Source organism: Streptomyces sp. SudanB5_2050 (genome assembly GCF_964272335.1).
GTDB lineage: Bacteria > Actinomycetota > Actinomycetes > Streptomycetales > Streptomycetaceae > Streptomyces > Streptomyces rochei.
Genome location: NZ_OZ186760.1, coordinates 3406983 through 3519020, shown reverse-complemented (window position 1 = coordinate 3519020; position 112038 = coordinate 3406983). Strand labels below are relative to the sequence as shown.

Below are 112038 nucleotides of genomic sequence, written 5' to 3'. Positions count from 1 at the left end.
AGACCCCCATCGGTGCCCACCAGGCCATCGCCCACCCCCTCGCCCAGGCCCACATCGACCTCGAACTGGCCCGCCTGATGATGCAGAAGGCGGCTCACCTCTACGACGCCGGTGACGACATGGGCGCCGGCGAGGCCGCCAACATGGCCAAGTACGCCGCCGGGGAAGCCTGTGTGAGGGCCGTCGACCAGGCCGTGCACACCCTCGGCGGCAACGGCCTCACCCGCGAGTTCGGGCTCGCCCAGCTGATCACGGCCTCGCGGGTGGCCCGCATCGCCCCCGTGAGCAGGGAGATGATCCTCAACTACGTCTCCCACCAGACCCTGGGCCTGCCCAAGTCGTACTAGACCGCGTCCTGGACCTGTTGGAGGAACCGTGTTCCGCAGCGCGTACGCAGACGTCCCGCCCGTCGACCTACCCATCCACGAGGCCGTGCTCGGCCGGGCCGCCCGGTACGGCGACACCCCGGCGCTGATCGACGGCACCGACGGCACCACCCTCACCTACGAGCAGGTGGACCGGTTCCACCGGCGGGTCGCCGCCGCCCTCGCCGAGGCCGGCGTGCGCAAGGGCGACGTACTGGCCCTGCACAGCCCCAACACGGTCGCCTTCCCGCTCGCCTTCTACGCCGCCACCCGCGCGGGCGCCTCGGTCACCACCGTGCACCCGCTCGCCACGGCGGAGGAGTTCGCCAAGCAGCTGAAGGACTGCGCGGCCCGCTGGATCGTCACCGTCTCACCGCTGCTGGACACCGCCCGCCGGGCCGCGGAACTCGCGGGCGGCGTCCGGGAGATCCTGGTGTGCGACAGCGCGCCCGGCCACCGCTCGCTCGTCGACATGCTGGCCTCCACCGCACCCGAACCGTCCGTCGGCATCGATCCCGCCGAGGACGTCGCCGTACTGCCGTACTCCTCCGGCACCACCGGCACCCCCAAGGGCGTGATGCTCACCCACCGGCAGATCGCCACCAACCTCGCCCAGCTCGAACCGGCGGTCCCGGCCGCCCCGGGCGAACGCGTCCTCGCCGTACTGCCGTTCTTCCACATCTACGGGCTGACGGCCCTCGTCAACGCCCCGCTGCGGCTCGGCGCGACCGTCGTCGTCCTGCCCCGCTTCGACTTGGAGCAGTTCCTCGCGGCCATCCAGAACCACCGCATCACCGGCCTGTACGTCGCCCCGCCGATCGTCCTCGCGCTCGCCAAGCACCCTTTGGTCGCCGACTACGACCTCTCCTCGCTGAAGTACGTCATCAGCGCCGCCGCCCCCCTGGACGCGAACCTCGCCGCCGCCTGTTCCCGGCGGCTCGGCCTGCCGCCCGTCGGCCAGGCGTACGGCATGACCGAACTGTCCCCGGGCACCCACGTCGTCCCCCTCGACGCCATGCGCGACGCCCCGCCCGGGACCGTCGGCAAGCTCATCGCCGGCACGCAGATGCGCATCGTCTCCCTCGACGACCCCGGCAAGGACCTCCCGGCCGGCGAGTCCGGCGAGATCCTCATCCGGGGACCCCAGGTCATGAAGGGCTATCTGGGCCGGCCCGACGCCACCGCCGCCATGATCGACGAGGAGGGGTGGCTGCACACCGGGGACGTGGGGCACGTGGACGGCGACGGCTGGCTCTTCGTCGTCGACCGCGTCAAGGAACTGATCAAGTACAAGGGCTTCCAGGTCGCCCCCGCCGAACTCGAGGCCCTCCTGCTCACCCACCCCGGCATCGCCGACGCCGCCGTCATCGGTTCCCGCGACGACGAGGGCAACGAGATCCCCCACGCATACGTCGTGCGCCGTCCCACCGCACCCGGCCTCTCCGCGAACGAGATCATGATGTACGTCGCCGAACGCGTCGCCCCCTACAAACGCGTCCGCGAGGTCACCTTCATCGACGGCGTGCCCCGGGCGGCCAGCGGCAAGATCCTCCGCCGGGAACTGCGGGGGCGCGCATGAGCCTGGTCGCCCGCAGCCGGGACCGGGGCGTCGAGACCCTCGCCCTCGACTCCCCGCACAACCGCAACGCCCTGTCCGCCGCCCTGGTCACCGAGCTGGCCGCCGCCCTCACCGACGCCGGGGACGACGCCGGCGTCCGCGCCGTCCTGCTCACCCACACCGGCACCGCCTTCAGCGCCGGCGCCGACCTGCGCGACCCGCCCGACCCGGACGCCCTGGTCGCCCTGCTGAAGCAGATCGTCGACCTGCCCAAGCCCGTCGTCGCCCGCGTCGCCGGGCACGTCCGCGCGGGTGGCCTCGGCCTGCTCGGCGCCTGCGACATCGCGGCCGCCTCCACCGCGTCGACCTTCGCCTTCACCGAGGTCCGCATCGGCGTCGCCCCCGCCGTCATCTCGCTGACGCTGCTGCCCCGCTCCGACCCCCGCGCCCTGGCCCGCCACTACCTCACCGGCGAGCGTTTCGACGCCGCCGAGGCCGTCCGGACCGGCCTGGTCACGGCGGCGGGCGACGACGTGGACGCCGTACTCGCACCCGTCCTCGACGGTGTGCGCCGTGCCTCACCTCAGGCGCTGGCCGAGACGAAACGGCTGCTCACGGCTAGGGTGCTGGAGAACTTCGACCGGGACGCGGCCCGCCTGACCGCGCTCTCGGCCCGGCTGTTCGCCTCTCCGCAGGCCCGCGAGGGGATGACGGCCTTCCTCGAACGACGGGATCCTCCATGGGTGGTGTGAGCGGCGCGGTGCACGCGGCCGACCGCGCGGAACGCGTTCCCAAGCAGGACCGCAGCCGGGCCACCCGGCAGCGGCTCCTGGAAGCCGCCGTGGCCTGCCTCGCCGAACACGGCTGGGCCGGCTCCACGGTCTCCGTCGTCGCCGAACGCGCCGGCGTCTCCCGGGGCGCCGCCCAGCACCACTTCCCCACCCGCGAGGACCTCTTCACGGCCGCCGTCGAGTACGTCGCGGAGGAGCGCTCCGGCGCGCTGCGCGCCCTCTTCCCCGAGGGCGCCGGCCCCGGCGACCGGCAGGCGGTGGTCGCCGCGCTCGTCGACCTCTACACCGGCCCGCTCTTCCGCGCCGCCCTCCACCTGTGGGTGGCCGCCTCCAACGAGGAGCAGCTGCGCGACCGGGTGACCGAACTGGAGGCCCGCGTCGGCCGCGAGACCCACCGCATCGCCGTCGACCTCCTCGGCGCCGACGAGTCCCGCCCCGGCGCCCGCGAGACCGTCCAGGGCCTCCTCGACATGGCGCGCGGCCTGGGCCTCGCCAACCTCCTCACCGACGACACGGCCCGCCGGGAACGGGTCGTGGAGCAGTGGGCGCGGCTGCTGGACGGGGCACTGGACGGGCCGCCGGACCGACACCGGGGGTGACCGGTCCAGGCGATCGATGCGTACCGGGACCCGTGGGTCCACCGGTCGTGCGGGGTGTCAGGGAGCGATGTCAGGGGGCGAGGTCAGGGAGCGAGCCGTTCCACCCGCCAGCCCCCGTCCGCCCGCGCCACGTACCGCAGCCGGTCGTGCAGCCGGTTCTCCCGCCCCTGCCAGAACTCCACCGCCTCCGGCACCACCCGGAAGCCGCCCCAGTGCGGCGGCACCGGCACCTGCTCGCCCTCCGGGTACCGCGCCGCCAGCTCGGTGTACGCGGCGTCCAGGGCGTCCCGGTCGGCGACCACCGACGACTGGGCGCTGGCCCAGGCACCCAGCTGGGAGCCGTGCGGGCGGGTCCGGAAGTACCCGGCGGTCTCGTCCCGCCCGGTCCGCCGCGCCGTCCCCGTCACGATCACCTGCCGGGCCATCGGATGCCACGGGAACAGCAGCGACACGTACGGGTTCGCGTCCAGCTCACGGCCCTTGCGCGAGCCGTAGTTGGTGTAGAAGACGAAGCCGCGCTCGTCGAAGTGCTTCAGCAGCACCGTGCGGGAACTGGGCCGGCCCTCGGCGTCCGCGGTGGAGACGACCATGGCGTTCGGCTCGAACAGCCCGCCGTCCGTCGCGGCCTGCTTGAACCAGCGCGCGAACTGCTCCACGGGCGTCGCGGCCAGCTCGGACTCGGAAAGCCCCTCGGCCCGGTACTGCTTGCGCATCGAGGCGAGAGCGAAGGGGACGGCATCGCGGTCGGTCACACCGGCCATCCTGCCGTATCCACCGGGCGCGGCACCGCGTTCCCCGTCACTACGTGGCACTCAGTGCCGCCACCCCTCCCCAAAGGTGGCACTCGGGGATATGGTGCTGGTCCCGTCCCGGTTGGATGACCCCCGGCGGAACGGGGCATCACAGGGGTGACCGCAGACCAGGGACCGCGAGTCGGCACACGACCGTGGATCCCGGACCCGGTGATCCAGGGGCCGGTCGCCACACATCACGATCACGAGGAGCCGCCTGATGTCCGACTTCGTACCCGGGCTCGAGGGAGTCGTCGCGTTCGAGACGGAGATCGCCGAACCCGACAAGGAAGGCGGCGCGCTGCGCTACCGCGGCGTCGACATCGAGGACCTCGTCGGGCACGTCTCCTTCGGCAACGTGTGGGGCCTGCTCGTCGACGGCGCCTTCAACCCCGGCCTGCCCCCGGCCGAGCCCTTCCCGATCCCCGTCCACTCCGGCGACATCCGCGTCGACGTGCAGTCCGCGCTCGCCATGCTCGCCCCCGTCTGGGGCCTCAAACCCCTCCTGGACATCGACGCCGAGCAGGCCCGCGCCGACCTCGCCCGCGCCGCCGTCATGGCCCTGTCCTACGTCGCCCAGTCCGCCCGCGGCCAGGGCCTGCCGATGGTCCCGCAGCGCGAGATCGACAAGGCCCAGTCCGTCGTCGAACGGTTCATGATCCGCTGGCGCGGCGAGCCCGACCCCAAGCACGTCGCCGCCGTCGACGCCTACTGGACCTCCGCCGCCGAGCACGGCATGAACGCCTCGACCTTCACCGCCCGCGTCATCGCCTCCACCGGCGCCGACGTGGCCGCCGCCCTCTCCGGGGCCGTCGGGGCCATGTCCGGCCCGCTGCACGGCGGCGCCCCCTCCCGCGTCCTGCACATGATCGAGGAGATCGAGCGCACCGGGGACGCCGAGGCGTACGTCAAGAAGACCCTCGACGCCGGCGAGCGCCTCATGGGCTTCGGCCACCGCGTCTACCGCGCCGAGGACCCCCGCGCCCGCGTCCTGCGCCGCACCGCCCGCGAACTGGGCGCCCCGCGCTACGAGGTCGCCGAGGCCCTGGAGAAGGCCGCCCTGGCCGAACTCCACGCCCGCCGCCCCGACCGCGTCCTGGCGACCAACGTCGAGTTCTGGGCGGCCATCATGCTGGACTTCGCCGAGGTCCCGGCGCACATGTTCACCTCGATGTTCACCTGCGCCCGCACGGCTGGCTGGTCCGCCCACATCCTGGAGCAGAAGCGCACCGGCCGCCTGGTCCGCCCCTCGGCCCGCTACGTCGGCCCGGGCCCCCGCGACCCGCGCACCGTCGAGGGCTACGACACCATCGCGGGCTGACGCCGCCCCGTACACGCAGACGACCCGCGAGTCTGGTTCCTCCGGAGAGGAGCCGGCCGGACGTACCGGCGACTCGCGGGTCGGGTGACTGCTCGGGATTGGGCCGGCTGCACGCGTCTTTCGCGCGCTGGTCCGGCACCGCACTGAGTGGGTGACGGGCCGCTAGCCCGCAGTCACCTCACGCGTCCGGTTGTCATACATCTGCCGAACCACCTCCCTTCTCGTGTACCGCCCACCTTAGGAACCGGCCGGCCCTCGATCAACGGGTTTTTTCCCGCCCGATGCGGAGCACGCCCGGCGTCCGCTCCTCGCCGATCACCGGTGGACGCGTCCGCGCAGGTCACCTACCGTTCCGCCCATGACGAAGCAGCAGGGGGGCCCGCCCGTCAGGCGGGCGGTGGTCAGCGGGTCGACGTTCGAGGAGCGGATCGGGTACGCCCGGGCCGTCGTCGACGGGGACCGGGTGCACGTGTCGGGGACGACCGGCTTCGACTACGCGTCGATGACCATCTCCGAGGACGTGGTGGAGCAGGCCCGGCAGTGCCTGCGCAACATCGGGGCGGCGCTGGCCGAGGCGGGGTGCGCCTTCGCGGACGTGGTGCGGGTGCGGTACCTGCTGCCCGCCCGGGAGGACTTCGAGCCCTGCTGGCCGGTGCTGCGGCGGGCGTTCGGCGAGGTGCGGCCGGCCGCGACCATGATGGTGTGCGGGCTCGCGGACGAGCGGATGCGGATCGAGATCGAGGTGGACGCGCGGCGCGGCCCGGTCGGTCCGGGCGCCGGGCTGCGCGTGGAGCCCGTGGCCGGGGACGCCATGGTGGAGGAGTGGCGGCACGTCCACAACGCGGTGGTGCCGCCCGCCGCGATGAGCTGGGACCAAGCACGGGAGCGGGCCGAGCGGTACCGGCTGGCCAACGCCTATCTCGGGGACGTGCTCGTCGGGTGCTCCACGGTGCGGCCGCCCGAGGGGGAGGAGCGGGTGGCGACCGTGATCGCCCGGGTGCTGCCGGCGTTCCGGGGCCGGGGGATCGGTGCCGCCCTGTACGAGGCGGGCATGGCCGAGGCGGAGGCGCTCGGGGCCGGGGCCGTGGAGACCGTGGTGCTCGCCGCCAACGGTGACGGGCTGCGGTTCGCCGGGGCGCGCGGGTTCGTGGAAAGGGACCGGTACGTGTTGGATGGTGAGAGCGACGAGTGGGTCGACCTGAGGCTCGCCGCGCGCCCGTCATGACGGGGGCGTATGCCGAGTTTCCGCAGTACAACGATTCCTGCAATCTTGTGGGAACTCGGTGTGTGCTGCATCACGTTCGAGTTGAATGAAGGCCAGTGACGCAGCCTGCAGGGGGTCCAGGTGAGTGCTTCCCGGCGTAGTGGGACCACCGACGAGCTGGGGCCGGACGAGCCGGAACAGCCCGAGCGGGACGGCGCGGACCTGTTGGCCGCGCTGCTCGACGGCATGGACGCGGCCCTGTGCGCCTTCGACGCCGACGGGGTGGTCACCCACTGGAACCGCGAGGCGGAGCGCATCCTGGGCTGGAGCGCGGCCGAGGCCGTGGGCCGGCAGGGTTTCGCCGGCTGGGCCGTGCGCCGGGCGGACGCCGGGGAGGTCGAGGAGCGGCTGCTGTCCGCGATGCGCGCCCCGGGGCGGCAGGTGCACGAGTTCGCGCTGCTGACCAAGGACGGCGGGCGGGTGCTGGTGCGTACCCAGTCCGCGGCGGTGCGCGGCCCCGACGGGCGGCCCGCGGGGGTGTACTGCGCCTTCAGCGAGGTGCACGCGCAGATCGACCTGGAGCGCTCCATCGCGCTGAGCGAGGCCCTGCTGGAGGACGCGAGCTGGGGCGTGGTGCTGGTGGACGTGGATCTGCGGCCGGCCGTCGTCAACGCCCACGCGGCCAGGGCCCTGGGCGCCGGACGCACGTCCGTGCTGGGCCGGCCGCTCGGCGAGCTGCTGGCGCAGGGCGTGGAGGAGCTGGAGGGCGCGCTGACCCACGTCCTCGCGGAGGGCGCCCCGCCGGGACCCACCGAGGTGTGGGTGAGCGTGCGCACGCCGGAGGGCGAGCGGCGCCGGTGCTGGCGCAGCGGCTTCGTGCGGCTGGCGTCGCCGCTGGCGGAGGAGCCGGTGCCGCTGGGTGTCGGCTGGCTGTTCCAGGACGTCACGGAGGGCAAGCAGGCCGAGCAGGAGGCGGCGCTGCTGCGCTTCCGCTCCAACCAGCTCCACCGGGCGGCGCGGGCGGCGGCCGAGTGCGAGGACCCCGCGGAGGCGGCCGTCGTCCACCTGGACTTCGCGCTGGCCGGGTTCGCCGACCACGCCCTGATCGACCGGGTGGCGGGCGGCGCGGGCCCCGGACCGGCGGACGCGGACGGGACGGGGCCGGACGAGTCGGGGCCGGTGCGGCTGGTGCGGGTCGCGGCGACACCGTCCGGCGCGCCGGGGCCCAGCGTGCCGGCCGGGACCTCCGGGATGCCGGTGCGCTACGGCGAGGGGCACCCGGCGCTGCAGTGCGTGGAGCGGGCCGGCTCGGTGCGGGCCAGCGCGGGGGTGCGCCCGGTGCCCGCGGAGCGGGTGCGGGAGTGGGCCACGGCCCGGCAGTGGCCGGCGGACACGGTGCACGGACTGTGCGCGGTGCTGCGCAGCAGGGGGCGGACGCTGGGCGTCGTGACCTTCCTGCGCGGCGCCGGACGGAGCGCGTTCGAGCGCTCGGACGCGGTCTACGCGGAGGACGTGGCGGTGCGCATCGCGGCGGCACTCGACCTGGGCGGAGCGCTGGGGGAGCGGTAGCGGCCGCCCGGAGCGGCGGCCCGCCGGTCCGGCCCGTCGGCCCCGGTCCGGACCCGTCGGCTCCGAGTCGGTTCGCCGGTCCGGAGTCCGGTCAGTGCCGGTAGAAGATCCGGTCGCCGTACCGGTCCAGCACCCGCCCGTTCCAGTCGTGCCCCCCGTCGACGTTGCCGGAGCGCAGCAGGGGCGGTTCGATGCCGCGGTCGGCGAGGGCGGTGGCCGCGGTGGCCGTCATGGCCTGCATCAGGGCGCTGGTGACGACCGTGGAGGCGGGCGCGAAGGGCGCGGGGACGGTGTCGAGGGTGAGTTCCGCGTCGCCGACCGCGATCTTGGAGTCGAGCACGATGTCGCAGTGGTCCTTCAGGAAGGTGCCGGAGGAGTGCCGGCTCCTGGTCTCGGCGGCGTACGCCACCGAGGTCACGCCGATGACCCGGACGCCGAGGGCACGGGCGTTCACGGCCATCTCCACCGGCAGGGCGTTGCGCCCGGACAGGGAGATGATCACCAGGGCGTCGCCCGCGCGGAGCGGCGAGGAGTCCAGCACCGCGCTCGCGAGGCCGTCGACGCGTTCCAGGGCGGAGCCGAGGGTCGCCGGCATCACGTCGACGCCGACCACGCCGGGTACCGCCAGCAGGTTCATCAGGGCCAGCCCGCCGGCGCGGTAGACGACGTCCTGGGCGGCGAGCGAGGAGTGGCCCGCACCGAAGGCGAAGAGCCGGCCGCCGTTCTCCACGGTGTCGGCGAGCAGCGTGCCGGCCGCCTCGATGGCGTCGGCCTCCTCGTCGCGGACCCGCCGCAGAAGATCGATCGCGGCGTCGATGAACTGGCCGGCCGGCGTGCGGTCGCTCATGCGGGACCCCTTCGGTGTGGCTGCGTCGCGGATCACCGTGCGGTCTGGACCAGTGCGGTGTCAATACGGCGGGGCGGGCCGCGCCGGTCCTCCCGGAAGCCCGTGCGGGCACGGCTTTCCCCGGCGAGGCACGGTTGTCGGTGGTATGCGTCAGAATTGGACGCAGGGCCAGCGCACGCGCCGGTGGGCCGCAGCCTCCGGCAATCTCATCGAGGGGCACGTATGTCCGGACTGATCGACACCACAGAGATGTACCTCCGCACCATTCTGGAGCTGGAGGAGGAAGGTGTGATCCCGATGCGCGCCCGGATCGCCGAGCGGCTCGACCAGAGCGGCCCGACGGTCAGCCAGACGGTGGCGCGGATGGAGCGCGACGGCCTGGTGTCCGTCGCGGCCGACCGGCACCTGGAGCTGACCGACGAGGGCCGTCGGCTGGCCACGCGGGTGATGCGCAAGCACCGGCTCGCGGAGTGCCTGCTCGTCGACGTGATCGGCCTGGAGTGGGAGCAGGTGCACGCCGAGGCATGCCGCTGGGAGCACGTGATGAGCGAGGCGGTCGAGCGCAGGGTGCTGGAGCTGCTGCGCCACCCGACGGAGTCGCCGTACGGCAACCCGATCCCGGGCCTGGAGGAGCTGGGCGAGACGGACAGCGCCGACCCGTTCCTGGACGAGGGCATGGTGTCCCTCGCCGACCTGGACCCGGGCACGGAGGGCAAGACGGTCGTCGTGCGCCGCATCGGCGAGCCGATCCAGACGGACGCGCAGCTGATGTACACGCTGCGCCGGGCGGGCGTGCAGCCCGGCTCGGTGGTGAGCGTGACGGAGTCGGCCGGCGGCGTGCTGGTGGGCAGTGGCGGCGAGGCGGCGGAGCTGGAGTCGGAGACCGCCTCGCACGTGTTCGTCGCCAAGCGCTGAGCGGTCCTCGGCCCGTCGGCTTCCCCCGCGGCGCGGGCGTGTTTCGCGCCATGGAGCCGATCTCGCCGATTCCTGGATCCGGTGCGCCGAATCGCAGCGTCCGGACGCCGCGCGTGCAAGGCTGGGGCGCGAGGCATATGACGTGAGGGCTCTTGGCCGCGCGGTGACAGCGATGTCGCCCGGGTCGGAGAGGGGGCGGGACATGCTGCTGCGGACGTGGAGAGGGCCCCGGCGCCGTGCGGCGCCGGGGCCTGTCCTCCCCTGTGCTGACCCGGAGCCCCGAGCTCTCAGGGTCAATCCCCTCGGACCGTTTTCCCCGAGCGGTCCGCCTCCCGCTGAAGATCTCCCCCCGGCGGCGGCGATCAATCCCTGAGGGGGGTCACTCGAACGAGGGGTGTTGCCCGCCGGATCGGCATTTTCGAATAAGCATTCGATACTCTGCGGGCGTCGGGCGGTCTCCGGTACGACGGTGGCCCGCCCCGGCGGGCACGGTGGCACGGCAGGCACGGCAGGCAGGACACGGTTCACAGGACCGCCCGGCCCCGCGGGGCGGACGGTCCGAGCGGAGCTTGGGGGTGCCAGGACCTATGGCGCGGCGCATCGACGTGACCGGCGCGGGCGGCGTACGCCTCGCGGCCTGGGAGTTCGGCGACCCACCCAAGACGGACCGGCCCGACCGGCCCGGTGCGGCCGGTGAGCTGCCGGGCGTGCTGTTACTGCACGGCCTGATGGGCCGCGCCTCCCACTGGGCCCCCACGGCCCGCTGGCTCGCCGCCCGCCATCGGGCCGTCGCCCTCGACCAGCGCGGCCACGGCCGCAGCGAGAAGCCGCCGGGGGGCGCCTACACCCGGGAGGCGTACGTGGACGACGCCGAGGCCGCCCTGGAGCAGCTCGGACTCGGCCCGGCCGTCCTGATCGGCCACGCCATGGGAGCGCTGACCGCCTGGCAGCTCGCCGCCAAGCGCCCCGACCTGGTCCGCGGACTGATCATCTGCGACATGCGGGCCTCCGCCCTCGGCGCCGCCTCGCAGCACACCTGGACCGAGTGGTTCCGCGCCTGGCCGGTCCCCTTCGCCACCCTCGCCGACGTACGCAAGTGGTTCGGCGAGGACGACCCGTGGGTGGAGCGCCCCAATCCGGCCCGCGGCGAGTTCTACGCCGAGGTGATGGCCGAGTCCCCGGACGGCTGGCGGCCGGTCTTCGAGCCGGAGCAGATGCTGCGCTCCCGCGAGACCTGGGTCTACGACGCCCACTGGGAGGAGCTGGCCCAGGTCCGCTGCCCCACCCTGGTCGTCCGCGGCCTCGACGGCGAGCTGGGCCGGGCGGAGGCGCAGGAGATGGTCCGCGTGCTGCCGCGCGGCCAGTACGCGGAGGTCGCCGACGCGGGCCACCTCGTCCACTACGACCAGCCGGAGGCGTGGCGGGCGGCCATCGAGCCGTTCCTGGACGGTCTGCGGGACGCCTGACCGGCGGCCGGCCACCACGCCGGGAGCGGAGCCCTACCGATCCCGCCCGCACGCGTAAGCCAGCGGCGAGATCAGCTCCTCCACGTCGGGCAGCCACCGGTTGGCGGGCGTCGGCCGGCAGGCCCACTGCACGGCCCCCCGCGTCCCGTACCGGGTGGGCGGCGCCGCCACGTACGCGCCCTCCCCGAGCGCGGTGAGGTCGAGCAGCCGGGGCGACCAGCCCAGCTTCCGCACCAGTTCCGGCACCTTGGCGGCGGCCCCGGGAAGCACGAAGAACCGCATCCTCCGGTCCGGCGCCAGCGTCACCGGGCCGAGGGTCAGCTCCATCCGCTCCATCCGGGCCAGCGCCAGGAACCCCGCGCTCTCCGGGACGTCGATCGCGTCGAAGGTCCGCCCCGTGGGCAGCAGGATCGACGCCGTCGGCTGCTTCTGCCACATCCGGCGGGCGACGGTCGCGCTGCCCGTCGCCTGGGTCGCCCAGTCCTCGCGCGCCGGGTGCGCGCCCGGGGCGGCGCACGCCGGGTCCTCGCAGGAGCAGCGCTGCACCCCGTCGGTCGCCTCCAGCCAGGTGCCGGGGAACACGTCCCAGTGGCGCTCCTCGGCGTAGCGTACGGCGGTCTCCAGCAGCGACATGCCGCGCTGCTGCGGGATCTGGGTGGCTTCGGTGCCGGGGATGGTCTCTGTCACGTGGAACTCAACTCCCGTGCTCACCGGGGGTTACGGCGGTCGCGCGCGCGGGGGAGGAGCATCGGTTCCGCATCCGGGGCGCATGGATGCATGTGCGGGGGCGCGCGGGAGGTTTCGCCGCCCGAGCTGGGTAGCCACGTCTGGGGCCGACACCGGCCGGCGTCGGCCGTCACCCCGGCAATCCTCGCAAGCAACGCAAGTACTGCAAGCTTCGCAAGTCTCGCATTGTCGGCACATCGACTGGGCATTGATCTTCCCGGCCGGATCTTTTCGTCCGCCGGGACAGCATCGAGACCGCAAGAGACCGCATGGGGGTTACGCCATGGCCGCAAGGCCTCTCGTCGCGCGGCAGCCGAACGAACGACTGCAGGCGCTCATTCAGGAAGCGGGCTGCTCCAACGCGGGCCTCGCCCGCCGGGTCAACGTCTGCGGGGTGGAGCACGGACTCGACCTGCGCTACGACAAGACCTCGGTGGCCCGCTGGCTGCGCGGGCAGCAACCGCGCGGCCGGGCACCGGCGATCATCGCCGAGGCGCTGGGACGCAAGCTCGGCCGCACGGTCACGATCGACGAGATCGGCATGGCCAACGGCAAGAACCTCGCCTCCGGCGTCGGCCTCCAGTTCTCGCCGACGGTACTGGGAGCCATCGAGCAGGTCTGCGAGTTGTGGCGCAGCGACGTCGGGCGGCGGGACTTCCTGTCCGGGTCGTCCGTCGCCGCCTCCGCGCTCGTCGAGCCCAGCCGCGACTGGCTGATTTCCGCCCCCGACGCGCAGGTGTCCCGCTCGGCCGGGCCCCGGGTGGGGCAGTCCGACGTGGCCGCGGTGCGGGCGATGACGCAGGCGCTGGTGGACCTCGACCACCAGTACGGCAGCGGACATGTGCGCCCCGTGGTCGTGCACTACCTGAACAGCGTGGTCTCGGGGCTGCTGGCGGGCTCCTACCGGGAGGCAGTGGGACGGGAGTTGTTCGCCACGGTCGCCCGACTGACCGAGCTGGCCGGTTACATGGCCGTCGACACCGGCCAACCCGGCCTGGCCCAGCGGTACTACATCCAGTCGCTGCGACTCGCGCAGGCGGCCGGCGACCGCGGCTACGGCGGGTACGTGCTCGCCGCCTCCATGAGCCACCTGGCCGCGCAGCTCGGAAACCCGCGGGAGATCGCCCAGTTGGCGCGTGCCGCCCAGGAGGGCGCGCGGGGGCGGGTGACGCCGCGCGCGGAGGCGATGTTCCACGCCGCCGAGGCCCGCGGGCACGCGCTGCTCGGTGATGTGCGGGCGGCCCACGCGGCGGCCGGGCGGGCGGTCACCGCGATGGAGGCCGCCGATCCGGCGGCCGGGGACGACCCGGTGTGGATCGCGCACTTCGACGAGGCGTATCTCGCCGACGAGTTGGCGCACTGCCACCGGGACCTCGGGGAGGCGGACGCGGCGGCGCGGTGCGCCCGGCAGTCGCTGGACGGGCACCCCGAGTCGCGGGCGCGCAGGCGGGCCATCGGCCATGTGCTGCTCGCCACGGCCCAGGTGCAGCAGCGGGAGATCGAACAGGCCTGCACGACGGCGACGAAGGCGGTGGAGCTCCTGGAGACCTTGCGGTCCAACCGGGGCGCCGAGTACCTGGACGACTTCCAGGCGCGGCTGGAACCGTACCGGGAGGAGGCGGTGGTAAGGGAGTTCGGGGCGCGGCTGGATCTGCAGACCGCCGCGTGAACACCGGGCCCGCGGGCGTCCGAACGCGCGGGAAACTCCGGTGCGGTGGGAGCGAAGTGCCATGAACAGCGTGGAGCGGGCCGGTTTTGTTACCGCAGTCACAGGGAAGGAGTTCACGCCCTGGGCGGCGTGGCAGTGGGCTCCGGGGACCCGGTAGCGTGAGCCGACGATTCCGAAGGTCCCCCATTCACAGGAGTCCCGGTGACGCAGAGTGGACAGGGCGAGGAGCCCTCGCCGCGGCAAGCGCGCGAAGGCATCGTGCTGCCCTCGGACGGTGGCGAGCCGCTGGTACCGGGCCTGACCGGCGCGGGCGCGCCGGCCGGCCCCGCCCCGGCGCCCGCCTCGGCGCCGCCCGGCGGCCAGGCGTGGGACCGGCCGTGGGGGCCCGGACAGCAGCAGAGCCCGGCCCCCGGACAGGGCTGGTCCGACCCGTCCGCCGCCCAGCCGCCCGCCGCGCAGGGCTGGCCCGCGCAGGGCGGTGCGGCCCAGCCCCCCGGCGCCCTGCCGCCGCAGGCGGGCCCGGGCCCGCTGCCCCCGGAGGGCGCCCCGGCCACCGAGTACGGCGCCCCGTCCGACGGCCGCCGGACGTACGGCGGGCAGGCGTACGGTCCGTCGTCCGACGCCCAGTCCTACGCCGGACCGGCCGGGAACCAGACGTACGGCGCACAGCCGGCCTACGGCCAGCCCGGCCAGCCGGGCCGGCACGGCCCGCAGGGTTCGTACGGGTATCCGGGACCGCAGGGACAGCCCGAACCGCAGGGCCAGCCGGGCCAGCAGGGTGCGTACGGGTATCCCGGACCCCAGGGCCTGCCGGGTCAGCAGGGTGCGTACGGGTATCCGGGACCGCAGGGGCAGCCGGGTGTCCCCGGGGCCTACGGTCAGGCGGGGGCTCACGGGCAGCCGGGGGCGCAGGGCCGGTCCGGAGCGGACGGTCAGTTCGGGCAGACCGGGGCGCAGCACCACGGGCAGGCGCCCGGGACGCCGCCGTCCGCGCCGCTGCCCTCCGCCGACGACGGCGCCACGCAGTACCTGCCGCCGGTCGCGGCCCCGGCCGACGAGGGCGCGACGCAGTACATACCGCCGGTGCCGTCGGGCGGGAACCCCGCCGACGACGGCGCCACCCAGTACATACCCCCCGTCTCCCCGGGCGCCCTGCCCCCGGAGAGACCCGCCGAGTCGCACGCCGAGTCGACGCAGTTCCTCGGCACGGCGGGACCGCGCCGGCCCGCGCCGCCCGCCCCCGACCCGGACGCCGAGGCCACGCAGTACATCGCGCCGGTGCCCGGCGGCCCCGGCGCCCCGGCCCCGTACGGTGCCGCGCCCGGCGGTGACCAGGGCCGGCAGCCGCCCGCCGAGTTCGACAGCCTCTTCCGCAGCGCCCCGGGCGCCGACGGCCCCGCCTCGTCCACCCAGCAGATGCCCCGCTTCGACGAGCCGCAGGCCGCCCGCCCCGGCGGCCCCGCCGCCTACGCCCCGCAGGGACCCGGCGGCAGGCGACGCGGCGACGACGGTGGCGGCCGGGGCGGGCGCACCGGCTCCCGCGTGCCGCTGCTCGCGGCCGTCGGCGTCGGCATCGCCGTCGTCGGCATCGGCGCCGGCGCGATGATGGCGGGCGGGGGCGGCAAGGAGGAGGACCAGGGCGGCAACCAGCCCGTCTCCGCCACCGCCCCGGTCTCCGAGTCCGCGACGGCCTCCCCCTCACCGACGGTCGACCCGGCCCGGCAGCAGGCCGTCGAGCTGGACAAGCTCCTCGCCCACAGCGGCAACAGCCGGACCACCGTGATCAACGCCGTGGCCGACGTGCGGACCTGCGACAACCTCCCCCAGGCCGCCAAGGACCTGCGCGAGGCCGCCAAGCAGCGCACCGGCCTGGTGACCAGCCTCTCCCAGCTGTCCGTCGACAAGCTGCCGCGGCACACCGAGCTGACCACCGCCCTCACCAAGGCGTGGCAGGCGTCCGCGTCGGCCGACAACCACTACGCGGCCTGGGCCGACCGGACCGCCGGGAAGAAGGGCTGCAAGAAGGGCAAGGCCGCCACGCAGCCCAGCGAGGCCAACCGGGCGAGCGGCACGGCGAGCAAGGAGAAGGCCAAGGCGGCCAAGCTCTGGAACGCCATCGCCAAGGAGTACGGCCTGACGGAGCGCCAGCCGACCCAGCTCTGACCGGGCGCTCGCACCCGGCCCGGTCCGCTCCGGGCCGGGCCCGCTCAGGCCACGTCGGCGTTCTGCAGGGTGCGGGTGGTGTCCGTGGTGCCCTGCCGGGCCGACACCAGCCGGCCCTCCCGCACCACCTGGAGCGTGACGTCGGCGTTGACCAGGCGGGGGAAGCCGACCGAGGCCAGCTTGTCGGCGAAGGTCCACCTCAGGGTCGGGGTGAGCCCGCCGGTCCCGACCTCCAGACCGCCGTCGAGCGCCTGCCGGACGGTACCGGCGCTCACCTCGCCGTCGCCGAGCGACTCCACGACCTTCCTCAGGACGGTGTACGCGATCCAGGTCGTCTGCACCCCGGCGTCCGCCGCGTCGATGTCGTTGTCGCCGAACGCCTCCTCGCTGATCACCTTCTTCATCGTGTTCCAGGCCGGGTCGTCCACCTCCGGGTACCAGCTGGTGACGTACGCCCCCTCGTAGGGGCCGGACGCCCCGCCGCTCGCGTTGACCGTGGTCTGGTCGACGCTGCCGAGCACGGTCGCGGTCCGTACGTCGGGATGGTCCTCGCGGGCCCGTCGGAAGGAGTCCATGAAGGTGCCGGTGCGGTCGCCGAGGACGGGGACCACGCACCCGGGGTCGCCCGTGCCGTCGGCGGCGCGCTCCAGGGCACGCTCGGCCTGGCCGCCGTACTCGGTGGCGTCCTCCGCCGCCCGCTGGTCCAGGGCCGGCTCGTGCCCGCCCGAGGTGAGCCCCGAGTCGAGCAGCACGGGCAGCTGGTCGCCCGCGATGGTGTCGGGCCGGACCAGGGCGACGGGGCCGCAGGAGTCGGCGAGGGCGCTGCCGAGACCGGCCAGCAGCGCGGGCTGGCCTCCGTTGACCGGGTAGGACAGGGGGCTGGTGAACTCCGTGTTGGTGATGCCGTAGCCGCCGATGTACGGGATGCCGGCGCCCTCCAGCACGGGCAGGAAGGAGTCGGCGTGCTGGCTGTAGGAGCCGACGACCGCGACCGCCTTCTCGTTGACGGCGCGCCGGGCGCACTTGGCCGCGCCCACCCGGTCGTTGTGGTCGTTGCAGGTCAGCACGTTGAGCTTGCGGCCGCCGAGGCCGCCGTTCCCGTTGACCCAGCGGGCGTAGGCCTGCGCGAAGGCGGGCATGCCCGGCTTGTTGGTCGCGCCGGTGTCCTGCGGCGCCCAGGTCATGACGGTGATCGAGTCGTCCCCGGAACCCCCCGTGGTACCGGGGACGACCCCGCAGCCGGCGGCGAGCGACACGCAGGCCACCAGCGCCCCCGCGGACAGTGCGCCGGTGCGGGTGGCCCGGGAGCGGCCGTTCGGGCGGCGGAGGAAGCTGCTGCGGATGGGGCGCCTGCCGGTCATGTGCCCGCACGATTCCGTCACACGGCCAACCCGGGAGTGATCTGCGGTCAACGGACGGTGACGCCGAGGTGAATTGCGGGGGCCGATGGGGTGGGCCGAGAGGGGAACGTACGATCGATGACCGTGCAAGGTTCGGAGAACTCTTCCCGTCGCGGCCGTCGCTCCTCCACCATGGGCGGCATGCCCCTCAACGACATGCCGTGGTGGCGCTGGCGCACCCATGTGCGCTCCGCGCTGCACATGCTCTCCGCCCCCGCCTTCCAGCGGGACGTCTGGCTGGCCGGCGTCGACGGCTACGGCGACGTCACCGACGCGGTGTACCGGCTGGTGGAGGACACCTGGCTGGACCACTGGTCGGCCGAGAAGTACGTGGGCACGGTCTTCCGGGACTCGCAGGAGGCGGCACTCGTCGACACGGCCGTGCTGCGCGTCCTGCGCATCATGCACCAGGTCGGGCCGGACGCGCCGGTGCACGCGTACCTCGACCACCCGGACTGGCCGGAGGCGGTGCGGGCGGCGCGCGACGCGCACGTGCGGCTGGCCACCAGTGACGGCGAGGACCCCGACGCGCCGCCGCGCACGCTCGAGGTGCTGCGCATCCTCACCCGGTCCGCCTGACGGGACGGCGCTCGGGAGGCGGGCGCGGATATGGGACCCTGTCCTGCATGAACGAGCAGTCCTCCGCCGCCGTCCCGCAGGCCGCCGTCCCGGCCGACCAGTACGTCCTCACCCTGTCGTGCCCGGACAAGCAGGGCATCGTGCACGCCGTGTCCAGCTACCTGTTCATGACCGGTTGCAACATCGAGGACAGCCAGCAGTTCGGCGACCACGACACGGGACTGTTCTTCATGCGGGTCCACTTCTCGGCCGACGAGCCGGTGACGGTGGACAAGCTGCGCGCCAGTTTCACCGCGATCGGCGACGCGTTCCAGATGGACTGGCAGATCAACCGGGCCGACCAGAAGATGCGCATCGTGCTCATGGTCAGCAAGTTCGGGCACTGCCTGAACGACCTGCTCTTCCGGGCCCGGATCGGCGCCCTGCCCGTGGAGATCGCGGCCGTGGTGTCCAACCACACGGACTTCGCCGAGCTGGTGGCGTCGTACGACATTCCCTTCCACCACATCCCGGTGACGAAGGACACGAAGGCGGAGGCCGAGGCGCGGCTGCTGGAGCTGGTGCGCGAGCAGCGCGTCGAACTCGTCGTGCTCGCCCGCTACATGCAGGTCCTCTCGGACGACCTGTGCAAGCAGCTCAGCGGCCGGATCATCAACATCCACCACTCCTTCCTGCCGAGCTTCAAGGGCGCCAAGCCCTACCACCAGGCGCACGCCCGGGGTGTGAAGCTGATCGGCGCGACCGCCCACTATGTGACGGCCGACCTCGACGAGGGCCCGATCATCGAGCAGGAGGTCGAGCGGGTCGGCCACGACGTCACGCCGGACCAGCTGGTGGCCGTCGGGCGTGACGTGGAGTGCCAGGCGCTGGCGCGGGCGGTCAAGTGGCACGCGGAGCACCGCATCCTGCTCAACGGCCGGCGGACCGTCGTCTTCGCCTAGGGCCTCGTCGGACGGGCCCCGGGCGAGGACGACGGCCCGCGCCGTCACCTCGTTCACTTGGGGTCGTTGGTTCACTTCGGGTCGTTGTTGAACTTCGCGGTCGCCCAGAGGTAGCCGAGGGCGGTGAGGGCGAGGCTCCAGACGACGGCGAGCCATCCGTTGTGGCCGATGCCGGTGCCCAGGAGCAGTCCGCGCAGGGTCTCGATGGCGGGCGTGAACGGCTGGTACTCGGCCACGGGCTGGAACCATCCGGGCATGGAGTCGACCGGGACGAAGGCGCTGGAGATCAGCGGCAGGAAGATCAGCGGCATCGCGTTGTTGCTGGCGGCCTCCGCGTTCGGGCTGACCAGGCCCATGCCCACGGCGATCCAGGTCAGCGCGAGGGTGAACAGGACGAGGAGCCCGAAGGCGGCCAGCCATTCCAGGGCGGTGGCGTCGGCGGAGCGGAAGCCGATCGCCACGCCGACCGCGCCGACCAGGACCACGCTCAGGATCGACTGGACCACGCTGCCGACGACATGTCCGACGAGCACCGCGCCCCGGTGGATGGCCATGGTGCGGAAGCGGGCGATGATGCCCTCGGTCATGTCGTTGGCGACGGAGACCGCCGTGCCGATGGTGGTGGACCCGATGGTCATCAGGAGCAGCCCGGGCACGATGTAGGCGATGTAGTCGGAGCGGTCCCCGCCGCCGATGCCGGCGCTCATCGCGTCGCCGAAGACGTACACGAAGAGCAGCAGCAGCATGACCGGCGTCAGCAGCAGGTTCAGGGTGAGCGACGGGTAGCGCCGGGCGTGCAGGAGGTTGCGGCGCAGCATCGTGGACGAGTCGCGCAGGGCGAGGGCGAGATTGCTCATCGGACGGTCGTCTCCTCGGTCTGGTCGGCCTGGTCGGTCCGGTCGGTCTGGGCGGGAACGGCGGCGGAGCCGGTGAGGGCGAAGAAGACGTCGTCGAGGTCGGGGGTGTGCACGGTCAGTTCGTCGGCCTCGATGCCGGCCGCGTCCAGCCGGTCGAGCACGGAGCGCAGGTCGCGCTGGCTGCCGTCGCTCGGGATCTGGACGGCCAGCGTCTCGTCGTCGTACGCGGCCTCGCGCAGTGCCGAGACCGCGGTCCGGTAGACGGCGGGGTCGGTGAAGCGGAGCCGGACGTGTCCGCCGGGGATCATCCGCTTCAGCTCCTCCGCGGTCCCCTCGGCGGCGATCCGGCCGCCGTGGAGCACCGCGATCCGGTCGGCGAGTTCGTCGGCCTCCTCCAGGTACTGGGTGGTGAGGAAGACGGTGACGCCGCCGGCCACGAGTTCGCGGATGATCTGCCACATGTTGTGGCGGGAGCGCGGGTCGAGTCCGGTGGTGGGCTCGTCGAGGAAGATGATGCGGGGGTCGCCGACCAGGGTCATGGCGATGTCCAGGCGCCGCTTCATGCCGCCGGAGTAGGTGGAGGCGGGCTTGCGGGCTGCGTCGGTGAGGTCGAAGCGCTCCAGGAGTTCGGTGGCGACCCGGCGCCCCTCACGGCGGGAGAGGTGGTGCAGGTCCGCCATGAGGAGCATGTTCTCCTCGCCGGTGATCAGTCCGTCGACGGCGGAGAACTGGCCGGTGACGCCGATCGCGGCGCGCACGGCCTGGGGGTCGGTGGCGAGGTCGTGCCCGCCGACGCGGATGTCTCCGGCGTCGGCGGTCACGAGCGTGGAGAGGATCTTGACGGCGGTGGTCTTGCCGGCGCCGTTCGGCCCGAGCAGGGAGAAGATCGTTCCCTCGGGGACGGTCAGGTCGACACCGTCGAGGACGGTCTTGTCGCCGTAGGACTTGCGCAGTCCGTACGCCGCGATGGCCGGGTGCGTCATGGCTGCTGCTCCTCAGAGGCTGCGGGCGGTGATGTCGCCGTGGGCGGTGGTGGCGTGGATGGTCAGGGCGGGGGCGCCGTCGGGGTTCCTCAGCGCGTTGTGGACGCGGCCGTAGGCGGTGCCGGCGTCCAGGGAGGCGGAGACTCCGGCGGCGGCGCCGACCGACACGTCCCCGGACTGGGTGCGCAGGGTGAGGGCGCCGCGCACGGCCTCGGCGATCCTGATGTCGCCCTTGGCGGTGCTGATCTCGGCGGGACCGGCGAGCCGGCCGACCGACACGTCGCCGGCGGCGGTGGTGAGGCGGAGGCTCGCCGCCTCGTCGACCTTGACGGGGCCGTGCGCGCCCTGGATCTCGACGTCGCCGAGCCGGCCCACGCCCCGGAACTCGCCGGCCGCCGCCCTGGCCTCGACGCGGGAGCCGGCGGGCAGCCGGACCGTCACCTCGACGGCCCCGGAGGCGCCCAGCATCTGGTTCTTCACCGGGGTCTCGATCCGCAGGACGCCGTCGTCGAACTCGACCCGGGTCTGCTCGGCCGCCTTGACGTCGCGCCCCTTGGCGGCGTTCGCGGGAAGGACCTCGACCGTGGTGTCGGCCCGGTCGGCGGCGATGAAGCGGACGCGGCCCGCCGGGACGTCGAGGACGGTGGAGATCGGGGCCGGGGTACCGAAGGTCTGCATGGTGTGCTCCTGTGCTCGTCGTCGTTTCTGACATTGGAAACGCTACGTTGCATTCACGGAGTCATCAATAAGGTTGTTGCGCACTAATCAAGTAAATGCAGGTCACAGGATAGATTTCGTTGCAACGGTACAAGAAGGAACGCAACATCAGCTGACGTTGCGTTGCAATGGATTGGGAATGAACGCTATAGTGGCGGCATCCGAGGAGCGCGAAGGAGATCACGATGCCGGGAGGCAGGCTCACCCAGCAGGAACGTCAGCAGATCGCGCTGGGTCTGGCCGACGGCCTCGCCTACGCGGAGATCGCCAGGCGCCTCGACCGGCCCACCTCGACGATCACGCGCGAGGTGATGCGCAACGGCGGCCCCACCGCGTACCGGGCCGACCTCGCCCACCGGGCCACCGAGCGCCGCGCCCACCGGCGCAGGCAGAGCGCCCCCCGGGGACCTCAGGCGCTTCCGCAGGCCCACGGGCGCGACGCCGAGGCCGTGCGCGAGTACGAGGAGACGCTGACCACGGTCTTCATGCAGACGGGCACGCCGAAGATGATGGCCCGGGTGATGGCCTGCCTCTGCGTCAGCGACACGGGCAGTCTCACCGCGTCCGAGCTGGTCCGGCGCCTCCAGGTCAGCCCGGCGTCCATCTCCAAGGCGGTCGCGTTCCTCGACGAGCAGGGACTCGTGCGCCGTGAACGCGACGAGTCGCGCCGCGAGCGCTACGTCATCGACGACGACGTCTGGTACCAGTCCATGATCGCCAGCGCCCGGGGGACGCTGCAGGTGGCCGAGACCGCACGCCAGGGCGTCGGCGTCCTCGGCGCCGGCACCCCGGCCGCGGAGCGGCTGGAGAGCATCGCCCGCTTCCTCGACTTCATCTCCGAGAGCATCGTCCGCGCCGCGGACCAGGCCCGTGAGGTCCTCCACACGGCGCCCGCCGCGCCCCGCGACGACGCCGGGTGAGCGGCCCCTACATCCGGCTCAGGCCGGCCGCCGCGAACAGGACGTCCCTGATCGCCTCGCGGTCGCCCACCTGACCGGCGGCGGCCTCCGCCGGAGGCACGTGGCCCGCGGCCAGCCGGCAGAACTCCACGCCGTCCAGCGCCACATGGGCCACCTCGTGGTCGGCGGAGCCCAGCGCGCCCGGCGAGTCGAGCGGGATCAGCCACTCACCGCCGCCCGAGCCCTCGATCTCCAGCCGCAGGCTGCGTCCCGGCTCACCCGCGGCGACCAGATGCGGGCGGGCGCCCGGAGCGGCCAGTCCGGCCCGGCGGCGCTCGGCCAGGGCGCCCGGCAGCATCCGGGCCGCGAGGTCGATCATGCGGTTCAGATGACGCGCGGAGGGCGGCTCGTACGGGTAGTCCACCGCCTCCGCGATGTCCTCCGCGTGCACCCAGCACTCGAACGCCCGGTCCAGCATCGCGTCGTGCAGGGGCAGCTCGAAATCGCCGTACGACACGGGCATGCCGCCCGAGTCCCCGGTGAACGACACGGTCCGGACGATGCTGTGGCTCTGCTCGCGCCAGGGCGCCCGCACCGCACGGGTGGGCGGGAAGTGCGAGGCGCGCCAGTACGCCTCGGTGCGGCCGGCCGGCGCGGAGGTGGGCGCGGCGATGTCGCCCAGCGGGTCCGCGAGACCCAGGGCGACCGCGACCAGACCGTCGACCGTCAGCAGGTGCGCGATGACCCCGGCGACGGTGGTGCGGCGGCTGGCGGCACCGTCGGCCTCGAACCAGCGCAGCCGGACCGGGGCGTGCCACTCGGCGTCCCCGATGTCCTGCAGCAGCGCGTCCAGGCGGGCGGTCTCGGCGTCGTACGGCGTGGCCCACTCGGGCACCGGGATGCGCGGCGGGCGCCGCTCCAGGCAGCCCTCCAGGACGCGGGTGCGCAGGGCGGGGTCCAGGTCCAGGCTCTCCGGCCGCTGCAACAGGGCGACGGCGTCCCGCAGCCGCAGCGCCTCGTCGGCGCAGGGCTCGCACTCGCCGATGTGCGCCTCGACCGCCGCCGCCTCCTCCGCCGAGCAGGCGGCCAGCGCCCACGCCCCGAGCAGCGAGGTCAGCACGTGGTGCTCCAGGGTGAGGGGGCCACCGGGCACCGCGTCGGGCAGGGCCCGTCCGGTGTCCTCGACGGAGGCGCGGGGAAGCGGTATCCGCGGCGCGCCGGGCTCCCCGCCGGCGCCGCCCCCGGCACCGGCGACCGTGCCCCGAGCGCCCGCGTCACCCGCACCGCCCGCACCGCCCGCACCGCTCGCATCACCCGCGTCACTCGCGCCGCCCGGCGCGCCCGGCCGGTCCGTGCGGTCGTCCCGGTCCGGCTCGTCGTTCCGCTCCGGCTCGTTCTCGTGCTCGTGCGCCCCCCTCACGCCGCACCCCCGTACCCCGGCGGTGTCCCGGGCGCGCCCGGGGACGCGGCCTCGCGGGCGGTGGACAGGAGCTGGAGGCCCAGCCGCAGGCGGCGGCGGGCCTCGTCCTCGGTGACCCCGAGGTCGGCCGCGGTCTGGCGGTAGTCGCGCCGCTGGAAGTAGGCCAGCTCCAGGGCGGCGCGCAACGGGGCCGGCATGGACTGGACGATGTAGTCGGCGCGCGCGGCGACCGAGGCGTGCCGCACCTTGGTCTCCAGCTCCTCGACGCTCCCGGAGCCGCCGCGCGCGAGGGCCGCCGTCTCCGTGGCCCGCAGCCGCTGCACGGCCAGCCGGTGGGTCAGCGCGGCGATCCAGGTGCGCAGCGGGCCCTGCCGGGGGTCGTAGGCGTCCGGGTGCTCCCAGACGTGCGCGAAGACGTCCCGCGTGAGGTGGTCGGCGGCCCGCTCGTCGTCGAGCACCCGATGCGCGAGGCCGTGCACCAGCGAGGCGAACCGGTCGTACAGCTCACCCAGGGCGGCGGCCTCGCCGCGGGCCAGCCGCTGCTGCATCTTGCGGTCCCAGCGCGGCGGCACGTCCCTCTTCGCCATGCGGCCTCTTCACCCCCTGCACCTGTACGTACGCCACCAGCCTGCGGCCGGCGTGCTCCCGAATGTAGTCGGCAGGTCCGACAGCGCACGCCCCTTTGTGCCAATGCGCGCCCCCGGCCGCCCGCACGTGCTAGGCACCTCGCCTACCCTCTATCGTGCGACCGGATTCGATCGAACTGGATCGAAACCGTCTGGAACAAGCCGTTTCTGATCGCTGCCCGTTTCCGGGCGGGCGTTTGCGGGAACGGCCGGTGGGCAGGCGCGCGGCCAAGAAGCGTAAGCATGGCTTCCGTTTCAGGTGCATTCCGGGTGATTCCGGACGTCCGACGTACCGGCGACTGAAGGGCATGGTGGTGACGTTCAATGTGACCGGCGGCGAGCAGGGCGAATGGGCCGTGCTCCAGGTGTCGGGCGAACTGGACCTGGTGACGTCACCGGTGCTGCGCCAGCGCGTGCACGACGAGGTGGCCGAGGGGCGGCACAGCCTCGTCCTGGACCTCTCGGAGGTCCTGTTCTGCGATTCCAGCGGGGTGGGCGTGCTCATCGCCTCCCGGCGGCTCATCCGGTCCTGCCAGGGGCGGCTGCGCCTGATACTGCCGGCCCAGGGAGCCGTCGACGGCTCCCACGTCAACCGCGTCCTCGGCGCGCTCGGCGTGCGCCGGCTCTTCGACGTCCATCCCGACCTCGCCTCGGCGACCGGCGAGCGGCCGCGCCCGCTGTCCGCCTGAGTCGCGCCCCCATCCGGTCCGCCGGCCCCGTCCGCCCGTATGCCGCCCGCGGCCCCGGCCGGCGTCGTACGCTCCGAGCGAGACGCAGACCACCGACAATCGACGTGAGGCGGCCGGAGAGAACCATGGTCAACAGCGAGTACGGGCGCAGGATCGCCGCACGCTTCGCCACCTTCGACCAGGACGGCAACGGTTACATCGACCGTGCGGACTTCAACGCGGCGGCCAAGGCGCTGCTCGCCGAGTTCGGCACCGCCGCCCGCTCCGAGAAGGGGCAGGCCCTGTACGGGGGCGCGGAGGCGCTCTGGCAGGGCATGGCGGGCATCGCCGACCGGGACGGCGACCAGCGCATCACCCGCGAGGAGTTCGTCACCGCGGCGGTCAAGCGGCTGCGGGACAATCCGGACCGGTTCGCCGAGATCGCCCGTCCGTTCCTGCACGCCGCCCTGGACGTCGCCGACGTCGACGGCGACGGCGCGGCTGCCGTCGAGGACGTCACCCGCGTGCTCACCGTGCTCGGCGTGCCCCGGGAGAGCGCGGGTGAGATCGCCGCCGCGCTCGACACGGACGGCGACGGCAGGGTCGGCGAGGCGGAGATCGTCCCCGCCTTCGCCCGCTACTTCACCGTCCCCGAGTAGCGCGCCCCCGTCCGCCCGTCCCCCCCCGGTTACCCCGGCCGCCCGGCGCGTCCCGCCGCCGATGTCACGGATCGTGGCATCGCGGCGTCACGGAGCGTCGATACCGGCTCGTGTCCACCGTGTGACCCGTCACGGCCCGGAGTCGGCGCCACACTCCGGTACCTTGTGGGGGATGCGAGTGGTCCCGAGCGCCGACCGTGCCGGAGTCGCCCCCGAGGCGGCTCCGGAACCGGGGATGCGCGCCTGGCCCCGCAGGGCGGAACGGCCGACGGCCGCCGCCTGTTCGACTCCCCGGAGCGGGCGTCGCACAGTATGCCGCACGGGTACTCCTTCGCGCTGGAATATGCCCGAAGCGCTTGTTGACGTGACTGTACGTCAACCATGCTGTCCCGCAAGGGACTCACGTTCCGTGATCCCTGCCCCGGCCGTTGTCCTGGCCATGCAGGCAATGGCTACGATCGTGGCCCTCATGAGGCGCGAGCCTTTGTGTCCGCCGGTTCGGATGGTGTGAGCGGTGCAGGTGCTTCAAGTGCAGCTGGAGGTCCGGCCCGACCCCTCGGAAGTGGGGCGGGCCCGGCGGTGGGCGCGCTCACGGCTCGCCGGCTCCGGGATACAGGCCGACGAACCGATCGCCGAGACGCTGGTGCTCCTCGTCTCCGAGCTGATCACCAACGCCGTGGTGCACACCGGCCGTTCGGCCGTGCTGCGGCTGGTCCTGCCCCCGGAGGCGACCGGGGACGCCGAAGGGGCCACCGTCCGCATCGAGGTGGACGACGCCAGTGACCGGGCTCCGGTGCCGCGCTGTGTCAACGGCGAGGCCACGGGCGGCCGGGGCCTCGCCCTGGTCGACGGCCTCGCCGACCGCTGGGGCTGGAGCCGGGAGGGCACCGGCAAGCGCATCTGGTGCGAACTGGACCGCTGCGCCGAGGGCGAGGGCGCCGCGCCGGTCTGCGCGAGCGAGGGCGGCACGGTCGCGCTCGAGGGGTACGAGGGGTACGCGTACGAAGTGGTGTAGCGCGGCGGTGGACGCCGCGCGGACCCGCGTGCCGAGCACGGACCCCGTCGGCAGCGGCGCCGGTGCGGCGGTGCGCCGGGTCGTGCTTCCGTGCGCGTCCCGGACGAACGGGGTGAGAACGGTGAACGCCCCTGCGCGGGTTGACGGATGGTGACCGCTTCCTCACGCTGGTAGGCGACGATTCGCCGCGAGGGGACGACGAGGGCCCGGTGACGGGGCCCTCGGCGAGTGTGGGTCGTGTGTCGGCGGCGGTTCCCTCGGGGGCGACGGGAGCCGGACGGGAGCGCCGGAGTCGGGTGGCGGCGCGCGGTGCCGTGCTCGGGGCGCTCGGCGCCGTGCCGCCGGCCGACGAGTCGGTGGCCGCCGCCCTCACTCTCCACAGGCTGTGGACAACTCCGTGCGGAAGGTCCGCCGGTACGCGGTCGGGGTGACCCCGAGCGCCGCCTGCAAGTGCTGCCGCATCGACTGCGCCGTACCGAAGCCGGAGTCGCGGGCCACCTGGTCGACGGAGAGGGCGGTGGTCTCCAGCAGGTGCCGGGCCCGTTCGACCCGCTGGCCGGTGAGCCACTGGCCCGGACTGACGCCGACCTCCTCCCGGAAACGGCGGGTGAAGGTGCGGACCGACATCGACTCCTGCGCGGCCATGTCCCGCAGCTGGATCGGCTCCTGGAGGCGGGCGAGGGCCCAGGCGCGGGCGTTGGTCGTGGACGACTGCTGCGGATCGGGCACCGGCCGCTCGATGTACTGCGCCTGCCCGCCGTCGCGATGGGGCGGTACGACGGTGCGGCGGGCCACCTCGTTGGCGACCGCCGTGCCGTGGTCCCGGCGCACGATGTGCACGCACAGGTCGATGCCGGCCGCGACCCCGGCCGAGGTGAGGACGTCGCCGTCGTCGACGAACAGCACGTCGGCGTCGACCCGCACCTTCGGGAAGAGCCGCTGGAAGTGGTCCGCCGAGGCCCAGTGCGTGGTGGCCGGGCGCCCGTCGAGGAGACCGGCGGCGGCCAGGACGTACCCGCCCGTGCAGATCGCCACGAGCCGGGTGCCGGGCCGGACATGGGCGAGCGCGGCGGCCAGCTCCTCGGTGAGCACGCCCTCCTCGTGGACCGGGCCGAGTTCGTAGGAGGCCGGGACGACGACCGTGTCGGCGGTGGCCAGTGCCTCGGGGCCGTTCTCCACCATGATCGCGAAGTCGGCGTCGGTCTCGACGGGGCCCGGCGGGCGGACGGAGCAGGTGACGACCTCGTAGAGCCGGCGCCGGTGCTCGTCGCGGGCGAGCCGGAAGATCCGTTGCGGAATGCCCAGTTCGAAGGGGAGCAGGCCGTCGAGGGCGAGGACGACGACGCGGTGCGGCCGGGGAGCGGGGTGCGTGCGCTCGGACGTCATGGCCCGATCCTAGCGAACCGTGACCTTCGGGCCACTCGATCGCAAGGATGCCCTACTCGATCCTCTATGACGTGCCCCAGACAACCGACGCCGCCGCAGCCTCCGTACACGGGTCGAAGCCCGACCGCCCGCGCCGCCGCCCCCGCGTGCACCGCGCCTGGTGGGTCGCCGCGGTCACCTTCGTGACGATCATCGGCGCCGCGGCCTTCCGCTCCCTGCCCGGCATCCTCATCGACCCGCTCCACCAGGACTTCGGCTGGTCGCGCGGCACCATCGGCGCCGCCGTCTCCGTCAACCTCGCGCTCTACGGGCTGACCGCGCCCTTCGCCGCCGCGCTCATGGACCGCTTCGGCATCCGCCGCGTGGTCGCCGTCGCCCTGACCGTCATCGCGCTCGGCTCGGGCGCGACGGTCTGGATGGAGTCGGCCTGGCAGCTGATCCTCTGCTGGGGCCTGCTGGTCGGCCTCGGCTCCGGCTCCATGGCGCTGGCCTTCGCGGCCACCGTCACCAACCGCTGGTTCACCGAGCGCCGGGGCCTGGTCACCGGCGTCCTCACCGCCGCCTCCGCCTCCGGCCAGCTGATCTTCCTGCCGCTGCTGTCCTGGATCGTCGAGACGTACGACTGGCGTCCCGCGGCCGTCACGGTCGCCCTCGCCGCCCTCGCGGTCGTCCCCTTCGTCTGGCTGCTCCTGCACGACCACCCCGCCGACGTGGGCCTCGCGCCCTACGGCGCCGACGAGTTCGTCCCCAAGCCCGCCCCCGTGCCGGGCGCCGCCCGCCGGGCCGTCACAGTCCTCTTCTCCGCCGCCCGCACCGGCCCCTTCTGGCTGCTCGCCGGCACCTTCGCGATCTGCGGCGCCTCGACCAACGGCCTGATCCAGACCCACTTCATCCCCGCGGCCCACGACCACCACATGCCGCTGACGACGGCCTCCTCGCTGCTCGCGGTCATCGGGATCTTCGACGTGGTCGGCACCATCGCCTCCGGCTGGTTCACCGACCGGTTCGAACCGCGCCGCCTGCTCGCCGTCTACTACGCCCTGCGCGGCGTCTCCCTGCTCTTCCTCCCCCTCCTCCTCGCGCCCAGCGTCCACCCCCCGATGCTCTTCTTCATCGTCTTCTACGGCCTCGACTGGGTCGCCACCGTCCCGCCCACCCTCGCCCTGTGCCGCGAGCAGTACGGCGAGGACAGCGCCATCGTCTTCGGCTGGGTCCTCGCCTCCCACCAGGTCGGCGCCGCCCTCGTCGCCTTCCTGGGCGGCGTGGCCCGCGACCGCTTCGGCTCCTACGACGTCGTCTGGGTCGCCTCCGGCGCCCTGTGCGCGGCGGCGGCCCTGATGGCCCTGGTGATCCGCCGGCGGCCGGCTCCGGTCGCCGGGCTGTCCTGAGCCGGGAGAGAGACGACTCAGCCGGGCAGCCGGGACGCCCTGCCCGCCTCCCGCTTCGCCACCGCGCGGGCGATGCGCCGCGCGTCGAGCGCCAGTTCGCGGAGCATGCCGCTGATCGGGTTGGTGAAGCCGGTGAAGTACAGGCCGGGGGCGCCGGCCGGGGTGCGCGGGCCGCGGACGGTCGGTCTGCCGCGGGGGTCGAGGACGCCGAGGTGGCCGACCAGGCCCTCCAGCCCCCGCAGATAGCCGGTGGCGGCGATCACCGCGTCCGGTGCGGCGCGGGTGCCGTCGGCGAGGACCACCTTGCCGTCCTCGAAGCCCTCCACGGCGGCCACGACCTCCACCCGCCCCGTGCGCACCGCGTCGATCAGGCCGACGTCCTGCACCGGTATCGCGCCCTCGGCGGCGCGGGTGAGCAGGCCGGTCTCCGGGCGGGGAAGCCCGTACGCCGACAGGTCGGGCGTGCTGATCCGGGCCAGCGGGCGGGCGAGCCGGTCCACGAGGCGGGCGGGCAGACGCCGGGCCAGGACGCCGTTGTACTGGGCCGGCCAGCCCGCGGAGGAGCGGCGGACGATGTGCGGCGCGGTGCGCACCGACAACCGGACCCGGGCGGCCCCGCCCTCCACCAGGTCCACGGCGATCTCGGCGCCCGTGTTGCCGACGCCGACCACCAGGACGTCCCGGCCCGCGTAGGGGGCCGCGTTGCGGTACTCGGCCGCGTGCCTCAGCTCACCGGTGAACGACGACCGGCCCGGCCAGTCCGGCAGGCGCGGGGTGTGGTTGTGGCCGGTGGCGACCACGACCGCGGCGCCGGTCAGCTCCCGGCCGCCGGAGGCGTGCAGCGTCCAGCCGCCGTCGGGGGCCCGCTCGACGCGGAAGACCTCGACGCCGGTGACGATCTCCAGCTGGTGGACGTCGGCGTACTTCTCCAGGTAGCGGACCACGTCGTCCCGGGCGACCCAGCGGCCGAAGCGGCGCGGCATCGGCAGGCCGGGCAGGGCCGACAGACGGCGGGTGGTGTGCAGCCGCAGCCGGTCGTAGTGGCGCCGCCAGGAGGCGCCGACGTGGTCGGCCCGTTCCAGCACGACGGCCCGGATGCCGCGGGCGCGCAGCGCCTGGGCGACGGCCAGGCCACCCGGGCCGGCGCCGATGACGTACACCGGGTGGCCCGCGGGGTGGGCGGGCCGCGGCTGAGCGGACGCTGTGGAGTCGGCCATGCCGCGAGCGTAATCAAGCCTCGGCTTGATGGGTCTCGGTCAAGACCGGAATCGGTTGCGGATCGGTCACGGCCGCGTGCCGCGCGCCCCCGGGCGGACGGAAAAGCCCCGGCCCGCCCCGCGCCGGGTCGGCTTCAATGGCCCGATGGCCCCCACACACACGCTCACCCTGCCCGACGCCCTCCCCGAACCCCGCGGACACGGCCTGCGCCTGTGTTCCTGGGACGCCGGTTCCGACGCCGACGCGGAGAGCTGGCTGCGCGGCTTCTCGGACCCCGAGTTCCAGCGCTGGAACACCCCGCTCACGCGGTGGACCGACCTCGCCGGCGCCCGCACCTCACTGCGCGCCCGGGCCCGGGACGCCGGGGAGGGCCGGTCCGCGTCCTTCCGGATCACCGACGCGCGAAGCGGTACGACGCTGGGGCACGTCGGCGTCAACGAGATCAACCCCGCGTTGAAGCGGGCGCGGGTCGGCTACTGGGTGCTCCCCGAGGCTCGCGGCCGGGGGGTCGCCACCCGCGCCCTGCTCCTGGCGTCGCGCTGGGCCTTCGCCGAACTAGGGCTGCACCGCCTGGAACTGGACCACGCGCTGGGCCACGACGTCTCCTGCCGGGTCGCCGAGCGCTGCGGGTACGCCGCCGAGGGCACGATGCGCGGCGCGATCTTCGAGGCCGGCCGCCACGACCGCTTCCGGGACGCGCACCTGCACGCCCGCCTGGCCACGGACGCCGAGCCGCCGGCGCCCGCCGAACCGGCCTGACCCGCCGGGCGGTTCCGGCCCCCGCCCGCGGGGCCCGCGCGCGGGGAGGGTGCGGTGGTGTGCCGTTCAGGGCCAGAGGAGACCGGTGTGCCAGCCGTCCTGAGGGGCCTGGTCCCGCCGGTAGACCAGTCGTACGTGCCGGCGGCGGGCGTCGCCCTGGAAGAACTCGACCTCGTCGGGGCGCAGTCGGTACAGGGTCCAGGACGGGACCGGCGTTTGCGGCTCCCGCTCCGCGCGTTCCCAGGCCGCCTCACCGGCGCGGGCCAGTTCCTCCCATGACCCCAGTTCCTCGCTCTGGCGTCCGGTGAGGGCGGCGGCCAGCGCGCCGGTCGACCGGGCGTGCAGGTCGGCCCGCGCCTCCTCGGCCGGGGCGACGGCGACCGGGCCGCGCACCCGCACCTGGCGCCCCAGCACCGGCCAGTGGAAGACGAGCGCGGCGTACGGACGGGCGGCGAGCTGCCGGCCCTTGCGGCTGCCGGCGTGCGTGGCGAAGGACCAACCGGCCTCGTCGGCGCCGTGCAGCATCACGACGCGGGCGTCCGGCAGGCCCTCGGCGTCCGCCGTCGCCAGCGTCACCGTGTGCGGCTCGCGCTGCCCGGCCGCGACCGCCTCGGCGAACCACCGCGTGAACAGGGCCAGCGGGTCGCCGGGCGCCTCGGCCGGGTCGAAGGGCGGCAGTTCGGTGACCGCGGGGTCCCACACCCGCAGCGACCTCAGCAGCGCGTGAAGATCGGTCGGCTCGGAGTCCATGCCCCGATTGTCACCGCCGTCGGACGTTCCCGGGCACCCGGCACCGCCGCCCGGCGCTCACACCGAGCCGAGGTCCGAGGACACCCACCGCTCGGGCCGCATCCGTACGATCACCTGCTCCCCGTGGTCGGCGGAGGCGTAGGCCACGTAGCCGTCGACCTTCTCGGGCGGGAGATAGCGGGCGGAGATCTCCCGCAGATCCTCCTCGGTGGCGGCGACCGTCTCGACGACCGGCCCCTCCACCGACACGTACCTGATGGTGGGCTCCAGCCGGTCGACCATCAGCGTGAACCGGCCCGCCGCCTGGATCAGCCGGTTCTTGCGGCTGTCCAGCCCGGTCATGATCCAGACGTCGCCGCCGGGCTCGTACTGGTACCAGATCGGCACGGTCAGCGGGGCGCGGCCCTCTCCCGCGTCCACCGCCAACGCGGCGATGTGCGGTTCGGCCAGGAACTTCTCACGCTCTTCGCGGCTCAGGGCCATTCCGGTCTCCTCCAGCGGGTACGGACGTCGGTCGCATCCTCAACACCGGCCGGGCGCGCGGCTGTTCCCCTCCCGGACCGTGCCCGCCGGGATCAGGACAGCGCCAGACGCTGCACCAGCAGGAACGCGCCGATGCCCAGCATCGCGGCGCCCGACGTGCGGGTGACCGCGCGGGCGGCGGCCGGCCGGGCGCCCAGGACGGCACGGGCGGCGAGGCCCACCGTGAGGTACACGGCGGCACAGCACGCCATGTGCAGCAGCCCCAGGACGACAGTCTGCACGGGCACCGGAGGGTGCGCACCCCGGGTGACCAGGAACTGCGGCAGCACGGACAGATAGAGGAGCAGGCCCTTCGGATTGAGCCCGCTGATCGTGGCACCGCGCAGGAAGACCCGGGCCCGGGAACCGCCCTCCGCTCCACCGGGCCCCTCCTCGCGCGCGGCGTCCGGGGTGCCGGGCCGGCGCAGCACACCCCACCCGAGCCACACCAGATACGCCGCGCCCGCCACCGTCAGCGCGGTGAGCAGCCCCGGCGACCCGGCGACCAGGACCGCCAGCCCCGCCGCCGCCAACAGCGTGTGCAGCGCGTACCCGGCGACCAGGCCGCCCACCGCCCACGTCACCGACCGTTCGCGCAGTCCGGCCGCGATGGCGTACGCCCAGTCCGCACCCGGCACGCACACCAGCAGCAGGTCCAGGGCGAGGAAGGAAAGGAGGAGTCCGAAGTCCATGCCGGGCAGATTAGGCGTGGATGTCCCGAAAGTGTTCCCGACTTTTCTCCCCATGAGGCGCCGTGGTGGAAGAATCTTCTCCATGGACGACATGGACCGGAAGATTCTTGCCGAGGTGCAGCAGGACGGGCGCCTGACGGTGACCGAACTGGCCGCCCGGGTGCGGCTGAGCGTCTCCCCGTGCCACCGCAGGCTGCGCGAGCTGGAGCGGTCGGGGGCGATCGGCGGTTACCGGGCGGTGGTGGACCCGGCCGCGGTGGGCCTGAACTTCGAGGCGCTGGTCTTCGTGTCGATGCGGCAGGAGGACCGGGACACGGTCGCCGAGTTCGAGCGGGCGGTCGGCGAGGTGGAGGAGGTGCTGGAGGCGCAGCGGCTGTTCGGGGAACCCGACTACCTGCTGCGCGTGGTCGCCGCCGATCTGGCGGCCTACCAGCGGCTCTACGACGAGCGGCTGGCCACCCTGCCCGGGGTGCTGCGGCTGACGTCGACGCTGGTGATGAAGCATGTGGTGCGGGACCGGCCACTGCCGGCACCGGGCGGGACGCGACGGGGATGACAGGCTGCTGCGTCCGCTGCCGTACGGGCCGCTACTTGGCGGGCTTCTTGCCCGTGACGCCGAGGTAGGTCAAAAGGGCCAGGCTGGGCTTGAGTTCGGCCTGCTTGACGCCCCAGGAGGAGAAACCTTTCTGGTGCGAGGCGGCGGCGGCCAGCATGACGACCAGCGAACCGGCGATCGCCGCCGGGTTCACGTCCTTGTCGACCTTGCCCTTGGCCTGAAGTTCGGCGACGGACTCGGTGAGGGAGGAGTTCACCGAGTTCAGGACCTTCATGCGGATCTTGGAGAACCGCTTGTCGCCCTCGGCCGCGCCCAGGTCGACGACGCGGAGGATCGCGTCGTTCTTCTTCCAGAAGTCCAGGAAACCGTCGACCAGTTCCTGCGCCGTCTGCCAGCCCGCCTTGCCGGCCCACGACCGCCCGGCCGTCAGCTCGGCCAGAGCGGAGCTCTCGGCGGCCATGTGGTCGGCGAGTTCGAGGACCGCGCCCTCGACGTCCGGGAAGTACTGGTAGAAGGTCGCGGGCGAGGTGCCGGCCTTGCGGGCGACATCGATGACCTTGACATCGCGATAGGGGGAGGAGCTGAGCATGTCGCTGAGGCAGTCGAGCAGTTTCTGCCGGGTCGCCTGCCCACGTCGACCGGCCACGCGGCCGTCGACGGTACGCACTTGTCCTGTCATGCCGTCAGCTTACCGACGGGTGATCTGAGCGCGATTCGGCCGACTGCAAATGGGGTGCGCGGGTGCCGAGAGGCTGGTGTGCCTGGTCTGCGCGGTGCGGGCGTCGCGGTTACTTTGACGGCATGGCCGAAAACGGGGCATCAGAGAAGAGGACGACCGCTCGTTCGGAGAGGGGTCCCGCGGACCCGGAACCCCCGGCGTCCGCACCGATCCCGGAGGGCGTCCCGTGCTGGGTGGACGCCCAGATCCCGGACGTCGAGGCGGGCAAGCGCTTCTACGGCGAACTCTTCGGCTGGTCCTTCGAGGAGGCCGAGGAGGGGACCGTACGGGCGCGGCTGGACGGGGAGCCCGTCGCCGCGCTGGTCCGCAAAACGGACGGGCGGATGCCCACCGTGTGGTCCGTGTACTTCCACACCCCGGACGCCGCCGCGCTGGCCGGGCGCATCCGGGCGGGCGGGGGCCAGATCGTCACCCCGCCGCACCCGGTCGGCGACCTGGGCACCGCCGCCCTCGCCGCCGACCCCGACGGCGCCGTCTTCGCCCTGTGGCAGCCGGACCGCCACCCCGGCTTCGGGCGCCGGCACGAACCGGGCGCCTTCACCTGGGCCGAGCTGTACACCCGGGACACCGAGGCGGCCAACGCCTTCTACGGCGACCTGTTCCACGACGCCCTCTTCGGCCCGGACGCCGAACCCGACTTCGGGCGGGCGCCGCTCTCCTCGGTCTTCCCGCCCGAGATGCCGCCGCACTTCCTCGTCCACTTCCGCACCGAGGACGTCGAGGCCGCGCTCGGCACGGTGGCCCGGCTCGGTGGCCGGGTGCGGGTGCCGCCCTTCGAGACGTCGTACGGAGGGGTGGCCGTGGTCTCGGACGGCCAGGGGGCGTCGTTCGCGCTGCTCCAGCGCTGAACGCGGTACGGGGGGCGTAGCCATTCGCCCGGGTTCAGGTGAGACACCCCGATTGTCCCCAGGTTCGCCACCAGCGCCTCGGACAGGAAGAATCGGGGTGCGTGCCGCCACTGGGGTGCGGTGGTGAGACGCTGCACTTCGGTCGCGTACATATGTGGGTGGCGCGGCTCGTACGGGGAGGTGGCAGGCAAGTGGTGGATCAGCTGACGCAGCACGATCCGCGGCGGATCGGGCCGTTCGAGGTGCTGGGGCGGCTCGGCGCCGGCGGCATGGGGCTGGTCTATCTCGCGCGCTCGGCGTCCGGGCGGCGCGTGGCGATCAAGACGGTCCGCACCGAGCTGGCGGAGGACCAGCTCTTCCGCGTCCGCTTCACGCGCGAGGTGGAGGCGGCCCGCGCGGTCTCCGGCTTCTACACCGCCGCCGTGGTCGACGCCGACCCGCGCGCCGCGGTGCCGTGGCTGGCCACGGCCTACGTGCCCGCCCCCTCCCTCGAGGAGATAGTGAACGAGTGCGGGCCGCTCCCGGCCCAGGCGGTGCGCTGGCTGGCGGCGGGCGTCGCGGAGGCCCTCCAGTCGATCCACGGCGCGGGCCTGGTCCACCGCGACCTCAAGCCCTCCAACGTCCTCGTCGTCGAGGACGGCCCGCGTGTGATCGACTTCGGTATCGCGTCCGGCGTCTCGAACACACGTCTGACCATGACCAACGTCGCCGTCGGTACGCCCGCCTACATGTCGCCGGAGCAGGCCAAGGACTCCCGCAGCGTCACCGGCGCCAGCGACGTCTTCTCGCTCGGCTCGATGCTGGTCTTCGCCGCCACCGGGCACCCGCCCTTCCACGGCGCCAACCCTGTCGAGACGGTCTTCATGCTGCTGCGCGAGGGACCCGACCTCGAAGGTCTCCCGGACGAACTGCGCCCGCTCATCGAGTCCTGCATGCAGATGGAGGCCACGGCCCGCCCCAACCCGGCCGACCTCCAGGCCCAGCTCGCCCCGCACCTCTTCGGCTCCGGCTCGGACGACAGCGGTACGGCGTCGGCGTGGCTGCCCGAGCGGGCGGTGGGCCTGATCGAGAGCCGCCGGGGCGGACGCCCCGCGCCCAAGCTCGCCGCGACGGCCGGCGGCCGGCCCGGCGGCGGTGCCTCCGCCGCGCCCGCGCCTCCCCTCCCGCCGCCGCCCTCCCGCGACCCCGTCGTCCCCGCCCCGCCCGTGCACGCGCCGCCGGTCCCCGCGCCCGTCGGCGCGCCCGACACCGGGCCGGTCCAGCTGGCCGGGGCGCCGGTTCCCATCGGCCCCGGGCCGCGCGTCGCCGACATGCGCGCCGCCGCCGTCGCGGCACCGCCGCCGGAGTCGGCCCTCGCCGCGTCCTGGTCCCGGCCCCGCCCCGGCGTCAACGGCGCCGACCCCGCCGTACCGGCCGCGCCGCCCGCCCCCGCCACGCCGCCCGAGGCGTCCCCGGCGGGCTGGCGCCCCTGGCGCTTCCGCATGTCCAACGACGTGTGGGGCACTCCCGCCGTCGCCGAGGACCTCGTCTACGTCACCTCCTTCGAGGTGCACGCCCTGGACGTCGCCACCGGCCGGCGCCGCTTCAAGACCCGGGACGTCGCCTGGTCGATGGCGGTCGCCGACGGCCGTATCCACGCCTCCGACGGCCCGACCCTCTTCGCCCTCGACGCCCGCGAGGGCGCCGACCTGTGGCGGGTGCAGACCGACGCCTGGGTGTACTCCCTCCAGGCCGAGCGGGGCACCGTCGTCACCGCCACCCGCGGCGGCGGCGTGCAGGGCTGGGAAGCCTCGGGCGGCCAGAAGCTGTGGGAGGTCACCGGCTGCCAGACCGACTTCGAGTCCCCGGAGGCGGGCGCCGCGCTCCACGACGGCACGGTGTACGTCTGGCAGGACGCCCGGCTGCGCGCCCTGGACGCCCGTACCGGCGACGAGCGCTGGTCCTACCCGATCGGCGACGCCGCCTCCTGCGGCGGGGTGCCGGTCCGGGTCGCCCCCGCCGCCGACGGCTACGTCTACGTCTCTGCGGGCACCCGCGTCCTCGCCCTGGAGGTCGCCTCCGGCCACGTCCGCTGGCACTTCGAGGCCCCGGCCGTCTTCCTCGCCCCGCCCGCCTTCGTGCCGGGCCCCGCGGTGACCGGCGGCGGCGTCTACCTCGCCGACTACCTCGGCACCGTCTACGCCCTCGACGCCACCGACGGCCGCGACCGCTGGCGCATCGCCACCGAGGCCCGCTCCGCCACCGACCCGGTGCTGGTCGCCGCCGGCCACGTCCACGTCGGCAGCGGCAAGGGCCTGTACACCCTGGACGCGGTCACCGGCACGCCCAAGTGGCGTTTCCAGGCGGGCGGCGACATCGTGGGCGCCCCGGCGGTCGCCGAGGGCCGCATCCACTTCGGCTCCACCGACCACCTCCTCTACACCCTCAAGGCCGACGACGGCCGCCTCCGCTGGAAGCTCGCCACCGGCGGCGAGATCACCGGTTCCCCGGTGGTGCGGGACGGCATCGTGTACGCGTGCAGCAAGGACCGCTGCGTCTACGCCCTGGACGCGGAGAAGGGCACCGGGACGGCCCGTACGACGTGAGTCCGGCGCCGGGGACGGTCTCCCCGGCGCCGGACACACGTCGGCCGCGGCGGCTCCCCTCCGCGCCGCCGCGGCCGATCCCCGTGTGGAGGAAGGTCTACTTGCCGTCGCCGTCCAGGTCCAGGGCGGGCGGGGCCGGCATCTGGTTGTCCATCGTGGTGATGGCCCCGTCCTTGGCCGGAGGGGTGGGCATCTGGTTGTCCATCGTGGTGATGGCCTCGTCTCCGGCCGGAGGCGTGGGCATCTGGTTGTCCAGCGGCTGGGCGGACGTGGCCTTCTGCTCGCTCATCGGCTTGTGCTCCTCTGTCTGACGAAGTCCGGGTGCGGAACGCCCGTCCGGAAGCTCCCCCGCGGGCCGCCGGACGGGCGTTCGGAGCCGAACACTAACCGGGTCGGCTCCCCAAGAGACCGTCTGCCCCCCGACGCGACGGTCTGGCGATGGAAAGCATGTCCGAGGGGGATAAACGAACGCTGAACGCCGCTGTCCGCCCGGGCAGCGGCCCGCTCAGGCGGCGTCGACCGGTGTCAGCAGCGCGCGCACGTCGTCGGCCTCCGGAGCGTCGTTCTCCTCGTAGAGCTTGAGGGCCTCGAGCCAGCAGGCGCGCGCCCGGTCCACCTGCCCCAGCGTGGACAGCGCCCGTCCGAGGAGCGTGAGGACGTTGCCGCGCATGCGCTCGCCCCCGATGCAGCCGACGGCGAGGGCCTGTTCGGCGTGCTGAGCCGCCTGGGCGGCGCGGTGCGCGGCCAGGTGCGTCTCGGCGATCCGGAAGTGGGTGGTGCCTTCCCACAGACGCTGGCGGTGGCCCACGAACACGGTCAGGGCGTCGTTGAACTGGCCGAGGGCCTCGGCGTGCCGCCCGGCCTGGGTGAGGGCCATCCCGAGCGCGTAGTGACCGTTGGCGAGGCGCATCGTCCGCCCCAGCTCCGCCAGCAGGGCCAGTCCGTCCCGGGCGATGTCGACGGCCTTGCCGATGTTGCCCATGGCCAGGTGGGCGCGGGACAGGTTGAACGACGTCGTCGCCTCCCCGGCGCGGTTGCCGGCTTCGCTGAAGCCCCGGATGGCCTGGTCGAAGAAGACCTTGCCGTCGGCGTACCGCCGCTGGTGCAGGGCGATGAGGCCGCGGTCGTTGGCGGCCCAGCTGCCCGCGGCGAGATCCTGGGCGGAGGCGGCCCGCTCCATGGCGATCCTGGCCTCCTCCTCCGCCTGGCGGATGCGGCCGGACACCAGCAGGACGTTGGTGAGGGTCGCCCGTGCCCGTCCCTCCGTGCGGTGGTCCCCGCGGGCCCGGGCGGCCTCGCACGCCGCCCCGGCCGTGGCCTCGTACTGGCGCGAGTTGGCACCCGACTCGGCCAGGTCCTTCGCGGCCCACAGGAGGTCCACCGCGCGCCGCAGCCGGTCCGTGTGCACGGACTGCCGCACGCAGGCGAGCAGCGACGCCCCTTCGGTGTAGAGCCAGTCCAGGGCCGTGGCGCCCTCGGCGAAGCGCAGCCCCTGGTGCTTGGTCGGTTCCAGGTGGTCCACCAGGCGGTCCCCGGGGCGCTCCATCGCGTAGATCCCCGCGGCCGTCGCCAGATAGAAGTCCAGCAACCGCGAGAGCGCCGCCCCCCGTTCGCTCGGCGGGTGCTCGTCCCGCTCCGCGCACGCACGCGCGTAGAGGCGGACGAGGTCGTGGAAGCGGTAGCGGCCGGGTGCCGCCGATTCGAGGAGGGACGTGTCGACCAGGGACTCCAGCAGGTCCTCGGTGTCCTCCACGGGAAGGTCGAGCACCGCCGCCGCCGCGGCCAGGGAGATGTCCGGGCCGTCCGCCAGCCCCAGCAGCCGGAAGGCACGGGCCTGGGCCGGCTCCAGCTGGCCGTAGCCCAGTTCGAAGGTGGCCTTCACGGCCAGGTCCCCGGCCTGCAGCTCGTCCAGGCGGCGCCGCTCGTCCGCCAGCTTCGCGGCCAGCACCGAGACGGTCCACGTACGGCGGGCGGCGAGCCGGGACGCGGCGATGCGGATGGCGAGGGGCAGGAAACCGCACGCGCCGACCACGTCGAGCGCCGCCTCCCGTTCCGAGGCCACCCGCTCCTCGCCCACGATCCTGGTGAAGAGGGCCAGCGCCTCCTCCGGGGACATCACGTCCAGGTCCACCAGGTGCGCCCCGGCGAGGTCCACCATCCGCACCCGGGAGGTGACGAGGGCCGCGCACCCCTCCGTGCCGGGCAGCAGCGGGCGCACCTGCGCGGCGTCACGGGCGTTGTCCAGCACCACCAGGACGCGGCGGCCGTCCAGGACCGAGCGGTAGAGGGCGGCCCGCTCCTCCAGCGAGTCGGGGACGGCCGAGTCCGCCGTGCCCAGGGCGCGGAGGAAGGAGCCCAGGACCGTCTCCGGCTCCGCCGCCCGCGCGCCCGCGCCCTGGAGGTCGACGTACAGCTGCCCGTCGGGGAAGGCCGCCCGCGCCAGGTGGGCGACGTGCACGGCGAGGGTGGTCTTGCCGACGCCGCCGATGCCGGCCAGCGCCGAGACGGCCATGACGCGGCCCGCCGGGCCGTCCCCGGACGCCGAGGACAGGACGTCGCGCAGCTCGCGGACGAAGGCGGCGCGGCCGGTGAAATCCGGGACCGTCGCGGGCAGTTGCGCCGGCCGGACGGTGGTCACCGCCGTCTCCGCGGCCGGTGCGGAGGTCTCGGCCAGCGCCGGGTCGGCGCGCAGGACGCGCTGCTGGAGTTCCTGGAGGCCGGGGCGCGGGTCGACGCCGAGTTCGTCGGCGAGCAGGCGCCGCGTGTCCGCGTAGACGGCCAGCGCCTCGGCCTGGCGTCCGCTGCGGTACAGGGCCAGCATCAGCAGCTCGCGCAGGCGTTCGCGCAGCGGGTGGGCCGCGGTGAGCGCCGTCAGCTCCGAGACCGCCTCGGCGTGGCAGCCCTGCTCGAGGTCCATGTCCAGCCGGTTCTCCAGGAGTTGCAGCCGCCACTCCTCCAGGCGCGCGCGCTGCGCCTGCGCGTACGGGCCCGGTACGCCCGCCAGGACCTCGCCGTCCCACAGGGCCAGCGCCCGGCGCAGCAGGTCACGGGCGCGGCACAGGTCGCCGGAGTTCCGCGCCTTCTCCGCCCGGGCGGCCAGGTCCTGGGCCGCGTCCAGGTCCAGGGCGCCGTCGCCCGGCAGGCGCACCGCGTACCCGCCGGACTCGCTCACCAGGACGCCCGGGTCCAGGATCTTCCGCAGCCGGGAGGCGTAGGTCCGCAGCGCGGCCAGTGCCTGCGACGGCGGCTGTTCCCCCCACAGGGCGTCGATCAGCTCGGCAGCCGTGGCCGTGCGGCCGTCGCGGAGCAGCAGGGCGGCCAGCAGCGCCCGTTGCTGAGGAGAGCCGGTGGCCAGCGGTTCACCGCCGCGCCAGGCACGCACCGGGCCGAGCACGCCGAAGCTGAGCGCGGCCGACTCCGCGGGATTCGCCGGGGTTCCCGGATGCCGCTGCTCCGGAACCCGCGGTCCACCGTCCATGCCGTCCCCCTAGACATCCTGAGCAACCAGGCCAGTTTGCCTTGTTCATGCCGACCGCGTCAGCCGTGGGAGACGCCGATCACAGGTCCCTCACCTGCTCCCTCCCTCCTCCAGGTCCACCCGCACCGTCAGATGCCCCGCCCCGACCCCCATGGCCCGCACCGCCAGCCCGTTGAGCCGGGGCAGGCGCCGCAGGCGGGCGATCGGGTCGTCGTCGGGCAGGACGTGGGCCGTGCCCGTGTACCAGCGGCCGCGCAGGCGCACCCGCACCCGCGGGTCGACCCGGATGTTGCGGATGTACTGGGAGCGTTCGCCGAACTCCGACACCAGCCAGAAGGAGTCGCCGACCCGGCGTCCGCCCACGGGGGTGCGGCGGGGCAGTCCGGAGACGCGGCCCGTGGTCTCCAGCAGCGTCTGGGCGGGCAGCCGGCGCGTCACCGCGTTCAGCCGGCGCTGGAAGGCCGCCACGGCCCGGTACTTGCGCTCGGCGAAGGGGGGTCTCGCGGCGGACGGCTTCCCGGCGGGCTGACTTCCGGGGCTGGGCGGCATCGACATCGTTCGTTCACGCTCCCGTCTCGTATGTCTCCATGTTCCCTGGAAAACCTCACCGGAGAAGCGCGGGGCGGGTGGAGAGGCGGGTGGTGCGGCCGTGCGGGTCGTGACGTGGAATCTGTGGTGGCGGTTCGGGCCGTGGGCCGAGCGGCAGAAGGCGATCCTCGCCGTGCTGCGGGAGCTGCGGCCGGACGTCGTGGGGCTCCAGGAGGTCTGGTCCACCGACGACGGCGGCGATCTCGCCACCTGGCTCGCCGGCGAACTCGGCCTGCACTGCGCCTTCGCCCCCTCCGGGGCGCCCGAGCGCTGGCAGCGCCGGATCGCGGACGACACGGTCGGCATCGGCAACGCGGTGCTCAGCCGCTGGCCGGTGACGGAACGGGCGGCCCTGCGGCTGCCCGCCCCCGGCGACGTCGACGACGGGCGGCTCGCGTTGTACGCCCGCCTGGACGCCCCCGGCCACCCGGTCCCGTTCTTCACCGCCCACCTGAACTCGGGCGGCGGGGCCTCTGCCGTACGCCGCGACCAGGCCGCCGCCCTCGTGGACTTCGTCGCCGCGCACCGGCACGGCACGGCCTTCCCGCCCGTCGTCACCGGGGACTTCAACGCCCGCCCCGAGTCACCGGAGGTCCGTCTGCTGCGCGCCGGACGGCTCCACGACGCCTGGGACCACGCCGACCCGGCGGCGCCGGCCGCGACCTGGGACGCGGCCAACCCGTACATCCCGAACCCGCCGGTCCCGGGCGCCCGGATCGACTACGTGCACGTGGGACCGGCGGCAGCGGGCGGCCTCGGCGCGGTGCGCGCCGTGCGGCTGGCCGGCGACCACCCCGTGGACGGCGTCTGGCCCTCCGACCACGCGGCGGTCGTCGCCGACCTGGACGACGGCCGGGCCGTCAACGTCCCAGGAAGACCGGGTTGGTGAACGCCGCCAGCGCCCCCGGCAACGGCCCCGCCGCCGCCTCGTGCCGCAGCTCGGCCCGCACGTACGCCGCGTAGGAGGCGGTCGTACGCCACTCGACGACGTCCGCGCCGGACACCGGCAGCGGGGCGCTGGTGAACAGCACGCCCTGGTCCGTGACGAACCGCACCGTGCAGCGCGGAGCGCCCGTCACCTCCAGACGGACGGTGACCGGGGTGTCGTCGTCCACGCGCAGCCGCTCACCGATGCCGGCGTGCTCGCCCCGGCCGCCGGAGGCGGTGAAGGCCAGCGACAGCTTCGCCGACTCCGCGACGTAGGACCGTCCGGCCCGGATGCCCTCCTGGATCGCCTCCCGGGTCAGGTCGTCGGCGAGGACGACGGTCTGCGGGCGGCCGATCACATCGGGGGAGCGGTGGGAGTCGCTGCTGCCCATCGCCGGGATCCAGTCCCCGCCGCGGCGCCCGCCGCGCCCCTCCCGGACGGCGGCGACCAGCATGCCGTCCCAGTCGGCCAGCGCCACCTCGTCGTCCGGCGTGTAGGCCCCGTTCCACACCTCGACCGCGTCCGCCTCGCCGAACCCGAACTTCCAGTTGCAGCCGATGCAGGTGGCGTGCGGGTGGGCCGGGACGACCAGGCCGCCGGCGCGGCGGATCTGGCGCGCGAACCGTCCGAAGCGGTTGTCCCGGGCCCGGTAGCGCCAGTCGACGAAGGTGCCGGGGTCGGTGCCGAGGGCGACGACGTGCCCGTTGCGGGTCGTCACCTCCTCGCCCAGCATGATCAGCAGGTCGTCCCCGGCCTCCGGCGCCCAGTGCGCGTGCGCCGCGTGGGTGTTGTGCTCGGAGGAGTTGATGAAGTCCAGGCCCGCCGCCCGCGCCAGCCGCGCGATCTCGGCGAGCGTGTAGCGGCCGTCGGAGTACACCGAGTGCAGATGGCAGTCGCCCCGGTACCAGGCGCGGCCCCGCCCCTTGGCCCGCTCGGGCGGGTACACCGGCCGCGGGGTCTCGCCCTGCTCCCCGTAGGTCAGCGTGATCGTGATCTCGTACGACAGGCCCTGCGGCGCCACCGTGTACGGGCCGAGCGCGATGTGCCAGGTCCCCGGCCGCACCGGTCCCGGAAGGTACCCGGGCGTCGCGTCGTCCGCCCGCACGAAGAACTCGGTGCGCGCCCCGCCCGACCAGCCGCGGAAGCCCCGCCCGCCCAGCTCGGTGCCGCGTTCGTCGAAGAGGCCGATGTCGAGGGCGTTGCCCGCGGTGCCGGCCGGGACGGCGGGCCGGTCGTAGGTGTAGGAGACGTGCAGCTCCCGGACGCCCGCGGGGACCTCTACGGGGACGTACACGAAGTCGGGCGAGCCGGTGGGCAGCGTCCCCCGCACCGTTCGCGTCCGCCGCTGACGGGGTGCCGCCGATGCGAAGCTCACGGTTCCCAACGTAAGCGCGGCGGCGGCTCCCGTCACGAACACCGCGCGTCTGCCGATTCCTGCGTGGTCGTCCTCGCACATGCTGCTGCTCCCAAGGTGTCGTCAGTGACTGGCACGGGTGGTGCAGGGTGGTGCGTGCAACCCTGGTATTGAGCCGTGAACTCCCGTGCAAGAAAAGGGGGTAGGCGCATAGCGGGCCGGAAACCGGCAGGGTGGGGCGGGCGGGCCGGCCCCGGCGGGGGAGCGGTACGGCCCCGCGCTTCGATCATGCCGCTCGTATGCTCGAAGGATGACGACTTCCGCGACCCCCGGAACCGGCTCCACGGGCCCCACCGAGAACGCCCTGCGTCGCGCCCTCAGACGCGCCCGGGACGGCGTCGCCCTCGACGTCTCCGAGGCCGCCGTGCTGCTCCAGGCGCGCGGCGAGCACCTGGCCGACCTCACCGCGTCCGCCGCCCGGGTCCGCGACGCGGGTCTGGAGGCCGCCGGGCGCCCCGGCGTCATCACGTACTCGAAGAGCGTCTTCGTCCCGCTGACCCGGCTGTGCCGGGACAAGTGCCACTACTGCACCTTCGTCACCGTCCCCGGGAAGCTGCGCCGCGCCGGACACGGGATGTTCATGTCGCCGGACGAGGTGCTGGACATCGCCCGCAAGGGCGCCGCCCTCGGCTGCAAGGAAGCCCTCATCACCCTCGGCGACAAGCCCGAGGACCGCTGGCCCGAGGCGCGCGAGTGGCTCGACGCGCACGGCTACGACGACACGATCGCCTACGTCCGCGCGATCTCCATCCGCATCCTGGAGGAGACGGGCCTGCTGCCCCACCTCAACCCGGGCGTGCTGACCTGGACCGACTTCCAGCGGCTCAAGCCCGTCGCGCCGTCCATGGGCATGATGCTGGAGACCACCGCGACCCGCCTGTGGTCCGAGCCCGGCGGCCCGCACCACGGCTCCCCGGACAAGGAACCGGCCGTCCGGCTGCGCGTCCTGGAGGACGCCGGCCGCTCCTCCGTCCCCTTCACCTCGGGGCTGCTGATCGGCATCGGCGAGACCTACGAGGAGCGCGCCGAGTCCCTGTTCGCGCTGCGCAAGGTCTCCCGCTCCTACCACGGCATCCAGGAACTGATCATCCAGAACTTCCGCGCCAAGCCCGACACCGCGATGCGCGGCATGCCGGACGCGGAACTGGACGAACTGGTCGCCACGGTGGCCGTCGCCCGGCACATCATGGGCCCCGCCGCCTGCCTCCAGGCCCCGCCCAATCTGGTGGACGCCGAGTACGAGCGGCTGATCGGCGCCGGCATCGACGACTGGGGCGGCGTCTCCCCGCTCACCATCGACCACGTCAACCCCGAACGCCCCTGGCCGCAGATCGACGAACTCGCCGCCAGGTCCCGCGCCGCCGGCTTCGAGATGCGCGAACGGCTGTGCGTCTACCCGGAGTTCGTCAAGCGCGGCGAGCCCTGGCTGGACCCGCGCCTGCGCCCGCACGTGACCGCCCTCGCCGACCCGGCCACCGGCCTGGCCCGCGAGGACGCCACCGTCGAGGGCCGCCCCTGGCAGGAGCCGGACGAGGTCTTCACCGCCACCGGCCGCACCGACCTCCACACCGCCATCGACACCGAGGGCCGCACCTCGGACCGCCGCGACGACTTCGACGAGGTGTACGGCGACTGGGGCGCCCTGCGCGAGGCCGCCGCCCCCGGCATGGCCCCCGAGCGCATCGACACCGACGTGCGCGCCGCCCTCGCCACGGCCGCCGACGACCCCACCAAGCTCACCGACGACGAGGCCCTGGCCCTGCTCCACGCCGACGGCCCCGCCCTGGACGCCCTGTGCCGGGTCGCCGACGACGTGCGCAGGTCGGTCGTCGGCGACGACGTCACCTACATCGTCACCCGCAACATCAACTTCACCAACGTCTGCTACACCGGCTGCCGCTTCTGCGCCTTCGCCCAGCGCCGCACCGACGCCGACGCCTACACCCTCTCCCTGGACCAGGTCGCCGACCGCGCCCAGCAGGCGTGGGACGTGGGCGCGGTCGAGGTCTGCATGCAGGGCGGCATCCACCCCGACCTGCCCGGCACCGCGTACTTCGACATCGCGAAGGCGGTCAAGGCCCGGGTCCCCGGCATGCACGTGCACGCCTTCTCGCCGATGGAGGTCGTCAACGGCGCGACCCGCACCGGCCTGTCGATCCGCGAGTGGCTGACCGCGGCCAAGGAGGCGGGCCTCGACTCGATCCCCGGCACGGCGGCCGAGATCCTGGACGACGAGGTCCGCTGGATCCTCACCAAGGGCAAGCTGCCCACGGCGACCTGGATCGAGGTCATCGAGACCGCCCACGACCTGGGCATCCGCTCCTCGTCCACGATGATGTACGGCCACGTCGACCAGCCCCGCCACTGGCTGGGCCACCTGCGCACCCTCGCCGGCATCCAGCAGCGCACCGGCGGCTTCACCGAGTTCGTGACGCTGCCGTTCATCCACACCAACGCGCCCGTCTACCTGGCCGGGATCGCCCGCCCCGGCCCCTCCCTGCGGGACAACCGCGCGGTGACGGCGATGGCCCGCCTCCTCCTCCACCCGCACATCCCCAACATCCAGACGAGCTGGGTGAAACTGGGCACGGAGGGCGCGGCGGAGATGCTCCGCTCCGGGGCGAACGACCTGGGCGGGACCCTGATGGAGGAGACGATCTCGCGGATGGCGGGCTCCTCGTACGGCTCGTACAAGTCGGTCAAGGACCTGATCGCGGTCGCCGACGCGGCCGGCCGCCCGGCGAAGCCGCGCACCACGCTGTACGGTCCGGTCCCCGAGGAGCGGCAGCGCGCGGCGGCCGCCTCCGACGGCCACCTGCCGGAGCTGCTGCCGGTCCTGGACTGACCGCACGCACAGCGGGGGCCCGGGCACGCGCGCAGTACGATGATCGGGCCCCCGGTGTGCTCGGGGTTCTCGTAGCTGAGGAGATGCGTGCCCGTGCCAGCCCGACCTCCCTCCTGGGCCTGGGTCTCCGGCCTGACCCTGGGGGCGATAGCGGCGGTGAGCGTCCTGGCCGTGCAGGCGGACCAGGGTCCCCATCCCACCGCGGCGGTGACCAGCCCGAGCCCTTCGGCGTCGGCGGACGCGAAGCCGACGCCGAAGGAGACCGCGCCCGCACCGGTGCCCGACGGCTCCGGCACCGGCCGCCGCATCGTGTACTCCCTCGGCCAGGACCGGGTCTGGCTGGTCGACGCGAGCGATGCCGCGCGGCGGACCTTCACGGTGTGGCCGGGCACGGTCGACCCCGACCCGGGCCGCTACACGGTCGGCAGCCGGTCCGAGGCGGCCACGACGGGCTCCGACGGCGTACGGATCGAGCGGATCGTCTACTTCGCCCAGGAGGACGGCGTCTCCGTCGCCTTCTCCAACGCGGTCGACGGCTCCTCCCCGCCGCCGCCCGCCTCCGGCACGAAGACGGGCGGGATACGGCTGCAGAAGGCGGACGGCGCGGCGGTCTGGGCCTTCGCGACGTCCGGCACCGAGGTCACGGTCGTCGGTTAGCCTCCGCGTCGCCGGGCGACAGCTGGGCGACGATCAGCACCACTCCGCTGATCAGGAAGATCCGGGTGGCGGCGTCCAGCCCGTTCCAGTCCTGCGACTGCCACATCGAGAACCACTCGCCGCCGATCCCGATGAACCCGGCCCCGAAGAGCAGCATCAGCATGAGCGCGCCGTACGTGGTCATGCGCCGCCCGCCCGCGTGGTCCCGGCGTATCCACAGCCAGGTCGCGTAGATCAGCACGAGCGCGGCCACCGTCTCCCACACGATGATCGCGACGTAGGCGGCGTCCTGGACGCCCTGGTTCGTGATCGCCCGCCACATCAGGTCGTCGTCCTTGAACGTCGTGTCCATCGCGAGGACGTGGCGTACGAACTGCTGGTTGGTGCCGAAGTCGGTGATGTTCCCGAAGGCGACCAGGGCGATGTACAGGGCGAGAACCCCGGTGAGGACGGTGGCCGCGAGGGGCAGGGTGCGTTGGGTGTTGGACATGGCAGCACTATGGCGAAGTGCGCCATGCCCATGGCGGGCAGGGGCCGAGAACGTGATCTCTTCGAAGCGTTCGGGCCCGCCGCTCAACCGGCGTCGAGGACGCGGCGGTGAACGGTCGTCGTGACGGTGTGCACGAACGCGGTCCAGGAGGCGTCGGTGAAGGCGAGGTGCTCGCCGTCACGGTTCTTGGAGTCGCGCACGTGGACGGTGGTGTCGGCGAGGGCCACCTCGACGCAGTCGGGCTCGTTGCTGCCGCTGTAGCTGCTCTTGAACCAATTCAGCGCAGGGGTCATGCCTGTTCTCTCCATACCTTCTCGATGAAGTCCCGTGACTCGCGGGGTGAGAGCGCCTGTGCCCGGATCCTGCCATAGCGCATCTCCAAGGTCAGCACGTCCTGAGGGTCGCTGATCACCCTGCTGTGCAGTTGGGCCGCCGTGTAGCCGACTGTCGTGCCGTTACGGAGCTTCAGTACTCGGAACGAACCGCTCAGCCCCGTGTGGTCCTCCCGGTCTGTCGGCATGACCTGAATCTCGACATGCCGCAACCGGCTGATCTCCAACTCGGCAGGCGCGGCGGGGCGTTCATGGTGCAGCGTCAGCCGCGACAACCCCAGAGCGTGATTCGGCCCCCGCCGGGACTGCCATCCCGCTGCGAGGGTCTGATCACCGAGGAAGTGGACCCTTCCCGATGCGGCTCACACGGCCACCAGGACGAGCGCGGCCGCGTTGAGGGCCAGGTATCCGGCGGGGAAGGCGATGTTGTGGAAGACCCGCGCGCGGACGTGCGCGACGAGCGCGCCGACGAAGAACAGGACCAGACCGACCGCGGCGGCGATCCCGAGCGGACGGAAGCCGAGGAGACCGGCGAGGAGTCCGGCGGCGCCCGCGGCCTTGAGCAGCGCGAGGCCGGGCAGCCACGACGCGGGGACCGCCACCTCCGCCGAGTTGGCGAGGACGAACGGGGCCCGCCTGAGGTCGGCGACGGCGATCCCGGCGTCGGCGACGACGGCGACGACGGTGACGGTCACGTAAGCCGCGAACACGAGGTCTCCTTCCGCATGTCCCCCGAAGGGCTCCCACCAGCCTCACCGGGGAGCGCCCGTGCCGTCCAATACCTGCACCCATAACCTGGAGGCATGGACGTCGACACGCGCCTGCTGCGGTACTTCGCGGTCGTGGCCGAGGAGGGCAGCCTGACCCGGGCCGCCGAGCTGCTGTACGTCTCCCAGCCCGCGCTGACCAAGCAGATCCGGCGGCTGGAGGCCGGACTCGGCGTGGACCTCTTCACCCGGTCGCGGACCGGCATGGCCCTCACCGAACCCGGCCGGGCGCTGGCGGAACGGGTCCCCGCCCTGCTCTCCGGATGGGAGACGGCGCTGCGGGAGACACGCGGCGCGGCGAGTCGCGCCGCCCGCGTCCTGCGGGTCGGCTTCCTCGCCAGCGCCGCCAACGAGGCCACGCAGCCGATCATCGCCGAGTTCGCCCGGTGCCGGCCGGGCTGGCGGGCCGAGATGCGGCAGGCTTCCTGGTCCAACCCCTCCGCAGGACTCGCCGACGGGGACGTCGACGTCGCCCTGGTCCGGCTGCCGTTCCCCGGGCAGGAGGCCCTGCGCCTGCTGCCGCTGTTCAGCGAACCCCGCCGCGTCGCACTGGCCGCGTCCCACCCCCTGGCCGCCCGCGGGACGATCGCCTTCCGCGAGCTGTGGGACGAGCCCTTCGTCGCCGCCCCGCCCGAGACCGGACGCTGGCGGGAGTACTGGCTGGCCGCCGACGAGCGCGACGGCCACCCGGTGCGCGTCGGCGCCGTCACCGAGCACCCGGACGACTGGCTCACCGCGATCGCCAACGGCTACGGCATCGCCCTCGCCCCGGAGTCCGCCGCCCGCTTCTACACCCGCCCCGGCGTCGTCTACCGCCCCGTCACCGGGGTCGCTCCCAGCAGGGTCGCGGTGGCCTGGGACCCCGCCGACGACGACAACCCGGTCGTCCGCGACTTCGTCCGCTGCTGCCGGGACAAGCACCCCGACCGGCCCGGCGGACCGGACGGCACGTGAACGTTTCCACACGGCACGGCCCTGAACCCGCCACCTCCGTTCGAATACAGTGCAGGGCGTCGTACGTACGGGCCGTGTCGGTGTCGAGGGGAGGTCCGGGTGGGCGCGACAGCCGGTGCCGTCTGGGGGCGTGCCGAGCAGCAGGACTTCCGCAGCCGGGTGCGCGGGACCCTGCTCGGCGCGGCCGTCGGCGACGCCCTGGGCGCCCCCGTCGACGGGCTGGACCTGGACGCCCTCCGCCGGGAGCACGGCGTCGAGGGCCTGACCGACCTGGCCCCCGCCCACGGCCGGCGCGGCGCCGTCACCCACCTCACCCAGCTCACCCTGTTCTCCGTGGACGGGCTGATCCGCGCCCAGGTGCGCCGGGACACCGGCGCCTGGCACCCGCCCACCGACCTGCACCGGGCCTACCTGCGCTGGGCCGCCACCCAGCGCGACTGGGGGCCCGACCTGCGGCGCGAGGAGGACGGCTGGCTCGCCCGCGAGGAGTGGCTGTACGCCCGCCGGGCCGCGCCCCGCGCGCTGCTCCTCGGGCTCGGCGACGCCACGATGGGCACGCCCCAGGCCCCGAAGAACCCCGGTGAGCGCGGTCCCGAGGCCGCCGCGCGCTCGGCGCCGTTCGGGCTGCTGGTCGGCTGGGAGCCGCAACTGGTCGCGCAGCTCGCCGTGGAGTGCGCGGCGCAGACCCACGGCCACCCCGGCGGCTATCTGACGGCGGGCGCGTACGCCGTGATCGTGCACGGGCTGGCGCGCGGCGAGAGCCTGGACGCCGCCGTGCAGCGGGCGCTCGCCCTGCTCGCGGCACGGCCCGGGCACGAGCCCGTGGCCGCCGCCCTCCAGCACGCGCTGGGCGCGGTCCGCCAAGGGCTGCCGACGGCGGACCGGGTGACCGAGCTGATCGGTGACGCGGCGGCGGAAGGGGTCCTCGCCGCCGCCGTGTACTGCGCGCTCGTCGGCGAGGACGTACGGCACGGGCTGCGGCTCGCCGTCAACCACGGCGGTCCCTCCGCCGCGGCCGGGGCCCTCACCGGCGGGCTGCTCGGCGCCCTGCACGGCGAGACGGCACTCCCGCCCGCCTGGCTGGCCGAGCTGGAGGGCCGCCCGACGGTCCTGGAACTGGCCGACGACTTCGCCATGGAGATGACCCAGGGCCCCGCCCTGCACGGCCCGGCGGGATCGTCCCCGGGCTGGCTGACGCGTTACCCCCGGGCCTGACGGCACCCTCGGCGGGCATCGGGAACCGAGAAGCGCCGGTCCCCGGCCGCGGCTAGCGTGACGTGCATGGACATCCGCATTCACACCACCGTCCTCCCGCACGACGACCCGGAGGCGGCGCTCACCTTCTACCGGGACGTGCTCGGCTTCGAGGTCCGCAAGGACGTCGGGCAGGGCAAGATGCGCTGGATCACGGTCGGCCCGGTGGGGCAGCCCGACACCTCCCTGCTCCTGGCGCCGCCCGCGCTCGACCCCGGCATCACCGACGCCGAACGCCGCACGGTCACCGAGATGATGGCCAAGGGCACCTACGGGTGGATCCTCCTCGCCACCGAGGACCTCGACGGCACCTTCGAGAAGGTGCGCGCCCACGACGCCGAGATCGTCCAGGAGCCGACCGAGCAGCCGTACGGCATCCGCGACTGCGCCTTCCGCGACCCGGCCGGCAACCAGATCCGCGTCCAGGAAGTGCGCTGAGCCCCGCCCCCGTCCCTGTCACACCACCGTGACAAGGGTGTCCCCATGAGGCGAGGGACGGTGGGCGTGCCTCAGTCGGTCGACCGGGCCGTGCCCACCACCCCTCCCGATTCGCCCGCGGGCGTGGGGATCGCCGCCGCCGCGCCGGAGGCGTCGTCGTCGCCGTCCGTGTTGACCTTCTCGATGATCGCGAGCCGTTCCGGGGTGTCCTCCGGCTTGAGGTAGCCGACCAGGACGTACAGGACCAGCGACACGGCCAGCGGGATCGACACCTGGTACTCCAGCGGCACCCCGCCCTCCACGTTCCAGTGGATCGGGTAGTTGACCAGCCAGAAGGCGAGCAGACCCAGCGCCCAGCTGGTGAGCGCGGCGGTCGGGCCGGAGCGGCGGAAGGGCCGCAGCAGACCGAGCATCATCGGGATCGCGATCGGGCCCATCAGCCCGGCCACCCACTTGATCACGACGGTGATGATGTCCTTGAACGTCGGCGAGTCGACCTGGGTGGCCACCGCCATGGACAGCGCGAGGAAGACCACCGTGGTCAGGCGGGCCGCCAGCAGCCCCGACCGGGTGCCCCAGGCCCGCGCCCGCGCGGACAGCACCGGCGCCACGTCCCGGGTGAAGACGGCCGCGATGGCGTTGGCGTCCGAGGAGCACATGGCCATGGTGTGCGAGAAGAAGCCGACGATGACCAGGCCCAGCAGCCCGTGCGGCAGCAGCTGCTCGGTCATCAGGGCGTACGAGTCGGAGCCGTCCGGCTTCTGCGACTCCACCAGCAGCGGCGACATCCACATCGGGAAGAACAGCACCAGCGGCCAGACCAGCCACAGCACCGCCGACAGCCGCGCGGAGCGGGTGGCCTCCCGGGCGTTGCTCGTGGCCATGTAGCGCTGGGCCTGGTTGAGCATGCCGCCGTTGTACTCGAAGAGCTTGATGAAGAGGTAGGCGAGCAGGAACACCGCCCCGTACGGGCCGACCAGCGGTTCGGCGTGGCCCTGGAGTTCGGGTTCGTCCCAGACGCCGAAGAAGCCGCCGTGGTCGCCGAGCTTCATGACGACGGCGACGAACATCGCGACGCCGGCCAGCAGCTGGATGACGAACTGGCCGAGTTCGGTCAGCGCGTCCGCCCACAGGCCGCCGATCGTGCAGTAGACGCCCGTGACGACACCGGTGATGAGGATGCCCTGGTTGAGGGAGATGCCGGTGAAGACCGACAGCAGGGTGGCGATGGCCGCCCACTTCGCCGCCACGTCCACGATCTTCAGCAGCATCCCGGACCAGGCCAGGGCCTGCTGGGTGGGCAGGTTGTACCGGTTCTTCAGGTACTCCAGGGGAGAGGCCACGTGCAGCCGGGACCGCAGCCGGTTGATGCGCGGCGCGAACAGGGTGGAGCCGATGGCGATGCCGAGCGCGATCGGGAAGGACCACGTCACGAACGACGTCACGCCGTAGGTGTAGGCGATGCCCGCGTACCCGGTGAACATCACCGCGCTGTAGCCCGACATGTGGTGCGAGATGCCGGAGAGCCACCAGGGCATCTTGCCGCCGGCCGTGAAGAAGTCGCTGACGTTGTCCACGCGTTTGTGCGACCAGACGCCGATCGCCACCATCACGGCGAAGTAGCCGATGAGCACGGACCAGTCGAGACCGTTCATGTGCCCCCTTCCGGGGTCCGCCTTGTGAACTCCGCTCAGCCGGTTGGCACTTCGCATGAGCGGGGCAAGGGCGTGGCAGGCCGCGAAGTGCCCGCTCATCGTGGTTGCGGCGACGCGGGCACGACAAGGAAGGGGAAGGTCAAGAGGAGGTAAAAAGGTTCGGCTTGCTGACCTTCGTTCACCTACATGAACGACTCGGCGGGTGGTCGCCGGGCCGGGGGTGGGCCGGTCGGCCGACCGGCCCCCCGGCGGGCTACCTCAGTTCCTCCGGGCAGGGCGTACCGCGCTTGAGCCCGTACGGGGACGCCAGCCGGTAGGTGCCCGCCTCGGGCGCGATCAGCGTCGTCCACTTGTCGCCCTCGGCGGTCTCCTCCGTCTCCATCAGGCAGCCGTTGACGTTGTCGTACGTCTTCGGTGTGCCCTCCGGGCCGTTCTTGGACGCCTCGGTCTCCTGGGGAGGCTCCAGCTTGTTGCCCTCGGCGTCGACGAGGCTCAGCCACGGCGAGTACGGCATCCGGATCAGGATGCGGCCCGGCCGCTTCACGTCGATCGTCCAGGCGTCCTGGCCGGCCCGCTGGACGACGGCGTCGGGTTCCGCCAGGGGCGTCGGGTCGAGCACCTTGAACAGCTGCCAGTTGGCGTCGCCCCAGATCTGCTTCAGGTAGGGCAGGCCCCGCTGCAGCAGCTCCCGCTCGCGCTTGCCGCCGTCGCCGTCCGGTTCGCCCTTGGGCAGCACCACGTAGTGCACGGCCCAGCGCTTCAGCCACTCGTGGTAGTTGGCCGAGTTGAGGGTGTCGTCGTAGAAGAGCGGGTTGCGCTCCATGTCGGCCTGGCGGGTCCAGCCCCGGGCCAGGTTCACGTACGGCGCCAGTGCCGAGGCCTCCCGGTGGGAGCGGGCGGGCACGGCCTCCACCCGGCCCTTCTCCGCGCCGACCTCCTGCAGCTCGTTGACGAGCGGCGCCAGTTCGCGCGCCCAGGAGGCGGCCGGCTGGGTGTGCACGATGTCGTCGGCCGACTTGAAGCCGATCCAGCCCACGAAACCGACGAGCGAGACCACCAACGCGTACCACTTGCGGCTCTTCGGCACCGTGAAGGGCAGCGCGGCCACCAGCGCCACCCCGGCGAAGAGCATCGCCAGCCGGGTGATGTTGGAGCCGATCTGGGAGCTGATCACCCAGACCAGCAGCACGGACAGGCCGTAGACCGCCGACGTGATCCGCACGGTCGTCCAGGTGCGCGGCACGAACCAGACCACCAGGCCCGCGTAGATCATCGGCAGCACCGCCGAGCCGAAGCCCATCGGCTGCGTGCCGGAGAAGGGGAACAGCACGGCCGACAGCGCGACGACCGCGGCCGGGGCCAGCCCCAGCGACCAGGCGCCCGGGCGGCGCTTCTGCAGGAACAGGGCCACCGCCACCAGCCCCACGAACAGGCCCGCCACCGGTGACGCCATGGTGGACAGCGCGGCCAGCGGAGCCGCGCACAGCCCCTTCGCCCAGCGCTTGTGCCGCCAGCGGTACGGCCAGCAGAAGACCGCGGCGACCGCGCCCAGCCCGAACATCATGCCCAGACCGAAGGTCACCCGGCCCGACGCGGCGTTGCCCATCAGCCCGAACAGGCCCGCCAGCGACGCCCACAGCGGATTGCGGACCACCCGGCTGCGGATCAGGATCATCGTCAGCAGCCCGGCCGACAGCGTGCCCGCGATCATCATCGTGGTCCGCACGCCGAGCACCGACATCAGGTACGGCGAGACGACGCTGTACGACACCGGGTGCATGCCGCCGTACCAGGCCAGGTTGTACGCCGAGTCCGGGTGCCGGCCGACGAACTCCGCCCACGCGTCCTGCGCCGCGAGATCGCCACCGCTGTTCGCGAACGTGAAGAACCAGACGATGTGCAGGACGCCCGCGAGGGCCGTGACGGACAGCACGGGGTGGCGCAGCATGCGCTCGCGCAGCGCCAGGAACGCCGCCTTCATCGCGGACGGCGCTTCCGGTCCGGGCCGCCCGGGGCCGGTGCGCTCCGCGTCACGGCCGCCGCTCGCGGCATGACCGGCGCTCCCGCTCCGAGTGTCCTCCCCGCCCCCCGCCCGGGGTGCCGGTACGCGTGGTCCCGGGCCGGCTTCCGGGCCCGGTTCGGCGTCGTCGGCGCGTGTCGGCTCCGCAGTGGCCACCTGAAGGCACTCCCCGTGTCCCGTCTCCTGATTTCGGCCGCCTTCCGTTCCCGCGACCGGCGACCTGCCCCGTTTCGTGACGCTAGCACGCACGCCCGCACCCTGGCTTGTTCCCCTCCGGGAAGCGAACACCCCCGCGGCCGGAGGGCCGCGGGGGCGGGGCGTCGGTGGGACCGGGTCGGGCGGGCCGTCAGCCCAGGCGGGTCAGCTTGTCCGTGAGGGCGGGCTCCACGAGATCCTTCTGGAGCGCCACCGGAACCTTCACCGCGCCTGCCGCGCCGCCGTCGCCCACGGTCAGGGTGCCGACCTTGGTGCCGGCGGCGGCCGTGTGCGGCACCTCGTCCGCCTCGAACGTCAGCTTCACGGTCAGGCCGGGCCAGCCGACGGCCTTGACGTCCTCGGTGGCGACGACCGGCGTCCGGCCGCCGAGTCCGTCGTCGACGTACCCGACGACGTCCCCCTTCTTCAGGATCGTCGACGACTCCAGGGTGTCCTGCGCGGCCCGGATCAGCTTGTCGCTGGAGTCCAGCGCGGCGCCGAGGATGGTGTTGTCCTTGCCGCCCGGCGGCTGGCGCACCACGGCACCGACGATGGTCCGGGTCTCGCCGCCGACCTCCTTCTTCGCCGCGAAGACGAGGTTGCCGAGCGCGGAGGTGGTGGTGCCGGTCTTGATGCCGACGACGCCGTTGTGGCCGACCAGCTGGTTCCAGTTGGAGTGGTTCTCGCCCTTGTAGTCGTCGTACGACATCTTCTGGGCCACCTCGCGGAAGGCGACCGACTTCATCGCCTCCTTGGCCAGCTTCACCTGGTCCACGGCCGTGCTCACCGTCGTGTCGTTCAGGCCCGACGGGTCGGTGTACGTGGTGTTGGTCATGCCGAGGTCCTTCGCGGCGGCGTTCATCTTCTCCACGAACGCCTTCTCCGAGCCCGCGTCCCAGCGGGCCAGCAGCCGCGCCACGTTGTTCGCGGACGCGATGAGGATGGCGTCCAGGGCCTCGCGCTGCGAGATCTTGTCGCCCGCGTACACGTGGACGGTCGACTCGTCGCCCGCGTCCGACTGCTCCTCGGCCGCCTGGTCGATCGCGATCATCGGACCGTCGGCGCCGCTCTTCAGCGGGTGGTCGCGCAGGATGACGTACGCGGTCATGACCTTCGCGACACTCGCGATCGGCACGGGCTTCTGCTCGCCGGACGATCCGAAGGTGCCGATGCCCTGCACGTCCAGCGCCGCCTGACCGCTGGACGGCCACGGGATCTCGGGCTTGCCGCCCTCGAAGGTGAAGCTCTCCCGCGCGGTGAGGTCCAGCTCCGGCGAGGGCAGCGGACGCATCGCCTGCACGATGCCGAGGATGATCACCAGGAGCAGGACCAGCGGCGTCCAGATCTTGACCCGGCGCACCGTCGTCCGCAGCGGCGTCTCCGGCGGCGGCGGGGTGTTCGTCAGCTCCGCCAGCAGGTCCAGCGGCGGCTTCGGCGGCAGCGGCTGCTGCGTCGTCCGCTCGGGCCCGACGTGCGGTACGGCGGTGGTGGTGCCGGTCCGGGGCGCCCGGGACGCCTCGGGGGGCGTGGGCGGCGTGGACGGCGCCTTCTGCGGGGGCTTGCGGGTCGCGGGGTCGTCCGGCTGCCGGAGCGCCACGAACTTGCTGGTCCGCTCGGCGTCGCTCTCGGCGTCCCGGCCGGGCTTCTTGGGCGCGGCGGCGTCGCCCAGCTTCAGCATCGTCGTGGGCTGGTCGACCTCGCGCGCGGTGGGCCGTACGGCCTTGAAGACGGCGGTCGGCTGATCGACGCCGTCCTTCCCGGAACCGGCGTCGCCGTCCCCGTCGCCGGCGCCGTCCAGGTTGCCGTCCCCGCCGTCGGCCTGCGTTCCGGCGGCCTTCTCGTCGTCGGCCTCGCGGGCACCGGCGTCCGGGCCGTCGCTGTCGGCGGCGGCGGCGTCGTCGGTGTCGGTGTCGGCGGCGTCGTCGGTGTCGGCGGCGGTGTCGTCGGTGTCGGTGTCCGGTCCGTCGGCGGCCGTACCGGCGCCGGCCGCGGTGGCGGGGCCGTCGGAGCCCTGGGAATCGGTGCCGGTGTCGTCGTCGGTGTCGTCGGCGGTGTCCCGGGGCGAGTCACCGTCGTCGTCCGTCCCGCCGTCCGGGGCCGTCCTGGCGTCACCGGACTCCGCGGAATCCGAGACGGCCTCGGAGGGCGCCTCGGCGTCCGGGTCCGCGTCGCCGTCCCCGGCGTCGGTACCGGTCTCGCTGCCGGTCTCAGTGCCGGTCCCGGTGTCGTGACCGCCCGCGTCCTCGGCCAGCTCGGTGTCCGCACCGGCGTCCTGCCGGGCCCCCTCCGTCGCCCCCGCCGCGCCCGCGGCCTCGTCGGCCCCCGCGTCCGGCGTGTCCTCGGTGTCGTCCGCCGCGTCCTCGCGCCGCGCGCTCGCGGCGGCCCGCTCCTCGGCGGTCGCCACCCACGCCGCGACGGCGTCCCTCAGCCGCCCGTCGTTCGCGGCGGCGGGACCCGTTCCCCCGTCCTCGGAGGCGTTGGCATCCGTGGCGTCACCGTCGGCGTCCTCCGCCTCGGCCTCGTCCCCGTCCCCGTCCCCGGCCCGCGCGTCGCGGACCGAGAGCACCCGGGTGGCCGTGTCCACCCCGCCACGCGACCCCGCGGCACCCGCGGACTCCCCGGACCCGGCGGACGCCGAAGACTTCGCGTCCTCCCGCGCCACGGCCAGCCGCGGATCACGCGACTCGCTCGCCCCGGTCCTGGCCTCGGGAACCGGACCCGCGCTCCCCGACGTCGGTTCTTCCGACGACTCGTGCTGCTTCGACCTGTCGGGGGACTCGCCCGCCACCGATGCCTCCTCCATGCGCCGCACGCCTCGTGTGCGCTACCGAACCCGTACCGGAACCATGTACCAGTGTCCTGTGTACGGGTGGAACCCACGCGGTAGACGAGAACGACATACCTACTGGTTCCACTACGAACCGGTCACGCACCCTCGACAGACCAATGTGAGAGGGGTCACCCTGTCTGTCATCCACGCGGGGAGGCATGGATGGGCAGGAGCCGCAGAACACTTCCGGAGGAGCTTCTGCTGCTGGCGTTGGACCCGACCACGGGTACCACCGCGCAGCCGCAGTCGCTCGACCTCGGTCTGGCCGGAGCACAGCTGGTGGAGCTGGCGCTGGCCGGACGGATAGCCCCAGACGGGGATCGTATCGCCGTGGTGGCACCACGGCCGACAGGAGATCCAACACTGGACTGCGCGTTGGAGTTGCTGCGAAGGCGCGGCGCTCCGGTACGGGCGGTCAACTGGATCGGCGGGCCCCGCCTGGGGCTGCGCCAGACCTACCTCTCGCATCTGGAGCGATGCGGCATGGTGCATGCCGTGGAGGGCCAGATGTGCGGGGTGCTGCCGACGACTCGCTACCAGGCGACGGACACGGCGATCAGCAGGGAGATCAAGGCCCGGCTGGACTCGGCGATCCGCACCGGCGTACCGCCGGACCCGCGGACCGCGGCGCTCGCCGCGCTGGCCCACGCGGTCGGCCTCGGCAAGCACCTCTACCCGGGCAACGAAGGACGCTCGTCACGGTCCCGGCTGCGGGACCTCATCCGGCACGACCCCATGGGCGGCCTGGTGGCGCACGCGGTGATGGACGTCCAGAACGGCGCGGCGGCCCAGCCACGCCGCAGCCCGGCACCGGCCGGCCGCCAGGCCGCGGGACCGGGCGCCAGGACGGCCCCGGAACCCGCCCGCGGCGTTCCGGCGCAACCGCGCCACGGATCGATGGCGCGCGTGGTCGCCCACTGACCGCTCAGCCGCACCGCACCGCCGCACCACCAGTCCCCGAGCCCGGTCACGGGAGCCGCAGGTCCGCGCGGGGCGGAGGAACCGACCGCACGTCCGGGAAGACCGGACTGCGGAAAGGTTCCGCCGCCCCGCGCGGCCATGTGTGCGGGTGGCGCCCCGAACTGGCGTGTACGCGGCGCATATCGACCGTTTCCCAGCGGTAGAAAGCACCTTGGTGGCAGTCTGCTCAGCAGCAGATACGCAAAGTGGCAAACATGAGTCACGCAGCCGGAGGTGCACGTCCCGTGGCGTCCAATGTCAATCCCACCGTCAGGCGGCGCCGGCTGGGCCAGGAGCTGCGCAGGCTCCGCGAGCTCAAGGGCATGACGGCCGAGGAGGTGGCGGAGCGGCTGCTGGTCTCGCAGTCGAAGATCAGCCGCCTGGAGAACGGTCGGCGCAGCATCAGCCAGCGTGACGTCCGCGACCTGTGCGGGGTCTACGAGGTCGAGGACCAGCGGATCGTCGACTCGCTGATGCAGATGGCCAAGGACTCGCGGCAGCAGGGCTGGTGGCACGCGTTCGGTGACATCCCGTACAGCGTCTACATCGGCCTGGAGACCGACGCGGAGTCGCTGCGGACCTACGAACCCCAGATCATCACCGGCCTGTTGCAGACCCGGCCCTACGCGGAGGCGCTGATCCAGGGCGCGTTGCCCGAGACGCCGGTCGCCGACGTGGAGAAACGGGTGCAGGTCCGGATACGGCGTCAGGAGCGCATCACCGCCGAGACCAACCCGCTGCGGCTGTGGGTGGTCCTGGACGAGGCGTGCCTGCGCCGCGTGGTGGGCGGCAAGCAGGTGATGCGCGAGCAGTTGGAGCACGTCGCCGAGATGTCGCAGCTGCCCCACATCACCGTGCAGGTGCTGCCGTTCGATGTCGGCGCCCACCCCGGCATCAACGGGCAGTACTCGATCCTGGAGTTCGCCGACACCGCCGACTCCAGCGTCGTCTACATCGAGGGCGTCACCAGCGACCTGTACCTGGAGAAGGCCCAGGACGTGCAGAAGTACACGGTGATGTACGAGCATCTGCGGGCCCAGGCGCTGAACGTGGAGCAGTCGCGGCAGCGGATCGAGGACGTGGCGAAGGAGTACGCGCGCTGACGTGGTGGCGGATGTTACATCTCTGGCACGCGGTACCGGAAGAGTCACCTGGAATATGCCACCCGGTCGGGTGAATGGCGGCTCCGGACGGCGGGGGCAGCGAGTAGCGTCGATCACGCCAAAGATCAAGTGTCATTGGCGTAAACCGCACTCAGCACTCGCCATCGGAGCAGACATGGCAATTCTTCAGGGCGCCCAGGAATCGTGGACCAAGTCCTCCTACTCCGGAGGAAACGGCGCGTGCGTCGAGGTCAAGTCGCCGGAGGTGGCGGCGCTCGCCGTACGTGACTCCAAGGTCCCCGGGGGGCCGACGCTGGCCTTCCCCGCCGACGCGTGGAACGCCTTCGTGACCTCGGTCAAGGAGTAACGGCTCCACGCACCATCCCGCAGTACCGCCGACGGAGCCCTCTCGACCAGTTCGCCGACCTTGCCGAGAGGGTTCTGTTCCGTCCGGCTCAGCCCAGGGGGAACGCCACGTCGCACACCGGGTCCCCGGGGCCCGACGCCTCCCAGTCGGCGAAGTACACCTCGCGGCACGGCCCCGCGACCGTCAGACCCCGAGCGGCGATCCACTCCTCCACCGCCTCGAACGCGGCCAGGATCTGCGGATGGGCCACCTGCGCCTTGGTGATCCGGGTGTAGGCGAGCCGCCGGGCCGGTTCCACCCGCACCCGCGTCTGCCAGGCCCGCCCCCGCTCCTCGCACCACGCCCGCGCCGCCGCCTCGTCGGCGACCGGCACGCACGACTCGGCCGGGCCGTCGCTCTCCGTCGACACCTCGGAGTGGTACACGACGAACGGCGCCGCCGTCACGCCCCCGCACTCCCGGGCCGCCTCCTCCAGCCGCCCCAGCGACGCGCCGATCCAGGCCGGCAGCTCGTCCGCCAGCGTGTGCCTCGTCTCGCTGATCACCACCTGCCCGGGTACGTCCACCGTCTCGACCACGAACTTCCGGCTCATCGCGGAACCCCTTCCCGAAAGACGTCCACGGAGGTAGTCGGCGAGCGTCCGCTGCCCGGCCACCCGGGCCTCGACCTCGGACCAGTAGGCGTCCAGCAGCTCGGCGCCGCCGGGCCCGTCCGCGCGCACCACGTCCGCGACCCGCGCCAGCGGCATGTCCAGCTGGCGCAGCAGGGCCACGAGGCGGGCACGCTCGATCTGGCCGGTGCGGTAGTAGCGGTAGCCGGTGACCTCGTCCACATGGTCGGGCACCAGCAGGCCCATGCGGTCGTAGAGCCGAAGGGCCTTGGCCGAGAGCCGGGCCCGCGCGGCGAACGCCCCGATGGTCAGCGGTCGGTCGTCGTCCCGGTCGTCCACGCCGTCGTCCTCCGTGCCGTCATCCTCCGTCGCCGGGCGGACCGTCCGCCCGGCGACGACGACGTTCGGGCCTGCCCCAGGGGCAAGGTCAAGCGGTCCGTGCCCTCAGCCGGCGAGCCGTGCCTCCACGGCCGCCACGACCTCGGCCGCCTCCGGCTCGGTCTGCGGCGAGAACCGGGCGGCGACCTTGCCGTCCCGCCCGATCAGGAACTTCTCGAAGTTCCAGCGGATGTCCCCGCTGTGCCCCTCGGCGTCCGCGAAGCCCGTCAGCCGGTCGTACAGCGGATGCCGGCCCGCGCCGTTGACCTCCACTTTCTCGGTCATCGGGAAGGTGACGCCGTACGTCGCCGAGCAGAACTCGGCGATCTCGTCGGCGCTGCCCGGCTCCTGCCCCATGAACTGGTTGCACGGCACGCCGAGCACGGTGAACCCCTGCTCCGCGTACCGCTCGTGCAGCCGCTCCAGGCCGGCGTACTGCGGGGTGAGCCCGCACTTGGAGGCCACGTTGACCACCAGCACGACCCGGCCCGCGTACTGGGAGAGATCCGCCGAACCGCCCTGGAGGGCGCCGATCTCGACGTCGAGGGGGAGGTTGTCGTCGCTGCGTGCGTTCTGTGAGGTCGTCATGGGCGGATGCTAGCCCCGCGACGTGTCACACCCCTCGCCCGCCCGCCTCCGCCCGCCCTCCCGCGCGCCTCCGCCTTCCCGTGCGCCGTCTTCCCGCGCGGGGTCCTCCCGCGTGCCGCCGTCCGTCCGTGCGCCGTCTCCTGACGTGCCGCCCTCCCACGTGCCGCCCTCCCACGTGCCGCCCTCCCGCGCGCCGACCTCCCACGGGCCGCCGTCTCCCCGCGCGCCGACCTCCTACGGGCCGCCGTCTCCCCGCGCGCCGCCCTCCTCCCGCGCCCCGGCCGCCCCCGGCCCGCTCGCCTCGATCAGCACCTCCCCGGCCGCCGTCCGCGAGTACAGCACCGACCGCCCCGCTCGCCGCCGCTCCACCAGCCCCGCCTCCAGCAGCACCCTCAGGTGCCGCCCGACCGAACCGAGCCCCTGACCGGTCACCCCGACCAGCTGGCTGGTGCTCATGGGGGAGCCGAGCAGCGTCAGCACGCCCGCGCGGGCCGGCCCCAGCAGCGCGCCGAGGGCGGCGGGCACGCGTCGGACGCCGTCGTCCGCGAGCACGCCCGTGCACGGGTAGACCACCGCGTACCGCTCGGGCTCCTCCCAGCTCACCCACCCGCGCCGCTGCGCGGTGACCGGTACGAGGACCAGCTCGGCGCCGGACAGATCGCGGGGCGGGTAGGGGTTCGCGTTGATCTGGAGCCTGCCGTCGCCGAGCCAGCGGGTGCCGGGCCGCAGCGCGTCCAGCACGGCCGCCCAGCCGCCCCGGCTCACCCGCGCGGTCCGCGCGACGACATCGGCCTCCAGCACCCGGCGGCGCCGGTCCCAGTCGGGCCGTACCGCCTCGGTCCACACGTCCTCCAGCAGCGCGGCGGCCCGCGCGGGCAGGTCGTCGCGGTCCAGGTCGGCGGGGAGCGGGCCCCCGAGGGAGACGGCCAGGTCGGCGCGCGCCTGGTCGGGGCGGGTGGCCCGGACCCGGGCGACGCCCTCCTCGAAGCCCTCGCCCTCGCGCGGAGTGGGGGTGAGGAAGTCGGCGATCCACCCGCGGCCGAGGCCCGCCCGGACGAGCAGCGCGGTCACCGGGTCACCCGCCAGCCGGCGCCGGTGCGCGGGCAGGTGGGCGTCGAGCCAGGCCCGCTCGCCCGGGTGCGCGGCCACACCGGAGTGCAGCAGCTTCAGGCACGCGAAGGTCTCGGCGAGCGGCGAGACGACGAAGCGGCTGCGGGCGAGCGTGTCGGCGTTCACCTGCCACCAGCCCATACGGCCCCCGTCCCGCGGTTCCGTCCACGCGACGTGGCCGCCGCGACGTTTCGCCTCCACGCGAAACAGTAACGGCGGCCCGCTCCCCGCCCGAGACTCCCCGCATGCCGGACACCTCACGCACCAGCTACACCGCCCTCTTCGGGACCCCCGAATTCCGCCCGCTCTTCCTCTCCTCCGCCGCGGGCGTCGCCGCCCGGACCGTCGGCGGACTGGCGCTCGGCACGCTGGTGTTCCGGGCGACCGACTCACCGCTGCTGTCCGCGCTGAGCATGTTCGGGCCGGCGCTCGCCCAGGTGGCGGGCGCCACCCTCTTCCTCTCCGGCGCCGACCGGCTGCCACCGCGCGCGGCCCTGACGGGTCTCTCGCTGGCCTTCGCCGTCACCACCGCCGCCCTCGCGCTGCCCGGCCTGTCGGTCCCGGCGATGCTCGCCGTCGTCCTCGTCCAGGGCCTGATCGCCTCCGTCGGCGGCGGGGTCCGCTGGGGCCTGCTGCACGAGATCCTGCCCGAGGGCGGCTACCTGACGGGGCGTTCGCTCTTCAACATGATGCACGGGCTGACGCAGATCGCCGGCTACGCGGCCGGCGGATTCCTGGTGGCCGTGCTGTCACCGCGCCTGTGCCTGCTGCTCGCCGCCGGCCTGTACGGCGCGGCGGCCGGACTCACCCTGCTGCTGTCCCGCCGCCCGCCCCGTGCCGCCGGCCGCCCCTCCGTGACCGCCACCCGGCGCGCCAACGCCCGGCTGTGGTCCGCCCGGCCGCGCCGCCACGTCTACCTCGCGCTGTGGATTCCCAACGGCTTGATCGTCGGCTGCGAATCCCTGTACGTCTCCTACGACCCCGGGTCCGCGGGCACGCTCTTCGCCTGCGCCGCGCTCGGCATGCTGGCCGGGGACATCACGGTCGGCCGCCTGCTGCCACCCCGGTTGCGCCCCCGCCTGGGCGTCCCGCTGCTGGTGCTGCTGGCCGCCCCCTACCTCGCCCTCTTCCTGCGCCCGCCGCTGCCGGTGACGGCCGTACTGGTCGCCGTGGCCTCCGTCGGCTTCGGCGCGAGCCTGGTGCAGCAGGAGCGCCTGGTGGCTCTCACCCCGGACGACCTGACCGGGCACGCCCTCGGCCTGCACTCCGCCGGGATGCTGACGGCGCAGGGCCTCGCCGCGGCCCTGGCGGGCACGGTCGCCCAGTTCACCTCCCCGGCGACGGCGATGACCGCGACCGCCCTCGCCTCCCTCGCGGTGACGCTCACCCTGACGGTGGCGAGCCGACGGGACGCGGGGGCGGACGGCGGACTGCTGCCGCGACCGGCGGCGCGGGACGCGCGGGCCGCGTGACGACCGGCGTCGCGGGCGGGGCGCGGGAACGGGCCGGGTCCCGTCGCCTCTCGATTGGATTAAGGACCGCTCGGCGACTCCTGCGCGATCAGACCCTTGCATAGGCTAAGAGATCGGGGAGGGACGCCTGAGAACAGGAGAGGGCGACTCTTGAGCGCCGCCACACCGGAGTAGTCATGACCGTGAAGAAGTCGCCGTCCGGTTCCACGATGCTGGCCTGGACGCCCGTCGCGGTCATGACCGTGGTCGCCGTCGTCGACCTCACGGTCGGGCCGGACGTGGGACTGCTGCCGCTGGTGTCGCTGGGGCCGGCGTTCGCGGGACTGGTCGGCGGCTGGCGGCGTACGGCGGTGATCGGGCTGGTCGCCCTGCTGCTCTGCGTGGGCCTTGGCCTCTACAACGGGCTCTTCGACCGGCCCCGCGGCTACACCGCCATGGCGTCGGTGGCCGGCGTCACCGGCGTCGGCATCGCGGCGGCCGTGATGCGCTCGCGCCGGGAGCGGGAGCTGGCCAGCGTGCGGTCGATCGCGGAGGCGGCGCAGCGGGTGCTGCTGCGCCCGGTGCCGCTGACCGCGGGCCCGCTGCAGGCGGCCGTCTCGTACACCTCGGCGCTCGCCGAGGCCCGGATCGGCGGCGACCTGTACGAGGTGGTGGCCTCGCCGCACGGCGTCCGGGTGATCGTGGGCGACGTCCAGGGCAAAGGCCTCGGGGCGGTGGAGACGGCGGCGCGGGTCCTCGGCGCCTTCCGGGAGGCGGCGTACGACGAAAAGGACCTGGTCAGGCTCGGCGAGCGGCTGGAGCGCAGCGTCGCCCGGGAGCTGGAGGACGAGAAGTTCGTGACCGCGATCCTCGCCGAGATCGGCCACGACCACCGGGTCGTCCTCCTCAACTACGGCCACCCCGCCCCGATGGTCGTCCACCGCGACGGCACCGCCGACTTCCCGGAGCCGCCCGTCTACGCCCTCCCGCTGGGCCTGTCCGCCCACGGCGGCCCCGGTCCGGAACCCTTTCCGGTGCCGTTCGTCCCCGGCGACCAACTGCTCCTCTACACCGACGGCGTCACCGAGGCCCGCGACGAGGAGGGCGGCTTCTACCCGCTCGCCGAGCGCGCCCACCTCCTCGAGGAACCCGACGTGCACCGCGCGCTGGACGCCCTGCGCGAGGACCTGGTCCGGCACGCGGCGGGACCGCACCACGACGACGCGGCGATGCTGCTGCTGCGCTACCAGGGCCACGGCGGCGCGGGCGCCACCGCCGAGGCGGCGACCGTCGCCGACCCGGCCCGCTGACGGGCGGGTCCGGGCGCGGCTCAGACGCCCCGGCCGCCCGCGGAGGCCATCCCGAGCCAGGTGTGCGGGTTGCCGGCCCAGCACCAGCCGAGCTTCGGGGCCTTCTGACTGATCCAGAGCGCCGGGACCCGCCGGTCGCCGGACCGGGACCCGCCGAGCGAGAAGCACTTGTTCTTCACCAGGACCTGGGGGACGTGCGTCAGCAGCGCGACGCCCTCCTCGATGGTGAGCAGGGTGCGGCCCCGTTCCGCGACGGCGGCCATCGCGTCGTTCGGCACCGCGCCGCAGAACTCCTCCCCGCGCTCGACGTCGAACAGCAGGTGGACGCCGTCCCGCCCGGGCGGCGCGGCCTCCTCGGTGGCGACGAACCGCTCCAGGGAGCCCGGCTCGAAGCTGCGGTCGACGAAACCGGGCAGCTTGCCGCCGTGCAGGGTGGTCAGTTCCATGGTCCGCTCGACCGGCACGAGGGCGCGGGTGACGACGAGGACGAACGGCACCCGCCCGGTCGCGGCCGGATCGTACGGGCCGTCCGCCGGGGCGCCCACCCGCTCCACGGCCGTCGCGCGCAACGGCGCCACCAGCTCGGCGAACTCCTCGGGGGAGCGGCCGGCGAGGGCCGGGTAGCCGAGGGCGGTGAGCGTGCGGACCTGCCGGTCGAACTCGGCACCGGCGTCCCGGACGGGAAGGCCGTCGGAACCGGCAGTGCTCTTGCGGTCGGTCACCTGCGGTTCTCCTTCGTCGCGGGTCTCCGCGATGGACTCGATCTCTGCCGGGCGTCGGCGTTCGCCGGGGTCGGTCACGCGGTGACCTCGATCCTGGCCAGCGAGCCGGTCTCCAGGGCGCACCACAGGGCGCCGTCGTGCGGGGCGATCCCGTGCGGTTCGCAGTCGGGGCGGGAGAGCGCGTACGAGGAGACCTGCCCGTCGACGGTGATCCGCCCGACCCGGCCGCTGCCCCACTCGGTGAACCACATCGCCCCGTCGGGCCCGGCGGTGACGGCGTGCGGCCGGCACGCCGGGTCGGGCAGCGGGTACTCGGTGATCTCGCCGTCGACGGTGATCCGGCCGATGCGGCCCGCTCCGATCTCCGTGAACCACAGGGCGCCGTCCGGCCCCGCCGCGATGCCGACCGGCGCCGCGCCCGCGGTCGGCAGGGGGTGGACGGCGCCGGTCCCGTCGGGGTCGAGCCGCCCGATCGCGTTCCCCTGGTTGAGGGTCATCCACAGCGCGCCGTCCGGGCCCGCCGTGATGGCGGACGGGAAGGCGCCCGGCGCCGCGTACTCGGTGATCTCGCCGTCCATGGAGACGCGGCCGACCCGGTCGACGGCGGACAGCGTGAACCACATCGCCCCGTCCGCCCCGGCGGCGATGCCGAACGGCCCGCCCTCCGGCGTCGGCGGCACGAAGGCGGAGCAGGAGCCGTCGGACGTGATCCGCCCGATGCGGTGCGTCCGGTACTCGGTGAACCACATCGCCCCGTCGGGCCCCGCCGCGATGAGCGTCGGCCCGGCCCCGACCGGGTGGACGCTCACCTTCCCGTCCCCCGGGTCCCGGCGGGCGACGGCGCCCTGATGGACGAGCGTGAACCACAGGGCCCCGTCCGGCCCTTCCGCGAGCGCGTAGGGCCCGGCATCCGGACCGCTGACGCCGAACTCCCTGGAAACTACGGACACTTCTCCCGATTCATTCATCAGAGGTAACGTTACGCCGACGCTACACATACCATCAACATATTTTTACCACCGACGTAAGAAGCCCCACCCCATGGACGAGACCCAGATCGCTCCCCCTCCGAACGCCCCCGCCCCCGCTCCCGCTCCCGCTCCCTCCTCCTCGGGCCTGCGCGAGACCAAGAAGCGTGAGACGCGCCGGCTCATCTCCGACCGGGCGACCGAGCTGTTCATCGAGCAGGGCTTCGAGCGCACGACGATCGCGGAGATCGCCGACGCCGCCCGGGTCGCCAAGAAGACGGTGACGAACTACTTCCCGCGCAAGGAGGACCTGGCCCTCGACCACCAGGACGAGTTCGTCGCCACGCTGGCCGACACCGTCGCCGCGCGCGCACCGGGCGAGACCGTACTGGCCGCCCTGCGCCGCGCCTTCCTGGCCTCCGTGGCGTCCCAGGACCCCGTCGCGGGCTTCGCCGGCCCGGCCTTCACCCGCATGATCGCCGACAGCCCCACCCTCACGTCCTGCCTGCGCGGCCTGCACGACCGACGGGAGGAGGCCCTGGCCGAGGCGCTGGCCGAGGACACCGCCGCCCCGCCCGGCGACATCACGCCCCGCACGGTCGCCGCCCTGCTCGGCGGAGTCCACCGCGTCCTGTTCACCCGCATCCAGGAACTGACCGCGGCGGGCCACACCAACCCGGAGATCGCCCAAGTGCTGGAGGATGAGGCCCACCACGCCTTCGACCTCCTCGAACCGGCCCTCCGGGACTACGGCCGCCGCCCCTGAGTGGCTGCTGAGCCGCGTGGAGCTGAGCGGTGCGTGGTCAGACCCGCCCGAGGTCGATCTCCACCGGGAAGGGGGCCGCTGCCTTGAGGACGCCGGCGAACACGTCTCCATGGGAGCCGGCGAGTCGTCGGAGTGAAGTGGGGGCGGCGTCCCGTCAGACCTTCTCGACTCGCACGGAGTGTCCGGCGAGGAGCTGATTCATGTCGTCGGTGTCGGAGGTGAAGACGGTCGCCTCAGCTCCCTGTGCGGCTTCTTGCCCGGCCACGGCCGGCAAGATCGCGTCGATGGCGTACTTGTGCCCATGCAGGCCGGCTGTCTTCAGCATGTCGCGCGCCATGGCGATCACCTGGTCGTCCGTGTGCACGACGCGGATCCGGGACAGCGTCCAGTTCCACAGGGCCTGCCTCGGCGCTTCGCGAGGGTCCCATGCCTCCAAGGTCGTGAGCGCCGAGGTGACGATCGGGATGTCGAGCCGTGGAGCCGTCTTGATCAGCGCTGCCATCTCCCGATCGCCCTGAACCGCCTTGGAGAGAGCCTCGGAGTCGAACACGAAGACGCGCTGTCGCGGCCGATGCAGCCTCGCCTGGGCGGTGCGGCTCACGCGGCCTTGTCCGAATCTGACCGCTGCTCGTCATGCCAGCCGTCAATGGCGGCGATGCGGTCCAGCGCTGCCTGCTGCTCGTCGTCCGTCACGGCGCCGTGCTCTTCCTCAAGGCGCCCGGCCAGCTCGCGCAGTCGGTCCATGGCGTCCTGGTGAGCGGCGGCGGCCGCAATGTAGCCGGACACCCCTGTGCCGTTAACCAGAGCAAGCCACGACGGCCGGCAGGTTGTGACGGCGCCTGAGCCCTTAGCTTGGGAAGCTTGGGCCTTACAGGGGTAGTCGCTGGGCTGAGCTGCGGCGGAGCAGCTACGCCACCTGACTGGCCGGCGCTCTGGTCCCCGCCATTCCCCGTGGTTCCCCGCACGATCAGGCCCGCACGTGGCACGCGCACTCCGTCCCGGAACAGCGTGGGAGAAGTCTGGGTCCCGTGTGCCTGAGCCTCAGCCAACGAATGTCAGCCACGACGGCGGGTGCGGCGGTCGATCAAGCACGCGTATGCCACGTCACCCACCACCAGAACCTCAGACACGCTGCTTGATGTCGTCCGTCGGCGGCGGAAGCGTGGCAGTGAGGCCTTGGGCAGTGACCGCCTCGTCCCGAAGCAACGGGCGAGGGCGCTGCGAGTGTCCCTCACTGCGCTGATGGTACTTAGCGTCCAAGCATGTTCGCTGATATTCAATGGGCGTTGTCACGTGGGACATTGCTCAGTCAGGTGCGCCCTGCCCCTGCCTGGATGTCAGCTCGGACAGACGTCTGCCTTGGTCCGAAGCCTCCAGGCTGGCTGGCACGAAGGTCATCTGCTTACAGATGGGCGCCGAGGGCGAGGCAGGCCACAGCAGAGCATCATGCAGAGGAGGGCAGCCACACAGACAACCGGCCCCCGCGACCAGCCAAGCGGGATGGTCGCGGGGCCCTAGTCACTCCAGCCAGAGCCCCCCGGCAGGATGCGAACCCGCGCACAGAGCCCACGTGCAAGGCGATACACCGATCTCAACGTCAGTTGCCCACGGAGTGGATACTCCTAGGTAGGCTAGGCCACCACCAACCTAAGGATGCGACTATGCAGGACACTTCGGATGTGACCCGGAGGCTTTGGGCTCTGTGCGGAGTGCTGAGAAATGAAGGTGTGACCTACCACGAGTATTTGAACGAACTTACATATTTGCTTTTTCTCAAGCTCGCCCAGGAACTCGAAATGGAAAACAGGATCCCGGGCGACTGCCGTTGGGGCGAACTTAGCGAATGTTCCCCGGACAGTATTCTTTCTCGGTACGCCGAAATCCTGCATAATCTCGGTGCCGCAGACGATGAAGTCGTCCGAACCATCTTTGCAGATTCGAAAACCGGCATCAATTCCGGCGAATCACTCATGCAGCTAGTTCAGGGCATCGAGGATATTGATTGGTATCGAGCGCGACAAAATGGCCTTGGTGATGTCTACGAAGGGCTGATTCAAAAAAACGCGCAGGAGTCTCGTTATGGTGCTGGCCAGTACTTCACACCTCGACCAGTGGTCGAGGCGCTTGTTCAAGTAACCGCGCCAAACAATGATGACGTGGTATACGACCCTGCCGCAGGTACTGGTGGCTTCCTAGTAGCCGCAGGCTTGGGCGCCGCGACCGGCCACACTTCGCCTCCCAAATTGGTTGGTATCGAGTTGGTCCGGGATGTGCAGCGTATGGCGCTAATGAACCTTCTGCTGCACGGACTCGAGGGTAAGATAATTCTCGGGGATGCTTTGCATCAGGATGTGGACGAGAACGGCTACTCGGTAATCCTCACGAATCCACCCTTTGGCGCAAAGGGTGCTCTAACCGCAGAGCAGAATGAGAGGCTCGAGTACCAAACCTCGAACAAACAGTTGGCGTTCTTGCAGCATGTATACCAGAACCTTTCTGAGGGAGGGCGTGCTGCGATTGTCGTACCTGACAACGTCCTGTTCGAGGGCGGGACGGCCGCCGCTGTACGGACCAAGCTGCTAGAAAGCAACAGAGTCCACACCATTCTGAGTCTGCCGACAGGCATCTTTTATGCCACTGGCGTCAAGACTTCAGTGCTATTTTTTTGCGCTGATGGCACCACCGAAGAAACCTGGTTCTATGACTTGCGTTCCGGTCAGACGAGCTTCGGTAAGAGAAGGCAGCTACTGGCTAGCGACCTGAACGAGTTTGTCTCAGCCTATGGCTCCGATCCGTTCGGAAGGAGCCCTCGCATTGAGACGGACCGGTTCAAGCGTCTAACCCGGGAAGAACTCACAGCGGGCGGCGATCGTCTGGACTTCGCTCATGTGAGGTATACCGACAGGCCGATAGGTTCAAGCAGTATTATTGATCTCCTCGATGACACCAGAAGCCTGCGTGAGGAACTCGATAGTGCTTTGTCTGGAATCTCTGAAATTGAGAAGATCCTTACTCGTCACTTTCAGGACCGCGAAGGGGAGACGCTCGGACTATGATGATTCCAGACGCTTTCCCCGAGGCATGGCGCTTCTGCCTGGTGAAGGAAGCCGGCGAGACCCTGGTTGGCCAGCAACGCTCACCAGAGACTACGAGTGGCCCAGCAGATGACCTGAGGCATTATCTCCGTGTTGCGAACGTTCGCGATGATGCGCTAGATCTACAGGATCTAGCAGAAATGAGCTTCGATTCTGCGGCCAGAGAAAGGTACAGGCTTGTAGACGGAGACATCCTCCTATGTGAGGGGCAGAGTCGTGAGCTGGTGGGGCGAGCGGCGATGTATCGATCCGAACCTGATGAGCTGTACTTCCAGAACACGCTTATCAGGTTCCGTGCTCACCGTGAGATTCTGCCGGAATTTGCACTTCTGGTATTTAGGGCGTATCAGCACGCAGGTGTCTTTGCGGAGATCGCCAAAGCTACTACCAATATTGCTCACCTCGGACTTCGGCGCTTCCAGGAGTTGCCTTTCCCGCTGCCTCCTCGGATCACCCAAGAGGCAATCGTTGATTGCGCCCGCGACATACAGAGTTCTATCGATGACGCTCTCACGGCGATGAGCAACATCATTGACAGAGCAATCGGGCTTCCGGGGAAAGCAAGAGACCTCCTAATCTTGGAGGGAGCGGAACTTGGAGAGCCTGGCAAGGTAGATCCGAATGCGCAAGTAACTTGGCGACAAGCGGCAGACGTTGTGGCTGAAGATTCACCCATTGTCTATGGGATTCTTCAACCCGGGCCTGATATCGATGACGGTTCCGGTATTCCGTATGTTCGCGGCCAGGACTTGCAAGACGGTTTCATTTTGCAAGATCAGCTCAGGAAGACATCACAATCGATTGCTCAGCGATATGAGAGGTCATCGTTGCTGCCGGGTGATGTGCTGCTCGGCATCATCCGTAGCCTACGTGTTGCCGTAGTACCGCAGGAGCTAGGCGGGGCAAATATCACACAGGGAACTGCCCGGATAAGACCGAGCGCGCATGTGGATAGTGACTACCTAGCGCATTGGCTATCAAGCTCGGCAGCACAGGGATGGTTGCGAAGTCGACTGCGCGGTATCGATATGCCTGGGTTGAATCTTCGGGATGTTAGGCAGTTGCCTGTGCCAGTACGGGATCTGAGTACTCAGCGACAGATCGCCGAGGCCTTGAATGAGGTGACCGCGGCCCAACAGAGTGTCCTCAGGGATGCGCAAAGCGCCACCGGCCAGCTCCAAGGACTGGAGCGCGAACTCACGGGATCCTGTGCTTTCGGAGAGATGGCCAGGTGGATTACGCGGCGGACAGCGGGCGACGAGAGTGAGTCATTGTCTTCACTCATCTTGACCAAAGTAAAGGAAACGGCTGCAAAGCAGCGCAACAAGCCTGCTTCTAGATCGCGGCGGCAATCCAGCAAGAATAGGAGTAAGCGCATTAGTCTCAAATCCAGCACCACTCCGGAAGAGATTCTAGCTGTACTGCAGGAGGCTTCGGGTCCTCTGGACCCAGAGCACCTATTCCGGCAGCTTTCCCTTGCTGATAGTGCTGTTGATAGCTTCTACGCTGCGTTGCGTGAGCTGAAGCAGTTGCGTCGGCTCGAAGTAGCACGACCGAACGACACGGATGTCAAGATTTCGGTGGCAGAATAGATGCGCATCACACGTGTGAAAGTAGAGTCGTTCAAGAATCTGCAGGACTTCGAGATCCACCTTGACGAAAATGCCGCTGTTTCTGTACTAGTAGGTCGTAATGGCAGCGGAAAGTCCAACCTTCTTGAAGCTTTGACGATAATCTTTCGTGACATTGACCTTGGGCGGCGGCCCGATTTCGTGTTCGAGTTGGATTATCTGATCAAAGGAAGTGCGGTTTCCATCTCCTCGGAGCGGTCGCGAACTGGGCACAGTGTCAAATGCCATGTAAACGGCCGCTCGATGAGTTTCACAAAATTCTCGGGAAAGGACGGTCGAGAGTATCGTCCCCAGCATGTGTTCGGCTACTATTCTGGCCCGAGCAATCGTCTTGAAGAGCATTTCATTCCTCATCAGGAGCGCTTCTACAAGGATCTCATCGACGGCATCGAAAGGCCCTTGCGGCCTCTTTTCTATGCGCGCAATGTACACTCGAACTTCGTTCTCCTAGCCTTCTTTTTGGATGAAGATCCTGTAGTTCTGCGGTTGCTGCGTGACCATCTGGGTATCGAGGACCTGGACTCAGTGCTTTTTGAAATGCAGAAGCCCTCATGGCCCGGCAAAAACGGCGATGAACGTTTTTGGAACGCGCGCGGCACGGTCAGAGCATTACTCGATCGCCTCTACCGTCTCTCGCTAGCGCCAATGAGGCTGGAACGCAAGATAAGAACGGGGTTGGCCCGATCTTCGCAAACGGAGCACCTCTACCTTTACCTTGAGAGCCTCTCGGAAGCCAAAGAGCTTAGGGCCGGGTACGCGAGCAATGGAGACTTCTTCAAGGCTCTCGAAAGCACTTACATCTCTGAACTAATTCATGACGTACGCATCAGGGTGAGAACCTCTAGGTCGTCTTCTCCTCTCACGTTCCGGGAGTTGAGCGAGGGGGAGCAGCAGCTTCTTCTTGTCCTGGGATTGATGAGATTCACACGCGAGGAAGAGTCCCTGTTTCTTCTGGATGAGCCTGACACACACCTAAACCCGGCCTGGAGCGTGCAATACCGGAAGTTCCTGGGGGAATTTGGTGGGCTTGACGATGGTTGTCAGGTCCTGATGGCGACCCATGACCCGCTCGTTGTAGCGGGCCTCCTTAGACAGGATGTCCGCATTCTTGAGCGCCATGGCGACGGTCGCATAACAGCTGTCGAGCCGTTGGAGGACCCTCAGGGGATGGGGGTTGGAGCGCTCCTAACGAGTGACGTTTACGGATTGAGGTCCCAACTCGACCTCGAGACGCTCGACAAGCTAGATGAAAAGCGACTGCTGTCCGCTCGTCCTGACGACCAATTGACTCCGGAGGAACAGGACAGGCTTAACCAGCTCGGGAATGAACTTAGGCATCTCGGTCTTTTGATGGAAGACAGAGACCCGGAGTTTCAGGCCTATCTGAAAGCCAAGTCGGCGAGTCAAACGACACAGCATCCTCTTGCTTTTACGCGAGAGCAGGTCGAGGAGAACTTCGAAGACGCTGTGGCGCTATTGAATGAGATCGAAGAACAGGAAGACTAGTACTGTCGGGGGCGGTTCTTGATTTTCATTGATCGGCAGGAAGTTATCGCCCGCCTTCCAGAAGGGTGGAAGGCTAAGGCGAAGAGCGTGACCGATGAGTTGCGGGAAGCTGATGGGGCAGCGGCAAGGAAGAAGATTATCGACGATAATCAGGAACTTTGGCGCAGCATCAAGGGAGTCTTGGCGGCCGTTGGGCACCAGAAGTGCTGGTATTGCGAGTCAGCCGATATAAGGTCAGATAATGCGGTTGACCATTTTAGGCCGAAGGGAAGCGTTTCCGGTGCGAGTAAGGAAGGGTACTGGTGGCTGGCATTCGATGTCCGAAACTATAGATTCGCCTGCACTTACTGCAATAGTCGGCGCCATGGGGAGGGTGGGACAACTGGGGGTAAGGCTGACTTCTTTCCCTTGGCTGCGGGCTCTCGCAGAGCAGACAGCCACTTAGTTTCAATATCCGTCGAAATCCCGATGCTCCTCGATCCGTGCGATCAGTTCGACGTCACAGCTCTCTGGTTTGATGAGACGGGCCAAGTGAACGTGAATCCCGATGCGGAAGCATTGGAAGAGAACGTACCTGACCGTGTAGCTGTATCGCGTGCTCTGTATCATCTAGATCATGTAAGGCTTATCGAAGCACGGAAGCGTATCTTCCTGGAGGTGCTTCAGATGTGCGATCGGGCGGACGAGGCGCTTGTGGCCTACAAAGAGACGCAAAATGTCATGGCGCGAAGTATTTTCCACGATTCGATTAATGCTCTTAGGAGGATGAAGAAGGAGGACGCGCCTTACTCTGCTGTGGCTAAGTGTGCGGTTAGGGGCTATCGCCGTAGTAGCCCCTCTGCCAAACTCATCGCTGAAGCTTGATAGGCGCATCGGGTTTGGCCCGTGATCCGCCCGCTCTGAGGCCAAGCACGATCGTGCGCCGTACGTTGCTTTGTAACTCGGGCAGGCGCGTCCGGCGGCCGGGCCGCGCGCGGTGAGCGGAGCGAGCCGCCTTGATGATGGAGAGAAGGTTTTATCCCGTTGGGATGAGGTGCTTCCCGTCGTGGCTGCGGACGTGGGGGCCGTTGCCGTCCAAGGCATCCAGGAGCCTGACTGCGTAAACCTCGGTCATGCGCTCGCTGACCTCGTCCGGAGTGAGCCAGGAAACGGCGGTGGACTCGCTGGAGGTGCGTTCGGTTCCGCCGGAGGGCTTGCAGCGGAAGACCAGGGCGACGACGCCTCGGGTCATGTTCTTGTAGGCGCCGGTGAGTTCGTCCACCTCGACGTGGATGCCGGTCTCTTCCAGGACCTCGCTGGCCACGCCGGCCTCCGGGGCCTCGTCGAGTTCGAGCACGCCGCCGGGGAGCTTTCAGGTGCCGTTGTCGGCTCGGCGGATCGCCAGGAGGCGGCCGTCCTCGCGCACTACTACTCCGGCTACGGACACAGAGTGCAGGGGGACGGCCTTGCTTCCCGTAATTGACTCATGCAGAGGAGCATAGGAGGGAGGGAAGGACTATGGGGACTGCGGTGGGAGGGGCTGGTTCCGGGCCTCGGTATGTGCAGATCACGGACGAGATCGTGGAGCAGATCAGGGCGGGAGTTCTCAAGCCCGGTGACATGGTGCCGAGCGAGTCCGAGCTGGTGGAGCGCTACGGCGTGTCTGGCGGGACGATCCGTAAGGCCATGGTCGAGGTGCGGGCGAGCGGGCTGGTGGAGACCCGGCACGGCAAGGGCTCGATCGTGAAGAACCGGCCTCCGGTGCGGCACCGCTCCTCCGATCGCTTCCGGCGCTCGCTTCGGCAGGGTGGGCAGGCGGCCTACCTCGCGGAGTCCGCCCAGTCCGGCGCGACGGCGAAGGTGAGCGTCCTCTACATCGGCCCGATGGAGGCGCCCGAGGGGGCTGCCGAGCGACTGGGCGTCCCCGCCGGTACGCAGGTACTCGCCCGCCGGCGTCTGTACTTCCGTAACGGCACCCCGGTCGAGACCGCCACGTCCTATCTCCCCTGGGACGTCATGAAGGACATCCCGGAGCTGTTCGCCGAGAACCCCGGCGGCGGTGGCATCTATGCCCGGCTGGAAGGCCACGGGCATGAGTTCGCGGAGTTCGTCGAGACGCTGCAAGCTCGGTCGGCCTCGAAGGCGGAGGCCTCGGAGCTGGCGCTGATCCCGGGGGCGCCCGTGGTTCACCTGATCCGGGAGGCTCGTACGACCGCGGGCCTGGTGGTGGAGGTGTGCGACACGCTCATCGCTGCTGACCAGTTCGTTTTCGAGTACCGGATCCCTGGCGGCGACTGACGCCCACTTAACTCCTCACGGACCGTCGCGAGTTTTTCTTCGCGGCGGGTTGACTCACGTACGGCAGGCGGCGGCTCGGTCCAAGGCGGGGGAGACCTGGCAGGAGTCGGGTTACGTCTTCACCATCCGTACCGGCCGTCAGGTCGAGCTGCGGAACGTCTACCGCTCCTTCACCCGCGTCGCCGAGCCCGCCGGCCTCCGCGTGATCCGGCTGCACGATGCTCGGCATGGCACCGCCACACTCCTCACGGCGGCCGGGGTCGCGCCCCGTGTCGTGATGGAGATCCTCGGGCACTCGCAGATCAGCATCACCATGGATGTCTACACGCACGTCGTGCAGGACACGCGGCGCGAGGCCATGAGTCACATGGACCGACTGCTCAGGAAGCGGCACCCTGATCGTGGGTGATCGCCCGCGTTGATGTCAGAAGTGGATGTCAAAGACCCCGGACCAAGATCGGTCCGGGGCCTTTTGCCTGGTGCCCCCGGCAGGATTCGAACCTGCGACACCCGCTTTAGGAGAGCGGTGCTCTATCCCCTGAGCTACGAAGGCGGGGCGGCACGGTGGGGTGCCGCCGCCGACAGTGTAGCGGGTGGTCAGGTGAGGGGGACCGGGCGGAAGCGGGAGGCCACGCGGAGGTCGGTCTCGATGTGGGCGGCGGTCTCACGCAGGGGCGGGAGGATGTCCGTCACGCAGGCCCGGGCCGTGCGGCGGGCGGCGTGCAGGGCCACGTCGACGGCGGCGACCACGTGGCCGGCGCGGTCGTGGACCGGGACGGCGAGGGAGCGCAGGCCGGCTTCCAGTTCCTCGTCGACCAGGGCGTAGCCCGCGGCGTGGGCCTCGGGGAGGGCGAGGAGGACGCGGCCGAGGGCGGTCGCGTGGGCCGGGAGACGGGTGCCGACCGCGATGCGGGCGCTCAGGACGCGGTCGGCGGCTGCCCGGGCCGTGTACTGGATCTCCTCGCCCGAGTCGGAGAGCACGGCCAGCGCGGCCGACTCGTGGACGCGGGCGGCGAGGGCCGTGAGGTGGGGCTGGGCGATCTGGGGGAGGGAGGTGCGGGAGAGGGGCGGGAAGCCGAGGGAGAGGACGCGGGGGGTGAGGGTGAAGGTGTGGTCGGGGCTCCGGCGTACCAGGCCCGCGTGTTCGTGGGTGATCAGGGCGCGGCGGGCCGTGGCGCGGGACAGGCCCGTCGCCCTGGCGACCTCGGAGAGGGTGAGGGCCGGGCGGTTCTCGTCGAAGGCGGTGAGGACGGTGAGGCCGCGGGCCAGGGATTCGACGAAGTCCCGGCCGAGTTCCTGCTTCGACGCGCCCGTCCACGTGGCCAGGTCGGCCGGGGGCGGTGTCGGCCGCGGGGGCGGGGCGGTGCGCAGGGTGTGCTCCATCGAGCGGACCGCCTCGCGCAGGCGGGGGAGGAGGGTTGCGCGCAGGTCGTCGGCGGTGTGGCGGCTGGTGTGGCTGACGACGCTCGCCACGCAGGCCGGGGCGCCGGTGCGGGGGTCGCGTACGGGGACGGAGACCGCGACCAGGCCCGGTTCGATCAGCTGGTCGTCCAGGGACCAGCCGTCGGCCGCCGCCCTGGCCGTACGGTGCTCGAAGTCCGCGTCGGGGGCGGGGACTTCGGCCGGGGGGACGGCCGGGAAGGTGTGGTGCCGGGGGTCGGCCCGTCTGCGGGCGCGCCAGTGGTGCCAGTCGGCGTCCGTCCACCGCGTGGCGAACAGCGGGCCGGGGGCCGTGCGTTCGGCGGGGAGGAGGTCGCCGATGCGGAAGCTGAGGGACATCGCGCGGCGGCGGGTGGCCTGGTGGATGAAGCGGATGCCGTCCCCGTCGGCGACCGCGAGGGAGACCGACTCGTCCAGTTCGTCGGCGAGCGCGTCGGCGTGGGCGGAGAGCAGGGCGGGGAGGCGGAGGGCGGCGAGGTAGGCGTTGCCCAGTTCCGTGAGGCGGGGGGCGAGGGTCACGTCCCGGCCGTCGAGGCGGACGTACCCCATGCGGGCGAGGGTGGCCGTGACGCGGTCGACCGTGGAGCGGGCCAGGCCGGTGGCCTTCTCCAGGCCGCTGAGGCTGAGGGTGCCGGCGTCCGCGTCGGTCAGGTGGCGCAGGACCGCGATGCCGCGCAGCAGGGGCGTCACCGCCTCGGCGGGCGCTTGCGCGACCGGTGCGGTGCCGGACTCGTCGTCCGGGGTGTCATGGGCGGTGTGGGCGGGCATCGGCTCTCCGGTACGGCGGTCTCGGCAGGCCAACCGTAATGCCGTCGGGGAGGGGTGCGGCCCGTCACCTGCGGGTGACGCGCACCCGGTGGTCGCCGTCCGGTTCCGCGTCCGACACCGTGATCTCGATGCCCCGGCGCGGGTCCTTGAAGGTCTCGCCGGCGGTGAAGGCGGCGTCCGAGAGTTCCGCGTGGACGTTCGGGGCGCGGGTGCAGCCGCCGCTGTCCCGGCGGGAGTCGTAGACGGTCACCGGGCCCATGCCCGTGTCCACGTCGGCGTCGACCTTGTAGATGAGGACGCCCGGCCGGCACACCACCTCGTCGTTGCCCTCGCGGGTGCGCAGTTCGACCGCGTACCCGGACTCCGCGTCCAGCGGGAGAACCACCAGCTTGTCGCCGCCCTTGCGGGCCAGCGGGGTGAGGGTGTACTCCGTCGTGCCCGGCGCGGAGGCGCAGTGCACCTGGTCGCGGTCGAGCCAGCCCAGCTTCCACTTGTGCCAGCCGAGGAGGTCGTTGTCGGCGCCCCAGTCCTCGCTCATGATGTCCCAGTGGCCGACGGCCCCTCCGCCCTCCTGGGTGTAGAGGTCGGGGAGGCCGAAGACGTGGCCGTTCTCGTGGGGCAGGACCCGGTAGCCGGTCTCGTCGTAGGAGCCGGAGCCGTCGTCCTGGCGGGAGTAGACGAAGGAGGCGTTGGCGACGGGGACGCCGTCGGCGACCGGTGCCTCCGCGTTGCCGGCGAAGGTGACGGACAGGACCGTGTCCAGGGCGGAGGGGCCGGCGTTCGGGGTGACCAGCACGTTGACGAGGTCGTACGCGCGGAAGTCGACCTTCGCGTCGGCCTCGGCGACCAGATCCTCGACCAGTTTCCGGTAGCCGGGTTCGAAGGGGGCGCCGCGCTCTATGCCGTACTCGGCGAAGGACTTCGGCATGCGCAGCCAGTCCTTGATCGGCGTCTCGGGGCGGTAGTCGAGGCGGCCGTAGGAGCTGGTGCGGAACCATTCCTCGGTCTGCGGGAAGAACTCCGCGTACCGGTCGAGCGCCTTGCCCTCGCCGGGCGCGTCGGAGAAGTCGATCATCAGGGTGAGGGCGCGGACGGTGCCCGTGGAGCGGGCGTAGCCGGCGGCGGTGGGGACGCCCTCGGACATCTGGATCTCGGGGCCGCCGCTGATCATGCAGGGGGCGTGCGCGGCGGAGCGGGAGAGGACCGCCGGTCCGGGGCCCGCCGCCGTGGTGCCGGGGGCGAGGCCGCCGCTGCCGGCCGAGGTGCTGAGCGCGAAGGTCAGGGCGGTGACGGTCGCGAGCGCGGCGAGCCTGCGCGGGCGTATCCGGCGGCTCGGCTGCGGCTGCGGCTGCATGCGGACCTCCCGGACCACGGCAGCCGCCCGGCTTCGGCTGCACCCTTGCGCTCACCCTGTGCCGGGGGGTGGGCGGGCGCGCGCTGGAGGAGCCGATCGTGGGTTTCTCGCCGGTAGCCGCCGATCGGGGGAGGACGGGGAGCAGCCCCCGTCCGATGTGTGACCCAGGTCACGGAAGGTTTCTTCGAAGGCGGGAAATAACCGGGGATCGTTTCCCCGTTTAGCCATGTGTCCGAGCGAAACGGGGAGTCCCTCCCCGGATCGCCACCCGAATGTCCGAGGAGTACGCCGTGCAGACCGCAACCCCCGAGCGTCAGAAGGTGACCCGGCCGCGCGCCGACGCCCTGCGCAATCGGGAGCGGATCGTCACCGCCGCCCGGGAGATGTTCGTCGAGCACGGGCCCGACGTGCCGCTCGACGACGTCGCCCGCCGGGCCGGTGTCGGCAACGCCACGGTGTACCGCAACTTCCCCGACCGCGACGCCCTCGTCCGCGAGGTCGTCTGCTCGGTCATGGACCGTACGGCACGGGCGGCCGAGGTCGCGCTCGCCGAGTCCGGGGACGCGTTCGAGGCGCTGGAGCGCTTCGTGCACGTCGCCGCCGACGAGCGGATCAGCGCCCTGTGCCCCATGGTGTCCAGCACCTTCGACCAGCACCACCCCGACCTGGAAGCGGCGCGCGAACGGGTCGAGCGACTCGTCGCCGAGGTCATGGACCGGGCGAAGGCGGCCGGTCAGCTCCGTACCGACGTGGGCGTGGGCGACGTGATGATCGCCGCGGCCCAGCTCAGCCGGCCCCCGGCCGGCACGGGGTGCCTGAGTGCCGACCGTTTCGTCCACCGTCACCTTCAGCTGTTCCTGGACGGGCTGCGGGCTCCCGCCCGCTCCGGCCTGCCGGGCACGGCCATGACCATGGAGGACCTGCGCCGGCCCTGCGACCAGTAGTTCCGCGAAGACCTCACCGACACCCACGCCCGGCCGGAGGGCGACGACGCCCGTAGTCGTCGTCGCCCTGGACCCAGGCGTCCCAGTCGTCCCTTTACTCACCTTTTTCCGTCACGAAGTCCCGAAGTGGGTATCCCCATGTCTCAAACAGCCGTCAAGGCCTCCGGCGTCACCGACGCGCCGGACGCCGGCCGCTGGAAAGCGCTGGTCTTCATCGCGCTCGCCCAGCTGATGGTCGTCCTCGACGCCACCATCGTGAACATCGCCCTGCCCTCCGCCCAGCAGGACCTCGGCATCTCCGACGGCAACCGGCAGTGGGTCGTCACGGCCTACGCCCTCGCCTTCGGCGGTCTGCTGCTGTTCGGCGGCCGGATAGCCGACCTGTGGGGCCGCAAGCGCACCTTCGTCGTGGGCCTGGCCGGCTTCGCCGCCGCCTCCGCGCTCGGCGGCGCGGCCACCAACGAGGCGATGATGTTCGGCTCCCGCGCCCTCCAGGGTGTCTTCGGCGCCCTGCTCGCGCCCGCCGCGCTCTCCCTGCTCGCCGTGATGTTCACGGACGCCAAGGAGCGCGCCAAGGCGTTCGGCATCTACGGCGCGATCGCCGGTGGTGGCGGCGCCGTGGGTCTGATCCTGGGCGGTTTCCTCACCGAGTACCTGAACTGGCGCTGGACGTTCTTCGTCAACATCCCGTTCGCCGTGGTCGCGGCGGCCGGTGCGTACCTGGTCATCCGTGAGCCGAAGGGCGGCCGCAACCGCTCGCCGCTCGACGTCCCCGGCGTGATCCTGTCCACCCTGGGCCTGGTCGCGCTCGTCTACGGCTTCACCCGCGCCGAGTCCGAGGGCTGGAGCGACGCGGTGACGGTCGGCATGTTCGTCGGTTCCGCCGTGCTGCTGCTCGCCTTCGTGATCGTCGAGTCGAAGGTCAAGGCGCCGCTGCTGCCGCTGCGCGTGATCACCGAGCGCAATCGGGGCGGGATCTACCTCTCGCTGGGCCTGGCGATCATCGCGATGTTCGGCCTGTTCCTCTTCCTCACCTACTACCTGCAGATCGTGAAGGGCTACACGCCGGTCAAGACCGGCTTCGCCTTCCTGCCGATGATCGCGGGCATGATCACGGGTTCCACCCAGATCGGTACCCGTCTGATGACCCGGGTCGCGCCCCGGCTGCTGATGGGCCCGGGCTTCCTGGTCGCCGCCGTCGGCATGCTGCTGCTGACCCAGCTGGAGGTCGACACCTCCTACGCCGCGGTGCTGCTGCCCGGCATGCTGCTGCTCGGCCTCGGCATGGGCACGGCGTTCATGCCGGCGATGTCCATGGCCACCCAGGGCGTGGAGCCGCGGGACTCCGGTGTCGCCTCCGCGATGGTCAACACCTCGCAGCAGGTGGGCGGCGCCATCGGCACGGCCCTGCTGAACACGATCGCGGCCTCGGCCACCACGTCCTACATCGCCGACCACATCGGCGGCGCGGCCACCCGCTCCCAGCAGCAGCTGGTCCAGCTGGAGGGCCAGGTGCAGGGCTACACCAGCGCGATCTGGTTCGCCGTCGGCATCCTGGTCGTGGCGGCCGTCATCGCCCTGACCTTCGTCAACGCCGGTCGTCCGGGCGGCAGCGCCGTCACGGGGTCCGGTGCGGGCGAGACGGCCGAGGACGAGCTGCCGGTGCCGGTCGTCGCCCACTGACGACCGCCACGGCGGCCGTACCCGGATATCCCGTCGGGTCACCCGTTCCACACCGTGCGCGGGGGAGGGGACGCCCCGTGCGCACGGTCTCCCCGGACCTGCCCCGGCCGCGCGCTCAGCGCAGCCAGGGCAGGTCCGCACCCGCTTCGCTGGGCTGAAGTCCCTCGGCGACGATCCGCATGATCTCGCCGAGGGACTTCTGCTGTTCCGGCGTGAGACGGTCGAACACGGCCTGGCGTACGGCGTCCACGTGGCCCGGCGCGGTCCGGCGCAGCACCTCGTACCCCTCGTCCGTGAGGATGGCGAACTGGCCGCGCTTGTCGGAGGGGCAGTCCTCGCGGCGCACCCAGCCGTTCTTCTCCAGTCGGGCGATCGCGTGCGAGAGGCGGGAGCGGGTGATCTTGGCGTACCGGGCCAGCTCCGTCATCCGCAGTCGCCGGCGCGGCGACTCGGCGAGCTTGACCAGCAGGCCGTAGTAGACGTGCGGCATCCCCGCGTCGCGCTGGAGCTGGCGGTCGAGGTGGTCCTCCAGGAGGGTGGCCGCCTCGATGTAGGAGCGCCAGACGCGCTGCTCCTCGGCGGTGAGCCAGCGGGGCTCGTCGGCGGAGGGCGGGATGGGTGCCGTGTTCATGTATCCCATCGTACGAGTCCTTGAATCTTAAACAAGAAAGGCTTACATTCGGCGGTAGACAGCTTGAGAGTTCAAGTAACTGGAGCCGCACCGTGTCCGCCACCGCCCAGGAGCGCATGCCCGCCCTGTACCTCAGCCACGGAGCCCCGCCGCTGGCCGACGACCCGGTCTGGCCCGGCGAGCTGGCCGCCTGGGCCGCCGACCTGCCCCGACCCCGGGCGATCCTCGTCGTCTCCGCGCACTGGGAGGAGGCCCCGCTCGCCCTCGGCGCCACCCGAACCGTCCCCCTGGTCTACGACTTCTGGGGCTTCCCCGAGCACTACTACCGCGTGCGCTACGAGGCCCCCGGCGCGCCCGCGCTCGCCGAGTCCGTACGCAAGCTGCTGCGCGCCCCCGGCACACCGGTGCAGGACGTGCCCGATCGCGGCCTCGACCACGGGGCCTACGTGCCGCTGGTCGAGATGTACCCCGGCGCCGACATCCCGGTCCTCCAGGTCTCCATGCCGACCCTCGACCCGGCGCGGCTCATGGAGATCGGCCGCAGGCTCGCGCCGCTGCGCGACGAGGGCGTGCTGATCATCGGCTCCGGCTTCTTCACCCACAATCTGGCCGCCCTGCGCCAGGCCGGCGTCCCCTCCTGGTCCGCGGAGTTCGACGACTGGGGCCGGCGCGCGCTGGAGACCGGCGACGTGGACGCGCTGCTCGACTTCACCCGCAAGTCCCCGGCGGGCCTGCTCGCCCACCCGCGCACCGAGCACTTCGCCCCGCTGTTCGTCACGATGGGCGCGGCGGACGCGGCCGGTGAGCTGGATCTGCGGCGGTCCGTGATCGACGGGTTCTGGATGGGGCTGGCCAAGCGGTCGGTGCAGTTCGGCTGAGCGCACCCGCCGTGCCGGGGGGGGCTAGAGCGGCTTCTCGTACCAGGCCACGTCCCAGTACCGGCCGAACTTGCGGCCCACCTCGTGGTACGTGCCGACGTGCCGGAAACCGAAGCGCTCGTGCAGCCGGACCGACGGCTCGTTCGGCTGGGCGATGCCCGCGTAGGCGCGGTGCAGGTCCTCGCCGGCCAGGGCCTCGAAGAGCGCCGTGTAGAGCAGGGTGCCGACGCCCCGGCCGCCGGCACCCGGGGCGACGTAGACGGTGGTCTCCACGGAGGTGCCGTAGGCGGGCTTCGCGCGATAGGGGCCGGAGGTGGCGTACCCCAGGATTTCCTGTGACCCGGCGTCCGTGGCAACCCTGAGCCGGTGGGGGCCGTCTTCAGGGTGGGAGAGCAGCCAAGGGCGGCGTTCTTCCGGGGTGAAGGGCTCGGTGTCGAACGTGATGGGCGTCTCACGCACGTAGTGGTTGTAGAGGTCGGTGAGGGCTTCGAGGTCTCCCTCGACCCCCGGCCTGACCTGGACCTCTGTACGCCCCGACAGCATCACGCCTCCTCGTGTGGCGGCACAGGGTACTGCATGATCAGAAAAATCGGGGGGCGGGTTGGGAATTCTGTCCGGATTCCAGTCGTTGTTTCCATCGGATGCAGGGCACCCGAGGAGAGTCCCGGAAGGGACCGGAGATGACAACCACACGGTGTCCGACGTCCGAAGGACCACCCGCTGAACCACCATCGCAAGGGAGCACGCATGGCAACCCGTGCCGTCGCCCGTCGTAAGTCCGCCACCGGCGAGACGGCCGACGCGGCAACCAGCGTCCGCGCCAACGGCGGCGAGCTCGCCGACCGCGATCTGGTCGGCATGTACCTCGACGAGATCGCACGGACACCGCTGCTCGACGCCGCCAAGGAGGTCGAGCTGTCCCAGACCATCGAGGCGGGTGTGTTCGCGCGGCAGGTCCTCGAAGGCTACGAGGAGACCGGGGCGGACGCCACCCGGGAGGAGCTCCAGGCCCTGATCGACGAGGGCGAGCGCGCGAAGGACGTCTTCATCCGCTCGAACCTCCGCCTGGTCGTCGCCGTGGCCCGCCGCTACCCCCGCAGCGGCCTGCCGCTCCTCGACCTGATCCAGGAGGGCAACGCCGGCCTGGTCCGCGCGGTCGAGAAGTTCGACTACCGCAAGGGCTTCAAGTTCTCGACGTACGCCACCTGGTGGATCCGTCAGGCCATCACCCGCTCCATCGCGGACCAGTCGCGCACCATCCGGCTCCCCGTCCACCTCGTGGAGGAGCTGGGCCGCATCCGGCGCGTGCAGCGCGAGTTCAACCGGGAGCACGGGCGCGAGCCGGAGCCCGCGGAGATCGCCGCCGAGCTGGGCTCGACGCCGGAGCGCGTCACCGACGTGCTCGACTGGGCCCGCGACCCCGTCTCGCTGAACATGTCGGTGGACGACGAGGGCGAGACCCAGTTCGGCGACCTGCTGGAGGACACCTCCGCCGTGTCGCCCGAGCAGTCCGTGATGACGCTGCTGCGCAGCGAGGAGCTGGACGACCTCATCGGCCGCCTCGACCCGCGCACGGCCTCCATCATCAAGATGCGGTACGGCATCGAGGACGGCCGGGAGCGTACGCTGACCGAGGTCGGCAAGGAGCACGGGCTGACCCGTGAGCGCATCCGGCAGATCGAGAAGCACGCGCTGCTCGAGCTGAAGAAGCTGGCCCGCGACACCGGCTTCGAGGCGGCGGCGTAGGCGGCGCGGCGGGCCGGTCACCGGCCCGCCGTGATCAGGGGGCGTAACGTGACGCGTGGGGCGTACGCCGGTGGCCGAACCCCGCGCAAACATGGCTGTACAACGCTGCTTCAACGGGCGGGGGCCCGGGAACAAGACTTCCGGGCCCAGTGGTTCGGCCCCGGGGCACCCGCTCCGGACCGGGCCTCGCGCCCCTTCAGGACCACGTCCCGACGCACTCCCCCCGGCGCCGGGACTCTCCCGAGCCGGGCTCGGCGCCTCTCCCCCCGGGGCGCCGCAGCCCGGCTCCTCCCGTCTTCCGGGCTCCTCCGGCCGCCCCGGGCGACCGGAAAGGACGGGGCACCCCGGACCTGAACCCCGGGGTGACCCGCCGAATGGCAGATTCTGTCACAGCGGCATAGCCTGCCGAAGTGAGCAGCACCACCGAGCCGTCATTTCCGGCCCCCCGTCCCACCCACGGCCCCGGAGGGCCGTCCCTCACCGAGCGGCGCAAGGCCGAGACCCGGATGGAGATCGCCCGCGCCGCGGCCCGCCTCTTCGTCGGCCAGGGGCTGCGCGCCACCCGGGCGGAGGACATCGCCCGCGCCGCCGGGATCGCGCCACGCACCTTCTACCGGTACTTCGCGACCAAGGAGGAGGCCGTCGCCCCGCTCTACGCCGTCGGCGCCGAGCGGTGGGCGGAGGCGGTACGGGACGCCCCGGCCGCGCTGTCCCCGTGCGAGGCCCTGGAACACGCCGTGCGGTACACGCTGACGCCGGGCGGAGGCGTCTCGGCGCCTTCCTGGGAGTCGGCCCGCACGCTCATCCGCCTGGCGGAGACCAACCCGGCGCTGCGGAAGGTGTGGGCGGAGGTCTGCCACACGGCGGAACGAGGGCTCGCGGAGGTGCTGGCGGCGCGGCTGTCGGCAGGGGACGACAACGTTGCCGCGCGGCTCGCGGCCTCACCCGGTCTGCGCTTCGGCGCCGCGGTGGCGGGGGCGGCCGTTCGGGTGGCGGTGGAGTACTGGGCCGAGGACGCGACGGGGACGCGGAGCCCCGTCGAGCTGGCGCTGCGGAACCTGGAGGGGCTGCGGGGGTTCGCCTGGGAGGGGGGCGGGGGCGGGGGCTGACGGCCGGGTGCGCGGCCGGCGGGGGCCAGGTGGGTGCGGCGGGTGCGTTCCCCTGCCGTAGGGGCCGTCAGTCGTCGCCCGTCGCGCGTATCAGCCGTTCCCCCAAGCCCCGTACGGACTCCACCAGTTGCGCCGGCTGACGGACCCGGAAGTCCACGCCCGTCATCGCGAGCCGTACCGCGGTCCACTCCACCGCGTCGGAGACGGTCGCCCGCAGGACGCAGGACGAGCCGTCGTCCGCCGGCTCCAGCGGCCCGAGCCACTGCGGCAACCGCGCGGCGACCGTCTCGGGCGGCGCGTGGAAGACGACCTCGATGTCGTACGCGTCGCCGTGCCGTTGCATGGAACGCCGCAGGTACTCCGCCGCGCTCCCGGTCGGCAGCTCCCGCGGAGCGAACCGCGCGCCGGTCGCGAACGGCTCGCTCACCCGGTCCACCCGGAAGGTCCGCCAGTCCTCCCGGTCGAGGTCGTAGGCGACCAGGTACCAGCGGCGTCCCGTCGAGACCAGCCGGTACGGCTCGGTCAGGCGCCGCGACTCGGTGCCGTCGCCCGCGCGGTAGGCGAACCGCAGCCGCTCCCGGCCGGCCACGGTGGAGGCCATGACGGTCAGCGTCTCGGGCGCGATGCTCGGCCCGTCCCCGCTGGTCAGCGGTGTCGTCGCGGCCTGGAGGGTGGCCACCCGGTGGCGCAGCCGCGACGGCAGCACCTGCTCCAGCTTGGCCAGCGCCCGCACCGACGCCTCGTCCACGCCCTCGACCGCGTGCCCGGCTCCGGCCCGCAGACCGACCGCGATCGCGACCGCCTCCTCGTCGTCGAGGACCAGCGGCGGCAACGCCTTGCCGGCCACCAGCCGGTAGCCGCCGTCGGCGCCCATCGACGCCTGCACCGGATAGCCCAGCTCACGCAGCCGGTCGATGTCCCGCCGGACCGTGCGGCGGGAGACCCCGAGCCGCTCGGCCAGCTCACCGCCGGGCCACTCGCGGGGCGTCTGGAGGAGGGAGAGGAGGGTCAGGAGCCGGGCCGGAGTGTCCGTCGTCATGGTCCCCAGGATGGCGCAGCACTAGGACGGGATCTGTCCTAGTGGGGTCGTAGCTTCACTGCCATGACCTCAACGCACACCCCGGACGTGTCACCGGCGGCGCCCGCCGCGGGCGACCGCCGCCGCTGGTACGCCCTCGCGATCGTGATGACCGCCGCCTTCATGGACCTGGTCGACGTCACCATCGTCAACATCGCCATCCCGTCGATCCGGCAGGACGAAGGCGCCTCCTTCAGCCAGATCCAGTGGATCACCGCCGGTTACGCCCTCGCCTTCGCGGCCGGTCTGATCACCGGCGGACGGCTCGGCGACATCCACGGGCGCAAGCGGGTGTTCCTCGTCGGCGTCGGCGGCTTCACCGTGGCGTCCGCGCTGTGCGGGCTCGCGGTCAACCCCGAGATGCTGGTCGCCTCCCGCATCCTCCAAGGCGCCATGGCCGCGCTGATGGTGCCGCAGGTGCTGTCGATCGTGCACGCCACCTTCCCGGCGCACGAACGCGGCAAGGTGTTCGGGCTGTTCGGCGCGATCGTCGGACTGGGTGCGGTCTCCGGGCCGCTGCTGGGCGCCCTGCTCACCGAGTGGAACCTCTTCGGGCTCGCCTGGCGGCCCATCTTCCTCATCAACCTGCCGGTCGGTGTCGCCGCCCTCGTCCTCGGCGGCCGGTACATCACCGAGTCCCGGGCGCCACGCGCCCTGCGGCTGGACCTCGTCGGGGTCGCCCTGGTCACCCTCGGCCTGCTGATGCTGGTCTACCCGCTCACCCGGGGCCGCGAGCTGGGCTGGCCGCTGTGGGGGCACCTGTCGATGGCGGGCGCGTTCGTCGTGCTCGCGGTGCTGGTGGCGTACGAGAGGCGCAAGAAGCTGCGGGACGGTTCGCCGCTGGTCGAACTGGAGCTGTTCCGGGTCAAGAGCTTCGCCGCCGGCATCGCCGTGCAGACCGTCTTCGGGATCGCGCTCGGCATCTTCTTCCTGGTGTGGACCCTGTACATGCAGGACGGGCTCGGCTGGAGTCCGCTGCGGGCCGGACTGACCGGCGTTCCCTTCTCGGTCGCCGTCTCGGTGGCGGCCGGCGTGTCGGTGCAGAAGCTGGTGCCGCGCTTCGGCCGCAAGGTGCTCCAGGCGGGCGCCCTGGTGATGGCCGCGGGCGTACTGCTGTACCTCTGGGAGGCCGGGCACTATGGACTGGACATCACCTCCTGGCAGATGGCGCTGCCGCTCGTCGTCATGGGCGTCGGCATGGGGCTGATCGTCGCGCCGCTGACCGACGCGGTGCTCTCCCAGGTGCCGCGCGAGCACGCCGGGTCGGCGTCCGGGCTCATCAACACCGTGCAGCAGATGGGCAACGCGCTCGGGCTCGGGCTGGTCTCGGTGGTCTTCTTCGGCACGATGAGCGACCACCCGGCGCCGTCCGGCGTCGGCCCGGCCTACGCGGACGCCTTCCAGAACGCACTGGGCTGGGTGGCGGCGGTCATGGCCGTCATCTTCCTGCTGATGTTCGCGCTGCCGAAGCGGCCGGCGCAGCACGTGGAGGGTGCCGCGGGGGAGGAGCCGGCGCAGCGCCCGACGGAGGCCGCGTTGGTCTGAGGCCGCCGCGCGGCGGAAGCGGAGGAAGCGGCGGAAGCGGAGGGCGGGTCCGGTGCCAGGCACCGGACCCGCCCTCCGTCTGTTCCGGCCGGTGACGGACGAGCCGGTGCCCGAGGGGCTGGTGATCGATGAGCCGGTGCGCGAGGAGCCGATGCCCGAGGGGCCGGTGATCGATGAGTCGGTGTCCGATGAGCGGTGGCCGATGAGGATGCCCGTTCACGCCCATCTGTGCCCGGATGAGTTTGGATGGGTCCGATTACTTGTTTACTTTCCGGAAAACCGCGCGTAGCCTCCGAGAGAAACCACAGGTTCGGGCATAGGTCGGCGTGGGCCGGCGCAGGTCGGAGGCGAGCGGGCATGTACGCACCGGAGCGTCAGCAGGAGATCCTCCGGCTCGCGCGGGACGGCGGCCGGGTCGACGTGGTGTCGCTGGCCGAGGAGTTCCAGGTGACGGCGGAGACCATCCGCCGCGACCTGAAGGCCCTCGACCGGGCCGGGCTGCTCCGCCGGGTGCACGGCGGAGCGATTCCGGCCGGGCGGCTCGACTTCGAGCCGGACCTCGCCGAGCGCGAGTCCACGGCGGCCGACGAGAAGGACCGGATCGCCAAGGCGGCCCTCGCCGAGCTGCCCGCCGACGGCACGCTGATCCTCGACGCCGGTTCCACGGTGGCCCTGCTGGCCGCCGCGATCCCGCGGGAGACCTCGCTCACCGTCGTCACCCACAGCCTGCCCATCGCCGCCCGCCTCGCCGACCACCCCGGCATCCAGCTCCATCTGGTCGGCGGGCGCGTGCGGCACCGTACGCGCGCCGCCGTGGACGCCTGGGCGCTGCGCGCGTACGGCGAGATCCGCGCCGACGTGGTGCTGGTCGCGGCCAACGGCTTCTCCGCCGAACACGGTCTGACCACGCCCGACCTCGCCGAGGCCGCGGTCAAGCGGGCCGCCGTCGCCGCCGCCCGCCGCGTGGTGCTGCTCGCCGACTCCTCCAAGTACGGCCAGGAGCACTTCGCCCGCTTCGGCTCCCTGAGCGATGTGGACCTGCTGATCACCGACAGCGGGCTGAGCCCCGAAGACGCCACCGCCGTCGAGCGCGACGGCACGGAAGTAGTACGCGCATGATCCTCACCGTCACCCCCAACCCGTCCCTGGACCGCACCTACGAGGTGCCCTCCCTCGACCGCGGCGAGGTCGTCCGTGCCACGGGCGAACGCGTGGACCCGGGAGGCAAGGGCGTGAACGTCTCCCGCGCGGTGACGGCGGCCGGCCGGCGCACCGTGGCGGTGCTGCCGCTCGGCGGCCCGTCCGGCGCGCTCGTCTCCGAACTGCTCGACGCCCAGGGCATCGAGGTCGCGCCGGTGCCGATCGCCGGGGTCACCCGGGCCAACATCGCGCTCGCCGAGACGGACGGCGTCCTGACGAAGATCAACGCGCCCGGCCCCGAACTGACGGCGGCGGAACGCGAGTCGCTGCTGGAGACGGTGCGCGGGCAGTCGCGGGGCGCGGACTGGATCGCCTGCTGCGGCAGCCTGCCCCGAGGGCTCGCGCCCTCCTGGTACGCCGAACTGGTCGCCCGTGCGCACGCCGCCGGTGTCCGCATCGCGCTCGACACCTCGGGTCCCGCCCTGCTGCGGGCCCTGCGCGAGCGGCCCGACGTGGTGAAGCCGAACGCCGAGGAGCTGGCCGAGGCCGTGGGGCGTCCCCTGGCGACGGTCGGCGACGCCGTGAAGGCCGCCGAGGAACTGCGGGAGCTGGGCGCGCGGTCCGTGCTCGCCAGCCTCGGCGCCGACGGGCAACTGCTCGTGGACGACGCGGGCAGCTGGTTCGGCACCGCTCGCGTGGACGCCGTACGCAGCAACGTCGGTGCCGGTGACGCCTCCCTCGCCGGGTTCCTCGTCGCCGGGGGCACGGGACCGGAGGCCCTGGCCGCCGCGGTCGCGCACGGCGCCGCCGCCGTCCGGCTGCCCGGCAGCGTGATGCCGACGCCGGCCGACCTGGACCCGGGCGCGGTGACGGTCACGGCCCAGGTGCCGACGGACCGCGCACTGAAGGAGCCGGCGACATGACCCCCGCACACGCGGGCGCCGGACCGCCCGCCCGGCCCGCCCCCGATCACCGGCGCGGCGCCCCGCGCACCCGACGCCGCCTCCCCGTTCCCCACCGCGGTGCCCTCGACCCCCACGGCAATGCCCCCGTCCCCGTCCCCGCCCACCACGTCCCGTTCCGGGCGATACGCGAGCTAAGGAGCCCGCGATGAGCGAGATGATCACCGCGGACCTGGTCGACCTCGACCTGTCCGCCGACAGCAAGGAAGCGGCGGCGCGTGCCCTCGCCGAGCGGATGGTGGCCCTGGGCCGGGTGACCGACCTCGACGGCTTCCTCGCCGACGTGGCCGCCCGCGAGGCGCAGATGCCGACCGGCCTCGACGGCGGCATCGGCATCCCGCACTGCCGCAGCGAGCACGTCACCGAGCCGACGCTCGCCTTCGGGCGCAGCGCCGCCGGCATCGACTTCGGGGCGGCGGACGGCCCGGCCGACCTGGTCTTCCTGATCGCCGCTCCGGCGGGCGCCGACGACGCCCACCTGACGATCCTGTCCTCCCTGGCCCGGCAGTTGATGAACGCCGAGTTCACCGACGCGCTGCGGTCGGCGGCCGACGCGAACGCCGCCGCGGCGCTGATCCGCGGGGAGGAGCCGGACGGTACCGGAGGCGTTCCCGAACGCAACGAGGACTCCGTGGACTCCGTGGACTCCGTGGCGGTCCCGGCGGCGGCCTCCGCCGGGGCCGCCACGGGCAGCCCCGACGTCGGGCCCGAGGAAGGGCCCGAGGAAGGGTCCCGGAACGGAACCGACGACGGACCCCGGAACGGAACCGACGACGGACCCGCCGAGCGCGGGCGTCCCTTCCGGGTCGTCGCCGTCACCTCCTGCCCCACCGGCATCGCCCACACCTACATGGCGGCCGAGTCGCTGGAGAAGGCGGGCCGCGAGGCGGGCGTCGAGGTCGTCGTCGAGACGCAGGGCTCGGCCGGGTTCACCCGGCTCGACCCGGCGGTGATCGAGGCGGCGGACGGCGTGATCTTCGCCCATGACGTGCCTGTGCGCGACAAGGACCGCTTCGCCGGGAAGCCCACCGTCGACACCGGCGTCAAGGCGGCCATCAACCGGCCCGGCGAGCTGATCGACGAGGTCCGCGGCAAGGCGGCCCGCGGCGAGGTCACGGCGGTCGGTGCCGCCGGTACCGACGGAGCCTCCGGCACGACCCCCGTCGAGCGCGGCGGGAAGCCCGGTGAGGGGTACGGGACGAAGCTGCGCGTCTGGCTGATGTCCGGCGTCAGCTACATGGTGCCGTTCGTCGCCGCGGGCGGTCTGCTCATCGCACTGGGCTTCGCGATCGGCGGCTACGAGATCAACAAGGCGCCCTCGGTGATGGACCACTTCGTGTGGTCGCAGGCGGACAGCTGGGCGGCGATGCTGTTCCAGGTCGGCGGCGTGGCCTTCGCCTTCCTCGTCCCCGTGCTGGCCGGTTACATCGCCTACGGCATGGCGGACCGCCCGGGTCTCGTCCCCGGCTTCGTCGGCGGATCGATCGCGCTGACCGTCAACGCCGGTTTCCTCGGCGGTCTGGCGGCCGGCCTGATCTCCGGAGCCGTGGTGATGGCGATCCAACGGGTCCGCATACCGGCCGCGTTGCGCGGCATCATGCCGGTGGTGGTGATCCCGCTGATCTCCTCCGCGGTCGTCGGGTTCCTGATGTTCGTGGTGATCGGCAAGCCCATCGCGTCCGCGCAGAAGGCGATGACCGACTGGCTCAGCGGTCTGTCCGGCGCCAACGCGGTCCTGCTCGGCGCCCTGCTCGGCCTGATGATGTGCTTCGACCTGGGCGGCCCGGTCAACAAGGTCGCCTACGCCTTCGCGACGGCCGGCATCGCGGTCGCCGACCCGAGCGACTCGGCGATGAAGATCATGGCGGCCGTCATGGCGGCCGGCATGGTCCCGCCGCTGGCCATGGCCCTGGCGACGACCGTGCGCGGCAAGCTCTTCAACGCGGCCGAGCGCGAGAACGGCAAGGCCGCCTGGGTGCTGGGCGCCTCCTTCATCTCCGAGGGCGCGATCCCCTTCGCGGCGGCCGACCCGCTGCGGGTCATCCCGTCCTCGATGGTGGGCGGCGCGCTCACCGGCGCCCTGTCGATGGCCTTCGGCGCCACCCTGCGCGCCCCGCACGGAGGCATCTTCGTGGTCCCGCTGATCGGCAACCCGCTGCTCTACCTGGTCGCCATCGCGGCCGGCGTCTGTGTCACGACGGCCCTGGTGATCGTCCTCAAGGGGCTGCGCAAGCCGGCGCCGGGAGCGGTGTCCCAGGGGCCCGGCGGCACGGACCCGTCGGCGCCTTCGCCGGAAGCGAAGCAGCCGGTGGCCGCGTGAACGGCGGCACGCCACGGTGATCTGTGGGCCGGGTTCCGTACGGGACCCGGCCCGCGCGCTCTCCCCGGCCCGGTCAGAAGCCCGGCGCCGCGCTCAGGAGACCTGCGCCGCCCTGCGCTCCATCGCGCGGCGGGCGGTGTCCTCGCTGGCGTACACCTCGCACATGTGCCGCCCGTCGGGCGTGGCCGTGTGCTCCACCTCCCAGAGGGAGACCTCCGCGCCGTCGCCCAGCAGGAACGCGTGCTCGTAGAGGGAGAAGCCGATCCGGGCGCGGGCCGCGCGGCCGGGGCCGCCGAACGCCTGGGTGATCTGGTGCGCGGACGCCGTGGTCAGCCGGGCGGCCAGCTCCCCGTCGGGCCGGTCCGGGTTCTCCGCGCGGCGCAGCAGCCGGCGGGCGTGGTCGGCCGAGGCGTCGGGCACGTAGGTGTGCCGGGGGGTGGGGACGGGGGACAGCTGCACCTGCACCGGCAGCTCGAAATCCGGGGTGTCCGGCGGCAGGGCCAGCCGGGCGGTGGCGGCGCGCAGCTCCTCCTCGTCGACGTACACCTCGTGCCGCGGTTCGCCGCCCGGGGTGGTGTTGTGGACTAGCTCCCACAGGGTCAGGGCGCTGCCGTCGGCCAGCAGCCAGGTGTGCCGATAGGTCTCACGGTGCAGTCCGGCGCTGTGGTGCGCGGAGTGCAGTGAACCGTCGTGCGCCAGCGCGCAGTCCAGCTGCCGTATCGTCTCGTCGGGCAGCTCGAACGAGTTCAGGGCGCGGCCCAGCAGTCGCATGAGGTGCTCCTCCGGAGACTCGGGCGACTCGGGTGGTTCGTACGCTGCCGTCTCGTACGGAACGCTCAAGGTTTCTCCCGGCGTTGCTGCATGTCACCTTGTGGGTGCATACCGTAGCCCCTCGGTCGGACATCATGTCCGGGAACCGAGAAAACGTACGCACGAAAAACGCGCGGGCCGCGCGAGAAGTTCCCGCGCGACCCGTTGGAGCGTCAAATTCCGCTGGTCACGGCCGTGTTGGACCGGTCAGGCGGCGCTGCCCGCGACCCACTCGTTCCACGCCATGTTCCAGCCGTTGAGGCCGTTGTCCGGTGCGATGGTGCCGTCGGGGGAGTTCTTGACGATCACGACGTCCCCGATGAGCGAGTTGTCGTAGAACCACTTGCCGTCGGTGTCGGCCTGCCCGCCCTGGGCGTCCCGCAGTCCGACGCAGCCGTGGCTGGTGCCCTGGACGCCGAAGGGCGGGTTGCCCCGGTTGTACCAGTAGTTGCCGTGGATGAAGGTGCCGGAACGGCTCAGCCGCATCGCGTGCGGCACGTCCGGGATGTCGTACTCGCCGCCGAACCCGACCGTGGAGCCGTCCATGTGCGTCTGCTCGGACCTCTCCGAGATCACCATCTGCCCGTTGTACGTCGGGTTCTCGGCGCTGCCGGCCGAGATGGGGACCGACTTCAGCGTCTTGCCGTCGCGCACGACGGTCATGGTCTGGGTGTCGGCGTCGACCGTGGAGACCTGGGCGCGGCCCACGGTGAAGGTGACGGTCTTCTTCTGCACGCCGTGGACGCCGTTCGCGCCCTCCACGCCGTCCAGGTCGATCTTCATGGTGACCTTGGAGCCGGCCTTCCAGTACTCCTCGGGCCGGAAGTCGAGCCGTTGGTCGCCGAACCAGTGCCCGACCACCTCCTGCCCGCTGCTGGAGGTGACCGAGATGTGCGACTGCACGGTCTTCTTGTCGCTGATCGCCTTGTCGAAGGTGAACGACACCGGCATCCCCACGCCCACCGTGGTGCCGCCGTCCGGGGTGTACGTACCGATGAAGCTGTCGGCCGCGGAGACCGTGGTGAAGACCGAGTCGGCGGCGGACGTACGGCCGTCGGCGTCCTTCGCGGTCGCGTGGACCCGGTACTTGGTGCCCCGCTCCAACTGCTCCTTCGGCTTCCAGCTGCCGCCGTCGGCGGAGACGGCGCCGGGCACGGTCGCACCCGTCTCCGCGACGGTCATCCGCACCTCGGTCAGCCGTCCGTCGCTGACCTTCACGCCGGTCGTGTTGATCGACGCTCCGGTCGACCCGTCCTTCGCGGAGATGACGACCTTCGCGGTCGAGGTCCCGGCGGAGTCCGCGCCGCCGCCCTTGCCGTCCTTCTCGTCGTCGGCGCTGGCGCTTCCGCCGCAGGCGGTGAGGGTGAGGGCGCCGACCACCAGGGCGGCACAGGCCCCCAGTACGCGCCGCGATGCTATGACCGGCCTTGTCACGGGCTGCTCCAGGATGAGGTGTTGTGCGGTGTTGTCGTCAACCCTGTAGAGGCGGGCGGGGGTCGGGCGGGTTCCCGCCCGCCGCCCCCGACGCCCACGCGTGACAGAACCGGGACAATCACCCGCTCGGCCGCTCAACCCGCCCGGACTCCCGCCCGCGCGGCCGGCTCAACCCGCCCCGGACTCCCGCCCGTACAGCTCCTCGTACGACGGCCACGCGCCGCCCGGTCCGTCCACCGGCCCGGCGGCCCGTACGGCGCGCACGATCGCCCGTGTCACCACGTCCGCGCCCGCCGCCAGCACCTCGTTGAGCGCGAGCGGCTGCTCCGCGTCGAGCGGGCGCTCCCCGGTCGCCAGGGCGAACACCGTGTCCCCGTCGCTGAGCAGGTGCACCGGCCGCACGGCACGCGCGATGCCGTCGTGCGCCGTGCCGGCCAGCTTCTGCGCCTGCGCCTTGGACAGGTCCGCGTCGGTGGCGACCACGGCGAGCGTGGTGTTCAGCGGGGGCGGCGCGTTTCGCGCCGCGACCTGGGCGAGACGCCGCCCCGCGGCCTCGTGCACCTCCGGCGCCGGGTAGCGCACCCGTCCGCCCGCGAACAGCTCCCCGTACAGCACCCCCGTCTCCGGGTCGGTCACCGAACCCGCCGCGTTGGCCACCACCAGCGCCGCCACCGTGATCCCCGAGTCCAGCACGGTGCTCGCGGTACCGACCCCGCCCTTGAGCGTGCCGACCACCGCTCCGGTGCCGGCCCCGACGCACCCCTCGGCCACCTCCGCACCCGGCGTGCTCGCGTGGGCCGCCTCCACCGCCGCCCGGCCGGTGGCCGCGTCCGGCCTGGCCCGGAAGTCGCCACCGCGCCCGAGGTCGAAGACGCAGGCGGCGGGCACCACCGGCACCACGTGGGCGGGGTCCGGCCCGACCCGCACTCCGCGGCCCCGCTCCTCCAGCCAGGCCATCACCCCGGACGCCGCGTCGAGCCCGTACGCGCTCCCGCCGGTCAGTACCAAAGCCTGGACCCGCTGCACCAGATTGCGCGGGTCGAGCGCGTCGGTCTCCTTCGTGCCCGGGCCCCCTCCGCGTACGTCCACCGCGGCGACCGCCCCGGCCTCCGGGGCGAGGACCACCGTGGTGCCCGTGAGCCACCCGTCGCCCCTGCGCGTGGCATGCCCGACCAGGACACCGGGGACATCCGTCAATGCGTCGACTGTCATGCCGTCAGTGTGGGCCCCGCACCGCGCCCCGGCGGGCACCTGGTGGTCCCGGCCGAGGGGCCGGCGTCGTCAGGAGGCGGGTGTCGTCCGGGCGCGGCCCGGCGCGGTCCGCCGCGCGGTCAGGATCACCCCGGTCGCCACGGCCGCTGCGAGGACGAGTCCCGCCGCGAGCACCGCGAGGTCGCCGACGAAGGTGCAGCAGAGCACCAGCAGCGCGGCCGTCGGCAGCACCAGCTGTTCGGCGACGCCGACCTTGAAGTGCCGGGCGTGCAGCGCCCACACGGTGAGGAGGAAGAGCGCCGTCGGCAGGGTCACCGAGGCGGACGCCGCGAGCGTCGAGATGTGCGCCTCGCCCACGGCCTGCTCCACCGCCACCTCCAGCCCCGCCCCGATCGCCGCCGCCGACGCGAACACCAGATAGTGGCCGTAGCCCCACAGGAACGCCTGCCTGCTGGAACGCAGGTGGCCGTGGACCGGCACCACGAAGTACACCCACCAGGCGGCGAAGACGATCAGCAGCCCGCCCGCCGCGATCGGCAGCAGCTCGCCCAGCGCGTCGTTCTCGTCGATGCCCGACTTCACCGCGACCGTGGCCGCGGCGATGGTCTCGCCGAGCACGATGATCGTGAGCAGCCCGTACCGCTCGGCGATGTGGTGGGGGTGCCAGGAGGACCGGTGCCGCCGCTCGGCGAGCATCGGCACGCTCAGCTCCAGCACCACCATCACCAGGAACAGCCAGCCCCGGCTGCCCTCCGGCAGCAGCAACAGCCCCAGCCAGCCCACCTGGCAGACCAGCACACCGCCCGCGTACTTCAAGGCCATCGCCCGCTCCGGGGGCGGGGCGCAGCGGGCGGCTCTGAGCCACTGCGCCGACAGGGCCACCCGCATGATCACGTAGCCGATGACGACGGCCGTCCAGTCGTGCTCCTCGAAGGCCCGGGAGACCCCGGCCGCCAGGACCAGCACGCCCGCGATCTGCACGAGGGTCACCAGCCGGTAGGGCACGTCGTCGTTGTCGTAGGCGGAGGCGAACCAGGTGAAGTTCATCCAGGCCCACCAGATGGCGAAGAAGACCATCGCGTAGTCGAGGACGCCCTCGCCGGCATGGCTCTCGGCGACGGAGTGCACCAACTGGACGCCCGCCTGGGCGATGGCGACGACGAAGCACAGGTCGAAGAAGAGCTCCAGCGGAGTGGCGGCCCGGTGCGCCTCGTGCCGGGGCCGGGCCGTCAGAACGCGCAGCGGCCGCTGGGCGGCGGACGGCCCGGCAGACGGATCGGAAGGCGGTCCGGAGGACGGATCGGAGGGCGGTTCCGCGGAGGGAGTACGGGACATCATGGCCTCCAGCACACCAGAGGCGACGCGGATCTGCTTGCCTACGGACCCGCCCGGCGGGGCGAGCGGGCCGGCGGAGCACCGTCCCCACCCGCCCCCGGGGCGGGCCGTACCCTGGGAGCATGAGCAGCACCCCCGAATCCTCCGGTCCCCGAACCCCCGGGGCCGAGCCCGCCGCGCCCAGGCCGGCGCTGGTCTTCGACGACCCGCTGGACCAGCAGACCTCGGACGACACCGACCGAGGCTGGGGCGACCGGCCCTCGGGCGACGCCGCGGCCGACCTCAAGCGCTTCCTCGACGAGAAGCCGCCCCACCACATCTGAGCGGCGGCGCGCGTGCCGCCCGCCGCCGGGCCGCTCGCACGGCCCCGTGCCGCACGGGCGGACCCGCCGGACCCTACGGGCGGTCGTGGCCCGAACCGCGCTGTGCGACCAGCGCGTCGCGGATCTCCTTGAGCACCTCCAGCTCGGAGACCTCGATGATCTCCTCCGCGCCTTCCTTCGCCTTGCGGCGGGCCTCCTGCCGGGCCAGGTACTTCGACATGGGCAGCACCATGAGGAAGTAGACGACGGCCGCGGTGATCAGGAAGGTGAGGGTGGCGCCCAGGACCGAGCCCCAGAGGATGCGCACGCCCGTCGCGCTGTCGCCGGTGCCGGTGCACGGGCCCTTGAGACAGGAGCTGTAGCTGTCCAGGCTCTGGGTGCCGAACGCACCGACCAGGGGGTTGATGACTCCCTTCACCACCGAGTTGACGATGTTGGTGAAGGCGGCGCCGATGACCACGGCGACCGCCAGGTCGATGACGTTTCCGCGCATCAGGAAGGCCTTGAAGCCCTCCCAGACGCTCGGGCTGTTCTTCTCGCTCACCTCGAGGGCACTCCTTGACTGAACCGGCGCTGGAACAAAACGCTCCGCAACCTACGTCAGCGTTGGGCCGTCCTGTCCAATCCGGTCCCTCGAACGAGGGACTTGACGAGGTCAGCACAGCGTCACCGCGAGCCGCGTCGACGCCCCCGCACCGGCCAGCCGGTGGGCCACGGCGCGGGGCACCGAGACCACGACCAGCGCGCCGTCCGCCGCGGTCCCGTCCACGGGCTCCGGGACCTTGGTCACCCGCGCCCCGCGCGCGATCACGGTCGCGTCGCCCGAGCCGCCGTCCCCGGCCGCGACGACGTCGACCCGGTCGCCCGGCCTGAGCAGCCGCACCGTGGCCGCGTCGGCGATCCGCACGGGTGCCGCCACCGGCCGCGCGCCGGACCGCTCGCGTGCCGGCTCGGTCACCGGATGGCCGCGCGCCCGACGGGCGTCCGGGGCGCCGGTCCCCGGGTGCGGGCCCGCCGCCACCAGTGCCGCGGCGGTGACCGCGAGTCCGGCGGCGACGGCGCGGCGCCGATGGCGCAGGAGGCGGTGGAGCTGGTGCCGTCCGCCGCGCACCCGGACCGGGGCGAAGTGCGGCACCTCGCAGGTGTGCGGGGTGTCGGTGCCGAGCGGCTGCGGGGAGGGGACGGCGGAACGGACGGAACGGGACACGGTGACCACCACCAGGGACGAGGGATCGGCTTGCGCGTCCACGATGGGGCTTCTCGCCGCATCCCGCCGGAGGCCGTGGGCTACCGCCCGGTTGTGGACAACTCCACCCCCCGAACGCGCCGCTCCACCCCGCACCGGGCCCCTGCCACCCAACCCGTCGGGCAAGCCTGCGGCCCCCGCCGGGACACCGCCCCCCGCGGAGACACCGCCCCCCGCCGAGACACCGCCCCCCGCCGAGACACCGCCCCCCCCGCCGAGACACGGCACCCCCGCCGGAACACCGCACCCCCGCCCGGACACCGCACCCCCCGCCGCCGGAACACTGCCCCCGCCGGAACACTGCCCCCGGGCCGGAACACCGCACCCCCCGCCGGAACACTGCCCCCGGGCCGGGACACGGCACCCCCCCGGCCGGAACACCGCACCCCCGCCGGGACACCGCCCCCAAAAGGACCGGACCTGCCCCGTCGCCTCGCCCCTACGGCAGCGTGATCCCCGGGTCCATTCCGCCCAGGGCCGTCACGCACGGGCAGGCGCGGTCGTCGGTCGTCGGCAGCGCCGCCACCGCGTCGAACAGGACGCCGCGCAGCCGGTCCACGTTGGCCGCGAATACCCGCAGTACCTCCTCGTGGGAGACGCCCTCGCCGCTCTCCGCGCCCGCGTCGAGGTCGGTGACGAGGGTCAGCGAGGTGTAGCAGAGCTCCAGTTCGCGGGCGAGCGCGGCCTCGGGGTGGCCGGTCATGCCCACCACCGACCAGCCCTGCGCGCGGTGCCACAGGGACTCCGCGCGGGTGCCGAAGCGGGGGCCCTCGACCACGACCAGGGTGCCGCCGTCCACCGGCTCCCAGTCCCGGCCCCGGGCCGCCTTCAGCGCGGCGGCCCGACCGGTGGGGCAGTACGGGTCGGCCAGCGACACGTGCACCACGTGGGGCACCGTGCCGTCGGGCGTCGGCAGCCCGTCGAAGTAGGTGGAGGGCCGGGACCGCGTACGGTCGACGAACTGATCCGGCACCAGCAGCGTGCCCGGACCGTACTCGGGGCGCAGACCGCCGACCGCGCACGGTCCGAGGACCTGGCGCACGCCGACCGAGCGGAGCGCCCACAGGTTGGCGCGGTAGTTGATCCGGTGCGGCGGCAGATGGTGGCCGCGTCCGTGCCGGGGGAGGAAGGCGACCCGCCGGCCGGCGACCTCGCCGAGGAAGAGGGAGTCGCTGGGCGGCCCGTAGGGGGTGTCCACCTCGACCTCGGTCACGTCGTCGAGGAACGAGTAGAAACCGGAGCCGCCGATCACGCCGATCTCGGCATTCACCTTGTTCGCCATGCCCGCACCCTAGCCGCCCCGGCCGACGCCGAAGACCCTGTCGTCGGACGACGACAGGGTCCCGTGAACGGTGCGGGGCGCCTTACGCGGCGGTGGTGCTGGACGAGCTGCCGGAGCTCGACGACGAGGACGAACCCGACGACGAGGAGGAGCCCGAGTCCGAGGAGGACGTCGAGGACGACGACTTCGACGACGACGCCGGCGTGCTGCTGGACGAGCTGCCGCGGCTGTCGTTGCGGTAGAAGCCGGAGCCCTTGAAGACAATGCCGACCGCCGAGAACACCTTCTTCAGGCGGCCCTGGCAGTTGGGGCACTCGGTCAGGGCGTCATCGGTGAACTTCTGCACCGCCTCGAGGCCCTCGCCGCACTCGGTGCACTGGTACTGGTACGTCGGCACTTGTCTTCCTCCTGGCACTCTCACTCGATGAGTGCTAACGACGGTCCATAGTGACGCATTCCCCGGCATCAGTCCACTGCGGCGTGCTCGCGGTGACCGACGCCACGTGCGACCGTACGTCCCCGGGGCGCTGCCGCCAGCCGCGAACGCAGCGCCAGCAGCGTCGCCAGCGCGAGCACGGTGCCGGCCATCGGCACCAGGAAGCCGGCGCCGCCCCAGAACCGGTCCTCCAGCTGACCGGAGACGGTCACGGCCGCCGCCTGGCCGAGCGCCACGGCACCGGTCAGCCAGGTGAACGCCTCGGTGCGGGCGCCCGCCGGGACCAGCTCCTCGACCAGCGTGTACCCGGTGACCAGGGCCGGAGCGATGCACATGCCGACCAGCAGGCCGAGCCCGGCCAGCACGAGCACCGAGTGCGCCGCCCACAGGCCGGACGCGGTCAGGGCGAGGGCGGCGTAGCCGACCAGCAGGCGCCGCTGCGGGGCCACCTTCCAGGCGATGGCGCCGCAGGCCAGGCCGGAGAGCATGTTGCCCGCGGCGAAGATCCCGTACAGGACGCCGTTCAGCCCGGGTTCGCCGATCGACTCGGTGAACGCGGCCAGCGAGACCTGCATGCCGCCGAAGACGGAACCGATGCCCAGGAAGGCCACGACCAGGACGCGCACACCGGGCACGCGCAGTGCCGGGACGTGCTCCACGCGCGCGTGCCCGTCGGCGGAGCGGCCGGCCACCGGCTGGGTGCTCTTCTGCGCGGCGAACAGCAGACCGCCGACCAGGGTGAGCGCGGCCTCCGTGACCAGGCCCGCGGCCGGGTTCACGGCCGTGCACAGGGCGGTCGCCAGCAGCGGGCCGAGGACGAAGGTCAGCTCGTCGGTGACGGACTCGAAGGCGGCCGCCGTGCTCATCAGGGGGGAGTCCTTGAGCTTCACGCCCCAGCGGGCCCGCACCATCGGGCCGACCTGGGGCACCGAGGCGCCGGTGGGCACCGCCGCCGCGAACAGCGCCCACAGCGGCGCGTCGGCGAGCGCGAGGACGGTCAGGGTGAGACCGGACGCGGCGTGCACCAGGACGCCGGGGAGCAGGACCGCGCGCTGTCCGTAGCGGTCGGCGAGCCGGCCGCTGTAGGGGGCGAACAGCGCCATGGAGACGCCGGTGACGGCCGCGGCGGCGCCCGCGACGCCGTAGGAGCCGGTGGTGTGCTGCACCAGCAGCACGATGGAGAGCGTCAGCATGGCGAACGGCTGGCGTGCCGCGAAGCCGGGGAGCAGGAACGTCCAGGCGCCGCGGGTGCGCAGCAGCCGGCCGTATCCGGGGCGGTCGGAGCGGGACGCGTCGCGCTCCGGCGACTTCTTCGACGGGGTGACCGTGGATGCCACGGCCCGTGCCTTTCTGCCGCCTGGTAGCGCGGTCCGCCGCACGGTAGTCACCGTGCGGGAGCGCCGAGAGCTGTCCTCTTGCGCGGACTGCGGTAGATGCCGGAGCCCGGAAGGGGAGGGGGCGTGCCGGCCGCCATACGGTCGCGCCAGCTCTGCTTCAGGCAGAGTTGGTTCGATCAGGTGCCGCATTCATCGTACAGGGGCGAAGGCGGGCGCAACCTGTGAAAGCGCGCACCCTCCTTCCCCTCACCTTGGATTGCGGTTCGCGTCCCCGGAGCCCAGCCAGCCGGCCAGCTTGCCGCCGTGACCGACCGCGCGCAGCCGCGCCTCGGCGGCGTCGCGGACCGGGTCGGTGGCCACCACGAGCAGCTCGTCCCCGCGCCGCAGGCCCGTGGTCGGCAGCGGCACGAACGACTTCCCCTCGCGGACCACCAGCGTGACGGCGGACCCGGCGGGCAGCCGCAGTTCGCTGACCTCCACGCCGTGCATCTTCGAGCCCTCGGGGATGGTCACGGACAGCAGGTGCCCGCGCAGCCGCTCCAGGGGCGCCGACTCGATGCCGAGGTCGGCCGCCTCGTCCCCCTTGCCCAGGCTGAGCTTGCGGGCCAGCCAGGGCAGCGTCGGGCCCTGGACCAGGGTGTAGACGACGACCAGGACGAAGACGATGTTGAAGATCCGGCGGCTGCCGTCGACGCCCTCCACCATGGGGATGGTCGCCAGGATGATGGGCACGGCGCCGCGCAGCCCCGCCCAGGACATCAGGGTCTTCTCCTGCCACGGCACCCGGAACGGCAGCAGGCACAGCACGACGCTCAGCGGGCGCGCCACCATGGTCAGCACCAGTCCGATGACCAGGGCGGGCAGGATGTCGTCCCCCAGCTCGTGCGGGGTGACGAGCAGGCCGAGCAGCACGAACATGCCGATCTGGGCGAGCCAGCCGAGCCCGTCGGCGAAGCCGCGGGTGGCGGGCCAGTGCGGCAGCCGGGCGTTGCCCATGACCATGGAGGCGAGGTAGACGGCCAGGAAGCCGCTGCCGTGGGCCATGGCGCCGGCCGCGTAGGCGGCGACGGCGATGGACATGACGGCGATGGGGTAGAGACCCGAGGCGGGCAGCGCCACGTGCCTCAGGCCCCACGACCCGAGCCAGCCCACCGCGAGTCCGATGGCGGCGCCGATGGCCAGCTCCAGGGCGATCTCGCCCAGCAGCACGTACCAGTGCTCGATCGGGCCGGCCGTGGAGAACGCGACCACGAGGATGACCACCGGGGCGTCGTTGAAGCCCGACTCGGCCTCCAGGGTGCCCGTTATGCGCGCGGGCAGCGGGATTCTGCGCAGGACCGAGAACACGGCCGCCGCGTCCGTGGACGACACCACCGCTCCGACGATCAGCGCCTGCCGCCACTCCAGCCCGGTCAGGTAGTGGGCGCCGGCCGCGGTCACGCCGACGCTCACCCCGACGCCGGCCAGGGAGAGGACGGCGGCCGACGGCAGGACCGGTTTGACCTCCGTCCACTTCGTGCCGAGACCGCCCTCGGCCAGGATCACGACCAGGGCCGCGTACCCGATGACCTGGGTCAGCTCGGCGTTGTCGAAGTGGATGTCGCCGATGCCGTCCTGGCCCATGGCGATGCCGATCGCCAGGTAGACGAGCAGGCTGGGGAGCCCGCTGCGCGAGGAGATCCGGACCGCCGCCACGGCGATGAGCAGGACGAGCGAGCAGACGAGCAGGAGCTGGTTGAGGTGGTGGACAGTCAGCGGCCGTTCCCTTCCCTGACGCACAGCACGGACCGGATCGGATCGCGCGCGGGTGATCACACGCGGACCGCACGCGGGCCGCACATGGACCGCACGCGGACCACGTGCGGCCCGCACGGAGACCGGACACGGACCACACCGGACACGGACCACATACGGACCACATACGGACCGCAGCGCGGACGAGTGCACCGCGCGGCGCGCGAAAACACACCCCCATGGCACACGGAACCGCAGTGCTCTGCGGACAACTACTTCGTTACCTTACCTAACTCTTGACGAGTTCTTGACGCTCACCTTGGCAGGATCGAACGTCCGTGCGCGCCTGTACCCGACTCCGCGTCAAGGCGGAGCCGGGCCTGCGCCTACAGTTGCTCCAGCGCTCGGTCGCTCAGTACGAAGCACAGCCCGCCCCTGCCGCTCGTGTTAGGACAGCAAGGACAGCGATGCCCCCCACCAACACCGCCTCTACGGGTCAGCAGCCCGGCACGTCCGGCAGGAAGAAGGGGAAGAAGGGGCGCAAAGGCCGCCTGATCGTCCTCGTGCTGGTCCTGGCCGTCATCGGCGGCCTCGTGTACGGCGGGTACTGGTCCGTCAGCACGGTCCGCGCGTCCTTCCCGCAGACCACCGGCTCGCTCACGCTGAAGGGCCTGTCCGGCCCGGTCGACGTCAAGCGCGACGGCTACGGCGTCCCGCAGATCTACGCGTCCTCCGAGGAGGACCTGTTCATGGCGCAGGGGTACGTCCAGGCGCAGGACCGGTTCTACGAGATGGACGTGCGCCGCCACATGACCGCCGGGCGGCTGTCCGAGATGTTCGGCAAGAGCCAGGTGGACAACGACGAGTTCCTGCGCACGCTGGGCTGGCACCGGGTGGCGAAGGAGGAGTACGACGAGAAGCTGTCGGACTCCACGAAGAAGTACCTCCAGGCGTACTCCGAGGGCGTCAACGCCTACCTGGAGGGCAAGGACGGCGCGGAGATCTCCCTGGAGTACGCCGCCCTCGGCTTCACCAACGACTACAAGCCCCAGAAGTGGACGCCGGTCGACTCGGTGGCCTGGCTGAAGGCGATGGCCTGGGACCTGCGCGGCAACATGCAGGACGAGGTCGACCGCGCCCTGATGACCAGCCGCCTGGGCCCCAAGCAGATCGCCGACCTGTACCCGGAGTACCCCTACGACCGGAACAAGGCGATCGTCCAGGAGGGCCAGTACGACGAGCTGTCCGAGACCTTCGAGGGCGGCGGCTCCTCCGGCGGCGGCACGGGGACGGGGACCGGCACGGGCACCGGCACCGGGACAGGGACCGGCACGGGCACCGGGACCGGTACGGGCATCGGCACCGGTAACGGGACCGGCACCGGCACCGGTGACGCCCTCCAGACCCAGCTGTCCGGCCTCCAGAACGTCCTGGACGACCTGCCCACCGCCGTCGGCGTGAACGGCAACGGCATCGGCTCCAACTCCTGGGTCGTCTCCGGCGAGCACACCATCACCGGCAAGCCCCTGCTGGCCAACGACCCGCACCTGTCGCCCTCGTTGCCGTCCGTCTGGTACCAGATGGGCCTGCACTGCCGCACCGTCTCCGACAAGTGCCGCTACGACGTCGCGGGTTACACCTTCGCGGGCATGCCCGGCGTGGTCATCGGCCACAACCAGGAGATCGCCTGGGGCCTGACCAACTCCGGCGTCGACGTCACCGACCTCTACCTGGAGAAGATCACCGGCGCCGGCTACCAGTACGACGGCAAGGTGGTCCCCTTCGAGACCCGCGAGGAGACCATCAAGGTCGCCGGCGGCGAGTCCAAGAAGATCGTGGTCCGCGAGACCAACAACGGCCCCCTGCTCTCCGACCGCGACGACGAGCTGGTGAAGGTCGGCAAGAAGGCCACCGTCGAGACCGCCGCCCCCGACCGCGGCGACGGCTACGGCGTGGCGCTGCGCTGGACGGCGCTGGAGGCGGGCACCACCATGGACGCCGTCTTCGCGATGGACCGGGCGCAGAACTGGGACGACTTCCGCGAGGCCGCCGCCCTGTTCGACGTCCCCTCGCAGAACCTGGTCTACGCCGACGGCGAGCACATCGGCTACACCCTGCCCGGCCGGATCCCGGTGCGCGCCGAGGGCCACGACGGCTCCGTCCCGGCGCCCGGCTGGGACCCCGACTACCGCTGGACCGGCGAGTACATCGACCAGGACGAGCTGCCCTACGAGTACGACCCGGAGCGCGGCTACATCGTCACCGCCAACCAGGCCGTCGTCGACGAGGACGACTACCCGTACACCCTCACCACCGACTGGGGCTACGGCACGCGCAGCCAGCGGATCACCTCCCTGATCGAGCAGAAGATCAAGGACGGCGGAAAGATCTCCACCGACGACATGCGTCAGATGCAGCTGGACAACAGCAGCGAGATCGCCAAGCTGCTCGTGCCCCAGCTGCTGAAGATCGACGTCGAGGACAAGGACGTCCGCGAGGCGCAGAAGCTGCTGGAGGGCTGGGACTACACCCAGGACGCCGACTCGGCGGCCGCCGCCTACTTCAACGCCGTGTGGCGCAACATCCTCAAGCTCGCCTTCGGCAACAAGCTACCCAAGGAGCTGCGGGTCGAGGGCCAGTGCCTGTGGGTCGACCCGGTCAACACCACCGGCCCGGCGGACGAGACCAACAAGGTCCGCGAGTGCGGTCAGCGTGACGCCGACCAGGCGCAGCCGGACGGCGGCGACCGCTGGTTCGAGGTCGTGCGCCTGCTGATGGACAAGCCGAAGAGCGACTGGTGGACGACGCCGGCCAACGGCACCCGCAAGGGCGCCGACCACAACCGCGACGACCTGTTCAAGCGCGCCATGGTCGACGCCCGCTGGGAGCTGACCGCCAAGCTCGGCAAGGACATCGACAGCTGGAACTGGGGGCGGCTGCACCGCCTGTTCCTGAAGAACCAGACCCTGGGCACCGAGGGCCCCGGTTTCGTGAAGTACGCCCTCAACCGCGGCCCGTGGAAGCTCAGCGGCGGCGAGGCCGCGGTCAACGCCGCCGGCTGGAACGCGGCGGGCGGCTACGGCGTGGTGTGGGTGCCGTCCATGCGGATGGTGGTCAACCTCGGCGACCTCGACAAGTCCCGCTGGATCAACCTCACCGGCGCCTCCGGCCACGCCTACAGCGCCCACTACACCGACCAGACGGACAAGTGGGCCGCCGGTGAACTGCTGCCGTGGGCGTTCTCCGAGAAGGCCGTCGAGGAGAGCACCAGCGACACCCTGGTGCTCAAGCCGTAGCCGGCCGGCACCGGCTCCGCCACCGGCCTCCACGCGCCCGCGTGGGGGCCGGTGGCATGTCCCGGGGGGGCCTTCTCCGGCTTGCCTCCGCCCGCGTCGCGCCGTCAGCGGAACCGGCGCACCCCGGACGGTGTCACCACCGCGTCCACCGGCAGGTCGTGCGGCTCCCCGGGGACACGCTCCACCACCTCCGCGTCGTACAGCAGCACCAGCAGCGCGGGGCGGGCGCCCGCCCGCTCCAGCCGCGCCAGGACCCGGTCGTACGATCCGCCGCCGCGCCCCAGCCGCGTGCCGCGCCCGTCGACCGCCACCCCCGGCAGCAGCACCACGTCCGCCTCCGTCACCGCGTCCGGCCCGAGGCGTTCACCGGCGGGCTCGCACAGCTCCATCCGCCCGCCGTGCCGCACCCGCGTGAGAGAGCTCTCACCGGCGTACTCCCCCCAGTCCAGGTCGTTGTCGGGCAGCAGGGCGGGGAGCAGCACGCGCACCCCCCGCGCGCGCAGCGCGTCCAGCAGCGCGAGGGTGCCCGGCTCGGCGCCCATGGAGACGTACGCCGCCACGGCGTGCGCCCGCGCGACCTCCGGCATCGCGAGCGCCCGCGTGGCCAGCGCCTCCGCCGCTTCCCGCACGTCAGCCGCCGTCAACTCGTTCCTCACCGTGAGGATGTCCCGGCGCAGCGTCCGCTTGTCGGGTCGGGGCGTGGGGTCGTCGTGACTCATGAGTCGCTCCTGCAGCGTCTAGAATGCTCATATGAGCGCCTGAGATCCGGAGTCACAGATTCTCCCCATAGGCACCGGATATGGTGGCGCGCATGACTCAGTCCCACCCCAGGATCAGCAAGGCTGTCATCCCAGCAGCCGGTCTCGGTACCCGGTTCCTGCCGGCCACCAAGGCCACTCCCAAGGAGATGCTGCCCGTCGTCGACAAGCCGGCGATCCAGTACGTGGTCGAGGAGGCGGTGTCCGCCGGCCTCGGTGACGTCCTCATGGTCACGGGCCGCAACAAGCGCCCCCTCGAGGACCACTTCGACCGCAACTACGAGCTCGAGTCCGCCCTCCAGAAGAAGGGTGACGCGAGCCGGCTGGCCAAGGTCCAGGAATCCAGCGACCTCGCCATGATCCACTACGTCCGCCAGGGCGACCCCAAGGGCCTCGGCCACGCCGTGCTGTGCGCCGCCCCGCACGTCGGCGACGAGCCCTTCGCGGTCCTGCTCGGCGACGACCTGATCGACCCGCGCGACCCCCTGCTCCAGCGCATGATCGACGTCCAGGAGCAGCACGGCGGCAGCGTCATCGCCCTCATGGAGGTCGCCCCCGAGCAGATCCACCTCTACGGCTGCGCCGCCGTCGAGGCCACCGAGGACGGCGACGTCGTCAAGGTCAGCGGTCTGGTCGAGAAGCCCGACCCGGCCGACGCCCCCTCCAACTACGCCATCATCGGCCGTTACGTCCTCGACCCGCACATCTTCGACATACTCCGCAAGACCGAGCCCGGCCGGGGCGGCGAGATCCAGCTCACCGACGCCCTCCAGCAGCTCGCCGAGGACGAGAAGGTCGGCGGCCCCGTGCACGGCGTCGTCTTCCAGGGCCGCCGCTATGACACCGGCGACCGCGGCGACTACCTGCGTGCCATCGTCAGGCTCGCGTGCGAACGTGAGGACCTGGGCCCCGACTTCCGGACCTGGCTCCGCAGTTACGTAGCCGAGGAGATGTAACGACGTTGAGCAGCGCAGCGCACCGTGACACCGGCCACGACCACCCCGCGGCGGACCTCGGTCCGGACCGGCTGTGGTCGGTGCAGGACCACCTGGACGACATCCTCGCGACCGTCCGGCCCCTGGAGCCCATCGAGCTGAACCTGCTCGACGCCCAGGGCTGCGTCCTGGTCGACGACATCACGGTGCCGCTCTCCCTGCCGCCGTTCGACAACAGCTCCATGGACGGGTACGCGGTGCGGGTCGCCGACGTGGCGGGGGCGAGCGAGGAGTTCCCCGCCGTCCTGGAGGTCGTCGGGGACGTCGCCGCCGGCCAGGCCGACCCGGTGACCGTGGGCCCCGGCCAGGCCGCCCGCATCATGACCGGCGCCCCGCTCCCGCCCGGCGCCGAGACGGTCGTGCC

General features: G+C 72.2%; 101 protein-coding genes, 1 tRNA gene and 3 pseudogenes (2 of these 105 running past the window's edge). 54 read left to right on the top strand and 51 right to left on the bottom strand.

All coding sequences use genetic code 11. The features are described from left to right. The 4 genes in view from ACFZP7_RS15595 to ACFZP7_RS15580 are tightly spaced (at most 28 nt apart) and all read left to right on the top strand, a layout consistent with a single transcriptional unit that may run on beyond the window. Positions 1 to 347, top strand: partial view of an acyl-CoA dehydrogenase family protein gene (locus tag ACFZP7_RS15595; protein ID WP_385634639.1) — the 3' end only. The gene continues 799 nt to the left of window position 1, outside the view; only the last 347 of its 1146 coding nucleotides appear in the window; its start codon lies off the left edge, out of view; the stop codon is at positions 345 to 347. Positions 348 to 375: 28 nt separating this feature from the next. Then, the gene (locus ACFZP7_RS15590) at positions 376 to 1944 is read left to right on the top strand and encodes a 4-coumarate--CoA ligase family protein (RefSeq protein WP_385634638.1); all 1569 of its coding nucleotides are present in this window, start codon (positions 376 to 378) and stop codon (positions 1942 to 1944) included. Further along, the gene (locus ACFZP7_RS15585) at positions 1941 to 2675 is read left to right on the top strand and encodes an enoyl-CoA hydratase family protein (protein WP_019326586.1); all 735 of its coding nucleotides are present in this window, start codon (positions 1941 to 1943) and stop codon (positions 2673 to 2675) included. The genes ACFZP7_RS15590 and ACFZP7_RS15585 overlap by 4 nt, the downstream gene beginning before the upstream one ends. Further along, complete coding sequence (locus ACFZP7_RS15580; protein WP_046249214.1) at positions 2663 to 3313, top strand: TetR/AcrR family transcriptional regulator; 651 nt, start codon at positions 2663 to 2665, stop codon at positions 3311 to 3313. The genes ACFZP7_RS15585 and ACFZP7_RS15580 overlap by 13 nt, the downstream gene beginning before the upstream one ends. 83 nt (positions 3314 to 3396) lie before the next feature. Here ACFZP7_RS15580 and pdxH read toward each other — a convergent pair whose 3' ends face one another. Then, positions 3397 to 4074, bottom strand: coding sequence for a pyridoxamine 5'-phosphate oxidase (gene pdxH, locus ACFZP7_RS15575; RefSeq protein ID WP_030975102.1), 678 nt, complete (start codon positions 4072 to 4074; stop codon positions 3397 to 3399). 250 nt (positions 4075 to 4324) lie between these two features. On the opposite strand from pdxH, the gene ACFZP7_RS15570 reads away from it, so the two are divergent. The 3 genes from ACFZP7_RS15570 to ACFZP7_RS15560 all read left to right on the top strand — a co-directional run bounded on the left by ACFZP7_RS15570 (position 4325) and on the right by ACFZP7_RS15560 (position 8198). Next, positions 4325 to 5425, top strand: a complete 1101-nt coding sequence (locus ACFZP7_RS15570) for a citrate synthase 2 (RefSeq protein ID WP_019326582.1) — start codon at positions 4325 to 4327, stop codon at positions 5423 to 5425. Between the two features lie 358 nt (positions 5426 to 5783). Then, positions 5784 to 6650 carry a GNAT family N-acetyltransferase gene (locus ACFZP7_RS15565; protein ID WP_385634637.1) on the top strand — a complete coding sequence of 289 codons (867 nt, stop codon included), beginning with the start codon at positions 5784 to 5786 and terminating at the stop codon, positions 6648 to 6650. A gap of 120 nt (positions 6651 to 6770) precedes the next feature. Beyond that, the gene (locus ACFZP7_RS15560; RefSeq protein WP_086875336.1) at positions 6771 to 8198 is read left to right on the top strand and encodes a PAS domain-containing protein; all 1428 of its coding nucleotides are present in this window, start codon (positions 6771 to 6773) and stop codon (positions 8196 to 8198) included. Positions 8199 to 8289: 91 nt separating this feature from the next. On the opposite strand, the gene ACFZP7_RS15555 is transcribed toward ACFZP7_RS15560, so the two are convergent. Beyond that, on the bottom strand, positions 8290 to 9045 hold the full coding sequence (locus tag ACFZP7_RS15555; protein ID WP_137961143.1) for an SIS domain-containing protein: 756 nt from the start codon (positions 9043 to 9045) through the stop codon (positions 8290 to 8292). A 222-nt stretch (positions 9046 to 9267) separates the two neighbouring features. Between ACFZP7_RS15555 and ACFZP7_RS15550 the strand changes: the two genes are divergently transcribed. Next, positions 9268 to 9960, top strand: a complete 693-nt coding sequence (locus ACFZP7_RS15550) for a metal-dependent transcriptional regulator (protein ID WP_019326578.1) — start codon at positions 9268 to 9270, stop codon at positions 9958 to 9960. Between the two features lie 587 nt (positions 9961 to 10547). Continuing rightward, entirely contained in the window at positions 10548 to 11426 is an 879-nt protein-coding gene (locus ACFZP7_RS15545) for an alpha/beta fold hydrolase (RefSeq protein ID WP_031016112.1), read from the top strand. A 33-nt stretch (positions 11427 to 11459) separates the two neighbouring features. Here ACFZP7_RS15545 and ACFZP7_RS15540 read toward each other — a convergent pair whose 3' ends face one another. Further along, a complete protein-coding gene (locus ACFZP7_RS15540) occupies positions 11460 to 12113 on the bottom strand; it encodes a bifunctional DNA primase/polymerase (protein ID WP_019326576.1) in 654 nt (217 codons plus the stop codon). A gap of 322 nt (positions 12114 to 12435) precedes the next feature. Between ACFZP7_RS15540 and ACFZP7_RS15535 the strand changes: the two genes are divergently transcribed. Both ACFZP7_RS15535 and ACFZP7_RS15530 read left to right on the top strand, forming a co-directional pair. Then, positions 12436 to 13821: a hypothetical protein gene (locus tag ACFZP7_RS15535; RefSeq protein WP_019326575.1), complete on the top strand. Its 1386-nt coding sequence runs from the start codon at positions 12436 to 12438 to the stop codon at positions 13819 to 13821. Positions 13822 to 14022: 201 nt separating this feature from the next. Next, positions 14023 to 15984, top strand: coding sequence for a hypothetical protein (locus ACFZP7_RS15530; protein WP_385634636.1), 1962 nt, complete (start codon positions 14023 to 14025; stop codon positions 15982 to 15984). 44 nt (positions 15985 to 16028) lie between these two features. On the opposite strand, the gene ACFZP7_RS15525 is transcribed toward ACFZP7_RS15530, so the two are convergent. Further along, the gene (locus ACFZP7_RS15525; protein ID WP_046250894.1) at positions 16029 to 17345 is read right to left on the bottom strand and encodes an ABC transporter substrate-binding protein; all 1317 of its coding nucleotides are present in this window, start codon (positions 17343 to 17345) and stop codon (positions 16029 to 16031) included. A gap of 117 nt (positions 17346 to 17462) precedes the next feature. Here ACFZP7_RS15525 and ACFZP7_RS15520 point away from each other — a divergent pair, with 117 nt between their 5' ends. Then, positions 17463 to 17963 carry an SCO4402 family protein gene (locus ACFZP7_RS15520; protein WP_029393608.1) on the top strand — a complete coding sequence of 167 codons (501 nt, stop codon included), beginning with the start codon at positions 17463 to 17465 and terminating at the stop codon, positions 17961 to 17963. 47 nt (positions 17964 to 18010) lie between these two features. Beyond that, on the top strand, positions 18011 to 18904 hold the full coding sequence (purU, locus tag ACFZP7_RS15515) for a formyltetrahydrofolate deformylase (RefSeq protein WP_030979161.1): 894 nt from the start codon (positions 18011 to 18013) through the stop codon (positions 18902 to 18904). 71 nt (positions 18905 to 18975) lie between these two features. Here the strand turns inward: purU and ACFZP7_RS15510 are convergent, their stop codons facing one another. The 3 genes from ACFZP7_RS15510 to ACFZP7_RS15500 are packed head-to-tail and all read right to left on the bottom strand — an operon-like array spanning position 18976 to position 21422. Further along, a complete protein-coding gene (locus ACFZP7_RS15510) occupies positions 18976 to 19761 on the bottom strand; it encodes an ABC transporter permease (protein ID WP_385634635.1) in 786 nt (261 codons plus the stop codon). Then, positions 19758 to 20744, bottom strand: coding sequence for an ATP-binding cassette domain-containing protein (locus ACFZP7_RS15505; protein WP_385634634.1), 987 nt, complete (start codon positions 20742 to 20744; stop codon positions 19758 to 19760). Before ACFZP7_RS15505 ends, ACFZP7_RS15510 begins: the two co-directional genes overlap by 4 nt. A 12-nt stretch (positions 20745 to 20756) precedes the next feature. Continuing rightward, positions 20757 to 21422 (bottom strand): DUF4097 family beta strand repeat-containing protein, encoded by a 666-nt coding sequence (locus tag ACFZP7_RS15500; protein ID WP_385634633.1) that lies wholly within the window; start codon positions 21420 to 21422, stop codon positions 20757 to 20759. A gap of 224 nt (positions 21423 to 21646) precedes the next feature. On the opposite strand from ACFZP7_RS15500, the gene ACFZP7_RS15495 reads away from it, so the two are divergent. Beyond that, on the top strand, positions 21647 to 22381 hold the full coding sequence (locus ACFZP7_RS15495) for a helix-turn-helix domain-containing protein (RefSeq protein WP_019326567.1): 735 nt from the start codon (positions 21647 to 21649) through the stop codon (positions 22379 to 22381). A gap of 7 nt (positions 22382 to 22388) precedes the next feature. Here ACFZP7_RS15495 and ACFZP7_RS15490 read toward each other — a convergent pair whose 3' ends face one another. Next, positions 22389 to 23780 carry a zf-HC2 domain-containing protein gene (locus ACFZP7_RS15490; protein WP_385634632.1) on the bottom strand — a complete coding sequence of 464 codons (1392 nt, stop codon included), beginning with the start codon at positions 23778 to 23780 and terminating at the stop codon, positions 22389 to 22391. Further along, a complete protein-coding gene (locus ACFZP7_RS15485) occupies positions 23777 to 24367 on the bottom strand; it encodes a sigma-70 family RNA polymerase sigma factor (protein WP_019326565.1) in 591 nt (196 codons plus the stop codon). Before ACFZP7_RS15485 ends, ACFZP7_RS15490 begins: the two co-directional genes overlap by 4 nt. A gap of 347 nt (positions 24368 to 24714) precedes the next feature. Between ACFZP7_RS15485 and ACFZP7_RS15480 the strand changes: the two genes are divergently transcribed. From ACFZP7_RS15480 to ACFZP7_RS15470, 3 genes are all read left to right on the top strand, one after another. Beyond that, positions 24715 to 25095: an STAS domain-containing protein gene (locus ACFZP7_RS15480; protein WP_019326564.1), complete on the top strand. Its 381-nt coding sequence runs from the start codon at positions 24715 to 24717 to the stop codon at positions 25093 to 25095. Between the two features lie 125 nt (positions 25096 to 25220). Then, positions 25221 to 25733, top strand: a complete 513-nt coding sequence (locus ACFZP7_RS15475) for an EF-hand domain-containing protein (RefSeq protein ID WP_210902803.1) — start codon at positions 25221 to 25223, stop codon at positions 25731 to 25733. 529 nt (positions 25734 to 26262) lie between these two features. Continuing rightward, positions 26263 to 26748: an ATP-binding protein gene (locus tag ACFZP7_RS15470; RefSeq protein WP_185908530.1), complete on the top strand. Its 486-nt coding sequence runs from the start codon at positions 26263 to 26265 to the stop codon at positions 26746 to 26748. Positions 26749 to 27117: 369 nt separating this feature from the next. Here ACFZP7_RS15470 and ACFZP7_RS15465 read toward each other — a convergent pair whose 3' ends face one another. Further along, positions 27118 to 28134 carry a GlxA family transcriptional regulator gene (locus tag ACFZP7_RS15465; protein WP_019326560.1) on the bottom strand — a complete coding sequence of 339 codons (1017 nt, stop codon included), beginning with the start codon at positions 28132 to 28134 and terminating at the stop codon, positions 27118 to 27120. A gap of 47 nt (positions 28135 to 28181) precedes the next feature. Between ACFZP7_RS15465 and ACFZP7_RS15460 the strand changes: the two genes are divergently transcribed. Beyond that, positions 28182 to 29522, top strand: a complete 1341-nt coding sequence (locus ACFZP7_RS15460) for an MFS transporter (protein WP_385634631.1) — start codon at positions 28182 to 28184, stop codon at positions 29520 to 29522. A gap of 17 nt (positions 29523 to 29539) precedes the next feature. On the opposite strand, the gene ACFZP7_RS15455 is transcribed toward ACFZP7_RS15460, so the two are convergent. Then, on the bottom strand, positions 29540 to 30739 hold the full coding sequence (locus tag ACFZP7_RS15455; protein ID WP_385634630.1) for a flavin-containing monooxygenase: 1200 nt from the start codon (positions 30737 to 30739) through the stop codon (positions 29540 to 29542). A gap of 145 nt (positions 30740 to 30884) precedes the next feature. Here ACFZP7_RS15455 and ACFZP7_RS15450 point away from each other — a divergent pair, with 145 nt between their 5' ends. After that, positions 30885 to 31499: a GNAT family N-acetyltransferase gene (locus ACFZP7_RS15450; protein WP_385634629.1), complete on the top strand. Its 615-nt coding sequence runs from the start codon at positions 30885 to 30887 to the stop codon at positions 31497 to 31499. Positions 31500 to 31565: 66 nt separating this feature from the next. Here the strand turns inward: ACFZP7_RS15450 and ACFZP7_RS15445 are convergent, their stop codons facing one another. The 3 genes from ACFZP7_RS15445 to ACFZP7_RS15435 all read right to left on the bottom strand — a co-directional run bounded on the left by ACFZP7_RS15445 (position 31566) and on the right by ACFZP7_RS15435 (position 33463). Next, positions 31566 to 32249 carry a pyridoxal 5'-phosphate synthase gene (locus ACFZP7_RS15445; RefSeq protein ID WP_385634628.1) on the bottom strand — a complete coding sequence of 228 codons (684 nt, stop codon included), beginning with the start codon at positions 32247 to 32249 and terminating at the stop codon, positions 31566 to 31568. Positions 32250 to 32306: 57 nt separating this feature from the next. Continuing rightward, the gene (locus ACFZP7_RS15440) at positions 32307 to 32732 is read right to left on the bottom strand and encodes a pyridoxamine 5'-phosphate oxidase family protein (RefSeq protein WP_030979136.1); all 426 of its coding nucleotides are present in this window, start codon (positions 32730 to 32732) and stop codon (positions 32307 to 32309) included. A 92-nt stretch (positions 32733 to 32824) separates the two neighbouring features. Further along, a complete protein-coding gene (locus ACFZP7_RS15435; protein ID WP_019326554.1) occupies positions 32825 to 33463 on the bottom strand; it encodes a LysE family translocator in 639 nt (212 codons plus the stop codon). An 82-nt stretch (positions 33464 to 33545) separates the two neighbouring features. Here ACFZP7_RS15435 and ACFZP7_RS15430 point away from each other — a divergent pair, with 82 nt between their 5' ends. Beyond that, on the top strand, positions 33546 to 34019 hold the full coding sequence (locus tag ACFZP7_RS15430) for an Lrp/AsnC family transcriptional regulator (protein WP_019326553.1): 474 nt from the start codon (positions 33546 to 33548) through the stop codon (positions 34017 to 34019). Between the two features lie 31 nt (positions 34020 to 34050). On the opposite strand, the gene ACFZP7_RS15425 is transcribed toward ACFZP7_RS15430, so the two are convergent. Further along, positions 34051 to 34686 carry a TetR family transcriptional regulator gene (locus ACFZP7_RS15425; protein ID WP_019326552.1) on the bottom strand — a complete coding sequence of 212 codons (636 nt, stop codon included), beginning with the start codon at positions 34684 to 34686 and terminating at the stop codon, positions 34051 to 34053. A gap of 134 nt (positions 34687 to 34820) precedes the next feature. Between ACFZP7_RS15425 and ACFZP7_RS15420 the strand changes: the two genes are divergently transcribed. After that, on the top strand, positions 34821 to 35606 hold the full coding sequence (locus ACFZP7_RS15420; RefSeq protein WP_157840390.1) for a VOC family protein: 786 nt from the start codon (positions 34821 to 34823) through the stop codon (positions 35604 to 35606). Between the two features lie 191 nt (positions 35607 to 35797). Beyond that, complete coding sequence (locus ACFZP7_RS15415) at positions 35798 to 38191, top strand: PQQ-binding-like beta-propeller repeat protein (RefSeq protein WP_031016099.1); 2394 nt, start codon at positions 35798 to 35800, stop codon at positions 38189 to 38191. A 97-nt stretch (positions 38192 to 38288) separates the two neighbouring features. Here the strand turns inward: ACFZP7_RS15415 and ACFZP7_RS15410 are convergent, their stop codons facing one another. The 3 genes from ACFZP7_RS15410 to ACFZP7_RS15400 form a co-directional block, all read right to left on the bottom strand. Continuing rightward, a complete protein-coding gene (locus tag ACFZP7_RS15410; protein ID WP_019326548.1) occupies positions 38289 to 38480 on the bottom strand; it encodes a hypothetical protein in 192 nt (63 codons plus the stop codon). A 216-nt stretch (positions 38481 to 38696) separates the two neighbouring features. Continuing rightward, positions 38697 to 41669, bottom strand: a complete 2973-nt coding sequence (locus ACFZP7_RS15405; protein WP_385634627.1) for a BTAD domain-containing putative transcriptional regulator — start codon at positions 41667 to 41669, stop codon at positions 38697 to 38699. 90 nt (positions 41670 to 41759) lie between these two features. Then, the gene (locus ACFZP7_RS15400) at positions 41760 to 42224 is read right to left on the bottom strand and encodes a nitroreductase/quinone reductase family protein (RefSeq protein ID WP_385634626.1); all 465 of its coding nucleotides are present in this window, start codon (positions 42222 to 42224) and stop codon (positions 41760 to 41762) included. A gap of 94 nt (positions 42225 to 42318) precedes the next feature. On the opposite strand from ACFZP7_RS15400, the gene ACFZP7_RS15395 reads away from it, so the two are divergent. After that, positions 42319 to 43146: an endonuclease/exonuclease/phosphatase family protein gene (locus ACFZP7_RS15395; RefSeq protein ID WP_385634625.1), complete on the top strand. Its 828-nt coding sequence runs from the start codon at positions 42319 to 42321 to the stop codon at positions 43144 to 43146. On the opposite strand, the gene ACFZP7_RS15390 is transcribed toward ACFZP7_RS15395, so the two are convergent. Further along, entirely contained in the window at positions 43118 to 44641 is a 1524-nt protein-coding gene (locus ACFZP7_RS15390) for a CehA/McbA family metallohydrolase (protein WP_228901361.1), read from the bottom strand. The genes ACFZP7_RS15395 and ACFZP7_RS15390 overlap by 29 nt on opposite strands. Positions 44642 to 44849: 208 nt before the next feature. Between ACFZP7_RS15390 and ACFZP7_RS15385 the strand changes: the two genes are divergently transcribed. Together ACFZP7_RS15385 and ACFZP7_RS15380 are read left to right on the top strand one after the other, a co-directional pair. Beyond that, positions 44850 to 47444 carry a bifunctional FO biosynthesis protein CofGH gene (locus tag ACFZP7_RS15385; protein ID WP_385634624.1) on the top strand — a complete coding sequence of 865 codons (2595 nt, stop codon included), beginning with the start codon at positions 44850 to 44852 and terminating at the stop codon, positions 47442 to 47444. A 93-nt stretch (positions 47445 to 47537) separates the two neighbouring features. Continuing rightward, positions 47538 to 48101, top strand: a complete 564-nt coding sequence (locus tag ACFZP7_RS15380; protein ID WP_029393600.1) for a hypothetical protein — start codon at positions 47538 to 47540, stop codon at positions 48099 to 48101. Here the strand turns inward: ACFZP7_RS15380 and ACFZP7_RS15375 are convergent. The 4 genes and pseudogenes from ACFZP7_RS15375 to ACFZP7_RS15360 all read right to left on the bottom strand — a co-directional run bounded on the left by ACFZP7_RS15375 (position 48085) and on the right by ACFZP7_RS15360 (position 49633). Continuing rightward, positions 48085 to 48591 (bottom strand): DUF2165 domain-containing protein, encoded by a 507-nt coding sequence (locus ACFZP7_RS15375; RefSeq protein ID WP_019326541.1) that lies wholly within the window; start codon positions 48589 to 48591, stop codon positions 48085 to 48087. The two genes, ACFZP7_RS15380 and ACFZP7_RS15375, sit on opposite strands and share 17 nt — an antisense overlap. Before the next feature lie 83 nt (positions 48592 to 48674). After that, positions 48675 to 48884, bottom strand: a complete 210-nt coding sequence (locus ACFZP7_RS15370) for a DUF397 domain-containing protein (protein WP_385634623.1) — start codon at positions 48882 to 48884, stop codon at positions 48675 to 48677. After that, positions 48881 to 49150: pseudogene (locus ACFZP7_RS15365) on the bottom strand (Scr1 family TA system antitoxin-like transcriptional regulator); the annotation flags it as partial. The gene ACFZP7_RS15370 and the pseudogene ACFZP7_RS15365, both read right to left, overlap by 4 nt. Positions 49151 to 49285: 135 nt before the next feature. Then, entirely contained in the window at positions 49286 to 49633 is a 348-nt protein-coding gene (locus tag ACFZP7_RS15360; RefSeq protein ID WP_019326538.1) for a DoxX family protein, read from the bottom strand. A 93-nt stretch (positions 49634 to 49726) separates the two neighbouring features. Here ACFZP7_RS15360 and ACFZP7_RS15355 point away from each other — a divergent pair, with 93 nt between their 5' ends. The 3 genes from ACFZP7_RS15355 (at position 49727) to ACFZP7_RS15345 (ending at position 52336) form a co-directional block, all read left to right on the top strand. Continuing rightward, positions 49727 to 50644 carry a LysR family transcriptional regulator gene (locus ACFZP7_RS15355; RefSeq protein WP_385634622.1) on the top strand — a complete coding sequence of 306 codons (918 nt, stop codon included), beginning with the start codon at positions 49727 to 49729 and terminating at the stop codon, positions 50642 to 50644. Positions 50645 to 50743: 99 nt separating this feature from the next. Continuing rightward, entirely contained in the window at positions 50744 to 51859 is a 1116-nt protein-coding gene (locus tag ACFZP7_RS15350) for an ADP-ribosylglycohydrolase family protein (RefSeq protein ID WP_031016091.1), read from the top strand. Positions 51860 to 51925: 66 nt separating this feature from the next. Continuing rightward, complete coding sequence (locus ACFZP7_RS15345; protein ID WP_019326535.1) at positions 51926 to 52336, top strand: VOC family protein; 411 nt, start codon at positions 51926 to 51928, stop codon at positions 52334 to 52336. 71 nt (positions 52337 to 52407) lie between these two features. Here ACFZP7_RS15345 and ACFZP7_RS15340 read toward each other — a convergent pair whose 3' ends face one another. The 3 genes from ACFZP7_RS15340 to ACFZP7_RS15330 form a co-directional block, all read right to left on the bottom strand. Then, the gene (locus ACFZP7_RS15340; protein WP_127437189.1) at positions 52408 to 53991 is read right to left on the bottom strand and encodes a sodium:solute symporter family protein; all 1584 of its coding nucleotides are present in this window, start codon (positions 53989 to 53991) and stop codon (positions 52408 to 52410) included. Positions 53992 to 54244: 253 nt separating this feature from the next. Then, positions 54245 to 56167, bottom strand: coding sequence for an MFS transporter (locus ACFZP7_RS15335; protein ID WP_029393599.1), 1923 nt, complete (start codon positions 56165 to 56167; stop codon positions 54245 to 54247). Between the two features lie 190 nt (positions 56168 to 56357). Further along, a complete protein-coding gene (locus ACFZP7_RS15330) occupies positions 56358 to 59009 on the bottom strand; it encodes a D-alanyl-D-alanine carboxypeptidase (protein ID WP_385634621.1) in 2652 nt (883 codons plus the stop codon). 189 nt (positions 59010 to 59198) lie between these two features. Between ACFZP7_RS15330 and ACFZP7_RS15325 the strand changes: the two genes are divergently transcribed. The 3 genes from ACFZP7_RS15325 (at position 59199) to ACFZP7_RS15315 (ending at position 61466) form a co-directional block, all read left to right on the top strand. Further along, the gene (locus tag ACFZP7_RS15325; protein ID WP_029393595.1) at positions 59199 to 59957 is read left to right on the top strand and encodes a GPP34 family phosphoprotein; all 759 of its coding nucleotides are present in this window, start codon (positions 59199 to 59201) and stop codon (positions 59955 to 59957) included. 284 nt (positions 59958 to 60241) lie between these two features. Then, positions 60242 to 61099: a helix-turn-helix transcriptional regulator gene (locus tag ACFZP7_RS15320; protein WP_019326530.1), complete on the top strand. Its 858-nt coding sequence runs from the start codon at positions 60242 to 60244 to the stop codon at positions 61097 to 61099. A gap of 175 nt (positions 61100 to 61274) precedes the next feature. Next, positions 61275 to 61466 (top strand): DUF397 domain-containing protein, encoded by a 192-nt coding sequence (locus ACFZP7_RS15315; RefSeq protein WP_031016086.1) that lies wholly within the window; start codon positions 61275 to 61277, stop codon positions 61464 to 61466. Between the two features lie 88 nt (positions 61467 to 61554). Here the strand turns inward: ACFZP7_RS15315 and ACFZP7_RS15310 are convergent, their stop codons facing one another. The 3 genes from ACFZP7_RS15310 to ACFZP7_RS15300 all read right to left on the bottom strand — a co-directional run bounded on the left by ACFZP7_RS15310 (position 61555) and on the right by ACFZP7_RS15300 (position 64293). Continuing rightward, on the bottom strand, positions 61555 to 62415 hold the full coding sequence (locus ACFZP7_RS15310; protein WP_019326528.1) for a MerR family transcriptional regulator: 861 nt from the start codon (positions 62413 to 62415) through the stop codon (positions 61555 to 61557). A gap of 105 nt (positions 62416 to 62520) precedes the next feature. Further along, positions 62521 to 63042 (bottom strand): glutathione peroxidase, encoded by a 522-nt coding sequence (locus tag ACFZP7_RS15305; RefSeq protein WP_385634620.1) that lies wholly within the window; start codon positions 63040 to 63042, stop codon positions 62521 to 62523. Positions 63043 to 63276: 234 nt separating this feature from the next. Then, entirely contained in the window at positions 63277 to 64293 is a 1017-nt protein-coding gene (locus ACFZP7_RS15300; protein ID WP_385638455.1) for an ArsR/SmtB family transcription factor, read from the bottom strand. A 104-nt stretch (positions 64294 to 64397) separates the two neighbouring features. On the opposite strand from ACFZP7_RS15300, the gene ACFZP7_RS15295 reads away from it, so the two are divergent. Beyond that, positions 64398 to 65624: an MFS transporter gene (locus ACFZP7_RS15295; RefSeq protein ID WP_193516106.1), complete on the top strand. Its 1227-nt coding sequence runs from the start codon at positions 64398 to 64400 to the stop codon at positions 65622 to 65624. A gap of 176 nt (positions 65625 to 65800) precedes the next feature. After that, complete coding sequence (locus tag ACFZP7_RS15290; protein ID WP_385634619.1) at positions 65801 to 66913, top strand: PP2C family protein-serine/threonine phosphatase; 1113 nt, start codon at positions 65801 to 65803, stop codon at positions 66911 to 66913. A 20-nt stretch (positions 66914 to 66933) separates the two neighbouring features. On the opposite strand, the gene ACFZP7_RS15285 is transcribed toward ACFZP7_RS15290, so the two are convergent. Together ACFZP7_RS15285 and ACFZP7_RS15280 are read right to left on the bottom strand one after the other, a co-directional pair. Continuing rightward, the gene (locus ACFZP7_RS15285; protein ID WP_385638453.1) at positions 66934 to 67635 is read right to left on the bottom strand and encodes a DUF5701 family protein; all 702 of its coding nucleotides are present in this window, start codon (positions 67633 to 67635) and stop codon (positions 66934 to 66936) included. Positions 67636 to 67709: 74 nt separating this feature from the next. After that, on the bottom strand, positions 67710 to 68633 hold the full coding sequence (locus ACFZP7_RS15280) for a virginiamycin B lyase (protein ID WP_385634618.1): 924 nt from the start codon (positions 68631 to 68633) through the stop codon (positions 67710 to 67712). A 43-nt stretch (positions 68634 to 68676) separates the two neighbouring features. Between ACFZP7_RS15280 and ACFZP7_RS15275 the strand changes: the two genes are divergently transcribed. Then, on the top strand, positions 68677 to 69369 hold the full coding sequence (locus ACFZP7_RS15275) for a TetR/AcrR family transcriptional regulator (protein ID WP_385634617.1): 693 nt from the start codon (positions 68677 to 68679) through the stop codon (positions 69367 to 69369). A gap of 154 nt (positions 69370 to 69523) precedes the next feature. Here ACFZP7_RS15275 and ACFZP7_RS15270 read toward each other — a convergent pair whose 3' ends face one another. Then, positions 69524 to 69970 carry a hypothetical protein gene (locus tag ACFZP7_RS15270; RefSeq protein WP_385634616.1) on the bottom strand — a complete coding sequence of 149 codons (447 nt, stop codon included), beginning with the start codon at positions 69968 to 69970 and terminating at the stop codon, positions 69524 to 69526. After that, positions 69967 to 70155: a hypothetical protein gene (locus ACFZP7_RS15265; RefSeq protein ID WP_385634615.1), complete on the bottom strand. Its 189-nt coding sequence runs from the start codon at positions 70153 to 70155 to the stop codon at positions 69967 to 69969. The genes ACFZP7_RS15270 and ACFZP7_RS15265 overlap by 4 nt, the downstream gene beginning before the upstream one ends. Before the next feature lie 875 nt (positions 70156 to 71030). Between ACFZP7_RS15265 and ACFZP7_RS15260 the strand changes: the two genes are divergently transcribed. The 4 genes from ACFZP7_RS15260 (at position 71031) to ACFZP7_RS15245 (ending at position 76465) form a co-directional block, all read left to right on the top strand. Next, complete coding sequence (locus ACFZP7_RS15260; RefSeq protein ID WP_385634614.1) at positions 71031 to 72425, top strand: N-6 DNA methylase; 1395 nt, start codon at positions 71031 to 71033, stop codon at positions 72423 to 72425. Further along, positions 72422 to 74056 (top strand): hypothetical protein, encoded by a 1635-nt coding sequence (locus ACFZP7_RS15255; RefSeq protein ID WP_385634613.1) that lies wholly within the window; start codon positions 72422 to 72424, stop codon positions 74054 to 74056. The genes ACFZP7_RS15260 and ACFZP7_RS15255 overlap by 4 nt, the downstream gene beginning before the upstream one ends. Then, a complete protein-coding gene (locus ACFZP7_RS15250; RefSeq protein ID WP_385634612.1) occupies positions 74057 to 75601 on the top strand; it encodes an AAA family ATPase in 1545 nt (514 codons plus the stop codon). A gap of 87 nt (positions 75602 to 75688) precedes the next feature. Next, entirely contained in the window at positions 75689 to 76465 is a 777-nt protein-coding gene (locus ACFZP7_RS15245) for a hypothetical protein (protein WP_385634611.1), read from the top strand. Positions 76466 to 76616: 151 nt separating this feature from the next. Here ACFZP7_RS15245 and ACFZP7_RS15240 read toward each other — a convergent pair. Continuing rightward, positions 76617 to 77006 (bottom strand): annotated as a pseudogene (locus ACFZP7_RS15240) (NUDIX domain-containing protein). Between the two features lie 92 nt (positions 77007 to 77098). On the opposite strand from ACFZP7_RS15240, the gene ACFZP7_RS15235 reads away from it, so the two are divergent. Both ACFZP7_RS15235 and ACFZP7_RS15230 read left to right on the top strand, forming a co-directional pair. Then, complete coding sequence (locus ACFZP7_RS15235; protein WP_385634610.1) at positions 77099 to 77878, top strand: GntR family transcriptional regulator; 780 nt, start codon at positions 77099 to 77101, stop codon at positions 77876 to 77878. 58 nt (positions 77879 to 77936) lie between these two features. Further along, positions 77937 to 78287: pseudogene (locus ACFZP7_RS15230) on the top strand (tyrosine-type recombinase/integrase); the annotation flags it as partial. 68 nt (positions 78288 to 78355) lie between these two features. Here the strand turns inward: ACFZP7_RS15230 and ACFZP7_RS15225 are convergent. From ACFZP7_RS15225 to ACFZP7_RS15215, 3 genes are all read right to left on the bottom strand, one after another. Beyond that, positions 78356 to 78431, bottom strand: a tRNA-Arg gene (locus ACFZP7_RS15225). A 44-nt stretch (positions 78432 to 78475) separates the two neighbouring features. Then, complete coding sequence (locus ACFZP7_RS15220) at positions 78476 to 80086, bottom strand: IclR family transcriptional regulator C-terminal domain-containing protein (RefSeq protein WP_385634609.1); 1611 nt, start codon at positions 80084 to 80086, stop codon at positions 78476 to 78478. A 64-nt stretch (positions 80087 to 80150) separates the two neighbouring features. Then, complete coding sequence (locus ACFZP7_RS15215; RefSeq protein WP_046248991.1) at positions 80151 to 81440, bottom strand: M6 family metalloprotease domain-containing protein; 1290 nt, start codon at positions 81438 to 81440, stop codon at positions 80151 to 80153. Between the two features lie 290 nt (positions 81441 to 81730). Here ACFZP7_RS15215 and ACFZP7_RS15210 point away from each other — a divergent pair, with 290 nt between their 5' ends. Together ACFZP7_RS15210 and ACFZP7_RS15205 are read left to right on the top strand one after the other, a co-directional pair. Continuing rightward, positions 81731 to 82384, top strand: coding sequence for a TetR/AcrR family transcriptional regulator (locus tag ACFZP7_RS15210; RefSeq protein WP_175438013.1), 654 nt, complete (start codon positions 81731 to 81733; stop codon positions 82382 to 82384). Positions 82385 to 82522: 138 nt separating this feature from the next. Beyond that, entirely contained in the window at positions 82523 to 84067 is a 1545-nt protein-coding gene (locus ACFZP7_RS15205) for an MFS transporter (RefSeq protein ID WP_046248980.1), read from the top strand. A 115-nt stretch (positions 84068 to 84182) separates the two neighbouring features. Here ACFZP7_RS15205 and ACFZP7_RS15200 read toward each other — a convergent pair whose 3' ends face one another. Further along, the gene (locus ACFZP7_RS15200) at positions 84183 to 84707 is read right to left on the bottom strand and encodes a MarR family winged helix-turn-helix transcriptional regulator (RefSeq protein ID WP_019326512.1); all 525 of its coding nucleotides are present in this window, start codon (positions 84705 to 84707) and stop codon (positions 84183 to 84185) included. 107 nt (positions 84708 to 84814) lie between these two features. On the opposite strand from ACFZP7_RS15200, the gene ACFZP7_RS15195 reads away from it, so the two are divergent. Continuing rightward, on the top strand, positions 84815 to 85576 hold the full coding sequence (locus tag ACFZP7_RS15195; protein ID WP_079126676.1) for a dioxygenase: 762 nt from the start codon (positions 84815 to 84817) through the stop codon (positions 85574 to 85576). 24 nt (positions 85577 to 85600) lie between these two features. On the opposite strand, the gene ACFZP7_RS15190 is transcribed toward ACFZP7_RS15195, so the two are convergent. After that, positions 85601 to 86116 carry a GNAT family N-acetyltransferase gene (locus ACFZP7_RS15190; RefSeq protein WP_078911856.1) on the bottom strand — a complete coding sequence of 172 codons (516 nt, stop codon included), beginning with the start codon at positions 86114 to 86116 and terminating at the stop codon, positions 85601 to 85603. A 207-nt stretch (positions 86117 to 86323) separates the two neighbouring features. Between ACFZP7_RS15190 and ACFZP7_RS15185 the strand changes: the two genes are divergently transcribed. Both ACFZP7_RS15185 and ACFZP7_RS15180 read left to right on the top strand, forming a co-directional pair. Continuing rightward, complete coding sequence (locus tag ACFZP7_RS15185; RefSeq protein WP_019326509.1) at positions 86324 to 87322, top strand: RNA polymerase sigma factor RpoD/SigA; 999 nt, start codon at positions 86324 to 86326, stop codon at positions 87320 to 87322. Between the two features lie 506 nt (positions 87323 to 87828). After that, a complete protein-coding gene (locus ACFZP7_RS15180) occupies positions 87829 to 88431 on the top strand; it encodes a TetR/AcrR family transcriptional regulator (RefSeq protein WP_385638450.1) in 603 nt (200 codons plus the stop codon). Positions 88432 to 88498: 67 nt separating this feature from the next. On the opposite strand, the gene ACFZP7_RS15175 is transcribed toward ACFZP7_RS15180, so the two are convergent. Beyond that, positions 88499 to 89470 carry a helix-turn-helix transcriptional regulator gene (locus tag ACFZP7_RS15175; RefSeq protein WP_385634608.1) on the bottom strand — a complete coding sequence of 324 codons (972 nt, stop codon included), beginning with the start codon at positions 89468 to 89470 and terminating at the stop codon, positions 88499 to 88501. A gap of 63 nt (positions 89471 to 89533) precedes the next feature. On the opposite strand from ACFZP7_RS15175, the gene ACFZP7_RS15170 reads away from it, so the two are divergent. The 5 genes from ACFZP7_RS15170 to ACFZP7_RS15150 all read left to right on the top strand — a co-directional run bounded on the left by ACFZP7_RS15170 (position 89534) and on the right by ACFZP7_RS15150 (position 95476). Next, positions 89534 to 91054 (top strand): MFS transporter, encoded by a 1521-nt coding sequence (locus ACFZP7_RS15170; RefSeq protein ID WP_385634607.1) that lies wholly within the window; start codon positions 89534 to 89536, stop codon positions 91052 to 91054. A gap of 91 nt (positions 91055 to 91145) precedes the next feature. Continuing rightward, on the top strand, positions 91146 to 91343 hold the full coding sequence (locus ACFZP7_RS15165) for a hypothetical protein (protein ID WP_385634606.1): 198 nt from the start codon (positions 91146 to 91148) through the stop codon (positions 91341 to 91343). Positions 91344 to 91411: 68 nt separating this feature from the next. Next, complete coding sequence (locus ACFZP7_RS15160; protein WP_019326504.1) at positions 91412 to 92173, top strand: DeoR/GlpR family DNA-binding transcription regulator; 762 nt, start codon at positions 91412 to 91414, stop codon at positions 92171 to 92173. Beyond that, entirely contained in the window at positions 92170 to 93117 is a 948-nt protein-coding gene (gene pfkB / locus ACFZP7_RS15155) for a 1-phosphofructokinase (RefSeq protein WP_127444329.1), read from the top strand. The genes ACFZP7_RS15160 and pfkB overlap by 4 nt, the downstream gene beginning before the upstream one ends. 187 nt (positions 93118 to 93304) lie before the next feature. Next, complete coding sequence (locus tag ACFZP7_RS15150; protein WP_385634605.1) at positions 93305 to 95476, top strand: fructose-specific PTS transporter subunit EIIC; 2172 nt, start codon at positions 93305 to 93307, stop codon at positions 95474 to 95476. 93 nt (positions 95477 to 95569) lie between these two features. Here the strand turns inward: ACFZP7_RS15150 and ACFZP7_RS15145 are convergent, their stop codons facing one another. The 4 genes from ACFZP7_RS15145 to ACFZP7_RS15130 form a co-directional block, all read right to left on the bottom strand. Further along, positions 95570 to 96316: a DUF6227 family protein gene (locus ACFZP7_RS15145; RefSeq protein WP_029393585.1), complete on the bottom strand. Its 747-nt coding sequence runs from the start codon at positions 96314 to 96316 to the stop codon at positions 95570 to 95572. A gap of 177 nt (positions 96317 to 96493) precedes the next feature. Then, a complete protein-coding gene (locus tag ACFZP7_RS15140) occupies positions 96494 to 97720 on the bottom strand; it encodes an Ig-like domain-containing protein (RefSeq protein WP_385634604.1) in 1227 nt (408 codons plus the stop codon). 168 nt (positions 97721 to 97888) lie between these two features. Beyond that, entirely contained in the window at positions 97889 to 98932 is a 1044-nt protein-coding gene (locus tag ACFZP7_RS15135; protein ID WP_355515245.1) for a P1 family peptidase, read from the bottom strand. 69 nt (positions 98933 to 99001) lie between these two features. Further along, the gene (locus ACFZP7_RS15130; protein ID WP_385634603.1) at positions 99002 to 100270 is read right to left on the bottom strand and encodes a low temperature requirement protein A; all 1269 of its coding nucleotides are present in this window, start codon (positions 100268 to 100270) and stop codon (positions 99002 to 99004) included. Positions 100271 to 100389: 119 nt separating this feature from the next. Here ACFZP7_RS15130 and ACFZP7_RS15125 point away from each other — a divergent pair, with 119 nt between their 5' ends. Then, positions 100390 to 100590 carry a hypothetical protein gene (locus ACFZP7_RS15125; protein ID WP_046251796.1) on the top strand — a complete coding sequence of 67 codons (201 nt, stop codon included), beginning with the start codon at positions 100390 to 100392 and terminating at the stop codon, positions 100588 to 100590. A 73-nt stretch (positions 100591 to 100663) separates the two neighbouring features. On the opposite strand, the gene mscL is transcribed toward ACFZP7_RS15125, so the two are convergent. From mscL to ACFZP7_RS15095, 6 genes are all read right to left on the bottom strand, one after another. Continuing rightward, positions 100664 to 101134: a large conductance mechanosensitive channel protein MscL gene (mscL, locus tag ACFZP7_RS15120; protein WP_019326496.1), complete on the bottom strand. Its 471-nt coding sequence runs from the start codon at positions 101132 to 101134 to the stop codon at positions 100664 to 100666. 111 nt (positions 101135 to 101245) lie between these two features. Further along, a complete protein-coding gene (locus ACFZP7_RS15115; RefSeq protein ID WP_029393581.1) occupies positions 101246 to 101725 on the bottom strand; it encodes a hypothetical protein in 480 nt (159 codons plus the stop codon). 550 nt (positions 101726 to 102275) lie between these two features. After that, positions 102276 to 103118 (bottom strand): S-methyl-5'-thioadenosine phosphorylase, encoded by an 843-nt coding sequence (locus tag ACFZP7_RS15110; protein WP_019326494.1) that lies wholly within the window; start codon positions 103116 to 103118, stop codon positions 102276 to 102278. 82 nt (positions 103119 to 103200) lie between these two features. After that, positions 103201 to 103515 (bottom strand): FmdB family zinc ribbon protein, encoded by a 315-nt coding sequence (locus ACFZP7_RS15105; protein WP_030970959.1) that lies wholly within the window; start codon positions 103513 to 103515, stop codon positions 103201 to 103203. 68 nt (positions 103516 to 103583) lie between these two features. Then, positions 103584 to 104891, bottom strand: coding sequence for an MFS transporter (locus tag ACFZP7_RS15100; RefSeq protein ID WP_192342158.1), 1308 nt, complete (start codon positions 104889 to 104891; stop codon positions 103584 to 103586). Between the two features lie 246 nt (positions 104892 to 105137). Beyond that, the gene (locus ACFZP7_RS15095; RefSeq protein WP_220671631.1) at positions 105138 to 106670 is read right to left on the bottom strand and encodes a potassium/proton antiporter; all 1533 of its coding nucleotides are present in this window, start codon (positions 106668 to 106670) and stop codon (positions 105138 to 105140) included. 422 nt (positions 106671 to 107092) lie between these two features. On the opposite strand from ACFZP7_RS15095, the gene ACFZP7_RS15090 reads away from it, so the two are divergent. Beyond that, positions 107093 to 109921, top strand: a complete 2829-nt coding sequence (locus ACFZP7_RS15090) for a penicillin acylase family protein (RefSeq protein WP_385634602.1) — start codon at positions 107093 to 107095, stop codon at positions 109919 to 109921. A gap of 104 nt (positions 109922 to 110025) precedes the next feature. On the opposite strand, the gene ACFZP7_RS15085 is transcribed toward ACFZP7_RS15090, so the two are convergent. Beyond that, positions 110026 to 110640 carry a 5-formyltetrahydrofolate cyclo-ligase gene (locus tag ACFZP7_RS15085; RefSeq protein WP_385634601.1) on the bottom strand — a complete coding sequence of 205 codons (615 nt, stop codon included), beginning with the start codon at positions 110638 to 110640 and terminating at the stop codon, positions 110026 to 110028. A 92-nt stretch (positions 110641 to 110732) separates the two neighbouring features. Between ACFZP7_RS15085 and galU the strand changes: the two genes are divergently transcribed. Both galU and glp read left to right on the top strand, forming a co-directional pair. After that, positions 110733 to 111635, top strand: a complete 903-nt coding sequence (gene galU / locus ACFZP7_RS15080; RefSeq protein ID WP_029393578.1) for a UTP--glucose-1-phosphate uridylyltransferase GalU — start codon at positions 110733 to 110735, stop codon at positions 111633 to 111635. A gap of 5 nt (positions 111636 to 111640) precedes the next feature. Further along, positions 111641 to 112038, top strand: partial view of a gephyrin-like molybdotransferase Glp gene (gene glp, locus ACFZP7_RS15075; protein ID WP_385634600.1) — the start only. The gene runs 952 nt beyond the window's last position; the window shows 398 of its 1350 coding nt (coding positions 1-398); the start codon lies at positions 111641 to 111643; the stop codon falls past the right edge of the window.

What these genes read in the sequence shown, in the direction of transcription:
- ACFZP7_RS15260 (WP_385634614.1), top strand. Translation starts at nt 71,031, where the DNA reads ATGCAGGACACTTCGGATGTGACCCGGAGGCTTTGGGCTCTGTGCGGA.
- galU (WP_029393578.1), top strand. Translation starts at nt 110,733, where the DNA reads ATGACTCAGTCCCACCCCAGGATCAGCAAGGCTGTCATCCCAGCAGCC.
- ACFZP7_RS15485 (WP_019326565.1), bottom strand. Translation starts at nt 24,367, where the DNA reads ATGGCGAAGAGGGACGTGCCGCCGCGCTGGGACCGCAAGATGCAGCAG.
- ACFZP7_RS15090 (WP_385634602.1), top strand. Translation starts at nt 107,093, where the DNA reads ATGCCCCCCACCAACACCGCCTCTACGGGTCAGCAGCCCGGCACGTCC.
- ACFZP7_RS15545 (WP_031016112.1), top strand. Translation starts at nt 10,548, where the DNA reads ATGGCGCGGCGCATCGACGTGACCGGCGCGGGCGGCGTACGCCTCGCG.
- purU (WP_030979161.1), top strand. Translation starts at nt 18,011, where the DNA reads ATGAACGAGCAGTCCTCCGCCGCCGTCCCGCAGGCCGCCGTCCCGGCC.
- ACFZP7_RS15160 (WP_019326504.1), top strand. Translation starts at nt 91,412, where the DNA reads ATGTACGCACCGGAGCGTCAGCAGGAGATCCTCCGGCTCGCGCGGGAC.
- ACFZP7_RS15505 (WP_385634634.1), bottom strand. Translation starts at nt 20,744, where the DNA reads ATGACGCACCCGGCCATCGCGGCGTACGGACTGCGCAAGTCCTACGGC.
- ACFZP7_RS15330 (WP_385634621.1), bottom strand. Translation starts at nt 59,009, where the DNA reads ATGGAGGAGGCATCGGTGGCGGGCGAGTCCCCCGACAGGTCGAAGCAG.
- ACFZP7_RS15375 (WP_019326541.1), bottom strand. Translation starts at nt 48,591, where the DNA reads ATGTCCAACACCCAACGCACCCTGCCCCTCGCGGCCACCGTCCTCACC.
- ACFZP7_RS15580 (WP_046249214.1), top strand. Translation starts at nt 2,663, where the DNA reads ATGGGTGGTGTGAGCGGCGCGGTGCACGCGGCCGACCGCGCGGAACGC.
- ACFZP7_RS15325 (WP_029393595.1), top strand. Translation starts at nt 59,199, where the DNA reads ATGGGCAGGAGCCGCAGAACACTTCCGGAGGAGCTTCTGCTGCTGGCG.
- ACFZP7_RS15455 (WP_385634630.1), bottom strand. Translation starts at nt 30,739, where the DNA reads ATGGCCGACTCCACAGCGTCCGCTCAGCCGCGGCCCGCCCACCCCGCG.
- ACFZP7_RS15205 (WP_046248980.1), top strand. Translation starts at nt 82,523, where the DNA reads ATGTCTCAAACAGCCGTCAAGGCCTCCGGCGTCACCGACGCGCCGGAC.
- ACFZP7_RS15440 (WP_030979136.1), bottom strand. Translation starts at nt 32,732, where the DNA reads ATGGCCCTGAGCCGCGAAGAGCGTGAGAAGTTCCTGGCCGAACCGCAC.
- ACFZP7_RS15420 (WP_157840390.1), top strand. Translation starts at nt 34,821, where the DNA reads ATGGCCGAAAACGGGGCATCAGAGAAGAGGACGACCGCTCGTTCGGAG.
- ACFZP7_RS15510 (WP_385634635.1), bottom strand. Translation starts at nt 19,761, where the DNA reads ATGAGCAATCTCGCCCTCGCCCTGCGCGACTCGTCCACGATGCTGCGC.
- ACFZP7_RS15315 (WP_031016086.1), top strand. Translation starts at nt 61,275, where the DNA reads ATGGCAATTCTTCAGGGCGCCCAGGAATCGTGGACCAAGTCCTCCTAC.
- ACFZP7_RS15535 (WP_019326575.1), top strand. Translation starts at nt 12,436, where the DNA reads ATGGCCGCAAGGCCTCTCGTCGCGCGGCAGCCGAACGAACGACTGCAG.
- ACFZP7_RS15495 (WP_019326567.1), top strand. Translation starts at nt 21,647, where the DNA reads ATGCCGGGAGGCAGGCTCACCCAGCAGGAACGTCAGCAGATCGCGCTG.
- ACFZP7_RS15435 (WP_019326554.1), bottom strand. Translation starts at nt 33,463, where the DNA reads ATGGACTTCGGACTCCTCCTTTCCTTCCTCGCCCTGGACCTGCTGCTG.
- ACFZP7_RS15280 (WP_385634618.1), bottom strand. Translation starts at nt 68,633, where the DNA reads ATGTGTAGCGTCGGCGTAACGTTACCTCTGATGAATGAATCGGGAGAA.
- ACFZP7_RS15400 (WP_385634626.1), bottom strand. Translation starts at nt 42,224, where the DNA reads ATGTCGATGCCGCCCAGCCCCGGAAGTCAGCCCGCCGGGAAGCCGTCC.
- ACFZP7_RS15475 (WP_210902803.1), top strand. Translation starts at nt 25,221, where the DNA reads ATGGTCAACAGCGAGTACGGGCGCAGGATCGCCGCACGCTTCGCCACC.
- ACFZP7_RS15110 (WP_019326494.1), bottom strand. Translation starts at nt 103,118, where the DNA reads ATGGCGAACAAGGTGAATGCCGAGATCGGCGTGATCGGCGGCTCCGGT.
- ACFZP7_RS15430 (WP_019326553.1), top strand. Translation starts at nt 33,546, where the DNA reads ATGGACGACATGGACCGGAAGATTCTTGCCGAGGTGCAGCAGGACGGG.
- ACFZP7_RS15250 (WP_385634612.1), top strand. Translation starts at nt 74,057, where the DNA reads ATGCGCATCACACGTGTGAAAGTAGAGTCGTTCAAGAATCTGCAGGAC.
- ACFZP7_RS15345 (WP_019326535.1), top strand. Translation starts at nt 51,926, where the DNA reads ATGGACATCCGCATTCACACCACCGTCCTCCCGCACGACGACCCGGAG.
- ACFZP7_RS15385 (WP_385634624.1), top strand. Translation starts at nt 44,850, where the DNA reads ATGACGACTTCCGCGACCCCCGGAACCGGCTCCACGGGCCCCACCGAG.
- ACFZP7_RS15570 (WP_019326582.1), top strand. Translation starts at nt 4,325, where the DNA reads ATGTCCGACTTCGTACCCGGGCTCGAGGGAGTCGTCGCGTTCGAGACG.
- ACFZP7_RS15150 (WP_385634605.1), top strand. Translation starts at nt 93,305, where the DNA reads ATGAGCGAGATGATCACCGCGGACCTGGTCGACCTCGACCTGTCCGCC.
- ACFZP7_RS15585 (WP_019326586.1), top strand. Translation starts at nt 1,941, where the DNA reads ATGAGCCTGGTCGCCCGCAGCCGGGACCGGGGCGTCGAGACCCTCGCC.
- pdxH (WP_030975102.1), bottom strand. Translation starts at nt 4,074, where the DNA reads ATGGCCGGTGTGACCGACCGCGATGCCGTCCCCTTCGCTCTCGCCTCG.
- ACFZP7_RS15215 (WP_046248991.1), bottom strand. Translation starts at nt 81,440, where the DNA reads ATGCAGCCGCAGCCGCAGCCGAGCCGCCGGATACGCCCGCGCAGGCTC.
- ACFZP7_RS15220 (WP_385634609.1), bottom strand. Translation starts at nt 80,086, where the DNA reads ATGCCCGCCCACACCGCCCATGACACCCCGGACGACGAGTCCGGCACC.
- ACFZP7_RS15125 (WP_046251796.1), top strand. Translation starts at nt 100,390, where the DNA reads ATGAGCAGCACCCCCGAATCCTCCGGTCCCCGAACCCCCGGGGCCGAG.
- ACFZP7_RS15085 (WP_385634601.1), bottom strand. Translation starts at nt 110,640, where the DNA reads ATGAGTCACGACGACCCCACGCCCCGACCCGACAAGCGGACGCTGCGC.
- ACFZP7_RS15275 (WP_385634617.1), top strand. Translation starts at nt 68,677, where the DNA reads ATGGACGAGACCCAGATCGCTCCCCCTCCGAACGCCCCCGCCCCCGCT.
- ACFZP7_RS15175 (WP_385634608.1), bottom strand. Translation starts at nt 89,470, where the DNA reads ATGACGACGGACACTCCGGCCCGGCTCCTGACCCTCCTCTCCCTCCTC.
- ACFZP7_RS15130 (WP_385634603.1), bottom strand. Translation starts at nt 100,270, where the DNA reads ATGATGTCCCGTACTCCCTCCGCGGAACCGCCCTCCGATCCGTCCTCC.
- ACFZP7_RS15235 (WP_385634610.1), top strand. Translation starts at nt 77,099, where the DNA reads ATGGGGACTGCGGTGGGAGGGGCTGGTTCCGGGCCTCGGTATGTGCAG.
- ACFZP7_RS15450 (WP_385634629.1), top strand. Translation starts at nt 30,885, where the DNA reads ATGGCCCCCACACACACGCTCACCCTGCCCGACGCCCTCCCCGAACCC.
- ACFZP7_RS15460 (WP_385634631.1), top strand. Translation starts at nt 28,182, where the DNA reads ATGCCCTACTCGATCCTCTATGACGTGCCCCAGACAACCGACGCCGCC.
- ACFZP7_RS15525 (WP_046250894.1), bottom strand. Translation starts at nt 17,345, where the DNA reads ATGACCGGCAGGCGCCCCATCCGCAGCAGCTTCCTCCGCCGCCCGAAC.
- ACFZP7_RS15290 (WP_385634619.1), top strand. Translation starts at nt 65,801, where the DNA reads ATGACCGTGAAGAAGTCGCCGTCCGGTTCCACGATGCTGGCCTGGACG.
- ACFZP7_RS15550 (WP_019326578.1), top strand. Translation starts at nt 9,268, where the DNA reads ATGTCCGGACTGATCGACACCACAGAGATGTACCTCCGCACCATTCTG.
- ACFZP7_RS15170 (WP_385634607.1), top strand. Translation starts at nt 89,534, where the DNA reads ATGACCTCAACGCACACCCCGGACGTGTCACCGGCGGCGCCCGCCGCG.
- ACFZP7_RS15340 (WP_127437189.1), bottom strand. Translation starts at nt 53,991, where the DNA reads ATGAACGGTCTCGACTGGTCCGTGCTCATCGGCTACTTCGCCGTGATG.
- ACFZP7_RS15135 (WP_355515245.1), bottom strand. Translation starts at nt 98,932, where the DNA reads ATGACAGTCGACGCATTGACGGATGTCCCCGGTGTCCTGGTCGGGCAT.
- pfkB (WP_127444329.1), top strand. Translation starts at nt 92,170, where the DNA reads ATGATCCTCACCGTCACCCCCAACCCGTCCCTGGACCGCACCTACGAG.
- ACFZP7_RS15565 (WP_385634637.1), top strand. Translation starts at nt 5,784, where the DNA reads ATGACGAAGCAGCAGGGGGGCCCGCCCGTCAGGCGGGCGGTGGTCAGC.
- ACFZP7_RS15405 (WP_385634627.1), bottom strand. Translation starts at nt 41,669, where the DNA reads ATGGACGGTGGACCGCGGGTTCCGGAGCAGCGGCATCCGGGAACCCCG.
- ACFZP7_RS15500 (WP_385634633.1), bottom strand. Translation starts at nt 21,422, where the DNA reads ATGCAGACCTTCGGTACCCCGGCCCCGATCTCCACCGTCCTCGACGTC.
- ACFZP7_RS15555 (WP_137961143.1), bottom strand. Translation starts at nt 9,045, where the DNA reads ATGAGCGACCGCACGCCGGCCGGCCAGTTCATCGACGCCGCGATCGAT.
- ACFZP7_RS15410 (WP_019326548.1), bottom strand. Translation starts at nt 38,480, where the DNA reads ATGAGCGAGCAGAAGGCCACGTCCGCCCAGCCGCTGGACAACCAGATG.
- ACFZP7_RS15520 (WP_029393608.1), top strand. Translation starts at nt 17,463, where the DNA reads ATGACCGTGCAAGGTTCGGAGAACTCTTCCCGTCGCGGCCGTCGCTCC.
- ACFZP7_RS15390 (WP_228901361.1), bottom strand. Translation starts at nt 44,641, where the DNA reads ATGTGCGAGGACGACCACGCAGGAATCGGCAGACGCGCGGTGTTCGTG.
- ACFZP7_RS15480 (WP_019326564.1), top strand. Translation starts at nt 24,715, where the DNA reads ATGGTGGTGACGTTCAATGTGACCGGCGGCGAGCAGGGCGAATGGGCC.
- ACFZP7_RS15465 (WP_019326560.1), bottom strand. Translation starts at nt 28,134, where the DNA reads ATGACGTCCGAGCGCACGCACCCCGCTCCCCGGCCGCACCGCGTCGTC.
- ACFZP7_RS15195 (WP_079126676.1), top strand. Translation starts at nt 84,815, where the DNA reads ATGCCCGCCCTGTACCTCAGCCACGGAGCCCCGCCGCTGGCCGACGAC.
- ACFZP7_RS15445 (WP_385634628.1), bottom strand. Translation starts at nt 32,249, where the DNA reads ATGGACTCCGAGCCGACCGATCTTCACGCGCTGCTGAGGTCGCTGCGG.
- ACFZP7_RS15180 (WP_385638450.1), top strand. Translation starts at nt 87,829, where the DNA reads ATGGAGATCGCCCGCGCCGCGGCCCGCCTCTTCGTCGGCCAGGGGCTG.
- ACFZP7_RS15185 (WP_019326509.1), top strand. Translation starts at nt 86,324, where the DNA reads ATGGCAACCCGTGCCGTCGCCCGTCGTAAGTCCGCCACCGGCGAGACG.
- ACFZP7_RS15305 (WP_385634620.1), bottom strand. Translation starts at nt 63,042, where the DNA reads ATGACGACCTCACAGAACGCACGCAGCGACGACAACCTCCCCCTCGAC.
- ACFZP7_RS15295 (WP_193516106.1), top strand. Translation starts at nt 64,398, where the DNA reads ATGCCGGACACCTCACGCACCAGCTACACCGCCCTCTTCGGGACCCCC.
- ACFZP7_RS15255 (WP_385634613.1), top strand. Translation starts at nt 72,422, where the DNA reads ATGATGATTCCAGACGCTTTCCCCGAGGCATGGCGCTTCTGCCTGGTG.
- ACFZP7_RS15355 (WP_385634622.1), top strand. Translation starts at nt 49,727, where the DNA reads ATGGACGTCGACACGCGCCTGCTGCGGTACTTCGCGGTCGTGGCCGAG.
- ACFZP7_RS15370 (WP_385634623.1), bottom strand. Translation starts at nt 48,884, where the DNA reads ATGACCCCTGCGCTGAATTGGTTCAAGAGCAGCTACAGCGGCAGCAAC.
- ACFZP7_RS15300 (WP_385638455.1), bottom strand. Translation starts at nt 64,293, where the DNA reads ATGGGCTGGTGGCAGGTGAACGCCGACACGCTCGCCCGCAGCCGCTTC.
- ACFZP7_RS15200 (WP_019326512.1), bottom strand. Translation starts at nt 84,707, where the DNA reads ATGGGATACATGAACACGGCACCCATCCCGCCCTCCGCCGACGAGCCC.